A 113,730-nucleotide genomic window follows, 5' to 3' on the forward strand; every position below is an offset into this window, starting at 1 on the left:
GTGGGGGATGCGGCGAGCGGCGCAGTGCTGGGTATCGGTGACGCCTTCGGCGTGCCGCGCACCGACATGACGGCATGCGAGCAGGCGATTGCCGAGGGGCGCACCTGGGATGCCTCGTTCGCCTGCCCGGCAAGCAACTTTGTGCAGTCGCTATTTGCTGACCGCCAACCCGATTACTACGGCACGTTTGCCAGCGGGCCGATTACACCGCAAGTCATCACCGAGAACGGGGGTGGCGCGGCCTTTGTGTATCCACGAATCAGGAGAGCATCATGAAGTTTTTGCAACGTTTGCGCGAGCCGTCCACCTGGGCGGGCCTGGGTGGCATCGCCATGGCGATGGGCGCCAACCCGGATAAGGTCAACGTGACGGCGCAAGCCATCGCGGGCGTGCTGGCCGCGCTGGCCGTGTTCCTGCCGGAACAGAAGGCGCAGTAATGGGCCTCGCGGAAGGCGTGGCGCTGGCCTGTGGCGTCTTGAACCTGCTGGGCGTGCCGCTGTTCGGCTTCCGCTACGTGGTCAAGCTGGAAACGCGCCTTGCGAGGATCGAGGCCAAGATGGGGATCGGGGAATGAGCAAGTGGATTCCAACCGGGCCGGAAGTCGTGCGCGAGGGCATCATTGTGCTGGGCGGCCTGCTGCTGGCTGCTGCGGTGCTATCGCGGTTTCCCAAGGTGAAAGCCTGGGTGGCCGATCAAGGGACCGTCACCATCAAGGACGGTCAAAACAAAGTGCTGTACTGACAGGAGGCCAATCATGGCAACGAAGAAACGCAAGACCCCGCCGCGCAAGGCGAACGGTCAGTTCCGCAAGCGCAAGCGCTAAGAAGAGCCCCACCAGGGGCTTTTTTGCTACAGTCTCGCCAATAACAACGGGAGGGCGTATGCGAGGGGTCGCGGTGGGATTGATGGTGCTGGGTATCGCCGGATGTGGTGGGGTACGGTACACCGGTACCGAGGCGGACATGCAGCAGGTAGCCAGGGGCACGGCGGAGATGCTGAAAAAGGATCCAAACAGCGATGTAGTGGCGGCAGCCGGAAAGGGTGCGCACGTGGCGCTAACCATGATGCTGGGCACGCCGCAGCAAGAGGCGCAGACCGTCAATCTAGATGGAAAACCATGCGTGCAGATGTTAAGCGGCTGCTATTCAAGCCAGGATAGGCAGGAACCGGAAAGCACCGGGAAAGCAAGCTATACCGGCCTGCCGCCAGACTTCTACAAAACCACCTCAATCGGCAAGGACTAGGCGCGCATCAGCGCGGAATCATCAGGCACGGCCCGGACACCATCCGGGCTTTTTTGCGTTCGGCGCCGTTGCAGGTCGATGACTTCGCCGCGCACCACGCCAAGGCGCGGCAAGGACTTGGCATAGCCCATCTGGCGGGCCATATCGAGGCGTTCCATCTCACGCAGGCGCAGCAGTTCGGCGGCCCACCAGGGCGCCGGGCGCTGGCCGGTAATCCACGCGCGGGCGGTGGCTGGCGAGCAGCGCAGCATGCGCGCCAGGGCGTCGGCGGGGATGCCGGCTGCGTAGTGGTCGAATTCCCGAAAAGTGGCGTGTTTATACATTGTTGGTTTTCTTGTGGGCGAAAAAAAGCCCCGGCCGGGTGGCGGGGCTGAAAATTATCGACGCGGGGTGCTTTTCTTGCTGGAAGAGTCAGACGACGAGAAAAGTGATGGGGTAAAATCTGATAAGAATTATCTACTTACGTAGACTTTGTCGCTGCATTCAACACATATTTTCGTCTTTTTTGGGGATGAAATATTCTATCGGTTCTACGCCGAAGATGTAATTGTGTGTCTTTTTCGGGAGCGACCGCAGCCGTTGTCATGCTGCCTATGTCTCCGCTGGCGTGTGAGCGCCGCCTACCCGCCCCTACCTCCCTTGAGCTTGCAGGCAAACGGCGAAAGCCTTGGTTCTGCGCTCTTGTCTCAGAGCTCCTAGTAATCGCCTGCAGTTCATGGAGTTCATTCCGCTCCACTCCACACATTGTCCCCGCAACCGAAAGTATTTTTTTGGGGAAAGTCCTTGGGTTTAAATGCGAATTTTGCGATTTTCTGATAATAAAAAATATTAAAATTATGCGCACTATGCAACCAGTTTCATAGGGTTACTGATACCGTTATCTACTCACAAAATTTTCTACCATATATTCTCCAAGACTCGCCGTTGTGACTCATCATGTATCACGCCGCAGACCAGCACAGATTGAGCCCGGCTGAATTTGTTAGAAATCCAAATCGCGGCCACGCGTCGGTCTATTTTTTTGATTCCCCAAAAAATGATCGTCGCTTTGGCATTTTCGGCGTGGTTGCATTTTCGCATTTATTGCTAGCCGAAGGAAATCCTGAAATACTGTCGTATCTTCCATCCAGGCCACCAAAAGAAAAATCTGAAAAAAAATACAAACAAACAGTTGATGTTTTATATCAGTCTGGCAAGACGGAGTGTTGGCACTTCAATCACTCTAGGAACGGGGAACCCACGCGACACAAGAATAGGATAACCAAGACCGAAGGCGAAATCCGAATGGCGCAATGGCTGCCCCATAATTGGATGTTGCTATGTTCCTATCGAACACGCGTTAGAGGAGCTATAGACCCGAATCCCAGGGCCCTCCCAGGATTAATTAGCGCCAGAAGTAGCTTCACGCTCCAGGAGGTTCTCGCACTAGAAGATTGTGATCCCGCACACTTACTTGCTAGTGTGGCGCGCTACTTGGCAAACGGGAAACTTAAAACCGAACTTCGTACTAGCGCATTTCACCGACGTTCCCTTCTAGAACGGGTTGAATAATGGGCGGGGGCGCGCGGAGATCGTTGATTCAACAATATCACGGTGAGCTTGTCGACTGGCCCCATCCCGATATCACCGTTCTTGACGATGCGACTCGTCGAACGTTTCTGAATCGAAAGCTTGCCGTTGAGTTATATGCTGCCGATATTCCCTACGGTGAGATTCAAGAACAGACAAAATTCTCGCCAAACGAAGTGAGGCGCTTGCTCCGACGATGCGTGGCATCAGCAGGGGAGGGGTGTATTGTAGGATTTTATGCGTTGCTTCCGAGTTTTCGCATTAAGCCTTACTTCAGAACGAAACCCATTATTGCGAAGCATCCATTGGCCGATCAACGCTCTAGTGGTTACGCTGGCGCGCTGGCGCAGTTATTCGAAAAGTTTCCTGATGTCAAGAAAGATTTAATACAAAAATTCTTTCTGCAGCCGGATAAACAAAAGAAGTCAAAAAATAGCCGTTCGCCGCAGTTAGGGCCGCAGCCTTATATTGAAATACATGGCGAGTTTCTTTCTGAATTACGGACAAAAGGGGTTGGAGAGAATGAATGGCCCTTCCTGACGGAAGACAAGGGTAGACGATCCCTTTTGCGCTTCCTTCATTCTTTGAAGAATGAAAGATCAGAGCGTGCGGTAAAAGCCAGAATGGGTGCTGAGGCGACTAACAATCTAGGACATGGTATGGGTCCTAATGCTCTCATATCGCCACTTCTCCCGTTTGCAGTCGTAGAGCTTGATTACACAGTTATTGATATTCCCACTCATGTTAGGGTGATTGATCCCAACGGTACAGGGCATTTGATACCTATATCTCGTTGGTATCTAGGGTTGCTGGTCGAGGTAAAAACAAGCGCAATTTTGGGCGCACATATCTCTCTGGAAGTTAACCCGAGCGCCGATTGTGCGTTGCAGACGATGTTGAGCAGTGTGCCTGTCGTGTTAGACGCACGGAATTCTGGTGACGTTCGCATTGAGGTACGTAGCACCAATATGGATTTTGTTGCACGCGGCCCCACCTTGATATGCTCGTTGATACCGCAGTTGGCAGGGCAAGCATTCAGTTTGCTTAGGGTGGATAACGGTTGGTGCAATATTGCAAATGATTTTGTAAATAACGTTATTGATGTATTTGGTTGTGCCATTGAGTTCGGCCCCCCACGTGCCTGGTGGGGAAGGTCGTTAGTCGAAAGGATCATTGGGGTTTCAAAAGAACGCGGAGAGCATCGCCTGAAGGCCACATACGCGTCGGGCCCCGACGATGTTCGCCGGCCCCCCGATGTCGAACAGCTCGGTTTAAATGACGGAATCGACCTTGATTTTGTGGTCGATATGTTGAATGCCGTTGTCCGTGAACATAATACTATCTCAACCGGTGATCGACTTAATGGTGCAACTGTAATTAATGTTCTGCAAAGATTCGTAGATAAGCATGAGCTTCTATGGGTTCCACAGCCTCTACCAAGATCTATCAATTCAAATGATCGACTCCTTATGCACCGACGAAAGGTGGAGGTTAGGGGAGAATGGGGCGTCCATACGCGTAGGCCGTACATTAATACGGCATACTGCCGATATACAAATCCTCGTATCGCTTCTGATTTTTCTATGATAGGAAGAAAAGTGTTTGTCTACATCAATCGTCTCGATGCGAGAGAGGCATGGGCAAGTGACGCGGAAACTGGCGAGAATTTGGGCAAGCTATACGGTGAGGAAAAATGGGAAAACTGGCGATGTGCATTGCGGGTCAGAGAACTGGTAGGCGCAAAAGCAAAGGGACGGCCCCGAGGCCGGAGCCCCGATATTTATGCTAGATCCGGAAAAGTAGATTATGAGTTTGTAACGAGCGAAAATAGCGGCGAAAATATCGGAAAAAAAACTGCGCTTGCGATAGCGAAAGTAGCTCGGGATAGCTTTACTGGTTCGAAATCAGCATCCCTAAAGCCGGCCGAAGAAGATAACCACAATAATAATGTTGGGAGTGATAACGATCTGCTTCCAAATATAAATCCGCGCGGAATATTCAAGCTGGATTCGGGGAATAAGAAATGATTGCGTGCGATCGTGGAGAAAGAAATGGATGAGGGTCATCTTCGAGCATTAATGCTGCAGCACCCGATTATATCCAAGAAGAGCAGAGCGGAATCACCATTATGGACACTCCCGATATCGAATTTTTATGACAACGCCAGAACTTTATTGTTTCTCAGGCAAAGTTTTTTCATAGAAGAGATCGCTGGCGAGGGAAAAACCATCATGATGAATGTCCTTCGTGAGCGGTTACCAAGAGATCTCAGCGAAATTCACGTACTCTCTTATAGAGGCTTAAATAGGGAAATATTTTCTCATGGTGGATTTGTGAGGGATTTGCTTTATACGGTTAATCATGCTGCTCTTGATGGAAATTCATACGAATTAAGTCGGAGATTGATTAATGACATTGTGGCTTCTGCACTGGAGACTAATTGGAAGCTAATTGTGATGCTGGTTGACGAAGCGCAGGCCCTTCGTCCTATAGATTTCGGTTTTATCAAAGATCTGCATAATGAATTAGAAGAGGTGAGGATTGATTTCGTCGTGATTTGTTGTGGCGAGTCTCCAAAAATTCGTGAATTATTCAGAACCTTATCCAGTGAGCAGCAAATAGGCTGCCTGGATCGGTATTTTAGGCATCGGCTGAGACTCAGCGGATATGGATTGGAAGAGCTGCAAGATCTGCTTGAGGTGATCGACGTGAAAAGATGGCCGACGGATTTTGGACCAACATGGACAGAATTTTGTTTTCCACTCGGATATGCCTCTGGCTTTCGCCTAGCTAATCAAGCCAGTTTATTTTGGCAGGCAATGAAGGAGGTACATCTTATAAGAGACGATAAAATATCAGAACCAAGTCAAAATGGAAAATTGCTTTCGAGGCGTATTTTCGATGCTCTTGGGTTTTTAGCGTTTAAGGGTATGGATAAAGATTGCCCAAACTTCGAGTTTCCAAAGGAAGATTGGCAGAGTGCCGCTAAGTTTGCAGCTAAATCGGCCTGGGATGAAAAACCGGATGCCACGGATAGACCAGACTGCTCTCAAGCTTAGGCATGAAAGACGCTCACTGGTGCGGTGGTGGATTAGATTCGATACCAAATGAGTCTTCATTCGGGTATTTTCATCGGTTGTGTTGGCTGAATGCAGTTGGCATGCAAGCCGCAATGAGGTTACTCGATGCTCCGAATTTTCCCACGCGCACGCAGACTTTTTTCGGCAAGCTGAAACGAATCCGCCATGTCATAGAGCGAGTTAACTTCAATAGTACTAGGTTTCCAGAGGAGCGTTCGCTGGTGGCTGGGGAGGTTTCAAATTTGTTGGGCGCCATTTTTACTAGTCGCCTTAGATTTTGTCCCGTTTGTTTGGAGTCCGGATATCACTCGATCTGGTTTCAGTGTAGCAAGTTAGCGCGATGCCCGATTCACAATGTTGATATACATGATCGTTGCATGAAGTGTAGTAGCCTTCTCTCCGATATAGGTATTTTGGAAAACTTCAGAGAGGCGCTTCATTGTCCGGTATGTCACTGTGCATTATCGGGGGCGCCCCTTAGTCCAGGAGTTTTTGTCGAAAGCTACCTCCACGAACATCGAACCCACGTAAAAATATATCGACAAGCATTCTCTACGTTGAATGAGTGGGTAGAGGATGTCTCCGCTCGCGGTGACAGTTGGATCGCCTACTCCAACGTCGAAATATGGGCCGCGGATGCGGAATGTGCCTTTGCGATTGCATGTGCGCTGGCAAAGCCTCCGGAGATATTGGAACGGCCATCATGCAACGGCGTAGCCCTGTTCTGGCAACGACATTTGGCGGGAAATATGTCATTCGTGCCTTTGTTTACTATTAGACGGCGCGAAGACGAGCTTATACGCGTTGTCTATTGCTGCACTTTGCGGCTTCTGCGTTCTTATGCTGCGGGTATTGCGAGCTCCGGGAGGGTTCCGCTGAAGCAATTTGTCGTCTTCAGGAAGGGCGACGGAATACAAGTCAGCACAGGGGATGCACGAGTACAGGCCTACCTGCTGCTACGCTATTTTGTGGAACAACCTGCCAATAGTGTTATCGCGCTTGATTCAGCAGTAGAACAGGTGTCGCCAAGTAGAGATTTGGGATGGTTTCTCTCCAGGGACGAGAACTCGAGAGCATCGACCCGAGCAGGAATTCTATTGGCGTATGCGACAATGCATCGTGCGATTCGAGAAGCAGCGACCTCCGGATTTGTGAAATGGGATCGTCTGATCGAACTGGTACAAGGTGTCGTCATGGCCCATCAATACTCGGAGACTGTCGAGCGGGGAGTCGTAGTATTCCGGATGCCCGTGGGAATGCCTTTGGCTCCGTTTCGGCCTTTGCCGAATCTTCCCCGCATTTCTGCGTAAGAAATCTGAAATCGGGCATCGCACGGTGGTGGTCGGAGTCATGCGCCAACTCGCCAGCAGCGAAAGCACCTTGAAAGCGGGAAAGCCAGCACGCCCCTTATGATCCCGAGAGGGCGTGGTCGGACCTTCAACGGGCCGATATTTGAGGCTGTGTGGCCGAAGGAAGCACAGTTTAGACGTCCGGCCGTTTCTCATGAACTCGCCGGGCTTTGCGTCAGTGCCGCTGCAGCGTTTCGAGCTTCCTTGGCGGGTATCCGCCATCACTTTGTTTTCGTTGGAGGCAGGCTGGAACGAAAACTAGTTCCGGAGGTAGCGAATGTCACCCGATCGGCAGCGATGTCTTGCCTCGAACTGTTATGGATTCTGTGCGGGCCAGCTTCTCCAGGGCATACCGACCAGTAGGCCGAGTGCCCGATCAACTCTCGGCAACTGACCCAACGTTGGACATTGATCGGCGCTTTCAATGGCTGGAACGCCGCCGCACGCTCCAATACGAGTGATTCTAAGAAAGCTGACGGTACATGCGACGTGAGCCACTCCGCGTACGCGCTGGTTGCGCTAGCGTAATTCGTATTGTGCAGAGCCGGTCCAACCCTGTGCATGGGAGCACGTGCGATACAACTTGTTGCCTCGGATTTCATATTGAGGAACTGCGCTCCAGCTGTCTGCATGCGACACGGTACGGTACACCTTATCGCCACGGATCTCATACTGAGGCAGGCCAGTTCAACCGCTAACATGGGACACCGCCCGGTAGACCTTGTTGTCGCGAATCTCGTATTGCGGGAGGCCAGTCCAGCCATCGACGTGGCTCACCGTTCGGTAGCTTTTTGCCATCACTTTCGCCAGATATGTCCCACACCAAAGCCACATCGGCCCAGTCATTCGGCAATGCCTGACGCGCGTGCTAGGTCGGGAGCGTCAGGGAGGCTTGATAGCCGCCGCCAAACGCGCCCTCGAAGTCATACTCATACAAGGTTGTTCGTCCCATACCCGGCTGACGCTGGCCCAGGAAGAACGTAAAGGCGTTGGGCGCCGCAATAAAAATATGCATTGGAGGTTTCACGTCCTTCCGCTCCATATTGATGCGCTGAACCAAGGCTTCGGCGAGTTCGAAAGCGTGCCTGCCGCTTGCGACCGACTGCGCTCCCGATCCGCACGACGGTTTCGCGACTAATAGCTTGCTGACGCCAGGCAAGGCGGTGGCAATATAGCCGCGCACCGCGTCGGGAATATCGTGGGTGAGCGCAACAGCCACGGCCATCTCTCCTGACTCTGACGTCAAGTCTTCCACTTCAAAGTTCCACGTCGGCCAGTCTGGATTGGTGAAAGTGTCCGTCGCGCTCCAGCTTTGCCGGTCGATCGTACGCTGCTCGATTTCCACGTGCCGTCCAGACTTGATGTTGACGACGGACCCAGCGGCAAACGCCAGCGTCAAGTGGGCGTCTAGCGCCAGGAGTAACGGTTGCGGTTCGCGCGCCGCGTCAATGAGAAAGCGCTTGAGCGCGGGGTACAGGTTGCCGGTCCAATCTTGCTGGTCGCGAATGGCCCGATCGTTGAAATACGGTATCAAGTCCAGGACGGTGCTGCATCGTTCCTCTAGTCGGTCGAACGCGTGCTCGAACGACTTGACACCCACTAGTGTCCTTGGAGAGTTCCTTTTCGCAAACAGATTCTCGCGCTGGCAGGCGTCCCGAAAGGTGTCCCGCGTGAACTCGAGGCGACCCTGGGCGAGCCATTGGAAGACGATGTCGTCATACCGGAAGCTACTCTCGTTCAGCGGTATGCGAAGCAGTCCCCGGTTCTCGAAGTGCATGTCCAACAGTTCGCGGAGGTCATCCAGCGATGTGGAGTCGGTGTCGAGCGAAAGCGTGCGGGCCAGTAGACGCAATTCGGCATCGTCGATGCCCAGATGTTCCCGCCACAGTTTCCGGATCCGGCCTGTCGCCGACGCATCGGTCTTCGTGCCAAACAACTGCTCCAGGCGAATGGCTTTGTGACGCTGATGGATAAGGGGTCGGAGCGGGTCGGTCTGCGCGATCCGCCAGTTGGTTAGCAATTTGAATCGGACCCCGATCCCGTCTTTCGCGTGGGCGTGCTGAGCATTTCGGGCCCGCTGAAGAAAGGAAAAACGATTGGCGTTGATCCACTCGGGATCTATGAGGTCGCTATGTCCGAAGTCGCTTACCGAAACGTGCCACTTGCATTGCGTGTACTCCCGCAGGATTGGTTTTCCTTCTGGGTCATTTGGTGCACGGCTGGGGTCATATTCCACCCATACGTCGTCGAAGCCTTTGGGACCGGATTCGAAACCCACGCGAATGACGGGGCTGTTAGGGTCAAGCAGGCAAACGGCCTTGCGCCAGAAAATCCGGGCCTGGAAGTTGTCGCCGTCCCGACGCACAGGCGCTTTAGTTATCGGCAGTCGATAGCTGACGCGCGGCGGGACATGCATCCGCATCGATGCCGTAGCCCAGCAAATGCAGGGCCGCGGCATGGATCGACGCGTGTTCGTTCGATATAGCTCCCGCGAAGCTTCCATAATTGCGAACTTACGATAATTTCGATTATGGAAGGGCTTCCATAATCGAAAGGCATGGCTCTTCGCAGACACCGTGGCCGGCGCCAAGGCAAGCGCCATGATCTATAGCCTGATGCTGACGTGCCGGGCCTGTGACGTCGAGCCATATGCCTATCTGCTCCACGTGCTCACAGAGTTGCCACAGCGAACGCCAGACGCCGACATCAGCGACCTGTTGCCGTTCAGCTTCGCCCCGCCGAAAGCCGCCCCGCCGCATCCTGCCTGAATACGCTCGTCGCACTCAAGGTGTGCCGAAACTGGCGCTTACGATGGGCAAGCCCTTTCGATGCCGGGCGCCATAGTTGACCAACGTAGACGCGTTGCTCCGCAGGTACCCGCAGACCTTATCTAGATTCCACCACAGCGTACTGAATTCATACCCCGCTCTGGTCAGGAGCTGCGCGTCCAATGCCTTGATGCGCTCCAACGCTTTGCGGCCCTTGCCATGCCACGCGAGCCACTTGGCGTGCGTGATTTCGGTCTCTATCGACTCTCGTTCCAGTGAATCGATAACCTTACTGCCGAACACGGAACGCTGCGCCGCTTTGAACTTCATAGCGATGTGGAACCAATCGAGAATCCTGCCGCGTGCGAGCTGACTGCCCCGGATGGTCTTCTCAAATTCACCGGCGTCGTCGCTGATCACGGTAACGCGCTCGTCGGTCGCCACACCGTTTCGAGTGAGAAATTGATCCAGCCGCGCTACTGCCGAGGTAACTTCCCGGTGCACATAGGCATAGAACTTTGGCGGCCTGTCGGTGAACGTCGCTCGTCCAGCGATGAGGTTGACATGTCGGCCAAGGCCCCTCACCGAGTCGCAATGCCGCAACCACGCCGAGTCAACGCTCACGGTCGCGACATGGCTGGATTCGCGAACCTGGACGCCTCCGTCGAAAGGGGGCAGCTTCGCAATATCACGCTCGATGTCAGCGTCGAGTTGCTTTCCGATAGCACGAATCCGATTTCGAGTGCCGCTGAACGAAATGCCCTTGTCCAGAGGCAGTATTTCCTTCAGCATCGCCGTGGCCTGCCGATATGGCAGATGGCTTGCCCACTTCGCCTGGAGGTATTCCAGCTCTGGCGTGGCGCGATTAGTCAGCGCTTTAGACAAGGGATGGATCACGGATCGTGGCGTCGGCACAGTCCGTTGGCAAGCACACGACCACAGCCTCGGACTGTTCACCATCACCTTGCCATACACCGTGCGCACCACCGTCGAGCGCTGGTCCTTGTGGCTCAAAGCCGCCCCGCAACTCCTGCAATGAGTCTGGCCCGAAAGCCATCCCGCGACTTGTTTCGAAACCAGCTCGGTCTGAACCTTGGCCAACAGCGAGCGGCCCTCCGCGAGGGTCAGGCCCAGATCCGCAAGACTACCGTCACGGCGCTCGATCACTGCCAAAACGCCCTCACCGGCATGGCCAATATCGCTGCCCTCGTCCGCCAACCTGGCTTCGATGATCAACCGCATGGCTTGCTCCCACCGTTGCGATACCGATCAGCCTAGTTCACATACAACCGGCGCGGTGCCTAAGCGGCACTTTCTTGGTGTCCTCCCCAACCTTTGCACGCTCTCCAACGGATAGCGAGAAGATGTTGTTCGAGCGTGAGAAACGCAAATACAATGCGATGCATAGGCCAGTCTGTTCTGGTTGTCGTGTGGCGCCTGGAAAACATCGCACGATATCAGAGCAGTACTGGCCTTCCTTATGTCCGTTGCGTCTCGCGCTGATTGCGGAGATGTTCAGAAAATCGCCCCAGCCGTTCGCGGGATAAACGGCCCTCCCCAAACCTCAGATTGCGCGGGACGTAACAACCCGCAGCCGCAGAAGCTCGATATTGGCGCGGCCATACATTTGGCGCTTGAGGAGCTTGAGCCTGTTGACATGACCCTCCGTCTGGCCATTGCTCCATTGCAGCCTGACACGCGCGGTGGAGCCTGCATGCCCCCATGCCCTTCATGTCGCCTGTTTGGAAGCACAATCCGTTTCTGCCGCGGGAAGAACACTCTCGGAGACGCTGCGCAGCTTGTGAAGCAAGGCAACAGAGTCGCGCTCAATTCGCTTACGCAAAACCAGCCGATCAGCCATGCGGGCCACCACACTGGAAAACCGATACTCCAGCGTCCGCACGAAGCGCGTGCCAGTGGCTGTGCCGATGCACTCATACGTGACGAACATCTCAAGACCCCGGTTGCCACGGGCCCGGGTTCGCCAGAGCCGATCCGGAAGACTTTCCACGACTTCCCACTGCAACTTGCCTGCACGGCCGCCGACGTACGCAAAGTGGCTCCCAACCGGCAGCGACCCTCCCTGCCCGGTGATCGCTACGTGGTAAGGATGCCACTCGTGCCAACGAAGCGGAGTACTCACGTAGGCCAGTACCTGGCTTGGCGTCCGGGCGATATCAATGGAATGCTGCATCTTGACGGTGGGGACCAGGCTCTCGCTTGCTTCTTCGGGCTCCCAATGAAGGGTTCCATAGATCCAGTCCCACAGTGGAAACACTACGGCGAAGTTCTTGGTCTGCATCAGGTCACGGCGGTGATGCAACTCATGCAACCGCCGCATGTGGCGAATCCACGGCAGGCGACAGATCGGATTCTGCGGCGGGAGGTGCTCGCAGGCATGAAAGATCTCGTAGCTGAGATAGCCGCCCAGTAGCGTGGCGGCAAACAGCGCAGCGACGTTCGCATTGACCAGGCCGATGATCGACCAAGCGAGCAGCGCGCCAATGCTGTAGACAACGATCAGCCATGCCGGGAACAGAATCACCCGCCAGTCCTTGGCGAACTCGTAGCGCATCTGGTCATCTGCGAAAAAACTATGATGGTCGCCCGTGTGGCGCTGGTAGAACGCCTTCGCGAATCGCTTCTTGTTGTGCCCGAGACCCTTATGGGTGCGGTACTCGCCACTGCTGTAGAAAATTAAGGTGGCCGGCACAGTTAGCCACTCCACCGCGCTGACGTGGTCCAACTTGTTCAGCAAGAAGAGGATCAAGGTCACGCCGAAAACAAGAACGAAGCCAGCATGCAGCCAGGGGTTGTAGTAAGGCGAAATGTTCGCCCGGTATTTCTTCCGGAAGGTTTGGGTATCAAAAGACATGATCGGCTCTCAAAGACTGTTGCGCTGTCGGGCTCGCGATACGTGGCCAGTTCCGCCAAGCCCCCGCGGACCTTTCTGACGTCTGGCGCCAGTAGGTCGCTTGGTGTTGTAGTCTATTGGTGCGATCATTTTCATTCCAATGGATATTGATGATGAGAATTATTGATGAATCAGAATTTGCAGCAGATTGATCTCAATCTCCTCTTCGTGTTCGACATGCTGATGCAGGAGCGCAACCTGTCACGCGCGGCCGAGCGACTGCACAAGAGCCAGCCGGCGGTGAGCAATGCGCTCAGTCGTCTGCGCGAGCAACTGGGGCAACCTCTTTTCCGCCGTACCGCTAAGGGACTCGAGCCCACTGCCGGGGCGATGACGCTGCACGTGCCGGTACGGCAAGCCCTGCGCTTGCTGCAGGCAGGGCTTGCCGTTCAAGAGAGTTTTCAGCCGGACACGGAGCGAACCTTCCGACTGTCGATGAATGACTATGGGCAGCTACGGCTGTTACCGAGCCTGATGACCCGGCTGATGGCGCTGGCGCCGCAGGTGAAGCTGCAGGTACTGTCGGACGAAGGTGCCCTGATCCCGCAGCGACTGGCCAGCGGAGATCTGGACTTGGCGATTGATTACCTGTACTTCGACGACGCCGATTTGCTCTACCAACCGATTCACGAAGAGCGCCTCGCAGTTATCGGCCGACCGGGCCACCCTGCATTCAGGGAAGGCCTCGACAAGACGGCGTATCTGGCCGCACAGCACGTCTCGCTCTTGCCGCGAGCCGGCCGCGGCAGTCCGCTCGAGATCGTCCTGGGCTCGGCCAAAGTGCAGCGCCATGTGCAGTTGCAAGTTCCGCACTACCTGACCATTCCAGCCATCGTCGCCAGCACCGATTTGCTGGGTACCGTGCCCTGGCACTTGGCCAGGCATTTCGTGCACAACTATGGCTTGCAGCTCGCGGAGCTTCCTTTCGAAACGCCTGCGGTGCAGGTCAGCTTGATATGGCACCGTCAACAACAACACATGTCTGGTCTGCAATGGCTGAAGGAGCAAATTGCGCAAGTTGCACAGACCGAATCGAGCTGATGTGGCGGGCCTCATTGGGCTGCCTGCGCGATGGATCTTTGAATCCATAGTGGCGCTGCCTGCGCTGTGTCGGGAAATCGGGCGGCGCGTTCGAGCCCTGCAGCCGCACCAATAAAATCAAGGGTTTACAGGGGTTTTCCTGTAAACCCTTGTGCATTTTGCGGTCTATGTAACCGCCATGTAACCCGATTGGATCGCCGCGATCCATCTGGAACCATGTCCTGCCTGCGCCTACAGTTGCTTCGTGCCCCATTTGCTCGTGTGGCACATAGGTCTCGCGCGATAAAATCCTACCCACTGCATCAAAGGGGACCGGGGTCGTGTCACAAGCAACAACGCCACAAGAATGCGTCGCTGCCGCAAGGCAGCTTTATGCCGTTTTGAAAGGGCATCTCGATCGTCCAACTTGCACCAGCAGGATGTGCGGAATTCCCTCGTGAGGCGATGGGCCTCGATGGAAGACCGTTCAACGTCATCGACCGTCAGACCAAGGCTCGCGAAATCATGCGGCTATGGGAAGCCTTGGGACGATCAGGACAGTAATGCATGATGGCAAGGTGTTGCACTTTTGATTTGAGGCCGCCATTTATTGTCGAGGTGGCGCAGTACTTTCGCGAATTACTAGGTCAGGCTCGAACTCGGTCTGGATGTTTTTGGCTCCTCCTTCGATCTGCTCAATCAAGTTGCGCGAAGTAAGCTCGCCAATCAGAACGGGATTCGAGTGCACTGTCGTTAGCGCGGGTGTTACCAGTTCCGCCATCTGCCAGTCGCCGAAGCCTGTGACAGAGATGTCGCTCGGAACCGAAAGTCCCAATGTGCGGCACTCCGCGATCGCCGCCACAGCAATGAAGTCATTGATGCATATCAGGGCGGTCGGCTGTTCCCGATGCAACAGCAAGTCCTTGCGCTGCAGGCAGACGCGCACCGCTTGTCGCACAGCAGATGCATCGTAAGGGGTCGGAAAAATGCGGTTATCGGGTAAGGAAATGTCGTTCTCGCTGAGGACGTCTCGGATCCCCAGAAGCCGTTGAGACGATAGAAACTGAGTTTCGAGAGGACCTGGGAGCACTGCAAACTGCCGGTGTCCTTGTTTGACTAAGTAGGTGGTTAGCCTGCGCATAGCCAAGCGGTTGTCATACCCCACCGTCGGATGCATCCCTTCGCGGTCCACGGCCCACATTAGTACATACGGGATAGCGTGCTTGTGTATCAGCGAGAAGACTTCGGGATGATGTTGTGAACCGATTATTGCGATCCCGTCCACTCTACGCTCCAATAGGGCGCGGGCGCAGCGCAATTCGGTCTCACTGTCGTCCCGATGGCAAGTCAACAGAACGGTATATCCAAGCCGGTCGAGCTGGGCCTCCAAGGTATCTACTGCTTTGGCGTAAAGTTCATTCATCAGTGTCGGCGCAATTATGCCCACCGATCGCGTGCGCCCCTGACGTAGTTCGCGAGCCGCCGAGAAGGGAACGTAGTTGAGGCTTGCAATAGCGTTCTGCACTCGCTCCAGCGTGTCAGGTCGCAGCCTATCCGGCGATGTCAGTGCACGGGAGACTGTTGCCGAGGAAACGCCGGCGAGGAGGGCGACTTGCTTGACATTCACCATATCGGGTCAGATGTTATCTTCAGCCGGAATGACGGCCGTCTGCCATCCATTGTAACGATTGGTAGTCGAAAGCAGTTCCCGTCGTTGGAGGGTTCCCGAAGACGGATCGACATCCCTGGTGAGGCTAGTCGAGCCGGACCTTTGCTGAATCTGCCACTCGCTTCCACTTCGAAACTTCGGCGCGAAGCAACGCATTGAACGCCTCAGGCGTGCCGCCTGCGATCTGCGCTCCTTGAGCCATCAGCTTGTCGCGGACCTCCGGATCCTGAAGGGCTTTGTTGAACTCGCTGTTCATCTTAGCAATGATGGCCTGTGATGTCCCGCTCGGGACCATGAACCCGCCCCAGGAAACGGCTTCGTAGCCGTTTATCCCGAGTGCTTCATCTACCGTGGGCACATCGGGCAGTGACGGTAATCGAGTCTTGCTCGTGACCGCGAGCGCCCTGAGCTTTCCACTCTTGACTTGCGGCATTCCCGCGAGCGAGGTGGGAAGGGCAACATTGATCTGCTGACCGAGCACGTCTGTGAGCGAAGGCGCGTCTCCCTTATAGGGAACGTGGTTCATCTTGACGCCAGCCATGGTACTAAGGAGTTCCCCGGCCAGATGGCTGCCCGAACCATTGCCGGCGCATCCAAAGGTGATCTGCCCTGGCCTAGCCTTTGCCATCGAGACTAGTTGGCGCAGGTCCTTTATTGGCGAATTTGCTGCTGTGACGATAATGAGCGGCACCGTTGTCACTAAGGAATTGCTGATCAATGAGGTTTGCGCTTGATGTTGCACAAGCCAAGGACTTCAGCTTTCGCAATCCGGGAGAGATGGGCCGATTCAAGCCGTCTTTCTCGCGTTTCGCACCTTTCCTGGTCGCGCTTTTGCGCGCTCAGGACGGATTGCTCCCCTCTAAGGACAACAACAGCCTCCTGGCGAACACCAGATTCGCCAAACCAAACAGGCTGAACAACTGCGCCGTGTTCTTGAACAGGCCCTTGTAGCGAACCTTGCGATGACCAAACAGATTCTTGATAACGTGGAACGGATGCTCAACCCGCGACCGAATCTGTGCCTTGACCCGCTCGACGGCGATCAGCAAGTCCTTGACGGCTCCGTCACACATCGCCTTGATCTTGCCGCGCTTGACGGCCACCTGCCACTTCACGGTCTTGCCTTGCATCTCCTCGCGCTTGTCCACGCCCGTGTAGCCCGCGTCGCCAAACGCATGCTCCTCGTGGCCATGCAGCAAGGCATGGGCCTGCGACACGTCCGACTCTTGGCCGCTGTGCCCACCACGCTATGCACCAGCCCAGAGGCCGCATCCACGCCGACGTCGGGTAGCAGCGGCGCATTTCTGCGCCACTGCCCCCTAAGGTAGGGTCGAGAACTGGCGCGCGCACCTTCAGGTGCCGGTGGTGATTCCACCGCTTTCGCGATGGCCCGCAATCCGGCGACCATAGTCACGTTTCCAACTCCCGCCACGTCAAACGCAGCATGCGGTTTTCCCGCACTACGCTTTCCTGTTTGCTTCATGTCAAGGTATATGGGACCTATCATGCCGGGGCCGCTTTCGTCGATGGTCGACGACGAACCCGATAGCCGTTGAACAGCTTCAGTTCGTCATAGAGCCACCGCCTACTCCACGTCTTCCAGCCGAAGCCCCGACGATTCCGGGAGCGCTCCAGATGGCGCCTGACCTTCTTTTCCACCCAGTCCTGGATGAAGCTGAAGCACTCACTGGAGTGTCCGACCGCGAAGTAGTTCACCCAGCCACGTAGCACCGGATTTATCAGTTGCACCACCCGATCCACCGGCTGCGACTGGTATCGCCTGAACACCTCCTTGAGTTTGCGCAGCAACGCCGTGCGTTTCTTCAACTTGGGCGTATAGTGCGCTCGCCACACCTGTCTCTTTATGCTGCGCAATCGACGGAAGTCGAATCCCAGAAAGCCAAAGCTCTCACCGCAGTCCAAATCCACCGTGCGACTCTTCTCTTCATTGACCTCGACCTGCAACTTGGCAAACTCTTCCCGAAGCCGTCGGCTTTCGCGTCAGTTCATGCTCGACGAGCAGGCGGCGAAACTTCAGCAGCGTGGTCGCGTCTGGCACCGCCTCGACTGCCAGGTCGATCCCGGCAAACGCCCGCATCGCCATGCTGTCGTACAGCGCGTCTTCCAGTGCCTCGTCCGACAGCCCGTACCACTGCAGGAGGAAGTAAATGCGCAGCATCCGCTCAAGGCCGATCGGCGGCCGGCCACGTTTGCCCTTGGGGTAGTACGGCTCGACCGCCGCAATCAGGCGCGCCCACGGCACCACGCTCTCCATCTCCGACAGGAAGCGCTGGCGGCGCGTCACACGCTTCTTGCCGTGACTTTCCGCTTCCGCAAAACTGATCTGTCGCTTCATCACAGGACCTGAATCATGGACACGCTCATGACAACGCGCTCACCCAATGCCTCGATGACTCGCGCACTGATTTAATCAGATGGTATGGACGCCTCCCCCCGGCAACGGGGCGCCGCTTACCTGCAAGAGTAACTGTAAGGGTCCTCGCTGCCATGGCATCCCTATGCCAAAGTGGAGGTGTCGATTGCAAACGACCCTGATCGGGACGATCCAAAATGAAGCTTACCGTCATCGGCATGGATATTGCCAAGCATGTCTTCCAACTTCATGCGGTGAATGCCAACACCGGTGAAATCGAGCGCATCAAGTTGAAGCGGAGCCAGGTCACCGACTTCCTTGCTCAGCGGGAGCGTTCACTCATTGCCATCGAAGCTTGCGGCAGCGCCCACCGTTGGGCACGAGAACTGCAGAAGCTCGGCCACGAAGTGAAGCTCATCTCTGTGCGATCGGTTCGTCCCTTTGTGTTGCGTAATAAAACCGACGCTGCCGATGCCAGAGCTATCTGGACAGCAGTCCAGCAGCCCGAGGCGCGGTTTGTTGCGATCAAGAGCGAGCAGCAACAGACCATTCTGGCGCTGCACCGCATCCGGGCTCAACTGATGAAGTTCCGGATCATGCAGACGAACGCATTGCGCGGCTTACTCTATGAGTTTGGTGAAGTCCTTCCGGAAGGATCTCGGGAATTTGCCGAAAAAATTTCTGGTGCGCTTGCCAAGATCGCGAATCGCTTGCCAGCCATACTGATCGACAGCCTACGAGAGCAATGGGCACGCGTGCAGGCAACCGACAAGGAAATCGCTGTGCTGGAACGTCGGCTCAAGGTTGCGCTTTGCGACAATCAGGAATGCCAGAAGATCGCTGAAATTCCTGGCGTGGGGCTGCTAACCGCCACGGCTGCGGTGGCTGCGATCGGCGATGCCAAAACGTTTCGCTCCGGGCGTGAGTTCGCTGCCTGGTTAGGCTTGGTACCGAAACAAACGGGCACCGGTGGTCACGTGCGCCAGCTTGGCATTAGCAAGCGAGGTGACACCTACCTGCGCACCCTACTCATACACGGCGCCAGATCGGTGATCATCAAAGGCGCATGAACCGCCTGGCTCGACGGATTGCTTCAGCGACGTCCTTTCAATGTAGTGGTGGCTGCCGTAGCCAACAAACTCGCCCGGACCATCTGGGCGGTGCTAGCAAGGGATACGAGATACACGGCACCCGCCATGGCTGCATAGCCAGGTGCGTGGCCCGCCTGAACTGACTTCTTCTCAAGGAGCGCAAGCATTGATCGCATGATGGCTAACAGGTTGGACCGGGGCGAGGAAAACCCGATAGGGAATGTGAGCAGCAACGCTCGATGATCAGATGAGGACCTCGCCAGCGAATTCCATATGGGCCAGCAGGCTGAGCGGCCTGCACAAAAGGGCCGGACATAGGCGTGCTGCCTTCACCTGTCGACCACCATGTCAATCGGCTTGCAATCCGGGAGGCGTCCACATAAGGCGATTCCCTAGTGACGGATCGCGCCGCAGCAACTATGACAGTTGTGCATCGCCAGAACACCGGGTTGTCGCGCCATCATCAGTACGAGCACGCTGACAACCAAGGTGGCCGCATTGATCTGGAGTATCGGATGCGGGCTCAAAGTACTGGCTACTGAGCGGCCCCAGATCTCAATGCCTTTACGTTGACCGCCAGCCAAAGCGGCAGTGTCGCAGACACCACGCATCAGAACAGCTTCGAAGATTGATCCTGCCCGGCAACTTTCATGTCGCAGAATCGTCTGCGTAGCTAGGTACGCCTCCGCTACTCCCAAATTAGGGCGTCATCTCCTGGATGCAGCTTGATGCGGGTTTCAACGTGCGTTCCTTCGGCGCGAGTATGCCTGCGGACGGTCCATTCTCGATCGTCTGTTGCGAAGATATTGGCGCCAACATGGGCGTTGCCGTACGGGGCGTTAGTATGCGCAAGTGATCTGCTAATGCGATTTCCAGCGTCCCATTGCCAGTTGCAGCTAGTAGAACGACCACGCCTGGGTTACGGTGAAATGGGAAGCGCTGATCATCCAAGAAATCAGAATCGTGCGTCAGTATGATGCGTCGCGTTTCACAAGCCGTCGCGAAACTGGCCTCGTCGGCGTGTCCAATGAGCGCCATGCTAGGGTAAGCCGCCTACTTTTCCGATGAGAGTAAGGCGTCCGGGCCAGCCCTTGCGCCCGCAGCGCTCGTGCCGCCGTGATGCCGTGATGCCGTGATGCCGGCGGCGGGTGTCCCGACGACTACGATGTGCTCACGGGAAATCATCAGAGATCCTCGTGAACCTCGATTGCAAGCGCCGGACAGATCCCAGCGGCCAAGCGGGCAGATTCGTGTTGATCAGTCGACGGTTCCGCACCCGGGGCGATGAGCGAACTCCCTACGCTGGCCCCATCCCAACAAGCCTTGAGACCATCGCTGCGGCATTCTGAAGTGTTGGAATGATTTCATTCTCGATCCTTTCGGGTGTCGCCTCGGCTGGCGATGTGGAAATCCCGATAGCCAGCTGGCGGTTGCCAACCCGAGCAAGCGGGACTGCAACTGAGATCTGATTGCTCTCTGGATACTCGACCATCGCCCATTCACCGACCCCGAGGGTCAACGCCTGTGTGAGCGCGCTACTTGGAGGCAGGATGCTTCCAACCCGGAGATTCATCACCACGAGGCGACGGCGTTCCGCGAGTGCCATCGCCCTTCCAATAATGATCACCCCGTCGGGGTTCGCTTCACCCAGGTTGGATGTTCCTGCGTACGTGTCAGCCAGTTGCTGGAGCATCTGCTGAACCGAGTCTGTCACTCCCAAACTTTCCAAAGCAGCAAAGCCGATTTCGAAGACTCGGGTAGTCAAGCGCCATTGGTTGCCCTCGCGCGCGACATATCCCTCCTCCTCCAAAGTCAATAGAAAGCGCAGAACGGTCGGGTGCGGCAGGTCTACGGCACGCGACAACTCCGCCAACGTAGGTCGCCCGTTCTCTCGGAAAGCGCGCAGCACCGCTAGACAGCGTTGGATCGATCTATTATTCTTCATTCGTACACCCTGTGTACCGCTAGTTCACCTAGTGAACATCATAAACCAGGTGCCCTTGAGATGCAACCTGCTTCTTGAGGTCAGGAGACAACGAATGAAACGATGGATATTGGGCTTTAGCGCCGCTGTGGTGGGGTGCTGGGCAGCGACCGGTCAATCTGTTGCGAACGCCAGCGAGTCCTGGCCGAGTCGCCCGATCAAGTGGGTCGTGCCGTATCCGCCGGGCGGCACCACTGACATGCTGGCACGTATCGTCGGTGCCAAGCTCTCTGAACGACTCGGGCAGCCCGTGGTGATCGAGAACAAGCCAGGCGCTGGGGGCGATGTTGGCACGGCCTATGTTGCGAAACAGCCCGCTGATGGATACACCATCGTTATGGGCAATATTGGTCCTATTGCCATCAACCCCACGCTTACTCCCGACGCTCGCTTTTCTCCCACGCGAGATCTCGCGCCGGTGACGCTCCTGGCGGAGGTTCCCAACCTGCTGGTGGTCAACCCGCAACTGCCGGTCAAATCGGTGAAGGAACTCGTTCAGTACGCGAAGCAACAGCCCAATCCCTTGTCGTACGCAACGCCTGGCAACGGAACATCTTTGCACTTGGCGGGTGAACTGTTCGCTTCGACAGCGGGCCTGCGCATGGTTCATGTGCCATACCGCGGTAGCGGCCCCGGCCTGAACGACACGATGGCAGGCCATGTACCGATCATGTTTGACAACATGCCTTCGGCATTGAATCTCGTAAAAGGCGGAAAGGTTCGCGCACTCGCCATCACGAGTGCTGTCCGTTCCCCGTTGCTGCCGGACGTCCCAACGATGACTGAAGCTGGTCTGAGCAACTATCAGATCACTGGTTGGTTCGGCGTCTTGGTACCTGCCGCAACGCCGAAGCCGATCGTCACCCGTTTGGATGCCGAAATTCAAGCTGTACTCAAGATGCCTGACGTCCGCAGCAAGATTGGCGACATCGGCGGAATCATCTCTGGCGCAGGACGAGATGAGTTCGGCCGATTCATCCAGCAGGAGTCGGCGAAATGGCAAAAGCTCATTCGTACCGCGCACATCACCGTGCAGTAGGTCAGTTACTTTAAGGAAGAAGCAATGTTGAACTCGGTTGACAGAATCCTCGTTGCGGTGCGCGACCTCGATCAAGCAGAGCAGAACTACAGGGAAGTACTTGGGGCGCAGTATCTTGATGAGCTTGCAAGCGACCATCTGAATGCCCGTGGCCGTAGCCTGGTAATCGGCGAAAGCACGGTCGAACTTTGGACCCCGCGGGGAGCAGGGGTCGTAAGTGATCATCTTGATAGCTTCGGGGAAGGCCTCTTCTTTGGAGGGGTCTCGACAGCTAGCCTGGCTGAATGCCAGAGGTTCCTTGCCGAGCAAGGTATCCGATTTGCTGAAGCCGACGGCCGTCTCTATTTGAACGCGGGCGGCCTCTATGGCATGCCACTCGTTGTCAGCGAAGCGGCAGCGCGGGTTCGAGCGAATGGTCCTGTGTCGTTTCTGTACGAGCTCACCATGGTTCTCAGCACCGACTGGCGAGAAGTCGCGGATTGCTACGCGCGAAAACTGGGCCTGCAGCGCGACAAGGCAGTAGACATCACGTTCGCGCGATTTGGCTATGAAGGCACGCTGCTGATGTTCGCGCCGGATCGTCTCGATCGCATCGAATTGGCTGAAGCGCATGATCCCGCCTTTGCCATGGGCAGGTTTTCGGGCAAGCGAGGTGACGCACTTTACATGTGCTACATCGAAACGCATGATTTGGCGGACGTAATCAGGCGACTCGAATCGCGCAACGCAAAGTGGACCCGAAGGACCGACACGGGCAAGCCCGAGCAGGACGGCCTCTGGATCCATCCGAGCGCGCTGAATGGCGTCCTACTTGGTGTATCCCGAACCTCGTTGGCGTGGGGATGGTCCGGTAGCCCCGAGAAAGTCGAAGAGATTTCAGAGGTGCAGTCGTGATGCCGGAGATCTTCGATCAGCAATACATCGGGGGATCGTGGCGCCGTGCTTCTGGCACACAGCTCATCGACGTAGAGGACCCGAATACTGGCCTGGTATCGGCCCAAATTCTTCCAGGTACCGAGGAGGACGTCGGTCTCGCCTTGGGTGCCGCGCAGAACGCATTGGCCAGCTGGTCCGCAACATCCGTGTCGGACAAATGCGCAATTCTTAATCGCCTAAAAGACCAACTCACAAATCGGCAGGAGTCGTTGGCCGATGCTATCGCGGCTGAGGTTGGCACGCCCTTGAAGATCTCACGCATCGTTCAAGTCGACTCGCCCATTCGGAACATTGGGAACTTCGTAAAGCTGGCGGAAGGATTTCCATGGCAATCGCGAACGGGCCCATCTGTCATCGTCCGGGAGCCATTCGGCGTCGTGGCATGTATCACGCCATGGAATTTCCCGCTTCATCAGATCATTCTGAAGGTGGTGCCCGCGCTTCTGGCCGGGAACACAGTCGTGCTCAAACCAAGTGAATTGACGCCCCGAACAACGCGCCTTATCTGCGATGCCATCAATGACGCAGGCTTTCCTTCGGGCGTGGTGAACGTTGTGAACGGCTTGGGTGCGGTAGTGGGCGCAGCGTTGGCGCGAGCTGACGGCGTGGACATGGTTAGCTTCACAGGATCCACGGAAGCGGGTCGTGCAGTGTCTTGCTTGGCCGCGTCGACCATTAAGAAGGTGACGCTGGAATTGGGCGGCAAGTCGCCTTCCTTGGTATTGCCGGGTGCGGACCTGACTGTGGCCGTCAAGGGAACGCTCGCTTCCTGCTTCCTCAACAACGGTCAGACTTGCAGCGCGCTGACCAGGTTGATTGTTCACTCGCGTGATGTGTCGGCCGTCGAAGCCCTGGTGAAGCAAGAACTCGCCAAGTTCTCTGTCGGATCCAGCCTCGTCGAAGGCCATCGGATCGGCCCGCTCATTTCTGGCAAGCAGCGTGACCGCGTGCAGGAACTAGCGGAAAAAGGGGTAGCGGAGGGCGCCACGCTCATCGCGTCAGGCCAGGATGTTCCGCCTGCAGGATTCTTCGTCAGCCCGAAGGTGTTTCTCACAGATCAACATAACTATCTGGCCAAGGAAGAGGTGTTTGGCCCCGTGCTCTGCGTGATTCCCTACGACGAAATCGACGACGGCATCCGCATCGCCAACGCAACGGTGTATGGCCTGGCGGCGGCCGTTTGGGGCGATCCTGACCTCGCACTCGACGCCGCTAAGAAGATTCGTGCAGGACAGGTCGATATTAACGGCGCCCGATTCAACCCCGTAGCGCCCTTCGGCGGCTTCAAACAAAGCGGTGTTGGCCGGGAGGCGGGTCACGTCGGTTTGGATGAGTTCCTCGAGTACAAATCTATCCAAATGAACGAGGGATGACGGGATGTCTCTTATGCAGAAACAAGCTCTAGGGAACATTCGCGTATTGGATATGACGCGAGTGCTCGCAGGGCCATGGTGTACCCAGATGCTGGGCGACATGGGAGCCGATGTCATCAAGATTGAGCACCCATCGCGAGGGGATGATACGCGGCAGTGGGGGCCGCCGTATGCGATGACGAGTGAAGCGGAAGTGCTTGAGGATTCCACCTACTTCGCTTCCGCAAATCGGAACAAACGATCGGTTGGCGTGGACATCGCCAACCCAGACGGTGCGGATCTGATCCGTAAGCTCGTTCTTGAGTGCGACATCTTTGTAGAGAACTTTAAGGTTGGTGATCTGGCTCGTCGAGGGCTTGACTACGACAGTCTGAAAAAGATCAATCCGCGCCTGATCTATTGCTCTATCACCGGGTACGGCCAATCCGGGCCGTACGCTGACCGCCCCGGCTACGACTTCGTTTTCCAGGGGGAAAGCGGGCTGATGAGCATAACGGGCGAGCGTGATGACGAGCCTGGTGGTGGGCCACAGAAGGTCGGGATCGCCATTGCTGATCTGACGACGGGACTGTATGCGACGGTCGCGATCCTCGCCGCGTTGAACCACAGGAATGTCACGGGAGAAGGTCAGCACATCGATTTGGCACTGCTCGATTGTCTGGTTGGCTTGTCGTCGAATCAGGGATTGTCGTGCCTGATCAATGGCGCCGAACCGCACCGGTGGGGGAACGCGCATCCGTCTCTCGTACCGTATCAAGTCTTTGATACGGCAGACGGTAAGGTGGTAGTTGCTGTGGGGAACGATTCCCAGTGGCAACGCTTTTGCCAAGCGATCGACGCCAAAGAACTGGCCCGGGATTCGACGTTCTATTCCGCATCCGGACGCATTCGGAATCGAGAGGCGCTAATTGCGCAGGTGTCGTCGGTTCTTGCGGCGCGCCAAACCGAGCATTGGCTTGCCGCGTTCTCCGCAGCGGATATCCCGCACGGTCGTATCAATACCTACAAGGAAGCCTTTGCTCACCCACAGGTCATCCACCGTCAGATGGCGATCGACGTGCCGGTTGACAAAGGTATCGGCTCGGTACGGGGCATCGCCAATCCCATCAAATTCAGTAAAACGCCGGTGCACTACGTTCGGGCGCCCGCGAAACTCGGTCAGCACACAGAAGACGTGCTTTCCGACTTGCTAGAACTTTCCGCGGACCACATCGCCGGTCTCGAAGAACGTGGGGTGATTAGTTGCCAAACGTCAAAAAAGACACTTCAGGAGCAATCATGAGCATCCAAGCTAATAATGTCGGAAACGTCCTGGAGATTTGCATTGCGCGTCCAGAAAAGCGCAATGCGATCAGCGCCGCGATGTACCAGGAACTGACCCGTCTTCTGGATGAGGCCAACGCGGACAAGGAATGTGCCGCAGTCATCGTGCATGGTGCGGGCGGACACTTCACTGTCGGTGCCGATATCAATGATTTCCAGACCCGGCGGGGTAATGAAGATTCCCCTGCTGTCACGCTTCTCCGGAAGATGGCCGCGATCGATGTGCCGCTAATCGCAGCAGTCGAGGGACTGGCGATTGGAATCGGCGCCACGATGCTGCAACACGTCGATTTTGCCTACGCATCCCAAGATGCGCGCTTCCGCATGCCGTTCGTATCGCTGGGTCTGTGCCCCGAGGGCGCATCCAGCTACCTGCTCGAATCGCTGGTAGGTGTCCGGAAGGCACGTGAGTGGTTGATGCTTGGAAAGTTCTTTGATGCAGAAGAAGCTTTCGATGCCGGGCTTCTGACGTCGCTGACGCAGGACGGGGAAGCCCTTGCACGGGCGCGCGAAACGGCTGCCGAACTGGCAAAGCTTCCCAAGGCTTCGGTACGCGCGACAAAGCGGATGTTGAACCACGAGAATCGTGCCGCTGTGGGTTCTGCGCTCGACCTGGAAGTGAAGATGTTCGCCGAACTCTTGAATACCGAAGCCACTCAGGAAATCTTCAAATCCTTCCTGAACAAGAAGCGTTAAGAACGCCATGGCCGAGTTGATAAAAATCGAATCAGAAAATTTCGTCCGGGTCATTACGATGAATCGGCCGGATAAGAGAAACGCGCTGAACTCGGAAATGTGCGACGCGTTGCACGACGCGTGGCAAGACTTCGCGGGCTCAGAGGATCGCGTTGCCCTGCTACGTGCAGAGGGGTCGGTGTTTACGGCAGGCCTCGACACGAACGATCCACCGGATTCCTTTTGGCATGCCATTCCCAATGTCGCATTTGACATTGGAAAGCCGGTTATTGCAGCGGTTAATGGCCCCGTGATAGCGGCGGGCGTATCGATGCTTGCATTCTGCGATCTTTGTGTAGCGACTTCGGCAACGACCTTCGTTTATCCCGAAGGTCGCCTAGGCATGGCAGCCGGCTTGATTAGCTCGCTGGTCGGTCGGATTCCCCACAAGATCGCGATGGAGCTCATGTTGACCGGGCGCCCGGTATCCGCCCAACGGGCCTATGAAGTCGGATTCGTAAACGAACTCTGTGAACCAGGAAGCGAAACAGAGGCAGCTCTAGTGACAGCGCGTCAGATTGCGAGCGCAGCGCCGCTGGTACTGCGTTTCCTCAAACAGGCGGCGAGACACTCGATTCCGGTAGGACTGGTTGAGGCAGGCTATAGCGCCCAGTACCAAGCTCAGATGCTGGCCAGGAGTGAAGACGCCCGGGAAGGGGCGTTGGCGGCCAAGGAGCGTCGCGCTCCCGTTTTCGTGGGCCGCTAGGACTAACTAACACAGTAGGGGACTGAGAAATGGATCTGAATTTCACAGAAGAAGAGCAGGAATTTAGAAAAGAGGTACATGCGTGGATCGACGCCCATTTGCCGAAGGAGATCTCGCACAAGGTGCACAACGGACTGCAGCTATCCCGCACCGATATGCAGCGTTGGCACCAAATTCTGGGGAAAAAGGGTTGGCTGACGTATAAGTGGCCAGTCGAGTTCGGCGGCACGGGCTGGACACCAGTGCAGCGGCACATATTCGAGGAAGAGTGCGCGTTGGCAGGAGCACCGCGACTCGTGCCCTATGGGCCTGTCATGGTGGCACCAGTCATCATGGCATTTGGTAACGCTGAGCAACAGGCGCGCTTCTTGCCCGGCATTGTGACGGGCGATGTTTGGTGGAGCCAGGGTTACAGCGAGCCGGGATCGGGTTCCGACCTGGCTTCGCTCAAGACACGAGCGGAGCGAAAGGGAGACAAGTACATAGTCAATGGTCAAAAGATCTGGACCACGTTGGCTCAGTACGGGGAGTGGATTTTCTGTCTCGTCCGGACCAATACAGAAGGGAAGCCGCAGGCAGGGATCAGTTTCCTGCTCATTGACATGCGTTCGCCTGGCGTCACGGTTCGGCCCATTAAGCTGCTGGACGGCGAGTGCGAGGTCAATGAGGTCTGGTTCGACAATGTTGAGGTCCCCGTTGAGAACCTGATTGGCGAAGAAAATAAGGGCTGGACCTATGCCAAACACCTTCTCAGTCACGAACGCTCGAACATTGCAGAAGTCGGGCGTGCCAAGCGTGAGCTCCGACGCCTGAAGCGAATCGCGGCTGCAGAAGGCATGATGGACGACCCTCGTTTCAAAGACGAGGTTTCGAAGCTCGAGGTAGATATTATCGCGCTCGAAATGCTGGTTCTTCGCGTTATCTCGGCAGAAAAATCCGGGAAGAATCCATTGGATATCGCAGGCCTACTGAAAATCCGAGGCAGTGAGATTCAACAGCGCTACAGTGAATTGATGATGCTGGCTGCAGGTCCCTATAGCCTCCCATTTATTCAAGACGCTATGTTGACGGAGTGGGATGGCGAGTTCCCAGGTGGAGAGCGACGGAACGCTCCGCTTGCCGCGACATATTTTAATCTGCGGAAAACCACTATCTACGGTGGCTCCAATGAAGTGCAGCGTAACATTGTTTCGCAAGTGGTCCTCGGATAAAGGAGTAGAGCATGGATTTCGAATTCACTGACGACCAGGACCAACTGCGAGATGCAGTAAGAAAGTGGGTAAAGCGTAGCTATACGTTTGAGCACCGTCGCAGTTCCGAGAGCAGCGGCGGATTTTCCCCGGACGCGTATTCGGAGCTTGCGGAGCTTGGGCTGACTGGACTTTACGTCCCAGAAGAGTATGGCGGCGTCGGTATGGGGCCGGTCGACGTTATGGTGGTTATGGAGGAACTGGGGCGGGGCATCGTACTCGAACCGCTGGCGCAAGTTCTACTTGCGGGTGCAGTGCTGTCGAACTACGCCGAAGCAAGCGTACGTGCGGCGTGGCTGCCTACGATCGCTTCTGGAGAAAGTCTGGTCGTACTGGCCCAGCAGGAGCGCGCGAATCGTTATCGCATCGATACGTGCGAGACGCGAGCAGTCGAGACGGCGGAAGGTTGGGAGCTTACTGGGAGTAAGAGCCTCGTGCCGGTTGGCGATCATGCTGCTGCGTACATTGTACCCGCCATGATTGCTGACACTCTCGGAGCGTTCCTTGTGGAGCGCTCCGCCCCAGGTGTATTGGTACACCCTTATCAAACTGTCGACGGCTCGCGCGCCGCGGAGCTGACGTTGTCGAAGGCGCCGGGCACGCTAGTCACCCGCGAAGGCCAGGATTGCCTGTCGTATGCCGTGGATCTTGGCATTGCAATGACGTGTGCAGAGGCCGTGGGCGTGATGGACGTAACCCTGGAGGCTCTGGTGGATTACATGAAGACGCGCAAGCAGTTCGGCGTCGCTATCGCGAGCTTCCAAGCGTTGCGTCACCGCGTCGCAGATATGAAGATGAGTCTAGAGCTCGCGAGGTCTATGAGCTACTACGCCTCGCTCAACGTCAACGCGCCGGCGAACCAGAGACGTCGCGCCATGGCACAAGCGAAATATCAGTTGGGCGGGTCGATGCGATTCGTCGGCCAGCAGGCCGTGCAATTGCACGGTGGGATTGGAATGACGGATGAGTATATCGTCAGCCACTATTTTAGACGCCTTACCCAAATGGAATCGGTGTTCGGAGATACGCTGCATCATCTGGCGCAGATGTCGGACTCCATGCATCCCGAGCTTGACAAGGCTGCCTAAGGCGCCGCGAAGAGTAAGTGCTCGATGAATTGCGATGGCGGGTGACCCTCATCGTTTCCGGCAGCGCGGTGGTACATCCTCGCGCTGCTCATAGTATCGGACCGGGATAGTAGCGTAATTGATGCAGACGCAACTTCAGTCACGAAGCCAAGTCGGGATCCATGATATTTTTCTTCCAATTCCAATGAAAGTGACTTCGTTGAGTGGCGAGCAGATAATCATCCGACAAGGCTATTCACGCGTAATTAAAGAGGGGAAGTTCGTGAAGCTCCCCGCTTTTTCTCCTGCGAGTCTGTTCTTGGGCGGCTCTATTTTTAAGAGCTCGCATTGCAGCTTCGATCTGGATGTAACTAGTTATTCTGTGGTGCGTGATCAACCAATGCACGATCTGTGGGATTCCAGGCCGCTTTGGGAGGCAATTTCATTGTCGGTGTTTATGAATCCAAAGGAAGCTTGGAATATTGCAGATATAGCGGATAGTTTGCAGACAACATCCTCGAGAGTCAGGCGGACCCTCTTCAGCCAGGGCAATTGCTTCACGGAAATATGTAACACGCAGCGGCTTATGCGTTCGCTGTTCGAATTGGCAGGACTGGAAAGATCTATACCGGATATTTCGAACAGAATTGGGTGGAGCCAATCCTATGACTTTGAGTCATCTTTCTATAATAGATTTAAAGTTTCGGCAGATGTTATTTGCGGAATGAAATTTTATGCCCGCTAGGCGATCTATTTAGAGGAGCTCTACTGAACGTTTGCCAGCCATCAACCGCTTCGAAAGAGATGGGCGGCCGTTGGGCAGGCCGCCCTCTTTTGCGATGGAAGTACCATCCGCCCCAGCCTCGCGCGCGCAGGCTGCTCGTGCCGCCGTGATGCCGGCGGCCGTTGCCCCGATGACTACGATTTGCTTAGGGGAATCATCAGAGAGCCTCGTGAATCTCGATTGCCAACGCCGGACAGATCCCAGCAGCCAAGCGTGCAGATTTTGTATTGATCGGCCGACGGATCGGCATTCAAAAGAATGACGATTCCGTCATCCTTTTGGTCGAACAGATCCGGCGCATTGACGACGCATTGGCCGGAACCGCAGCATTTTTCGGGATAGATTGTGATTTTCATCGTGATTCGCCGTAGTGGATTTACCAGCTAACGGGCAGTGCCCTAACACCATACATGAGCGAATCGCTCTTGAACGCGAGGCTCTCGATGGGCACGGCCAGCCGAAGATTCGGCAGGCGCTTCAGTAGGGCGGTGAACATGATCTGCATTTCGACTCTGGCGAGAACTTGTCCCATGCACTGATGCGGGCCGTATCCGAATGCGATCTGTGTCCGGGCATCACGGCGGAGGTCAAAGACGTGGGGATCTTTGAACTGCTCCTGGTCGCGATTTGCGGAAATACTAAGCACGACAACGGGATCACCGGCTCGGATCAATTGCCCATTCACGACAACGTCCTCCAGTGCGACACGTCGCGTCCCGGACTGTATGACATCCAGGAAGCGTAGCATCTCCTCCACCGCGTTTGGAACGAGGCTTGGATTCTGGCGAAGCTCTTCCCAGATGTCCGGCCTCTGAAGTAGGAAGAGCACCCCCATCGACGTCGTATTTGCCGTCGTCTCGTGCCCGGCAATCAGCAGAAGCCTTCCAAGCGAGACCACGTCTGTTTCAGTGATATCGCCCTTCCGTACATGATTAACGATAAGGCGACTGAGGATGTCCTCCCCGGGGCTTTCGGATCTCTTCGCCACCAGTTCACGCAGGTATTCGCACAACGCTTGATTCGCGGCGCTAGCCTCTTCCCTCGTCGCGGTGCTCGACGTCATGATCATCGCCTGTTCTTGGAAGAAGTCGTGATCGTCGTATGGAACACCAAGCAACTCTGAGATAGCCAATGCTGGTGTCGCCAATGTAAAGGCGCTAACCAGGTCAGAAGGCTGCGGCCCCATCGCAAAATCTTCCAAGAGCTTGTCCACGATGGCCTGAAGTCGCGGCCGCAGATTCTCGATCTTTCGGATCGTGAATTCGCTGGTCAGCATCCGCCGTTGCTCTGAATGCTTGGGTTCATCCATGGTAATGAAGGTCCGGTTACTACTCCGAACAACCTTTACTGCGGCGCTGGAAGAGGGAAATCCCGGATGTGAGACGTCGGAGCTAAAGCGAGAGTCCGACAAGACAGCGCGAACATCGTCATAACGCGTGACAAGCCAAGCGATCTTTCCGTCCCAAAGCTTACCTTGTGCCAATTCGCCCTTCTGTTGCATCTGGAAGAACACCGGCGGCGGCGCCAAGGGATCTACGCGCTTAGGGGGGAAATCTGGGATTCCGCCGCTGTCGCCCTCAGCGTGAAAAGGACACGCTGATTTCGGCTCGTTCGCAGCCGCATCAAAAGGACAGCGCCCTTCTACCGCGGAAGATGGGTTGGAGGAAGGGGTGGGAGCAGGCGACTCCGTCATGGAAATATCTCCGAGGGCGATTGGTGGCTAATGTTAGGTAGCCTACCTATGTGGCGCAAAGGGGGGTTTACCCTCAACAACAGAATCGAAGGTCGACCCGTAGACATCAGAAGAAAGCGGAGAACCCATATGTGGCGATATGCCCGCCGACGTTGGAGTGCTTGCCCGCCCGCAACACCATCGCCATGGCATTCCAGCGCGCCATGGCGGCCAGTCGGCGCTCGATCGAGGTGTCGCCTGGGTACGGCTGCTCGCCCGATTCGGCAATCGTATTGACGTAGGGCGTCGTGATTGCGCCATGGAAATCCCCGTGTCGGGCCGCGTCCGATTCATGCAGGCGGCCGATCAGGTAGTGGGCGCGTTCGCGGCCTTCCACTTCGGTCACGGCGGCCAGGGCCTCAATCCATTCCTGGGTTTCCTGCGGGTCCACATCCAGCGGCAATACGTGTAGCGGCAACACCGGGGCATTCATCTCTGTCTCCATGGGATTGACGGGGCTTCGGTTCGCATCAGGCCCGGTCGGATAGGCGTGGCCATTGCGCTTCAAATAAATTGCAGTTGCAATCGTCTGGGCATTGTGAGCGCTCTGCGGCATAATTGCAACTGCAACTATTGGAGATACCATGTCGACTGAGAAGCCGGATTTGTGGTTTTCGTTTGTACGGTCGCACCGGGCCTTGATACGTGAGGTGGATCGGCGTCTTGCCGAGGCTGGACTGCCTGTCTACGCGTGGTACGACGTGCTGTGGGGGATTGAAAGCGGGCCGGAGGAAAGCCGCCGGATGCATGAGCTGGCCGATGTGCTTGCCATCGAGCGGTACAACCTGACTCGCCTGATTGACCGGCTGGAGCGTGAAGAGCTGGTGACCCGTATCCGGTCAGAGGAAGACGGCCGCGCCGCGTTCGTGTCCGTCACACGGCAAGGTAAGGCCTTGCGCAAGAAGATGTGGGGCATCTACGAGGCGGCGGTCAAAGAACTGTTTCTGGCCGAGTTCCGGCCGGAAGACATCGGGCGATTTTCTCGTGCGCTGGATGCGGCGGCAGCCAAAGCGGGGTGGCCGAAATAGGTTCGAACTCCCTTTTCGTGCGGTGACGCTTCTGGCTCGCGCCGGAGGGGACGAATGTGTCCGCTTTTTGGGACACGTTCGACTTAGTTGGCAACGGCGGTACCCTGACGCCTCAATCAAAGGTCAGTGGCATGACCGGCGCTTACCGGCCCACCCTAAGCGGACATCAGGATGGAGCAGAGACTGATATCCATTAGGCGCCCCGCATGACTGAAGAATTCCCTCAGAACGTTGTCTGCAACGCTTCATTTAATAGCTGGACAACGTATGCTTCGACCGCTTTGTGCCCGGTGAGGGCCTAGCTAGAGCGACGGCTGAGTTCCGTCCGTAGCGACAAAACGTAGTTTGGCTCACCAACTATTGGGGCGGCGCCGTACTTTCGCGAACTACAAGGTCAGGCTCGAACTCGGTCTGAATGCGTTTGGACCCGCCTTCAATCTGATCAACCAGGTTACGAGAAGTAAGTTCGCCAATCAGAACGGGATTCGAGTGTACGGTCGTGAGTGCGGGCGTCATCAGTTCCGCCATCTGCCAGTCGCCGAAGCCTGTAACTGAGATGTCGCTCGGAACCGATAGTCCCAATGTGCGGCACTCCGCGATCGCTGCCACAGCAACGAAGTCATTGATGCATATCAGGGCAGTCGGCTGTTCCTGATGCGGCAGCGAGTCATTACGCTCGAGACAGGTCCGAACCGCTTGCCGGACGGCAGATGCTTCGTACGGTGTCGGGAGAATGCGGTCGTCGGGTATCGAAATGCCGTTCTCACTGAGGACGTCTTGGATGCCCAGAAGTCGTTGAGAGGAGAGAAATTGAGTCTCTAGTGGCCCTGGGAGGACGGCAAACTTTCGATGTCCCTGTTTGACCAAATAGCTCGTCAACCTGCGCATCGCCAAGCGATTGTCATATCCCACCGTGGGATGCATACCCTCACGATCGACGGCCCACATTAGGACATACGGAATGGCATGCTTGTGGATTAGCGAGAAGACGTCAGGGTGATGCTGTGACCCGATAATGGCGATTCCGTCGACTCTGCGCTCCAAAAGCGCGCGCGCGCAGCGTAGTTCTGTCTCACTGTCGTCCCGGTGGCACGTCAATAAAACGGTGTATCCGAGCCGATCGAGCTGCGCCTCTAAGGTATCGACCGCTTTCGCGTAAAGCTCGTTCATCAGTGTCGGCGCAATGATGCCGACCGATCGCGTGCGCCCTTGACGCAGGTCCCGAGCCGAGGAAGACGGGACGTAGTTGAGGCTTGCGATGGCGTTCTGCACGCGCTCCAGCGTGTCAGGTCGCAGCCGATCCGGCGATGTCAGTGCACGGGAGACTGTTGCCGAGGAAACGCCGGCGAGGAGGGCGACTTGCTTGACATTCACCATATCGGATCAGCGGTTATCTTCAGCCTGGGATATCGGCCGACTGCCGTCATTGTAACGACCTTGGTAGTCCACAGGCAGTTTCCGTCGTCGGGGGGTATCCCGACGACGGACCGGCATTCCCGGTGAGGGCTAGTCGAGCCGGACCTTTGCTGAATCAGCCACGCGCTTCCATTTCGTAACTTCGGTGCGCAGAAACGCATCGAATGCTTCCGGGGTGCCGCCTGCGATCTGCGCGCCTTGAGCCATCAGCTTGTCGCGGACCTCCGGATCCTGAAGGGCTTTGTTGAACTGGCTGTTCATCTTAGCAACGATGGCTGGTGAGGTCCCGGTCGGCACCATAAATCCACCCCAAGAAACGGCTTCGTATCCGCTTATCCCGAGCGCTTCATCTACCGTCGGCACATCGGGCAGTGCCGGCAATCGAGTCTTGCTCGTGACCGCAAGAGCCCTGAGTTTTCCACTCTTGACATGTGGCATTCCAGCAAGCGCGGTGGGAAGGGCAACATTGATCTGCTGACCGAGCACGTCTGTGAGCGAAGGCGCGTCTCCCTTATAGGGAACGTGGTTCATCTTGACGCCAGCCATGGTACTAAGGAGTTCCCCGGCCAGATGGCTGCCCGAACCGTTGCCTGCAGATCCAAAGGTAATCTGTCCTGGCTTGGCCTTTGCTAATGAGACCAGTTGGCGCAGGTCCTTCACCGGCGAATTTGCTGCCGTGACGATAATGAGCGGCACCTTTGTCACCAAGACAACTGGCGTAAAGTCTTTCAGCGTGTCATAAGGAAGTCTCCCGTATACGGCCGGGTTGATGGCATTCGGCCCAAGGTTGGCCATCAGCACGGTGTAGCCGTCAGGCTGCGCCTTCGCAACGGCTTCATTAGCGATGATGCCGTTTGCGCCAGGCCGGTTCTCCACAACAACAGACTCTCCCCATGCCTGGCTAAGCTTAGCGCTTAGGAGCCTGGCGGTCACGTCTGAGGCGCCGCCAGGGGGATATGGAAGAACGACCCGAATCGGCTGGACCGGCCATTCCTTAGCGTGGGCGGCGGCCAGACCGATGGTCAGTGTCACTCCGCAAACGGCTAATGCCCCCGCAATTCGTAGCAATCGATGCATGTCTGTCTCCTTTGAACGTGATCTTTATGGTGATCACTGTGGTCGGGCGGATTACACGTCAGATCGTCCCATCGCGGCGCATTGCCTCAATTTGCTCCACAGACTTCCCGAGCTCATTTTTCAGGATGGTTTCAGTGTGTTCGCCCAGCGCTGGGGGCGCGCGAAGGTAGTCGATACTGCTGCGAGAGAACTTGATAGGGTTCGCAACCTGGGGCGCGCTTGCACCGCTGCTGTGGGGCAAAGAGAAAACCATTTCACGCGCCCGGATATGGGGATCCTCCAGTGCTTCTGGAATGCTCTGGATCGGGCCACAAGGTACGCCGACCGATTCCAGCAGTTTGAGCCACGTGTCTCTCTCTTCTTCTTCAAAGCGAGCCGAGAGCACCTCCACAAGACTTTCACGGTTCTTTAGACGATCCGCATTGCGTCGATAGCGGTCATCATCCGGAAGATTGATTAAACCCAGCGCTTCGCACATGGCTCGGAACTGCCGGTCATTACCGACTGCTACGATCAGAGAGCCATCGCTTGCAGGGAATGACTGATAAGGTGCGAGATTGGGGTGCGCGTTGCCCCAACGACGCGGGTGGCTCCCGCCCACCAAATAGTTCGAGGCCTGGTTTGCCAGCCACGCCACCTGCGTATCCAGCAGGCTCATATCGATGTACTGCCCGCGGCCACTGCCGACTCGCTCAAATAGCGCGCTGACAATTGCAACGCTTGCATACATGCCAGTCATCAAGTCCGATATGGGCACCCCGCATTTTTGCGGGCCGCCACCGGGGACGCCGTCGCGCTCGCCTGTGATGCTCATCAGCCCGCCCATGGCTTGCACCACGAAATCGTATCCAGCCCGCTTGCGGTATGGGCCCGTCTGCCCGAAGCCGGTGATGGAGCAGTAGACGAGCCGAGGATTGATCTCACTCAGGGTCTTGAAGTCCAACCCGTAACGTTGCATATCGCCGAACTTGTAGTTCTCAACGAAGACGTCGCAATCTTTGACTAGCTCGTGCAGCAAATCCTGACCGACCTTGCTGCTGACATCCAGAGTGATCGAACGCTTCCCGCGATTGGCGCAAAGGAAGTACGCCGACTCTTCCGTCGTCGTGCCATCCTCACGAGTAAGGAACGGCGGGCCCCAAGCTCGCGTGTCATCGCCGGTGCCGGGACGCTCAACCTTCATCACGTCAGCGCCCAGGTCGGACAATAGTTGCGTGCTCCAGGGTCCAGCAAGGATCCGGCTCAAGTCTAGGACCTTGATACCTGCAAGGGGGCCTGCCATATCTCCTACTCCTCTTTTTTGAGTTTCTAACTAATTAGCTCGGGTCGAACAGCACGCCAGGGTTCAAGACCTGGTGCGGATCAAAGGCCTGCTTGGCGGCCTTTAGCGCGGTGCAGAACAGCTCCGGCCGTTCCTTGTCGTACCAAGGGCGATGGTCCCGACCAAGCGCATGGTGGTGGGTCACCGTACCGCCTGCGTCCACCATGGCTTGCTCTCCAATGCGTTTGATCGCTTGGAACTGCTCGGGCAATCGAGCCTTATCGCCATAGGCAAACCACGTGAAATATGGCGCAGGGCCATCAGGGTAGAGGTGGGTAAAGCGGCAAGTCACCGAACCCGGGCGGCCGGTAACTTCGCGAATGGCCCGATGCGTTTCTGCCTTGACGTGCGCGTGAAGAGCGGCGAACTTGTCCCACGTGCACGCGGTTTCCATGGTCTCGCGCATGACGCCGCGAGCAATGGCGTACTCGCGCAGGTATGGGCCGCGCAGGAACTTGTTTCGCCAGCTCGATGTCGCAGCGTCCGCACCACCTTGGTTTCCGCTGACCGGATCATCGTCCCATTCGCCGCCGCACTCCGCGCAAATTTCCAGTGCTCGCTTCAGGCGTGCCTCGACCGGGTGGTCGGCGGACTCGAATCCCAGCACGAGAATGTCATAGCTGCCGTCGCTCGAACCCGTGTACAAGGCTTCTTCGCGTTCCACAAGGCGGGCATTGGCAGGGTTCAGTCCAGATTGAGACAGTACCCGTGTGGCCTCGACAGCGCGCGCATAGTCACGGAAACGTACGGTCACCTGCTTGCGGAAGACCGGCCGGCGGTGAAGCTTGACCCACGCCTCGGTAATGATGCCCAGTGCGCCTTCGGAGCCGAGGAAAAGTCGATCCGGATTGGGTCCCGAACCCGATACCGGGAAACGTCGGGATTCAATGGCACCCTGGGGCGTTACCACTCGCATGCTCTCGACGTGGTCGTCGATCTGAGTGAACGCGGTCGCAAAGTGGCCTGCTGCTCGCGTTGCGATCCAACCCCCCAGTGACGAGAACTCCCACGCTTGCAGGAAGAATCGCATGGTCAGGCCGGTGGGCTTGAGCTGTCGTTCCAGCTCCGGGCCAAGGACGCCCGCTTGAATGCGCGCGGCCTGCGATGTTTGGTCTACCTCCAGCACTTTGTTGAAGTGCTTCATGTCGATGGACACCACGCCACGGTAACGATCGTGCTCGGGCGGATTCACGCCGGCCACGACGCTGGTGCCGCCGCCGTACGGAACTGCAGCAACGTTCTGGCGCCCGCACCAGTCGAACAGGTCCACGATGTCCTGCTCAGTGCGCGGGTAGGCGATGACGTCCGGCGGGTTGGAAAATTCCCGGCGCATTGCGCGCGCAACATCCATGGTGCCCGCGCCGTAGGTGTGATACAGGCGGTCGTAATGATCGCTTGTGCAGATTTCGCGAAGCGACGCGGGCAGCTGTACGCGAGGTTTGCGCAGCGAAATTTCTTCGGGCGTCGGAAAAGGTGTCGCTTCGAAGTGCTCGACACCCAGCAAGCGTGTCCACGCTGCCTCGAACTCCCGGATTTCGTCCGGCGTGACGGTGTCACCCTCATAGCCCCACCCGTAAAACTTACGACGACGTTCCTGCATTGTTGCCTCCTGTGTGATGTGGTAATCGATTACATACGTTACGGTAACCTGCATCAGAGACTGTAAATAACCAATGCCAGTACGGTGATGAGGCGAAAACAGCACTGCGTGCAATCGATTACATAAGTTTAGATTGGTGCGGCATAATGTCAAGCAGTTAACGCAGTCGCGGCCATGGGTTGGAGCAGGAGTCGACGAAGAGATCGGATCGCTAAGAGACCTTCCCGCGGCGAGGTCACTGTGGGTTGGAGAGCGACTTACTTGGTGGTCTTCCCTTGCAGGGCGTCACGTACGTCCTTGCCTGAGGACCCAGTGAGTCGATCCTGAGCAAGCAATCTGGGGGCGCTTGCTCGTTGCAGCGTTGGCATGGTGCTCGAGCGACAGAGCAGCAAGAAGTGTGGCCGCTCCCTAGGCCTCAAGCGATGACATGCGGCATATCCGCCCTGGGTAGCCCACCAAACGGAGAGAAGATATGGCCCTGCAACACATCCCGCCCATTCAATGTCTTGTCACCTTCGAGACGGTTGCAAGGCTTCGGAGCGCCACACGTGCCGCCGACGAGTTGTGTGTAACAACCAGCGCCGTGAGTCATCGAATCCGCCAGCTTGAATCTCACCTCGGTGTTGAACTCTTCGGGCGGAGTGACTTCACGCTTTCTGCACATGGTGCAGCGTACCTGGCGAATGTCCGAAGCGGCCTCGCTGCGCTACAGCAGATGCCGGTCAAAAATGGAAAAGCCTCTTCCACGCGACTGCGGGTCGCGGTGACCCCAACTTTCTCCAGGCAGTTCCTGATGCCCAAACTGGAACTGTTCCGCAACAAGTATCCGGACATCGACCTTATCTTGCAGGTCTCCATCCCATTCCTGGACGTCACAGCCGAGCCATCCGATTTGGAAATCCGGTACGGCGCCGGCGGATATGCGGACGTCGATCATCGCGTCGTTCTCTCGGAGGAGGTGGCGCCGGCTTGCAGCCCTACCTATCTCAACGAGTTCGGCCCCTTCGAAGGCTTCGAAATGGCGGGTGAAATCGACCAGGCGCGTCTGATACGTAGCCCGCTTGAGCCTTGGACGACATGGTTCTCCTCATGTGGATTGACGAGAACGGAGCCGCATGTGGGCGCTCAATTCAACGATCTAGGGCTTCTCTATGACGCAGCCGCGTGCGGGTTCGGCGTGGCACTAGTGAGGACCCGTATGGCGCAGTCATGGCTAGAGGGGGGGCGACTCATCCGCATATCGGATCGATCCGTGCCTTCACCGATGGCGCACTACTTATGCTGGGAACCTGGGGCCCTGGAGAGATGGGAGTGCGCCGCCTTTATGGAGTGGCTCACCGACTCGCTAAGTTGAGCGGCCCAAACACGGCAATCAAGTTTTCTGCAACTCAACCGCAAATAACTCTCAACCTGCTATATCGCGTGATTGTCTACAGTCAAGTCATGGCGTCTCGTCGACGCCTTTGACAGAAGTGTATTAGAACCTCCCCACACAATGCATCGCATTCATCGCTCAACGTTTGAGCCTCAGCGCCCGGAAGCAACGCTCCGCCTTGGAGCTGCAGCATCCGTCCAGGCTGATTGCGCGGTTCGCCGGCTCGCTACGGTCGCGCCGTCGCTCCGCACTGATTATCCAATAGACCGGCACAGCACGACGCAGCTTCATCGCACCAGGAGGGCAAAGTCATGAATGCGACGCGTGACGGCTGGTTGGCACATCCTACTGACGCTGAGCGGAGGGAAGCCCGGCGTGCGGAAGTGGTTTCCGCGCTAGAAGGCGTGCTGCCTAGGGACCTTATCCTGTCGCAGCGCGAGGACACCCAGCCATTTGAATGCGATGGCCTTACGGCCTATCGGGCGCAGCCGCTCGTCGTGGTGCTTCCCGAAACAGAAGAGCAGGTTGTTGCCATTCTGCGAACGTGCAAGACGCTCGGTGCGCCCGTCGTGGCTCGGGGCGCAGGCACGGGATTGTCAGGCGGTGCGCTCCCACATGAGATGGGCGTGCTCCTTTCGCTCGCTCGTTTTAACCGGATCGTCAGGGTAGATCCTGTGAGTTGTACCGCAGTGGTCCAATGCGGTGTACGCAACGCCGCAATCAGTGAGGCAGCCGCTACGTATGGGCTGTACTACGCCCCCGATCCGTCCAGCCAGATTGCCTGCACGATCGGTGGAAACGTGGCCGAGAATTCCGGAGGCGTCCATTGCCTCAAGTACGGACTCACGTTGCAGAACGTAATGAAAGTACGGGGATACACCATTCAGGGCGAGGCGATAGAGTTTGGATCGGAAGCCCTTGATGTCCCTGGGCTCGATTTGCTCGGCGTCGTTGTAGGCAGTGAAGGGATGCTCGCAGTGACATTGGAAGTCACCGTCAAGTTAATTCCTAAGCCAGAACTTGCGCGATGCATCGTTGCAAGCTTCGACACCGTCGAAGCCGCTGGTGACGCCGTAGCCAACGTCATCGCGGCCGGCATCATCCCAGCCGGCCTGGAACTGATGGACAAGCCGATGACCGCCGCCGTAGAGGACTTCGTGCATGCTGGCTATGACCTGGACGCGGCCGCAATCCTATTGTGCGAGAGTGATGGGACGGCGTTGGAGGTCGAGGACGAGATTGTGAAGATGAATGCCGTCCTCACCGCCAGCGGGGCCACTCGTCTTGAAGCAAGTCAGGACGAGGCGCAGCGTCTTCGTTTCTGGAGCGGGCGAAAGAATGCATTTCCCGCGACGGGGCGCATGAGCCCGGATTACCTGTGCATGGATTCCACGATTCCTCGCAAGAGTCTCGCTGCGATCCTTCGAGCAATCAGCGAGATGGAGGTGCGCTATGGGCTTCGCTGCGTGAACGTGTTCCACGCCGGCGACGGGAATCTACATCCGCTGATCCTTTTCGACGCCAACAATCCCGAAGAACTGCACCAGGCGGAGCAATTCGGCGCTGAGATTCTGGAAACAAGCGTCACGCTTGGCGGGACGGTGACCGGAGAGCACGGTGTGGGCGTGGAGAAGCTGAACTCAATGTGCGTTCAGTTCTCAGGCGCAGAGCGAGAACAAATGTTTGCGCTGAAACGTGCATTCGATCCGCAATCGCTCTTGAATCCTGGGAAGGTAATTCCGACGCTGCATCGATGTGCCGAATATGGTCGCATGACTGTTCGGCGTGGGATGCTGCCGCATCCAGAAATCCCGAGGTTCTAGAATGACGACGATCCCCACGGAAGTGTCTCATCTGATTGAGACAGTCCTGCATGCAAGAAAAACGAAGACCTCTCTCAACATCGTTGGCGGCGGTACGAAATGCTTCTACGGTGAAGAGCCGTCGGGTGAACCGTGTGATGTCCGGCGCCTCAGCGGAATTTGCAGCTATGAACCGTCTGAGCTGGTTGTCACCGCTCGTGCAGGCACACCGCTAGAAGAACTTGAGGCCGTGCTGGCCGAGCACAATCAGTACCTTGCCTTTGAGCCGCCACGCTTTGCTAAAGGAAGTACTGTCGGAGGAGCGGTCGCGGCAGGTCTGAGCGGGCCAGCACGCGTCGGGGTAGGGTCCATTCGGGACTTCGTTCTCGGCGCGACCATGATTAACGGCAAAGGCGAGCTTCTGACATTCGGCGGGCAAGTGATGAAGAACGTTGCCGGTTATGACGTTTCGCGTCTCCTGGCGGGCTCAATGGGAACACTCGGTGTTATCTGTGAGGTCTCGCTGAAGGTTCTGCCCATTCATTCATCGAGGATCACCCTGTTCATTGAACGCGACGAAGCAGGGGCGTTGTCTCTCTTAAACGGGCTGACTCGGCAAGCATTGCCAGTCAATGCGAGTGCCTGGCACGACGGAAAGCTGTTCCTCCGACTGAGTGGTGCAGCCTCTGCTGTCACGGAAGCCAGAAAGCGTTTGGGCGGGACTGAGCTGGAACCAGACGAAGCGTTGTCCTGGTGGGATGCCGTCCGCGACCACCGCCACGACTTCTTTTCACAGAGCGACGCGCCTCTCTGGCGTGTTTCCGTTCCGGCAGTCTCCCAACCCTTCTTGGCCGCGAATCAGCTTATTGAATGGGGTGGTGCATTGAGATGGCTATACACCGACGATCCCATCGAGGACGTTCGGGAAATGGCGTCATCGCTTGGTGGTCACGCCACGCTGTTCAGGGATCCGCATCATAGGAGCGGCGTGTTCACGCCACCGAGCGATGCGCTCTTCGAGATTCATCGCAATCTCAAGCAAGCGTTTGATCCCGATGGCATCTTCAATGTTGGTCGACTCTACCCCGGCCTGTAAGGGGCTCCATATGCAGACAAAACTAAGTCATGAGTTTGCCAACACTCCAGAAGGGGCGGAGGCCGAAGAGATTCTGCGCAAGTGCGTGCATTGCGGCTTTTGTACGGCAACGTGTCCGACTTACCTGCTTCTGGGCGATGAACGTAACGGACCCCGGGGACGCATCTACTTGATGAAGCAGTTGCTTGAGGGGGAAGAGGTCACAGCAAGCACCCAACAGAATCTAGACCGCTGCTTGACGTGCCGGAACTGTGAAAGCACCTGTCCCAGCGGTGTCGAGTACGGCAAGCTAGTTCACATTGGGCGGAAGCTAGTCGATGAGCGAATTCCTCGTCCGCCAAAAGACCGCGCGGTGCGTTGGCTGCTGCGTGAGGGGCTAACTTCGCCATTGTTCTTGCCGGCCATGAAGATTGGCCGAATGGTTCGGCCGCTACTTCCTTCCAAGCTCGCCAACAAGCTTACGCCGAGCAGACCTGCGGGTCAGCGCCCAACGCGCCGCCACGCCAGGAAAGTGCTCATGCTCGAAGGTTGTGTGCAGCCGGCGATGATGCCGAACATCAATTCTGCGACCGCGCGGGTACTCGATGCAGCCGACTTTCAGGTTGTAAGTGTTCCTCGAGCCGGTTGCTGTGGCGCGATCCGGCTGCACACCGGAGATCACAAGGGCGGCCTCGATGATATGCGCAGAAACATCGACGCCTGGTGGCCGGCGATTTCCAGCGGTGAAGTCGAGGCAATTGTCATGAACGCGTCCGGCTGCGGCGCGACCGTGAAGGACTACGCCGACTTGCTAAAGCATGACGCGGAGTACGCCGAGAAGGCAGCTCGGGTTAGCGAGTTGACCCGCGACCTGAGCGAATTGCTTCCTGAACTTCTGCCAAGACTGCGCGGCAAAGTCAAAGCGTGCGACAAGCCGGCCTTGGCGTTCCATCCGCCGTGCACGCTGCAACACGGCCAGAAGCTGCGGGGAGTGGTGGAGGAGCATCTGGGACAGTTGGGCTTTTCCGTTCATCGTGCCAGCGTGGAGAGTCACCTTTGTTGCGGCTCAGCCGGCACCTACTCCGTTCTGCAGCCCGAAATTTCACTCCAGCTCAGAGACCGCAAGATCGAGCATCTGAGCGAGAAGCAACCTGACTGCATCGTGTCCGCGAACATCGGTTGCATCCAGCATTTGCAAAGTGGAACGCCCACGCCAGTAAAGCACTGGATCGAGGTACTGGATGATGCAATCGAGCCGGCAGTCCAACCAGAGGAACAAGTATTTATCTAGCGGCAGGGCAAGAAACGGCGTCGAAGTCGGCACGGGCTGCGAGAGCGGCCCATGCAGTAGTGTTTCGCCTCCTGCAAGTAACGCGGTCGGCGAAAAGTTAGTCACATCAAGATAAGAGGAGCATTTTGTGGCGATCTATCGAATTGGAGAGAAAGAACCGACAATTCATCCGAGCTCGTATGTATCCGAGCATGCGGTAATCATCGGCGACGTGGAAATCGCCGAAGACGTGTCCATCTGGCCCGGCGCTGTGATCCGCGGCGACAATGAAAAGATCACGATTAGGCGAGGCGTGAACGTCCAGGAGGGGGCTGTGTTGCACACCGATCCTGGCTTTCCCGTCGAGGTAGGCGAGATGGTCTCCATTGGACACCAGGCGATGCTTCACGGTTGCAAGGTCGGAGCACGTAGTCTGGTCGGCATTCAGGCTGTGATCCTGAATGGATCCGAACTCGGACAACAATGCCTCGTGGGGGCCGGATCCTTGATCGGCGAGCGCAAGAACTTCCCGGCAGGAGGCTTGGTCATGGGCACACCTGCAAAGCAGGTACGTGAACTAACGGAGGAAGTCAAAGCTGCGATCGAGAAGAACGCTGACGACTACATTAACAAGGCGAAGACGTACAAGAAGGACCTGGTCAAGCTGAGTTAGCAAGCTCCGCGCGTCGGCGGATCAAGCGTCGACGCCTTGAGACGAGAGCGCCAGCCAGCGCCTCGTCTCGTCATCCCTCTCCATCAAGATTGGTGCTCCGGCCATCGCGAACGAACGCGACAAGGCCCGGCCTTGAGTTGCTACCCGGCCACAGGCACAGAACCCCTTCACGCGCCGCCGCTGTCTGCGTGGTCGCTACCCTCACCAGTCGGACCATATCGACTCGGTGCCTCCAGGTACTTCGCGCGATCATTCTTCACTGAATCGTTATATCATCTGCTCAGTGATTGCCCCCTTTTTGTAGACATGACAGAACCTACGGTTGAAATGCTTGCGGACGAACTTAGACCCCGCTTGATGCGGATCGTTGTAGCGCTGCGGCGGGAAATGAGAGCGGCGCACGTGCCCCCCGCGCAGAGCGCTGTTCTTAGTGCATTGCTCGTAAGAGGGCCGATGCGAGTTAGCGATCTGGCCAGGAATGAAGGCGTCAGATTGCCTACGATGACGCAGATTGTCGGGCGGATGGTCGACGCCGAGTTAATCGCGCGCTCCGCACCCGTCGGCTCGTACAACAACATGATTCAGATTACTGATGAAGGCCGGGCTGTGGCCGGCAAATTGGCCGCACAGCGGACGGCGGCACTGGGCAAGCGCATGGAGGGATTGACGCCCGAGGAGTTGCAGACGGTGATCGCGATGTTCCCCATCATCGATAAGATGTTCAAAAGAGAACCGTGGCTGGACCACGAGTAATACCAACGAAATCTTCCTGGAAGACGACACGATTCGAGAAGGCTTATCGCTAGCCGGCCGCGCTTGCGCTGCAACTGCGGAGCCATGCAGGGAGTTGTCAGAGTCGCCGAGAGCAACCGCATCGCCCAATATGGGGCGCACTGCCGCGACCTATACGCTAATAAAAAAGGCGCCTAACACTCACTTAGGCGCCAAAACCTGACTGGGAACGTAGCTTCGGGGGAAAGGGCGACGTATCGCCCTTTGCGGCCCCCGATCTACACTTGAGTTACAAATTTCGTGACGAGATAGCCGTCGAACGTCTCGGTCCCACCCTCACTCCCGATACCGCTATCTTTAATGCCTCCAAACGGTGTTTCGGCGAGAGCGCTTCCAAAGTGGTTGATGTTGACCATGCCGGCCTCAAGGCGGGTAGAGACAGCATGCGCTGTCTTCGCTGACTCGGTAAACACGTAAGACGACAGGCCGTAAGTCAGTTTGTTCGCCCGTGCCAGCACCTCATCCAGATCGTCGAACGCTACAACCGGGGCGACAGGGCCGAATGGCTCGCAAGTCATGAGCATGGAGTCGTCTGAAATGTCTATAACGACGCTGGGCGCGAAGAAATGTCCTGTGTCGCTGCACCTGGTCCCTCCCACGACAACCTTTCCGCCGCGCGCTTTGGAGTCGGCAATCAACCCTTCCATTGCAGCAACACGGCGTTGGTTTGCGAGCGGTCCCATCTGTGTCGAGCTGTCTATACCGTTGCCGACCCGCACTGCGCCAATGACGTCCGTAAAACGCCTGAGGAACCTATCGTAAGCCCCGCGCTGGACGAAGAAGCGGGAGGGCGAGACGCATACCTGACCAGCGTTTCGCAGCTTGTAGTTTGCAAGCATCTCGGCGGCGGTATGGACATCCGCATCGTCGAAGACGATTGCAGGGGAGTGACCACCAAGCTCCATAGTGATTCGCTTCATATGGGATCCTGCTAGAGCTGCTAGTTGTTTGCCAACAGCAGTGGACCCCGTAAAGGAGATCTTCTGGACCAGCGGAGATGCAATGAGGTGTGCTGACACCTCCGCCGGGACGCCAAATACAATGTTTAAGCAACCAGGAGGAAGGCCCGCATCATGGAACAGTTGAGCGATCGCCAGCACGGCACTCGGTGTCTCTTCTGGTCCCTTCAGAATGATCGTACAGCCTGCGCCAAGCGCGGCAGAGATTTTCCGGATCGCCTGATTGAAGGGAAAATTCCAAGGGGTGAAGGCTGCGCAGACTCCGACCGGCTGACGTAGCACGAGCTGGCGGACGTTAGGGTTGCGGCTGGGGATCACGCGGCCGTAGATCCGCCGAGCCTCTTCTGCATGCCAGTCCGCATGCTCTGCACAAACCGTTACTTCGCCCACGGCTTCGTGCAGAGGCTTCCCCTGGTCAATGGTCATGTTGCGGCCGATTTCCGGCGCCCTTTGACGGGCGAGCTCCGCAACTTTACGCAAGATTGCACTGCGTTCCAAAGGCGATGAGTCGCGCCACGTCAGGAAAGCTCGATGAGCCGCCTCGACGGCGGTGTCGAGGTCCTCGCGGGTGGCGAGCGGCAGTCGCCCAACGACCTCCTCCGTCGCAGGATTGACTACGTCCTGGTGTCGCCGGCCTTCAATGCCGAGAAATTCGCCATTGATGTAAAGGGATAATTCTGGATACACAGCGTGTACTCCAATGACTAAGAGGTTAGCTACGAAATTCTGTGCTTGTGACGGAGGTCGATCTATTCGAGCTTAAAATCACCGACCTTAATTACTGCATCAATGCTCTTCTTGCGCTGCTTAAGGTAGCCCTCGAAATCCTCCGGGGACTGCGTAATGACTTCCATTCCAGTGCCTTGCATCCGCGTGCGAAGCTCGCCGTTCTTCAAAATCGTAGCGACATCGCTCTGCATTTTTTTGATTGCGTTCTGGGGCATCTTGGCAGGCGCATACAGGGCGATGGTTCCCGTAAGCTGGACGTCAATCCCCGCTTCCTTGAATGTAGGGACGTTTGGCAGCATAGGCGAGCGTTCTGGCGTCGACACGGCAAAGGCCTTCACTTTTCCAGCCTTAACGAGTTGCGCGATCGGTGCCATATCGATCATGAGCATATCGATCTCGCCTGAAACGATAGCGGGGACACTTTGCCCAGCACTCTTGTAGCCGACTGGGGTCATCTTTACCCCGGTCTTTTGCGCGAACTCCTCCATACCGACACGCATGCCCAAGTTGGCCCATCCGTACGTGAACTTCCCGTTGGCCGCACGAGCTGCCTTAATGAGGTCAGCGAGGTTGTTGTATGGCGCGGAAGCCGGGGTCACCACAACGAGTGGGGTTGCGGCTAGCCCGCTCACAAGGGTGAGTTCCTTGGTGGGATCGACAGCAACAGTGGGGCGCAAGTTTGCGTCGATGATCAACGTGGACGGGGGCATGACCAGAAGGATCGAACCGTCCGGTTCAGCTCGCGCGACAGCCTTGCTGGCGATCGCCCCGTTTGCGCCTGGCCGATTTTCGACGATTACGGGCCGATTCCAGATTTTTGCCAGCTCTTCGCCAACTGCGCGTGCAACTACGTCGGTGCCACCGCCCGGTCCGTAGCCAACAAAGAGCCGGACCGGCAACGGGCCAGATTGCTGGGCGTACAGGATGGAGGGCAGGGCCAGGGAGCAGAGTAGGACTGCTCTGCGGATAGCCGAAGCGGGTTTTGTCATGTTGTCTCCTCTTTTATTATGAAATACAGCCTTAACCTGCTACCGCAGCTGGAGCGTGGCTCTTCGTCCACTCCTCCTTCAACAGCTTGATGTGCTCACGCGCTTTTCTACTGGCGTTCCAACTAAGAACGCCCATCAAAACGTCTCCCTGGTAGTAGCGAAAGATGCAGGAGTCGTCTTTCAGTTGATCCCCTTCGACAACTTCAACGGTGTATTGAGGGCCGATGCGTCCGTAGCTGTGGATTTGGACCTGGTACTGATCCGACCAGAAGAACGGCAGCGGAGCGTATTCAACGCGAGAGCCGAGCATGTTCTTTGCCGCGGCCATCGCCTGTTCGCTTGCATTCGTCCGGTGTTCAATACGCATGTGCTCGCCGTAGCCTTTGTGAAACCACTCTGCAGCATCGCCGGCGGCATATACGTTCGGGGCTGCTTCACAGTATTCATTGCAGACTACGCCGCTGCGGATGTTTAATCCGCTGCACCACTGCACGCTGGGAACTGCGCCGATAGCCACAACAATTACGTCGCAAGCAATCACAACCCCAGTGTCCAAGCGGACTTCGGTAATGGTGCGGTCACGCCATTTCACCTCCCTGAGTTCGCAGTCGTTGTGGAAAACCACGCCGTTGGCTTCATGGAGTTTTTCGATCCGCTTCCCAACGATATCCCCGACTCGCGCCCCGAGAGGAACTTTCGACTTGTCGATGACGGTCACCTCACAGCCGCTGGTCTTTGCAATCGCCGCTAACTCTGTGCCGATGAAGCCCGCGCCGACTACTAGTGCCCGCTTTCCGGCAGTCAGATGTTCCCGAATCGCCAGCGCGTCGTTTAAGTTGCGCAGGCTGTAGCAGTTCGCCGCCTGGCTGAGGTTGGGAATCACTCGAGCGTCCGCGCCCGTGGCGATCAGCAAGCGATCATATTGAAGTGTGGAGCCGTTGCTGAGTTGCAGTGAACTGGCGTCCGTATCGAGGCCGGTGGCCGATGTCCCGTCCAGGTAGTGCAGGTTCAGCGCCTTCATGCCGTCTTCGGACACAAGGTTGAGCGCCTCTACCGGACATTCTCCTGCCATCAGCCGCTTTGAAAGAGGAGGGCGGTCATAGGGCATGCCGCCTTCCTTTCCAATCAGCGTGAGCCGCCCTCCCCAGCCCTGTGCGCGCAGCGCTCGTGCTGCCGTGATGCCGGCGGCCGAGGCGCCGACAACGACGATGTGCTCGGGGGAGTTCATCACTGATCCTCGTGAATCTCGATGGCGAGCGCTGGGCAGATGCCAGCCGCCAGGCGTGCTGATTCGAATTGGTCAGCCGACGGCTCTGCGTTCAAGAGAATGACGATGCCATTGTCCTTTTGGTCGAACAGATCCGGCGCGTTGACGACACATTGACCAGAACCGCAGCACTTTTCGGGGTAGATTGTGATTTTCATGATGCTTCTCATTTAAGTCGGGATTACCAGCGAACAGGGAGTTCCTTGACGCCATACATGAGTGAATCGCCCTTGAACTCAAGGCTTTCCACGGGAACAGCAAGCTCGAGGTTCGGAAACCGCTCCAGCAAGGCGGTGAACATGATCTGCATTTCGAGCCGTGCGAGGGGTTGACCGATGCACTGATGCGGGCCGTATCCGAACGAGACCTGCGTCCTTGAATCTCGGCGAAGGTCGAACACATTCGGATCTTCAAATTTCGAGCTGTCGCGATTGGCCGAGACACTCAGCACTACAACGGGGTCGCCCGCCTGGATCATTTGTCCGTTCACGACAATGTCCTCGGTCGCGACACGACGCTTTCCTGAATGTGTGACATCCAGATAGCGCAGAATTTCTTCCACCGCATTTGGAACGAGGCTTGTGTCTTGTCGAAGCTCATTCCAGATATCCGGTCGTTGCAGGAGGAAAAGCACTCCCATTGCGGTCGTATTCGCCGTGGTCTCGTGGCCGGCAATCAGCAAGAGCCTTGCAAGGGAAACAACGTCCGTTTCGGTGATATCGCCCTTTCGTACGTGATTGACGATGAGGCGGCTGAGGATATCTTCCCCGGGGTTCTCCGATCTCTTCGCCACCAGGCCCTTCAGGTACACCTCGCACAACTCATGATTTGCGGCGATGGCCTCCTCAAGCGTCGCACTACTCGACGTCAGGACCATCGCCAGTTCCTGAAAGAAGTCATGGTCTTCGTACGGAACGCCAAGCAACTCTGAGATCGCCAATGCCGGCGTAGCCAACGTAAAGGCGCTAACCAGGTCGGAGGGTTGAGGCTTTGTTGCGAAGTCGTCCAGCAGCTTGTCTACGATCGCCTGAATCCGCGGGCGAAGGGCCTCGATTTTGCGGATCGAGAATTCACCTGTCAGCATGCGCCGATGCTCTGCATGCTTGGGTGCATCCATGGTGATGAAGGTCCGGTTACTACCCCGGGCAACTTTCATTGCAGCACTGACAGTGGGATAGCCGGGATTCGTAATGTCAGAACTAAAGCGAGGGTCAGACAGGACCGAGCGGACGTCGTCATAGCGCGTAATCAGCCAGGCGATCTTTCCGTCCCAGAGCCTAGCTTGCCCCAAGCCGCTTCCTTGCTGCATCTGGAAGTACACCGGCGGCGGCGACAAAGGATCGACCCGTTCGGGCGGAAAGTCGGGGATGCCGCTGTCCCCGCCAGCGTGCATCGGACACGTGGACTGCGCAGGTGAGGCCGCGTGAAACGGGCAGCCAGTCGACTGCGTGGGGGTTTGGGGGGCGGTCATGAATATGTCTCCGATGGGAAATTGTGAGTACATATTAGGTAGCCTACCTACTATATGCAAAAGGGGTTTACCCTAATCGGTGCAGAGGATTGACCTCGCGTCACAAATCTCGAGCGGGACCAGGGGTGGGAGAGGAGGGCGTGGCTAGACTGGGGGAGCCCAGTTGGCCTGAAGGCGGGCGACCGCCGATTTCAGTGGTCAAGATATGCCGCCGGTGACCCACTGGGTATGCGCGAGGACTGTTTGCCTTCTGGTTGTTATAGCTCGTCCCAGGGTAGATATGCGGTCCGGCCGGGCTGGCTGACGACAGAGGTCGGTACCGAGTGAGGCGCGGCCGGAGGCCCGCTTGGGACCTGCTGGAGGCCACCTTTGACGCCGGGACCTTCCGTAAGGTCGGGATCGCAGGGCTTCGGTTCTTACCTATGCATAGGCGTGAAAAAACACCCGCATGGACGTGGGGTTAGAAGTGCGCGATCGCCACCACTCGCTGACCAAGGGGGCAGCCTCACGACGCGTTGTTAAAGAGGCGCGGGGGGACAGTGAAGCCGGTGCAAGAAGGCAAGCGAGAAAGCCGAAGCGACCTCGCTTTGGCAGCCTACAAATCAAATAAATAGGCTCCAGCTCTCCCCTAACTCGGCACTGAGGTACTCGAACATCGACATGAATCGAAAGCGCTCCCATTGATTGAACGCCTCGCGTACCGCTGCCATCAGTGACATAGCTACCTCCGGGGTGATCGACTTTAGTTAGGGGGGGCACCGCAAGAAAAAAGCAGGTCTTTCAACACTCGTTCGCATCGGCGCATAGCCCATTCCACGATGCAATCGATTACATAGAGCGTAGGTCGCCACGATGGTCTGTCAAGATAAAGCGTAAAAGTGTCATTTGCGGCTCAAAATCAGCCACCTGACTTCGTTGATGGGAGGGTAAACGCCTATTTGATTGTAATAGGTAGGCTACCTAATATTTACCACAAATAAGAGTAAGCGCGCTTCGGTTTTTCAAACATTGCTTATAGAAGTGGAGACAAAATCAATGCAACATCATCCCCGAAGAGGTTCGACCCCCACCCCCCAGCGGGTCCGGGATGTTCTCAAGCCGATCTCCGGTGCCGCCGTGGGAAACATGCTGGAGTGGTTTGACTACTCGTTGTATGGCTATCTTTCCGCCACCCTGGCGAAGGTGTTCTTCCCAAGCAGCGACCCGATCGTTAGCCTGATAGCGGCTTTCGCGGCATTCTCCGTCGCATTCGTTACCCGACCACTCGGCGCTCTGTTTTTTGGATCGCTGGGAGACCGGCTTGGACGGCGCGATACGCTCGCGATTGTCGTTGGTTTGATCAGCGTTTCGACGGGGTTGGTCGGTGTCCTACCGGGATACGAGGCGATTGGCATCGCCGCTCCTTTGCTGCTGGTAGCCCTACGCATGATTCAGGGATTTTCCGCGGGAGGCGAAGCAGGTGGAGCACTCGCATTCCTTGCCGAGTACGCCCCGACACGCCGGCGTGGCGTTGTGATCGGGTTCTTCGGTATGTCGGCTGGAATTGGTGCGTTGAGCGGATCCGGTCTTGTTCTGGCGATCACCAGCATTTTTGGTCAGACGGCAGTTGAGGCATGGGCCTGGCGATTGCCCTTCCTGATCGCTGGTCCGATTGGGTTGGGTGCGTTCTGGCTGCGGCTGCGCATCGAGGAAACACCGGCATTCCGGTTGCACTTGGAACGCGAGGGCGCGGCACAAGCACCATTGCGCGAAGCCCTTCGTGACGACTGGCGAAGCATTGTCAAATGTCTTGGCGTAGCGATCTCACACGGCATCCCTTACTACTTGATCCTGGCGTATCTCCCGTCTTATCTCGTGTCAACTGGACGGTTGAGTAGCGGGCAAGCTCTAGCGGCGTCCGGCCTGGCCTTTCTGGGTTCAGTGATTGTGATCCCATTCGCTGCAGCGCTATCCGACCGCGTGGGTCGACGACCCGTCGCCTTTACGGCGGCATTGGCATACCTCGTCGTTGCGCTTCCTTTGTTCCGGATCGTCGTGGGCTCGACACCAGAGGTGGTAATTGCCACGATGGCTAGCGTCGGGGTATTGATGGGGATGTATGGCAGCGCGCCGTTCTGCATGATGACGGAGTTGTTTCCGACACGCACACGCTACAGCGCCATGTCGGTAGGCTACAACGTGGCCATGGTGCTATTTGGCGGCACCGCTCCTTTAATCAGCGCTTCTCTGACGAAGCTGACCGGAAACCCTTCATCACCCGCCTATTTCATGATGGGGGGCGCAGTGTTGTCTATTTTTGCCATCTTGGCGTCTCCTGAAACGTCACGAGTACCGATTGATGAGCTCGGACAGTCGGACGAGCACATTCGCCGCGTGCGCATGGCGCTCAAGGCATCGGCTCGCGTTGAGTGATCTCCTGATTATGAAAACCGCTACATACGACTACATTGTTATCGGCGCCGGCTCGGCAGGGTGTGTTCTCGCTTCTCGGCTGAGTGAAGATCCCAGCGTCAAGGTACTGCTGATAGAGGCGGGCGCTCCCGCGTCATCCATCTTTGTTCAGATGCCGGCAGGGATCCGGGTTCTCTATAAGAGCCAAAAATTCAACTGGCGCTATTGGACGGAGCCCCAGACACAACTGGACAATCGGAATATTTATATACCCCGGGGCAAGGTGGTGGGCGGTTCATCCTCGATCAATTCCATGATTGCTATCCGGGGGAACCGATCCGATTACGACAACTGGGCATCTCAGGGCCTGTCGGGCTGGGACTATGAATCCCTTCGTCCGTACTTTCGAAAGATTGAGGATGCATCACTGGTAACGAAGGCGAGGAATGACGATCGCGGGTACGCGGGTCCGATTCGCCTGTCATACGGCACGCAGCAAAACGCCATATCGACTGCGTTCATAGAGAGCGCAGTATCGGCCGGTATGCCGGAGAACAACGGATTCAATGGGGCGTCGCAGGTAGGCGCAGGATTCTACGAGCTTACGATTGCCGAGGGAAAGCGATCCGGTGCTTATCGTTACCTGGATCGAGCAGGTAACCGATCCAATCTGACATTGATGGCGAACTGTAAAGTCCGCAGGATTCTCCTTGCCGGAAAGCGAGCGCAAGGCGTAGTGATTGAGGATGGATGGGAGGAGGTGGAGCTTCGCGCGGACCGCGAAGTGATTCTGACAGCAGGGGCCATTGCCTCACCGCAACTCCTGATGCTTTCGGGGATCGGACCGGCCAAACATCTGCAGTCGATTGGTATCGCTCCCGTGGTCGATCTGCAAGGCGTCGGTGAGAACCTTCAGGACCATCTTGATTGCGCGATTCGCTTAGAAGCGTCGCAGCCCAATACGCTCACGCCCTATATCGGCCTGGTAAGAGGCGGAATGGCAGGAGCTCGCTATCTTCTTTCAGGAGGCGGGCCGGCTTCCTCTCAAGGCGTTGAGGCAGGAGCATTTTACAACTCCGACAGAAATCCGGATCTGCCTGAGTGGCAGGCCCATCTGATCATTGCGCTGCGCAATCCACCGCCTAACGAAAAAGTTCCCCACGGATTTGCAGTCCGCGTATGCCAGCTGCGTCCAAAAAGTAGAGGCGTGCTGCGACTGCGTTCTTCAGATCCGTCCGATTCTCCCCGAATCGACCCTCGCTTCCTCTCAGACGAGTCTGACCTGGAGAGTTTGGTGCGCGGCGTGGAACGCACGTGCGAGATTGTCGACCAGCCGGCGCTCCGGAAGTACATCAAACGAAGGCTCGACATCGATGCTTTCTCCACCGGTGCAGCCCGTAAGGCATGGATACGCTCGCATGCGGAAACCATCTATCACCCGGTTGGCACGTGTCGCATGGGAGTCGACGACAACGCTGTTGTTGACGAGGAGTTGAAAGTGCGCGGGGTTGAGAACTTGAGAGTAATTGATGGATCTGTGATGCCAACGATCATCAGTGGGAACACGAACCTTCCCATTATGGCCATGGCAGAGAAGGCCGCAGACTTGATACGAAATTCACGCACATCCGCTCGTTGAAGTTTTCGGAGAACTCTGTTCACTGGCGTTTCGAGCTTGCTCCGTCGCCTTCTTCCCGGTTGTCCCCTTACACGGGGACGAAAGGTTGCAGCATAGATTTCCCAGCATCGAATGGGAACGTCTACGGGCTTGCGTCGTTTGATGGAAGCGTTGGGCCACACCCTTTCTCTCAAGCGCCGAAACCGCCGGAATGCCAAAGCGCGGGTTCCAGCAAAGAGGACCACGTGAACAAGGGACTCGCCAGTCAACACATACCCATCACGGGCGCGTCACAGGGCATCGGCCGCTGGACATTCCCTGTACTTCAATAACCTTAAGGAGATAAGAATGGTCAAGTTCACCTATCTGGTACTCACGAACGCGGTTCCGGGGCGTGAAGAAGAGTTCAATCGCTGGTATACCGAGCAGCACCTTCCAGACGTGTTGCGCGTACCGGGCGTGGTGAGCGCACAGCGCTTCAGTCGCACGGAGCAGCAGCGAAAAGCGGGGCCTCATCCGTGGCAGTACCTGGCACTCTATAACTGCGAGGCCGCTGACCCGCAGGTCGTCACAGATGGGATCCAGGCTCGCGTCAACACAGCGGAGATGCAAATGAGTGACACGGTGGGCGATGTCAAATATGGTTGCTATTTCGAGCCAATCACCGAGGTGATTCGCAGTAAGTAGACGGCATGGAAGTACCTGCTTTCCCGTCGTCTCAAAGATGAGTCGGGTAGAAGCTCAACAGCTTCTCCGCCACGTGAGGCGACGGGCCAGGGCGGGTCGCTTACTCCGCCGTAGCGGCGATGGAAGGCCATGCAACCCGGTGCGAGAGCTTGGGACTTGGGCCGAGGAGGCCAGCCTAAAACCTTCAGCGCTGCAATCACATGGGCGACTGCGCTGTTGCCCGTAGCGGATCACGCATCCATTTCGCGGCGCCAGGCTTGCGGGCTCTGCGATGTCCATCTCCGGAATGCGCGAGTAAATGCACTGTGCTCCGAGTACCCAAGTATCCAGGCCACCTCAGCGAGCGAAAGCCGTGGATCTTTTAGGTAATTCTCTGCAATCCGGCGTCTCGTGTCGTCACGTAGCTCGCGAAATTTCAGACCCAGTTTGTCGAGTCGCCGCTGCAACGTGCGGGGGGTCATGTGCATGGAGGAAGCCACTGTTTCAAGGCTCACTTCGCCTTGACGCGCGAGCCCGGCTACCGCTTGCCTGATGGCATGTTCCATGTCATCCATCTTCGGCATGGCACCCAGCAGAGCCTGTACCTGAAGCTCCATGATTCGCAGTAGCGCTTCATCAGGTTGACGCAGAGGCGCCTGCAAAAGGTCGACGGGGAAGCGCAGACTCGTCTCCGGTTGGTCGAACTTCACCGGGCAGCCGAAGTATGCAAGATAAGGGGTGGTGTCTTGAGGTGTTGCGTTAACAAAGCACACCTCCTCCAGCCTCACATCACCATCTGTCATGGCTCGCGTGAAACGGGTCATCGCAGCCAAGGCCGTTTCGTCAACGAGCGGCCCCGTTGGTTCCGTCGAACGGGGCCACGTCATCACGACGGACTTACCTTCGGTTCTTAGCTCCGCCGGCGTAACGTTTGCAACCACACGGTCGTACTGTTGCCAGCGTTGCAAGACAGCCCCGACGTCAGGGCAAGCCCCAAGTGCGTATCCAAGCACGCCGAGATGCGCAGGCGCAATGCGCTGGCCAACGTGCAATCCGAGGAGCGGATCATTGCAAACCTCGGCGGCACGCTCAAGCAAACGCCGCCAGTGATCGAGCGCGTAGAGTCGCACTTCCTGGCAATTAGGGCTGGATTCCCCCAGCACATGCACGGCATCCAGCCCTTGGTCCTGCAAGTAGTCGAAAAGCAGGTTCACGTAGGTGCTGGCGTAGTAAGCGGTGGGCGCGGACATGGGATGACAATGAACAATGTCGCGAAGTGTCAAGAAAGTGTCGAGGACTGTCAATGCGGAGGGTCACCAGTTTGATCAAACTGTCGGCAAGCCAAGCGAACAGGAGTCTAAATTGCCGTCCGATATGATGAACTGGCTGCATTCCATATTTGGGAAGTCCGTGGATTGGAAGCAGGCGTTCATGCTCAGCATGGTTCCTCTCTTCATCATTGCATTCAGTCTCGAGACCCTGATCAATCGAAGGCGTAGAGCCGAATCGACACTGAACTGGAAAGAGGTGTGGGCGAACATCGCATTGGGCACCACTTACCAGATCATGGAGCCCCTGGGAGTGGCTCTTGTGACAGGATCCATCTATGCGTGGGTATATTCAAAACGTTTGTTTGATATCCCGGTGGACGGTTGGACCATTCTCCCAATCATTCTGTCGGTCGAGTTCTGCTACTACTGGTTTCATCGCGCCAGCCATCGAATCCGCTGGTTTTGGGCGGCGCACGTCGTTCATCATACCGGCGAGAACATGAACTTCACTACGGCGGCACGACAATCGATGCTCAATGTGGTCGCTGGGAGTTTCATCTTTTTCCTTCCTCCCGTGCTCCTCGGTGTGCCGCCGGCCGCAGTCGCACTCATCCTGGCCGTGAATCTGTCCTATCAGTATTTCATTCATACCGAACTGATCCGCCGCCTTCCTGGCTGGATTGAGTACATCTTCAATACACCGTCCCATCACCGTGCCCATCATGGCCGAAACGACCAATATATCGACAAGAACTACGGTGGCATGTTGATCATTTTCGATCGCATGTTTGGCACTTTCGAAGAAGAACGGGAGACGGTGCAATACGGCATCACCCAACAGATTAAGTCCTACAATATCCTGGTGCTGAATCTCCACGAGTTTGTCGACATGTGGCGTGACGTGATGTCACCGGGGCCCGTGTGGCAGCGACTGCAACACCTGTGGCGGCCGCCGGAATGGGTGCGCCGTGGTCATGAACCCATCCACACATGGACGGTGGACAGGAACGAGCCGACCGGCAGTGAGTCGACACCCACTCCGTCAACGTCCGCTACCTGAGAGCCAACTCATGCATCGCCTCTCTCAAATATACCTGGCCGTTTCGGCACTGGCTTTCCTGCTAATTGGCTTGCATACGTTTCACGACCCCGCTACGGCAATGGCGGGCCTCGATATGCAACCCCATTCGGTGAATGCCTTCAATGAGATCCGTGCCAACTACGGTGGCATGCATCTCGGTATCAGTCTGTTGCTGGCCCTGGGTCTACTCTCGAAGGCGTGGCGAAAGCCCTCGATGTGGATCAACGTCGTGTTCACCAGCGGCCTGGTGCTCGGGCGGCTGGTCAGCATTTCCGCTGACGGGTGGCCAAATGATCTCGTTCGAATGTTGCTTGGAATCGAAGCAGCAGCGGCATTCACCGGCCTAGCGCTGTTGTGCTTCCTCAACAAACATGATGCGCGCTCTTCCATGAGATGAGCGCTCACTTTGAGCGCCCGCGACGCGTGGACATGAGGTCATCGTTCACCCAGTCCTATCAAGTTAAACTCGCACCGATCAACCTCCACCTGTCCTGATACCGGTCTTGCGGACAACGCGCGAGATATCCGCGTTGACGGGCTTCACCGCTTTCTAAGCATCCTTTCATCGCGACGGGTCCGACGCAGCGAAGAGAACGCTAGCTCTCCCGAGAGCAGTCAAGGTGTTGGGGCCTGGCCCCAGTAGAGACTACGGAGGTTGCGTCCAGGACCGTAGTGTTCGGTCTCTTCTGGGGTCTTTCGATGCCGTGTCTGCAATTGCCACCCTCTGCGAAGTGCTTATTAGCAGGCGCAGATCTTTGCCGGCATCCGGCCGCCATTGTGAGAGTATAATTTCACGATAGTGAAACAACACAGAAAACCGCTCTCCACGCTGGTGTTCCTTTTGCAAGAACGACCTCCATGCCACGACCACTACCTGATCCGAAGCCACCGTCGCGTGCGACGATTCGCACCATTCACCAACTGGGCGACCGCATTCGAGCAACGCGGGCAGGGAAAAGGATGCCCATTGACCAGGCGGCAAGACATTGCGGGGTCTCGGTCGGCATGCTGTCCAAGCTCGAGAACGGCAAGGGCGTCAATCTCGAGCACGCCCTGCGTGCGTTGGACGGACTGGGTTTGGCGATGCTGGTCGTTCCCAGGGCGCATGCGCCTTGGCTTGAACAGGCAGCGGCCCATACGGCCAAGATCGGCGAGGACGCGGCCAGGCGACAGCACGCCTGGCTGGAAGAGTAGTAGAGGCCTGCGATCAGGCTGGGCATCAATCTCTGATGCGATCCCAGATCGGTGCGGAAATGCACTTCGCTTGGTGTGCTGACGCGCCTTATGCTTTCCTGATCCATCCGATGCGGTGCCGCTCCTGCGTGGCCTCGTGCCGCGCATCCTCTTCGCTGTGCAGATAGCCGCTCGTCGTCGACAGCGAGCTGTGCCCAAAGTTGTCGCGCACATAACGCAGGTCGACCTGCTGGTCGGTCATATGCGAGCCGGCGGTGTGGCGCAGCCAGTGGGCCGAGGCGCTGGCCAGCACCGCGGCCTGCGCCCCCCACTCGGGCCCGCGCGCCCGCAGGCGCTCCGCGGCCATGCCAAACACCTCTTTCAGGATCAGGTGCAGCGCGCCGCGTGACAGGGGTTTCTCGCCACCCTCTCTGCCAATCACCGGCAGCACCAGTGGCCGCGTCTCCCCGAACTGCGGGGTAGGCGGCAGGTCGTGGGCGCGACGGTAGCGCGCGAGTTCGGCAATCAGTTCGTCGGTCGCCGGCACCAGCCGGGTCTTGTTGCCTTTGCCGGTCACCTCGAGCCACCAGCGCTCGATGCCCTGGCCATCGCGCCGGCAGAAGAACGCGCCCATGGGGGTCGCCGTCAGCTCGGAGGCGCGCAGGCCGCCCAGATAGAGCACGGTCAGCACCCACCGGCAGCGCGCGGCGTGCCGGCGTTCCCGCGCGGTCTCGGTCGGCATGGCCGCGACGGTGTCTTTGACCGTTTCCCACAGGTCGTGGCTCAGATAGCGGGTGATGCGCGCTCGGGTGGGGGCGCGCCGGCGGCGGGCGAGGGCAAGCGGGTTGCCGGCCAGGTAGCCCGCCTCGGTCAGCCAGGCGAACAGCGCGTTCAGGATCACCATCGCGTGGCGCACGCTGGACGGCGACAGCGGCCCGGCAAACGGGCGCCAGTCGGGGTGGCCGCGTGCAAGCTTCTTGCTGCCGGCCAGCACCCAGCGCGCGGCGGGTTGCGGATCGGCGAGGAAGCGCTCGTAGGCGAGCAGGTCTTCGTGCGTCAGCGAGGACAAGGGCTTGCCCACCTGGAGCACGGTCCACAGGATCAGCCGCTCCACCTCGCGGCGATAAGTGGTGAGCGTCGCGGTGCTGTCGGCATAGCGCGCGAGCCAGGCGGTGACGGCGGCCAGGTCGTCGGCCGCGGCGATCCGCGTGGCGCTGGCGGGCGCGCGGTTGCTGCCGGCCGCGCCGGACAGCGCCGGGGTCAGGCGCAGGCGCTCCAGCGGGGTGGGAAGCGGGGCGGCCAGGCCATCCAAAGGTTTAATCGGGAGCAGTTCCATGGTGTATCGGCCTAAGCGTCGGTTTGCACAAATTTGTTCCCGCTGGTCGCACGCCAGCAAGCCGATTGCAGGGCGATGGTAACAATATTGCGTCGAGAAACGCTGCAAGAAATTGTTCCCCCAGCCGACACTTGAAGCAATTTTGTACCTTCCCCCAACGCATCGGTCCGTCGTCAGCCTTCACCCCGCCGACGGCGCGGGGCGATCCGATGGACGGGATTCAGCTGCGCAAAGCGATGACGTTCGCCGTCAGGCGTGCCACGCAAGCTAGCCGAGTCACGCCGCGCCTGCCGCCGGTGCGTGCGCTCCAGCGCGCCAGCCAGGCGTGCCCATGGGGGTCGGGAACAAAATTCTGCAAAAAGAGGGCACAAATTTATGCATACCGACAGGGGCAGCGTGGGGAGGCGATTCGAGCCAATATTATAGACATAAGCGCACTTATGTCTAAACTTTTACACGAATCTTGTTATCCACTACGTATTACGTAGTAATATTTAACTCTGAATGTCCAAAAAGGTGCTCGACCATGACGCCAGACGCTGTAGATCCCCTTCGCCTCGAAGCCGAGGTCGAGCAGTTGCGGCACCTTCACGCCGACACGCGCACGCTCTACCGCGAGGTGTGCGGGCTGCTGTTCTTTCGCTACGGCATCACGCCCACCACCAACAAGCTCTATCAACTGGTGCGCAAGGGCAGCATGGGCACGCCGGCCCAGGCGCTGCAGCAGTTCTGGCAAGACCTGCGCGCCCGTTCGCGGGTCACGATTGACCATCCCGATCTCCCCGACAGCCTGAAGCAGGTGGCTGCCGACGCCGTCCAGACCATCTGGCGCGCCGCCGGCGAAGCCGTCTTGGCCGAACTCGCCGCGACGCGCCAAGACATAGAGGCGCAGGAGCAAGTCGTCGCGGCCGAGCGGGATGCCGCGCAGATGGCTTTCGCCGACGCTCAAGCCGCGCTCACCGCGCTCGAGCGCGAGCGCGAGGCGTTGCGGGCTGAATGCCGCCAGTTGCAGGAGCAGGTGGCGCAGGCGCGCGGCGCCGAAGCAGCCGCATCGACGCACCGGGAGGCCTTGCAGAGCGAACTGCTGGCGGCGCGCGAGCAGGCGGGCGCCGCGCGCAGTGATTTCCTGGCGGAGCTGGAGCGCATGCGCGAGCAACTCGAAGCGATGGAGGCGCGCGGGGACGCTGCCGTGCGGCGTGCCCAACTGGAATTGGACCAGGAACGCACGGCGCGGCGCCAGAGTGACCGGGGACTCGATGCGGCGCGGGTGGAGGTGGATCGCTTGCGCGACATGCAGCGGCAGGAAGCGGTGGCCGCGGCCGAAGCGCTGGGTAGTTGGCAAGCCCAGGCGCAGGCGGCGCAGGTACGTTGCGCGGCGCTGCAGGACGCGCAGGAGAGCGGACAGCAACAACTGGGTGCCGCCCAGGAGGCCTTGGCAGAAATGACCCGGCGGGCCGAGCGTGCCGAGACTGAACGGGACCTGTCGCGCGAGTTGCTGGGCAATTGGCGCGACGGCGCCAAGGTGCGATCCGGGGCACGGCGCAAGGCCGCCGCCTAACCGCTTCGAGCCACCGCCCATGCACGCGCCCCATGAGATTGCCCGCGCCGACGCCATTCGCTGGGTGCGTATCAAGATGGCGCAATCGGGCCTGACACTGGCCGATTTATTGGCGGCCGGCTGTTTCGCGCCCACAGCGGCACGGCCACGCTACCGCAAAATGCCGAGGGGCAAACCTGGGATGGGCGAGGGGAGCGTCCCGACTGGTTTCAGCGGGCCATCAACGCCGGACAGCAGCCGGAATTCTTTCAGATCGACTGAGGAATCTGCGCCAAACGCCCCTGGCTCAATGACGCGGGGCGCGCTTGCGCGGGGGCGTCACGTCTGGCACGCGAAACAGTTCCGCGACCGGGACTTCCAGGGCGAGCGCCAGCCGTTCAATGACGTCGATCGACAAATTGCGGGCCGCCCTTTCGACGTGTGCCAGAAACGAACGGTCCATGTCCGCTTGCCAGGCCAGATCTTCCTGCGTCCATGCATAGGCCGCGCGCAGTCGCCGAATATTCAGGGCGAGCAATTCACGAGCGGAGGGCTGATGGACACGGGACATGCGTCCATATTGCGGACCGTTCCCTTATCTGTCAGTGGTCGTTGAGTCACAATATTTTCCTGCTATATAAGCTCGCCGTTTCCATGAAAGACAAGGCTTTCCGAACATATTCTTGCGTCAAGGTCTTCTCATTCTGTAGTCGTTGAGACACAATGCCGCCTTTGCAGCGGCCCTTAACCAAGGGCTTCGCGCGGCGTCACACTGCTGCGCACACCGATCGCCGCCCCGCGCGCATAGCACCGAGAGGGCCTGCCGCCGAACGGCGGATCTGGGGCGGCAGGCACGAGCGGCTACGCATTGCCCTGCGTCAGCGCAACGACACGATGCACGATGATTTTGTTTCTGGACTACGACGGTGTTCTGCACCCCGATGCGGCCTATCTGGTCAATGGCCGGCCTCAATTGCGTGCGGCAGGCTCGCTGTTCATGTGGGCGCCGATTCTCGTGGAAGCTCTCGCCCCCTATCCCCAGGTCCAGATTGTTCTCTCCACGTCGTGGGTGCGCGTGCTCAAGAGCTTCAGCCGAACCCAAGCCTATCTGCCCGCTGCGTTGCAGGCGCGCGTGATCGGCGCTACTTGGCATTCGGCCATGGCGCGACACCATGAGGGTGCGCACCGCATCGACGCGAGCTGGTTCAGCGAACTCACGCGGTATGCCCAGATCGCGCGATACGTTGCGCGATCTGGGCTGCGGGCCGAACATTGGCTGGCCATCGACGACGACAGCGAGGGCTGGCCCGTCGCGCTGCGCGACCACTTGGTCGAGACGGATGGGGCGCTGGGGCTTGCGAGCGCGTCGACACGGTGCGACCTGACCCAGCGACTGCAGGGGATGGCCGCAAGCACGCTCAGCGGGAAGTGAACACCATGCTACGCGTGACCGTGGAACTCATTCCAGACGGACAGGAAGACTGCCGCCGAACACTTGGGCAGCTTGAGATCGAGAACATCGCGGGCGATTCGCTGGTGACCGGTGCCTACCGAATCGTCATGGACGAGTTCGATGCGCGGGGCCCGGGGCCGCGCACAACGTTCCGGACCATCGCATCGCTAGACAATGTGGAACGGGACCTCGTTCGCCCAATGCAATTGGTCGGCATGGCGCTTAGCGTCGTGGCACCGGTTAAGCGCACGATGCATCGTTCGGAGGACGTGCCGCAGGGCACCGTGCTATCGCGCGAGTCGATCTAAGACGGTTTCGAGTTGCTGGGAGGGGTACCATGGCTGAAAAATTTGTATTCCGAGACCTGGCGTTTCGCGCGGGTGCACACCTATGGTCCAACCCCAAACTGCGCGGCACCCCGGCGGAAATCCCTATCATCCTCGCGCGTCCGACCCTGTTTGATGTGGTCCAACTCGCCCAACGCTACCCGCTGGAAACGTTGTACCGGGCGAATCGCCGGCTCCGGGCGACCCGGGAGATTTCCGAGCGCCAGTTTCTTCGCACGCAGGAGATTCTGCGCAACATCCAACGCGCAAAGAATGATGGTGCGCTCAGTTGCGAAGATTGCGTGACGGCGGTGACCGTAGGTTACGAAGATCCTCCGAGGGAGGAACGAACGTCGACACCAGCGCAACGACACTGCGCATTGGCGAATTGGTTGCCGGGCGGACTGCAAACCATCAAATCTGAACCCGAAGAATACATCCGCCTTGACGACGTGCCGTCGGAGTTCACGGTGCCTCTCCGTCGATGGCTACGGTGGCAACTCGATTGCGCGCCGGGCCAGTCGTCGGGGTGGCTGATCGATACGCCTGACGGCCAGGGTCTCTCACACGGCGGATGGTGCGCTTTCCTGTCCTGGCTAACCGACGCCTTGCTTTGTCGATTAGATCAAATCGAAGTTGGTATGTGACGAGCATCGCTCCGCCGCCGCTTCGACAACTTTCATGTAGCCGTCCGATGCAAAACTCTCTCGTTGTTCTTTCCCTTCCGGGCGCGTGGGTCTCCCGTGCCGAATTTCTATCCGCGCTAAGTTCTCAAGCGCCAAAGTATCGTCTTGTTGACGGCATGCTCACGGATTTGCACACGGGGGAGAGCGTCCTCATCGAGTTTCGGAAAGGACGTCGTAGGAATACCGTGCTGGATTTTTGGTGTTTTGGTCTGCACTGGCACGACACCAGCGAGATGCGTGCAGTGAGGCAGCACGCGTCGTGCGTCATTATCAAGGGCGCGGGGGGCAGTTTGCATCGGATGATGCATCTGATGGCTGCGGCAAGCGCTGTGGTTCAAGCTGGGGCGCTGGGTGTGCTCGTCGAGCACGTCGGCATTGCCCATACGCCGCAAAAATGGCTGGACTTCGCGAGCGAGGGCGTCGATGGGATTCTTCGGGCGTTTGTCGTGACGGTCGATGGGGCCGGCAGCGGTGCCTATAGTTGCGGTATGCATAATTTTGGGATGAAGGAAGTCAGTGCCCCGGCCGAAATCCCAAACTGTGCGAATGTTGTCGGAATCATTACCCGGCATTTGTTGGTGAAGGGCGCGAGCATTGCCCGCGGACAAACTATCGCCATCGGCGGGAAGGCAGACCGGTATCAATTTTGGGATGTGCGATCTGCGGTGGCTCCCGATGGGGCCGTATTCGACCACCAAATTGGCACGTGGAAGCTGCTGCGTGCCGAGGCCATCCATTAGAGTTCGAGGCAGCGCTGTGGACTGACGAGAACGGCCGTAGGAGGCGCCCTTCACCGACGTCAAATGCCGCCGTCCCGTACGACACTCTTGGTCGCTCATCATTCATGCGCCGAGAGTCCAGTTCGTGACTGAAAGGCGGTGCAACTCCCAACAGTCCCGGAAATCGATGTGTTTTACCGCTTTGTAAGCAGGACGGAAAATCAGCGTTCATGAACACTGGGCCGGGCAGTTAAGCGCTTAGCGGTCTCCTCCCCGAAGTCATTGTCGGGTGCTGATTCCGGGAGCCCGGCGAACGAAATCGTGGTTCGCAATTTGATCAAACATGAATTTGGCCAAGTCTTCACGGGCGACCGTCAGCGAATGCTTGGCGTGACCATACAAGCCGACGTTGAGTTGCTCCGCGGCGTGGCGATTCTTCAATACAGCCGCTCGAACCATTGTCCAATCAAGCGACGAGATACGGATCGCTCTTGCAAGTCCGATCATATCTTCGTAAGCACTTGGCATCGCGAACTTGATGATTGCGGCAGGCAGCCAGATCTTGAGGTCGAAATCATCGCCAGGATCAGCGGCTGTCCCGGTCGAGACCGCGATGAACCGCTTCACCTGCTCGCGTTCCATCGCTGAGATGATTGCCCGGGTCGCCGTAGTGATTGGCATACCTTTCGGGTGTGGCTGCCTGGCAGGGCCCAGCGCCGAAAGCACCGCATCTGATCCACGGATTGCGTCTCGCAACAAGTCAATATCGGTAAACTCGCCTCGGACAATCTGCACATTGGCGTTCTCAAACTTACTGCTGGAACGTGCAAAGACGGTGAGTTCGAAGCCGCGCTGCAGGCCCTCGTTTACAAGGGATGGCCCGGTTTTCCCGGTCGCTCCGAAAAGGGTAACTTTCATCTCTCTCTCAATTGCCGCTTCACAGCCTCAGGTGCTAGTGGCCCGATCAAATTTGATAGCATTGCATACGTGTTCGAACCACGGACAGTTGCTCCGAGCTATCGAGCGCTGTCGATGATCGAGCCGCCGTCGGGGGTAAGGCTGTATCCGGTCAAAAACTGGGCATCCTTACTCGCCAAGAACAGGACGACAGGCGCAATATCGTCTTCCGGCGAACCATAGCGGCCGAGCGGGTTGGTCGGCGGAGGGACGTTGGTTTCCGGACCCCATGTCTCGGCCACCGGCAGTACATTATTCACCGTGATCTTGTCGGGGCCCCACTCACGGGCAGCGGTGCGGGTGAGAGCGCGCACTGCCTCTTTGGCCATGTTGTACGGACCATATCCCACCAAGCCCAGGACACCAGCCATTGAGCCGAAGTTGATGACACGTCCTTCACCGCTCGCCTTGAGGTAGGGGTACGCCGCCTGCATCGTCCGCAGATACGCAATCGGTCCCATCTCGAAATTGCGCTGCAACTGTTCCGTCGACAGATCGGTAATGGAAGAGAACGGCGCGGATGAGTCGAAGGCATTGTTGACGAGGATGTCGATCCCGCCATAGGTAGCGACGACTTTATCCACCGCTGCCTTAATCTCGCCGGCATTGGCGATGTCGCAAAGCGCGCCGATTGCCGTTCCGCCATCAGCGCGAATGTCGGCAACGACCGCATCCACATTGGCCAGGGTGCGCGAAAGAACGGCCACTTTGGCGCCTTCTGCGGCAAACAGTTTTGCGATGCCGCGGCTGGCACCAGTGATGATCGCGACTTTTCCGTTGAGTCGAGCCATGGTTGATCTCCGTTAGTTGAGGGATGTTTGGCGCTCCGCAAATGGAGCGTAGGGGGACGGGGTCTCGCGAGCGATGTTCTGTGTTGCGAACGACGAAACGAGCAGCACAACGCCGACTACCGCAGGCAGCGCACCTCTCAGTTCACGGACGCCAAGGTGAGCCAAACCAGACAGCAGCAGGTGATAAAACATGCCGGCGTAGGCCAGGTCGCTTAGCGGCGCGCTGACGCGCGCCAAAATGGCGGCCACGCCCAGGAGCTTTACCGCAGTGAGAAACGGTACGAGATAGCCGGGATAGCCAAGGTCTGTAAGTGCCTGGACAACCCAAGCCCGTTTGGCTAAATACATCGTCGCGGAAGCGAGATAGAGCAAGGAGAGCAGCGCCGTGCTGATCCAGTACACGTAACTTTGAGTCATGAGGTTTCCTAAAGCTGGGGGATTGCATCGACACGCAACAGAATGTCGTCTAAGCTAAAAGTCAGCAAGTAGGATGAAAAACTGGTGGTTAGTATGGAAAAGAAGACTAATGGCGGCGATGAGATCAACATGCACGAGGAAATGCGCCGGGCATTTGCGCTACTGTCGGGAAAGTGGAAGCTGGAAATCATGTGGCTGCTCAACCAGCGGATCTATCGCTTTGGGGAACTGCGCAAGGCCATACCGGGGATCACTCAGCACATGTTGACGGCACAGCTTCGTGAATTGGAGGCGGATGGCCTAATATCGCGCACGGTGTTTGCTGAGGTGCCGCCGCGCGTCGAGTACGAGATCACGGCAAAGGCGCGCGGCTTGGGGGCCACGATGGAGGCGCTGACAGCGTGGTGGAATGAGTATGGGAGAAGTGTGCCGGCGAAGCCGACGTCGCGCGGGCGCAGGGCAAAGGGGAGTTAGCGCATCCGGCATGAGACTGCGTTTGCCCCGGCACCGGTTCGCATCACGCTCGCCAAGCGCAGGGGTGAGCATCGTCAACCCGCTAGTGAGGGAGAGTCTTAACGTGCCAGGAATTACACAAACTCCCGTCAACGGCGACCTGGAGTTCTCGTGCTTCGCATTGCGCGCCCCCATACGCCGGCACAACATGCAGTCAGAGGGCTATACCGCTGCTTGCCGTTGACCATCCCCAGCGACGAGCGGCTCAGAGCCGCAGCGGGCTCAATGAAAGCCGTAATCGATCAGTTGCCTGCCCGCGACGAAGCGCCCATCGTTGGAGGGTGCGCCGAGAACCACAGCGAAAACACGTCGCATCGCTTTGCCCTTGGCCACCGAGCGCTTTGCCGTGACCGCCAGGCAATAGCCTGCCTTGGCAGTATGGCCCGTCTTCAGGCCATCGATAGTTGGATCGTCCAGCAGCCGATTCTTGTTGTGTCTGGTGAAGCTGCCATAGCTGAAATCCCGCTGAGCGGAGAAGGCCAGGTAGACCGGAAAATCCTCCGTCAAGCGCACCGACAGGTGGGCAATGTCTCGGGCAGTCGAGTAGTGGTTTGGCGTGGTAATGCCGGAAGGGGTGGCGAAGTGACTGGCACTCAGCCCTAGACGATTGGCGTAATCGTTCATTTTCCCTAGAAATGCGTCCTCCGACCCGGCGACCGTACGGGCCAGGACCATTGCCGCATCGTTTGCTGAGACAACAATGAGACCCGTCAGTAGGTCCTGAATGCTGATGATCTGGCCGGCCTGGAGGCGCATGGTTGCCTCGTCGCCGCCCACATGAGCAAGGTCGCTGGCCTCCACACGCACCAACTGTTCCCACTTGATCGTGCTCGCCTTCAGGGCGTCAAGCACGACGTAGGCTGTCATCATTTTAGTTAGCGACGCGGGCTGTAGACGCTCGTCAGCATTCTTCTCGAGCATGACGCGATGCGAGCCGCTGTCGAGCAAAATGTAAGAGCGTGCTGCAATCTGTGGAGCCTGCGCGGCCGTTGCGGGGAGGGGGAGGGCGCCGAAAGCAAATGCCGAGGCGGCAAGAAAACGAGTGAAGCGCAAAAAAGGCATCAATGAACTGTCGTGCGTGGGCCGAGGCGTGAGGCCGCCTCGAGGAGAGCATTGTGTCACCCGCGCATAAGGGGGTATGGACATCCACCTCAGAACTTGATGCCCATGGACATCCGCCATCGTGGTCACCTAGTCAACTTCCCCACATTCCTTTTGTCTATCCGCCCTGAGACGGCGAGAAATCGCTCCCCCAGCAATGAGCGTTATTGCCCCGGCTACAAGCGAACGACGCGCATCTGACCCCGAACACCGTCAGGTGTCGACGTTTTCACTTTCAAAAAATGAAACTAGGGCAAGCCGGCATCGCCGGCGCGTCAGGCGTTCGAGTGTGTGCAACTTCGGAACCGCCGATAGGCGGCTGTCCACACCCTTGTGGTGTGGGCAGCGAAGTTGTGCACACGGGGAAGCGCTGAGCCCGAGTCGCGGGGCACATGAGAGCGTTCCGGAGCCAGCTCGTTTTCTGTGGTGCTATTTGATGAGACCTTCGGGGAGCATTGTTGCAACCAGTTGCCTAAGGCGCTTACGCTCGGAATTTGATATGCGACTCCACGCCAGCACTATTTCTGCGAGGTCTTCGTCTTCGCAATAAAAATATGCCGCTGGCACACGCAGCACCTTCGCCAACTTCAAAGCGATTTCAAACGGCGGTTCGTGCACGCCTGTTTCGTAACGGCTAATTCGCGCGCTCGCTGTATGTTCATCAAGTCCAATTTGGACGCCCAGTTTGTCTTGTGGAATATCCTCGTCGCGCCGGGCGGTCCGAAGCCGGCGGCCAAATAGAGACGCTGGCTGCTGTTTTTTCATTCTACGAATATCGTAGAAATCGCTTGTTGAATCTCTACGTAATTCGTAGAATCGATGATGCTACCGACCAACGTCGACGGACCGACTCTCAGCTTTGCTGAGGTCACTCCAACAAATACGTCCCTCAAAAAATGCAGCTAATGCCAAACTCAACCTTTAAAACTCTTGTTGGCCGGTGTCATGCTATTCACTGACAGCAGTTGGGAAGAGCTACATCCCATAAAGAAGAGGCTCATGCAGCCACTTCTTGCGTGGCGCTGCGTTGGATGGACGGACCTCACGCCGAACTTCTTTGTCGTGGCCTCCTCTCGCGGTGCGGACTGCGCGGCCCCGGATGGTTGGGTGGTGGACGGTGCCGAAGCGCTGATTCAATTGGTACTGCAACTTGGCGATGTTAGCTTTTCGGTTCACTTGTTGGCTCGTAGTGAGGATGACGCTTCCGTCACGCTCTGCCGAGTAAGCGGGTTGTGGCAGGAGGCAGAGGGAAACGATAAGGGTGTCGTGAACTACTGGTATTCGACCGCCGACGGAGAAACGAGACGGTGTTCGCCTGTCGCATTCGGTACGCGTGTTGAGAGACCACGGCTGGTGAAAGTATTGAGCTTCGAAAACGGGTGAGCACGTGCGAGATTCGAAATCTGCGGCGGCCTGCAGAACGCGCTTATCCGTGAAGGCCGGCGCAGTCTGGAGACCATGCGGGCTCAAACGCTCTCGCTTAAGTAAGGAATGACCATGCCGCGCTCTACGCGTGCTACAGAAAACGAAACATCGCTCGATGAGGAATGGGTGGACCACATCTTCCATCGCGCCGTGATTGCAGCCATCTTGTTCGACCCGAAGGTCGCTGAAACACTGCTTGAAATCCCTGATGCGGCGCTTGGTCGGCTCTTCAAGAATCATCTTTGCAAGGCCGTTGGCCAGGCCACGGTCTACGGCATCGATTTCCCCGCGCTTTGCGAGGAGGAAGATAGGCTTCGCGAGCGCGTTAGAGCTGAGTCGAAGCAGGCGCTAGAAAATAGGCGCTCCCGTAGGTACCACAATGCGAACCCGGAGCGCTACCCTCTCGTGCTTCAAGGCAAAGTGCTCCGAATGCATGACTTCCGCATCTCGGCAGGCCTCACGGAAAAGAAACTGGCTAAGCTTGTTGAATCGCAGCGAGTATTTCGCGTCTACTTTGGTCCCGAAGCCTTTTACCCAGCGTTCTTCCTCTCGACGACGATTTTTCGCGACGACTTCAGAAAGGTCATACGTGGTCTCGGCAAAGTCGACCCATGGTCTATGTTCGACTTCTTCACGACCGCGATTGAGGCGTTGGGTGGGGCTACACCGCTTCAACGACTATCCGCGGGGGATGTTAAGCCGGTAGTGCAAGAAGCCAAGACCGCCGCCGAACAATATGCCCGACTGTTTCCATAGGTGACCAATATTTCGTACCTCTGCTGGCCATGAAAGAACTTTTGAACTCCACTTTCAACGACTCCGACACTTCTGGTCGTGCCGGCAGTCGGGTTCGCTCTCAGCCTAGTCGGAGTTTCGTTTCGACGCTTGCCTACCGCGGAGCGCGCCAACCGCCCCTCAGAATCAGCGGAAGAAGAGATGAACTCTGATAGCCGTATCGACCTTGAGACTGCGCTTCGCAAGTTCCACGAATTGGGCTTAGAGGACGGGGACCTAGGATATGCCTACTGGTATGAAGTCGGACAGCTACTGAAACGAGCGGCAGGCATGCAAGCGCGAATAGAAGAGCTCAGCAAGGAGTTGGAACAGTGTCGCGCCGCGCGGCGGAAAGCGGATTGAAACGAACGTAGCGCCGCAGTGCCTGTGAGCTAGCCTGGATTAACTTAGGCGCGTGAGGCCGGTTGCTTTGAGAAAGGGTGACCCAAAATGTCGACGAACGCGAAGATTCCACCGCCGCCTGACGCCGACGATTTCATGTCCACCGCCGAAGCCGCGAAGCTGCTATTCGTTTCCCGTCCACATGTCGTGAAGCTGCTCAAGCAAGGCAAACTCAAGCTTCACCATAAAACTCGGAACAACCAGTTTCTAACGAAGGCATCAGTGCTAGCTTATCAGGCGCATCAGGATGCTGCGGTAAAAGCCTACAAAGCTTCGGCAGCTGACGAATAAGCTGAATCTAATAAAGCGTAGTGGTGTCTGAATCGCAAGATGATAATGTTCAGGTGGGCGGGCGATAAATATGGAGGCCGTACGATAGTCGGTTCAGGCAACTGCCGCCGCGATGGAGTAGCGCCGGACGCGAGGAGGCTTCGATGAAGGAAGGAATCGGTGTGGAAGAACGATTGTTCAGAAAATCGGACAAGCCGTCTGAGGACATGAGTTGCAACTGGCACTACAAGAAGTCCCCGCGCTACAACGACTTCGCATCTACCGATGCATCTGGGAAATGGTGCATCTTTGTGAGCCCCGCCGACGTGGACCAAGAATGGAACAAAATCAGCGGCGCTATCGAGAGCAACCAGTTAATGTGCGCCAAGGTATCCACCGCTCTGCGCAGCATTGGTCGCGATGGGCACGTCATCTGTGTCTACACGCGAGACTGGGCAGATAGGCAGGACCTCATGCGCGCACGCGAAGTGCTGCAGTCGCTGGGCTTCGTGAAAGAACTCGGCTACAAGCGTGACATTGATACACGGAACAGGATTTACGGCTCTGGTGAGTGGTACCTACGTGTATAGCCAGCCGTTGCAATCTAGTTCGAGAACCGATGTGTCCCATATGGAAGGTGAGAAGCGGTGTCGAAGCTTGTTGTTGTGGAAGTCGGCGCCGGCAGAGCGTTACCGACGGTACGACGCTTCAGCGAACGGTTCTCGTCGCAGAGGCTCATTCGAATCAACCTTCGGGAACCGAGCACGAAACCGTCGCATGGAGTCGGTTTAGAGGGCGCCGCCGCTGCGACGCTCAAAATGCTTGACGCTCAGTTGTGAGTCTTCGTAAATCACATTCAACCGCGTAGTGCGGCCACACCTTGGCAACTCGGTTCGGGCTCCGCCGAGCGAACTCGCGCGCAGGGCGACGACATGCGAGGCGTGTCGGATGGTCACACCGACCCGGCAGCTGCCACAGTTAGAGAGAGCGAGATGACAGACCGACATGTGCCTGATGATTTTCCGAGGCAACCGGACCCCGGTTCTGTAACCGGGGTTCAACCAAAACTTCTCGTTCGCGAAGTCGACGGACGCTATCAAAGCAGTCTCACTGAAGAACAACGGTGGGTACGCTATGACGCGTGCGAGGACCTTGCTAGTCAGCTAGCCGCGTACGCATCGCGAAAGATTACTACCTCCGGTCTGTCGTCAGACGTGGCGTTGACTCGCGCCGAGAGAGGCGTGAGATTGAAGGTCGACGCTGGCGAATGGGACTTCTCCCAACGTGAGGTGGCTTGGGTCATGAAGCGCACGCGGCAACTGCTACAGGGTGCGACCGATGACTAGCGAACGCGCCGAGAAAACAAGCACAGCATCTCGCCCGAAAGCGCGCGCTCGGTCAGTCGGTGACATACGCCACCCATATTTCTGCCGGCTCCAGGTGGACTCGTATCAACGCTCGAAGGCGTGTGTGAAGTCAAGTCATGCCGACGAACTTGAACATAAGAATCATCGTGCCGTGACAACGCCGTCTCTCTGGTCTCTCACTCACGTAGCGCGAGGGCTGAAAGGAGTTGGTCGCCCGTGTTGAAGACAGTAGCCCAAGCCTTTTTCTGTCGTAATTGCGGCGCCACTGGTCTTAAGTTTTCGGCGCAATCGATGGACATAGACTTCGATGGCATTTGTGGTTACGTCCTCTCCATGTCGGGAAAGTTCAGACGCGAGTTGGTCCTTTGTTACCACGCGACCGGCCCGCGTGGCGAATATTTCGAGAACCTCTATCTCTCGCGACGTCAAATCCAAAATCTGTCGACGGACCGTCGCTGTACGGCCGATGAGGTCGAACGATAGATTGCCGACCGTCACCTCTTCGGCCGGACACCTTGCTCCTCGCCTGATTAACGCACGAACACGTGCAAGCAACTCCGGGATTGAGAACGGCTTTGCCATGAAGGCGTCTGCGCCGCGGTCCAGTGCGTCGACTCTACGCTCGATAGTATCGACCACGCTGAGGGCGAGCACGGGCAGCTTTGACTCGCGACAGCGCAGTCTTGACAAAACCTGTGCTCCGCTTATGCCTTCGACATCCAAGTCCAGTATGAGCAGGTCGAAGGATTTGGCTCGCAACGCAGTGTCAGCGAGATTTCCGGTAGCGACTCTGTCGACCGCGTAGCCCGACAGCCGAAGTGCTTCTCGCACGACTTCTGCAATTTCATTGTCGCCGTCGGTAATCAGAACTCGCATAGAGACCCTTCGAACCTACTTAAGGCTACCCCTGGATGAAGGCGCAGCCCCCTTCGAACCTGCGCGTTTTAAGGCCGTCGAAATGCTCGCGCGACCGTGTTCAGCATGACATTCAGACTTGAGTGACAAACTTCGTGGTGAGATACCCGTCGAAAGTCTCAGTGCCACCTTCGCTACCCATCCCACTGTCTTTGATTCCACCAAACGGAGTTTCAGGCAGTGCCATGCCAGCGTGATTAATATTCACCATGCCCGCTTCAAGCTCAGTCGCGAGTCGATGTGCCGACCGGGTGCGCTCCGTGAATGCAAACGCCGCGAGTCCAAAAGGCAAACTGTTGGCCCGTGCGATTGCTTCATCCAATGTATCGAACTTCGCAAGCGGCGCGATAGGCCCAAATGGCTCCTTCTGCATGAGGTCGGCTGTGTCGTCGAGATTGTCCACCAAGGTTGGCGCAAAAAAGCTGCCGCCAAGCTCGGGGGCGAACCCGCCCGTTAGAACGTTCCCACCTCGCGCTTTCGCATCAGCAACGAACCGCTCCATTTCCTTGACTCGTCGAGCGTGAGCAAGCGGTCCCATCGTGGTTGAAGAGTCGATGCCAGGACCCAACCTGGCGGTTTCGAACGCCTCAATCATCTGGTCTCGAAACTTTGTATAGATGCCCGACTGAACGAAGAGTCGCGTAGGTGCGACACACACCTGGCCCGCGTTGCGCAGTTTCATCCGCATTGTCACTTGTACCGCCGAATCCACGTCCGCATCGTCACAGACAATCACTGGGGCATGCCCACCAAGCTCCATGGTTGCCCGCTTCATATGATGCCCAGCGAGCGCTGCTAGCTTTTTGCCCACATCGACGGAGCCAGTAAATGAGACCTTCCGGACCAACGGATGTTGAATGAGAAAGTCCGATACCTCGTGTGGAACACCCCAAACGATGTTCAGGACACCGGGCGGCAATCCAGCGTCGTGAAAAAGTTTCGCCAGCGCCACAATTGCACTGGGAGAATCTTCCGGCCCTTTGAGAACGATGGCGCACCCTGCACCAATAGCAGCTGTGATTTTTCTTATCGCCTGATTGAATGGGAAGTTCCATGGCGTGAACGCGACGCAAACTCCCACAGGCTCGCGCACGACTATCTGCCGGACGGCTGTGTCTCGCGGAGGAATGACACGTCCATAGATGCGGCGGCATTCTTCCGCGTGCCAATCTGCGTGGTCAGCACATGTGACCACTTCGGCGCGGGCTTCCGCAAGAGGTTTGCCTTGGTCCAAGGTAATGGCTTGCGCAATATCGTCAGCACGTTCCCGAGCAAGCGATGCTGCACGACGCAATATTTCTGAGCGTTGGAGTGGCGAGCTTTTCCGCCATTTCAGGAAAGCCGATTGGGATGTAGCTACGGCATGCGCTAGGTCTGCAATCGTTGCGTGAGGCAAACGTCCCAACACCTCACGTGTGGCCGGATTGGTGACGTCTTCTGATTTACGCTGTCCACCGACGCCAATAAATTCACCATTGATGTAAAGAAATAGCTCGGGATACACAGATGCTCCTGGAGAGTAACGCCGTTTTTGAAATGAGCCTGCCGATACGGTCGCTCACGCGAACGACGAGGACATCGGCCGGAAAGCCGTGTCCTCGCCTTCGTGGCTCGTGGGGATTTGCGGAGGAGCAGACTTGATAACCGGGCGACGACTACGAAAGCTGACGACGGCGGTTCACTCCATCCTCCGTTTGATGCTCGAGGTTTGACCGTACCGCTCGGCGGCCGATGATGAATGCGCACAATGACGACATAACACCTGAACCCGCGACGTAGGCACAAACGAGCCAAGGGCTTCCGCCCGCGAGGGTCACAAGTACCGTCGCAATGATTGGAGTGAGACCGCCAGCCGTGACGCTCGAAAACTGATAAACGAACGAGATGCCTGTGTACCGCACCTTGGCGTCAAACAACTCGCACAGGAAGACCGCGACAGTGCCATAGACTGCAGCGTAGAAGACACCGTAGGGAATCGCGATGGCGGCCCACAGCAACATTGTGTTACCCGCCGCATGCGTGAACACCCAGAACGCTGGATAGACCGATGCTGCAGTGATGAGCGCAGCGAAAGCGTAGAGACGCGGACGGCCCACAAAGTCCGAGATACGTCCGAAAATTGGGATAAATATGGTCAGAACAACGCCGCCAATCATCACCCCAATGAGCGCTTCATTCCGGCTGATACCGATATGACTCGTCAGATAGCTGATGGTGAAGACGCTGAAGATGTTGAAGAACACCCCATCGATGTGTCGCGCACCCAGACCAAGCAGCATGTTGCCCGGGAAACGCTTGCACATATCCAGGAACGGTACCTTCGTCTCGCTGTGGCTGCTCTTGACCTTCGCGAACTCGGGCGTTTCCATCACGTTGAGCCGAATCCAAAGACCAAACATCACGAAGATAAAAGACAGTCCAAACGCGAGTCGCCAGCCCCACGCCATAAACTGAGCGTCGGTCAACAGCGCGGACAGCGAGGCGATAATGGCAGCGGACAGTAGCACACCAACTGAAAGTCCAATCTGCGGCAGGCTCGCATAGAACCCTTTGCTTTCACGAGGAGCGTATTCATACGCCATGAGGACCGCGCCACCCCATTCACCACCGAGTCCAATCCCTTGGATGACCCGGAAAAGAAGAAGAAGACCGGGGGCCCAATAACCAATCATGTTGTAGGTTGGTACAAGCCCGATTGCGACGGTCGAGAGCCCCATAATCATCAAAGTGATGACCAGCATGCTCTTGCGCCCGACTTTGTCACCGAAGTGACCGAAGACTATCCCGCCGAACGGCCGAGCAACGAATCCGACGGCGAACGTTGCGTAAGCGAGAAGTGTCGATGTCGCAGCATCCCCAGGAGGGAAATACAACTTGTTGATGACGAGGCTTGCGACGACTCCGTAAAGGAAAAAGTCGTACCATTCTATGATGGCGCCGATGACGCTCGCAGCTGCAACGCGCCGCAGGGCTTTCTTGTCCGTGCTCATGATGTCTCCACTTCATGAAAATGTTGTCGCGCATCGATGTACGCGTTCTGCTCGGTGAAGCGTCGCCGTTGCGACGCTTTGTCTACAAGTTGGCAAGGCTCGTCAGCTGTGCTGCGCCTCCTGTTTGCTGAGCCCTACAATCTTCTCGGACCCAATCACGTGTGAAGTTTCGACTCGCCGGCGGTCGCCCTTCAGAATCATGTCGGCCGCTTTTTCGGCAATCATCACCGTGGGGATATTTGTGTTCCCAGATATGAGAGTCGGCATGATTGAGCAGTCAATGACACGCAGGCCTTCGACACCCCTAACGCGCAATTCACCGTCAACCACCGCCATAGGGTCGTCGGCCGAGCCCATTTTTGCCGTGCCGGACGGATGGAAAATCGTTGTCCCGTATTCCCGGCAGAACTGCAGGATTTCATCGTCCGTGCGTACGTTCGGGCCAGGTCGATATTCGCGCTTCATATACGCCGCCATCGGTTCTGTCGCCGCGACCTTGCGCGCGAACTTCACGCCGGCGACCGTCGTGCGTCGGTCGGTTTCAGTCGAGAGGTAGTTGCACTGAATACGCGGTGGCTCCAACGCCTCGAGGGAGCGAATCCGCACGAAGCCGCGAGATTCTGGGCGAAGCTGGCAAATCGAGTATGTGCAACCGGGGAAGTCGTGAACTTCTCCCGCCGTGCTATCCGCGGACAAAGCTGCGAAGTGAAACTGAATATCGGGAGTCGCGTTCTCGTCTGGCAACGCGCGGCAAAACATTCCGCCATGATTAATGCCGACCGCCAGAGGGCCACTGCGGCGCAAAAGCCATTGCAGCCCCATCTTCGCGCGACCGGTCAAGCTACGAACCGCATCATTGGTGGTAATCGGTTTGGTCACTTCGTACATCAATCGAACCTGCAGGTGGTCCTGGAGATTTTCGCCCACACCTGGTGAGACATGCACAGGCTTGATGCCGAACTCAGAGAGCAAAGCTGCAGGGCCAACGCCCGAAAGTTGCAATAGCTGTGGGGACTGGATGGCACCGGCACAGAGCAGGACTTCGCGCGTCGCTTTGACCTCGAGAGTTCGACCGTCTCGCACGTACCGAACGCCTGTGGCCCGTTTCCCCTCGAACAACACCTTGGTTGCTTGTGCAAGAGTCTCGATATGGAGGTTGGCTCGGCTCTTCGCCGGCTTCAGATACCCGACCGCGGTCGAGCAGCGGAAGCCGTTCTTTGTGCTGACCTGGAAATAACCTACTCCCTCTTGACGGCCATCATTGAAATCATTCGTGCGGGGTACGCCCAGGCGTTCAGACGCTCCAATGAAAGCGTCGACCAGTTCATGCTCCGGTGGAACGCTAGTCGCATGCATCGGGCCGCTATCGCCGCGGGTTGCTGACGCGCCTAGGTCGTTGGTCTCGAGCTTGCGAAAGTACGGTAGCACGTCGTCCCAACCCCAGCCGGGGTTGCCGAGGTCACGCCATTCGTCGTAGTCACGCTTTTGGCCGCGGATGTAGATAAGGCCGTTAATCGAACTGCTTCCGCCAAGTGTTCGGCCACGCGGTTGATAGATTTTGCGATTCGCGAGTTCCGGTTCAGGCTCGGTGTAGAAACGCCAGTTGTATTTCGGGTGTTGCATCGTCTTCGCATATCCGATGGGAATGTGAATCCACGGATACCGGTCTTTCGGGCCGGCTTCGAGAAGGCAAACGGTATATTTTCCGCTTTCGCTCAGGCGATTTGCGAGAACTGAACCGGCCGAGCCAGCGCCGACGATGACGTAGTCGAATGTTTGCATGCTGCCGTGTCTCCTGATTTCTATCGCGCTTTGGGGAGCGCCTTGCATTTGCAACTTGTATGCAGATGTCTTACCATATTGATACAACGGCACTTTTGGCGGTGCAAGCGAAAACGCGGTTGACTCTGGAATCTGAGCCTGAAGCCGCATTTTTGAACTGAAAAAGCACGCCGTTTGACCCTCTCGGAACGGACCCTGATGCAAGGAAACCCTGAAAAGCGCGGCGCATCGCGTCGACGTTTGACCCCACTTCCCCCGGCGCCGGAAACGACGGAGGATGACAACACAGCGGTTGCTGAAAAGCAGTCTGGAACTGTGGCGGGCGAGTCTCTTCTAAATCGGGAAAGTCCAACGGCGCTGTATATGCAGATTGCCGACCTGTTGCGCTCGGACATCGACTCAGGTTCCTTCGCGACTGACAGCAAGCTACCCGGGGAGAATGAGCTCACTCACCGTTTCGGAGTGAGTCGCGTGACGGTTCGCCAGGCCATTGCCCAGTTGCTGGCTGAGGGGTACGTCGTTAGCAAGCAGGGCAAAGGCACTTTCGTGTCGCGGCAAAAGTTCTTGCACGACCTGAAGCCGATGCGAGGGTTTTACGACGCACTCATCGCGCAAGGTGTGGAGCCGAAAACGAAGCTGCTTGAATTTGGGCCTGCATCTGCTTCAGAAAGCTTACGTCAGGCGTTTGGCGCAACCGATGCCGATTGCTTCCAGCTGCGACGCCTGTATCTGGTTGATGACGAACCCATTGCGCTTGTTGTGTCGACGCTGCCGCCGGAGGCTAGCGGATTAACTTGGGAGCAGGTGAACCGCACCCCCATTTATGGATTGTTGGAAAGCGTCTTGAAGCTAACCGTGACGAGAGCAGAGGTTCGAATTCGCGCTCGCTCTGCGGGCGCCTCAGTCGGCCAACTCCTGGGACTTTCTGCGAAGGCTGCCCTTCTCGTCATGGAGCGCGAGTCTTTCGGCAGCGATGGTGCTTTGCGCGAACGTACTTCGTTCTACATTCGCCCGGAAAATTACGAGTTTTCGCTGAGCGTTCAAGGTCCTTTGCCCGTGGCCTCGTCAATCAAGAACGTGAACGGCGCCGCATCCCGCGCAACAGAGAAATAAAGATGTGCGAAGTCGAGTCTTTCCTCAGAGGAAAGGCTCGACGGTCCATCGTGAGCGCAGGACTGGACTTGTTATTGGTTGGTCATCGCATCTTCGAAGACGCGCTCTCAGGCTCTCTCCAATCCCTTTCTCTTTCATCGCATTGCGGCACCGCTTACGCAATCAAAAATCAGACGAGGTGACTACGAATGCGGCGCAATTCATCGCCCATGCGGGTGAATCGCGCGTCGGTCATCTCCACGGAGGGCTTGGTGGTGCCAAGCGTGGGTGCTTCCTTTGTTACAACCAATTCCACGAAGGCCGGTGCCGGTCCACTCAAAATCGAGTGAAGCTTGCGTTCGAGGTCTTCCAGGTCGCAGATGCGTTGCGACGTCTTATAGCCTGCCGAACGGGCAAGGCCTACGAAGTCCACAGTCTCGGCGCCTGGCGTGTCCAGATTCCCTAAGCCGGAAAACTGAGTGCTGTTGTTGAACAGGAAGTGGACATACTTTCCCGGCGCAGCTTGCGCTACCGTCACCAATCCTCCCAACTCCATGAGAAGGCTGGCGTCTCCGTCGAGGACGAACACGGGACGTTTCGGCTGCGCCAAGGCAAGTCCCAGCCCCAAGGACGCCGCCCCGCCCATCAGGGGAACGCACGCGACGTTCAGCGGGTCGGTGGAAATCTTGTCCAGAGCGTTCATCGCACCCATTGTGCAAACGACGATGGCATCGCCACGGACCTTCTGAATTACTTCGCACGCTTCTGCAGTAGACATGTTCATGATTGGCTCCTTCAAACTGACTGCTTTACCTTGTCGGCATCGTTGGATTGCGCGAATCCCATGAAGTGACCCGCGATAAGTACAGCTGGTCCCTTGCGTTCCCGGGATGCGGCCCAAGCGGCCGCGATATGTCTTTCGTCCCCCGGCGCCTCGAGTCGCCAGTACGGAATATCGAGTGTTTCCAGCAAGGGCTCGAGCATTCGCACCATCAGACGACGGGATTCCCGTGGGTCCTTCCCAAGATTCGCGAACTCGCGTCCGAACTGGCCGACCACAAAAAGCATCGGAATCTTCGAGTCGAGGCCAAGCGCTCGAACACTGTTGATTGCTGCATAGAAGCCCTGGTTTTGCACGAGAATCGCGACACTGCGCCCGCCCGCGTACAGACCCGCGGCCACTTCGACCGCCTGGTCTTCGGTCGTTGTGGGCACTACGCGGATACCATTGTTCTGGTCCTCGAGCGCCTGATGAAGAGCAATCTGCAACATGTCCGGAACCGTCGTGACGAAGTCGATTCCGCACTTATGGAATTCGCCAATCACCTTGGCCGCGCTGACAGAGTGTTGAGTGAAATCGTTGTCCATACTGACCTCATTGCGCTGGCGCGCGTTACATGCCCGCATGCAGGATGGCGAGCGAATAGTTTTTGCGGCGGCTTGGGGCCGAAGCAACGCTGCCGTTCACAGTGACGGAAGCGTCGGAACGCAGCCTTGAACGGATAGAAAGCAGGAGTTGGTGCCACATCACGAAGATGGGCCGGAAGGTACACATTGGGGGTGTCTCCATCGTCGGTCGCTACCCAAGACGCACTGATTCTCGGGTTTACGACTTGTATCTAAATGTCTTATCATCTTGATACAATGCGAAGCAGACGACCGCAAGCAGAAACACGAGATTTGTCGGAATTTGAGACTAAAAATGCTTCTTCGAACAAGAAAGCACGATGCCCCCAGGGAGACGAATGACCACCTCCGATATGCTCCAAGAGCACAAGATGCTCAGGCTACTCAGCCTTCTCGAGCGGGTTTCTGCCTCGAATCAACCGGTCACAATTGCGCAGATAGCGATGCGACTGGATATTCCGAAGGCCAGCGCAGCGCGGCTCGTGGACCTGTTGATTTCTAGTCGGTATCTGGCACGGATGCCGGACACAAGAGGACTCATACCCGGCCCGCGTACCGTCCAACTTGCCGCGTCAACCCTCAGCAACAGTTCGTTCCGACGCGAATGCCGGGCAGTGCTTCGTGGGTTGGTCTCGCGCCTTGGCGAAACATGTAATCTCTCAGCTTTCGATGGTGATTGCGTGCTGTACCTCGAGCGCGTCGAAACGTCGGAGCCGTTGAGGATGCATCTGGAGCTTGGCTCCAGACACCCGCTTCACTGCACCGCAGGCGGAAAATTATTCTTGTCGCAGCTCCCGCCCGTTGAGCGCGCTGCACTTCTGGACCGGCTCACGCTTAGCCCGCGCACGCCACACACCATCACCAACAGAGCGAAGTTGGACGATGAACTCACGCGTCTTGCTGAGAAGGGAATCTCCACCGACAGGGAGGAATTCATCATCGGCATGGTCGGTGTAGCTGTGCCTGTAATTACGGGTTCTTCGCGCAATGCCATTGCGCTCGTATGTCACGCGGCTGCCCCCAGAAGCAGTCTGGAGGAGTTGCTTTTGAAACTGCCAGTTTTGAAGGAGGCAGCACTGCAGTTTAAGGCCCTGTTCGACGCGCAGACCGTGGATTGATGCTCGTGCCGGCACGCGTGCCCGTCTTTTGCGTGTCGTCAGGAAGGACTCATTCGGCCATACGCGTCCAGCAACGACGTCTTGTACACGACCCCGAGAATCGATGAACTGTTGGAGGTCGGGTCGATAACCGGAAGGCGTTCCCCACGAAACTTGAGGAACAATTGCAAGGCTTGGCCCAACGTCATATCTGGGGTAAGGACGTGAAACTCCGGTAAGAGGAAGTCCGACGCAGTTCTACGCCGTGGAATCCGAGGAGCCGCCAAATCAGAAGCGACGTCGTCCAATGCGACTACACCACAGAACTGCTGACGTTCGTCGACGACGTAGAGATACTTCACGGGATGTTCCGCAAACATACGAGTCATCGCCTCGACCGATGCGTTGAGCGGGACGATAGTGTCTGCGGGCCTGACCAACTCCCGCATTCTCATAGCAGCGAGTTTCGACCGGTCTTTCAACTCACGATTGCGCCGTACCGTCACTTCGTACATTGCACTGTGCTCGGCGTTGCGAGCCACGAAGTATGCGATGACACAGGAAAGCATTAGCGGCAGGACTACCTGATATGAGAGGGTCATCTCGAAAATCATGAGAATTGCCATCAAAGGCGCATTGGTGGCCGCTGTCAGGAAAGCGCCCATGCCGACGATTGCGTAGGCGTAGGGCTCGGCGCTCGCCTGTGGCCATATGTTCTGAACACCAATTCCGTAGATACATCCGATGACTGCCCCGACAAATAGCGTTGGCGTGAAAACGCCTCCAACTGCACCTGTCCCAGCTGTTGCGAGCGTTGCGATGATTTTTAAGACCAGCACAACGAGCAGCGCGGTCCACGTCCACGGCTGATGCAGCAGCGAGTTCACAACCTCGTAACCATTGCCCCACACCTCTGGCGCCCAAACGGAGACAATGCCTACTATTAAGCCTCCTAATGCGAGCTTCATCGGAAGAAAAAGTGGCAGCTTGCCAAATCCCTTCTTGGAAATCGCGAGCAGTTGAAGAAATCGAGGGGCCAGAATTCCGCAAAGTAGGCCGAGGACAACAAATGGGAGGACCTCCATCCCGGTGACCGTAGGAAACGACGGCATCTCATAGGGAGGTCTGTAACCAGCGAATTCACGCATGGTAATGTTGGCGACGACTGACGAAACTACGATGGGACCGAACCATTCCATCGCCATCGAACCGAGGACCAACTCAGTGACGAAGAACGCGCCAGCAATTGGTGCGTTGTACGCCGATGTGATGCCTGCTGCCGCACCGCACGCGACGAGCACGCGCAGGCGAGCCGGGTCGAAACGAAACAGCCGGCCGACAACCGAAGAGCACAGGGCCGCGAGTTGAACCATTGAGCCCTCTCGACCGATTGAGCCGCCGCTGGCAATTGAAAAAAGCGACGAAATAGTCCGCCAGATGCTTTGCCACACGGGCACTACACCGCCTCCAACGGTGACAGCTTCCATATAGTCAGCACCCGAGCCTGAGGAACCCCGACGCGCGAGAAGCAAGCACCCGCCAGCTATCAGGCCTCCCACCGTCGGCACAGCAATCCGAACAGGCCACGGCAAAGCCTTCGCAAACTCAACAAAATTCCCGGGCTCCCCCCCAATCGTTCGCTGCAGCAAATCTATACCTTCTCGAAATGCAGCCATCGCGTAGGCGCCAACAATTCCCACGACAACGGCCCAAAGAAGCATTGCGTGCGTGTCGGGTTGGCGCACGGCCTTCCACAAGAAGGTCCGGAGCAGGCAAGAGGCATTTTTCATAGCTAGCTGCGACAGTACGGTCCCCGAGGCTGACCGGTCGATGCGCAGTCGGCATCGAAACTCGTGGGGCAAAGAAGTGGCTCGGTATTGAAGCACCGAGAACAACGCCGCCATAAAGGCGGCGTTACGGTCCAACGGGTTGCAGCGCGCTCAGTGCCGCGGCTTGAGATGGACAGGAGATGTTTCTGATTGTCCGTGAGCAAACGTGGCTGGGGCCGTGTCACCTGAGCCCCCTCGCAGAAGGCGAAGCGTTTTTGTCTCCGGGTCGACTTCAACCAGCGAGCCGTGTGGAATGAGTTCGGTCACATCCTGGTCAAAGCCAGCCAGCATTGAGATTCCCCCGAGGGCTGCGCCTTGCGCCAGAATCGTGTTGACCGTGTTGAAGATGATTGCGACGGGTGCCATGTTCCGCGATTGCATCTCGTGGAGCATCCAGGCACTCGCTACCCCACCTTTCGCTGTGTCTAAAACCAGAACCCGGCCAACGTACGACTGGCCGACCAGCTTATGTGCCGGACGAGAGAAGACACCTTCGAGACGATTCAAGTCGTAGCGAGCGGAAAATCCATCCTTCGCAACCAGTGCTTCTCCCGAGACTTTCTTTCCGAGCGCGTGACGCGCCGTCAATACGAGTTCGCTCATGCCAGTTCTCCTTTTTCCGCAGCAGCGACGCACTCTTCCATCGATGCCAGCATCGGCGTGTATCCGTAGCCACCCAGAATGTTCACAAGCTTTGCGCTATTCGTCGCAAGCTTTTTCCAGCCCTTCGCTTCAGACATTTCACGTGCGTACGACTGGTAGAAGCACATACCAGACAGCACGGTACCTCCAGCGCTTTCGATGCGACGCGTATAGCCGAAGCGCTCCGAGTCGGGCGACACCTGAGGGCTAGTGACTGCAAGGAGCGGGACCTTGAACTTGCGGCCGTCGCAGAGTTCCGCAAGCGAGCGGAGTTCGTACAGACTCAGTTGCGGTGCGGAGAAGACGACGACATCGATAGATTTGGTCACTGCGTAGCTTGCAGCGAGCGCATCGATTTGTTCGCGGTCAATACGGTGATGAACCGGCAGCTTGTCGCCGCCAACGTCTTCGATGCGCTGAGCTTCCGGCGTAATACCGACGAGATGGAAGAGTGCGATGGAACCGAAACTGGCCATCGCGGCGCCGAAGTGCTTCAAGTCGTCGGAGGTCGGCGCACCCTCAATACCTTCAATCACCGGCACTTGCCAGTAGTTACCAGCCAGGCGACCGATAACGCCACCGAGCGCACCCCATTCGTTGAGCGTACGCGGCGTGAAATCAACACGGAAACGCATCGTCGCTTGACGCTGCTCGTCGAGATGGTAGCCGTAGCGTGGCGTACGGCCGGTCAACCCGGCTGACAATGCGGATGGCCCACCTTCAAAGTTCGAGCGTGCGCCGTTCACCGAATTCGAATAAATGACGACGCCGGTGTCACCAAATGCAACATGTTCGCCACGGGTTGCGGCCAGCACCGTCTGATAGTTGATGCAGGTGTCGGTCATGCTGACGCCCAAGCGTTCGAAAGCATGAATAGCGCGGCGCTCGAGTTCAACCATCCAGTCACGCTGACCGAGGTCGTTGGCTTTGCTGAAATCCGTGCCGCGCGGGTCGGTGATGGTCGGGATGCAAACAGTGTGGCGACCGTCGGAGGCCTCTGAGAGACCTTCGAGCCACATCACACCCGCCTGACCCAAGCTTTCCGTATCAGCCATCACGTGCGCCTGCGTCACGGGTACGAAATCGCGCGCTCCGAAGAAGTCGCCGACTTGAACCTGATGGCGCATCGCCATTTGCAGGACCTTTCCGCGCTCTCCGTTGAGCATTGCGGTTTCTTCATCGTTGAGAAGCATTCGCCGTCTCCAGTCTTATCTCGTAAGTGGGGCAGTACGCGTTGAGCTCATTCAGTTAGCTTCCGCGGGGAAGGCGTCACGCTCGATGACTGACTATTGCGATAAACAGTCCAGTTGCGTAGCGTGACCGCCATTTCGAGATGACATCGCCTCGTGAGATGTAAGGAAATGTCTATCTTCGACACCTTGGTTGTCTTAACTTGTATTAAGACAACATGAGCGAATAATAGCCAGTCGTCTTTGGGCTGTCAACAACCGGTTTGAGATATGTGTGACTTGCAGAAAGGCGAACGTGCGATGCCACGTAACCGGCGAAAAATACTGTTTGTGAGGAGTTTGGGCGGCGCAACGAAGAAGCGCGCGGCGAATGGCGCCGCGCGCCACAAACACTAGAACACCCATTACTGTCGCGCTGATTGCGCCACCGCGCTGTGGCAGAACTAGCGACGCCGTTCGGTGTGCCGGCTAGCGTGCTCACATCCTTCGAGGGCAAGGCAGCGCTCCACCTGAAAATGAATGAGCTCTTCAGGATGTTCGCCACGGGTCCGCAACGCGGAGCACCGAGGTTTTTCAGTCCTCAAACCACCCGTTCAACTGGCTCTCGTAGCCCTACGGGAGTGCATCCTCCACCAGCTCAATCCAGTGTCTGACGTCGGTGCGATGAGCGCCACCCAGATGAGTCTGGCACCCAATATTGGCTGTCACAATTAGTTCGGGGTTGCCGCTCTCCAGCGTATCAAGCCTGCACGCTGGGGCGCGCTACTTTGTTCAATACACTGCCGAAATGAGCCGGATTGACGCCTATCGACTGACGCGTCGCTCTGGAAAACTGTCTCATGTTCAAACCACACGAGACACCAATGTCGAATACGCTCCCCCTGATTCACCTCAGTCCCAATGATGTCGTGCGCTTGGTCCACCGCATCGGGCTCCCGCAATGTATCGCAGGCGTGGCTGAACGCATTGAGCAGGACTTTCTGCGTTGGTCGGAATTTGATAAAAGTGCACGCGTAGCCAGCCACTCACCTGACGGCGTTGTGGAATTAATGCCTATCGCCGATGCGACCCAATTCGCGTTCAAATACGTCAATGGCCATCCGAAAAACACCACTCTCGGCCTACCCACAGTGATGGCGTTCGGCGTTCTGGCAGATGTTGCCACCGGTGCGCCCATCATGCTTTCCGAACTTACGCTGACCACCGCGATTCGCACGGCAGCTATGTCCTCACTTGCCGCGCGCACGTTGGCGAGGCCCGGGTGCCGCACGATGGCTCTCATAGGCAACGGGGCTCAAAGTGAGTTTCAGGCAATGGCCTTTCGGCACTTGTTGAACATTCAGAGCATCCGACTCTACGATGTCGACAAGGCCGCAACCAACAAGCTCCTCTCGAACCTTGAAGGCTTTGGATTGGACCTCGTGGTCTGTAATAGCGCAGCGGAAGCTGCACTGGGTGCGGACATCATCACCACCGTGACGGCAGACAAGACGAATGCAACAATCATCTCGCCGGAGATGGTCACGCCTGGCGTCCATATCAATGCGGTCGGCGGTGACTGCCCAGGCAAGACGGAGCTGCATCGAGGCGTCCTTGAAATGGGTAAGGTCTTCGTCGAGTACGAGCCGCAGTCTCGTATCGAGGGTGACATCCAACAGATGGCTGCAGATTTCCCTGTGACAGAGCTTTGGCGGGTTCTGACGGGCCACGTGCCGGCGCGCCATAGCGCGAGCCAGATAACCATCTTCGACTCGGTTGGGTTCGCGCTCGAAGACTACTCCGCATTGACCTTCCTGTATGAGAAAGCTCGCTCGTACGGCTTCGGACGGGATTTGGCCTTGATTCCCGCTCTGAACGACCCGAAGAATCTTTTCGGCGCGCTGGAGCTGGCAAGCATCGCGCCGGAACCGTCGCTGGTCGACTGAAGCAGGCATACTGCGTTCGTGCCGCCGCGAAGTGATGTTCCCGGTTGGTACGAAGCACGCCTTCGAGCGCTGCAAATTGTGCACGAAGTTGCTCGGCCCGCTCGCAAAGCATAGAAAAAGACCCGAGCAAGCGCTCGGGTCAAGGTCTGCTCGCAACATCAGCGGACGAATGAAGACTTCGGGCTGAGAACTTGTGGCGAATCGCTACGAGCGCGCCAGCTTGGTTCTGAAGGCGAACCTGCGGCCAGAATGATGTCGCCAACATAACCAGAAGTGGTCGGATTAGGGGCATAGGAATTTGGCTGCCAGCAGGAGATTCCAGACCGCATACTGTGCTCCATAGCCATATGGGAGGTTGTTTGCGAAGTTCGTGTCTTTGCTGAAGCTATAGGTGCCACCAAATTGAAGTCCACCGAATATCGGACTGGTGTACTTATGTTGCTTACGCGGAGGGTGTTAATAACTATCTGAACGTCTTCAAAAGGATGCTGGTCTCCGTATGGCGGATGCCTTTAGTCAGCCTTATCCGCTCTAATACTTTTGAGAGTTCGGCCGGCGAGCTTGCCCGTAGCTCTGCAAGCAAATCCCACCGACCATTGGTGTCGTGAAGCGCAACGGCGGCAGGCTCTCCGAGCAGGCTTGCGATGACCTCTTGCGTGCGATTTCCGTCTACCTGTACGCCCATCCAGGCACGAATCCGTGTGTCGTCATCTTCGGGACGCAGCTTGAGCGTGTAGCCAACAATGACTTGCTCATCCTCAAGTTTGCGTAGCCTTGCCGTCACGGTACCGCGGGCAACGCCTAACTTGGACGCGAGCGTTGCGATACTGAGCCGCGCGTCTTGGCGTAATAAAGCAATCAATTTCGTGTCGATGTCGTCCATGATGCGCGGCAGGGCTTCAATTTTTTTGACGTCATTCAGCTAAGTAGCCGGCAGGGGAGAAGAACTGCTGTCAAAGGTCTACGAAGGGCAATCACATCGAGCTCGTTAGAGAGTCACCATTTGTTTCGACAACCAGCAGTCTTGCTCTGAGACCAAGCTTAGCCTTCGGGTTACTTCAGGCTTCCGGAAAGGAATTGCCGCAGCCGCTCACTTCGAGGGGAGTTGAGCACTTCTTCGGGAGGGCCTTGCTCCTCTGTACGACCCTGATGTAGAAACATGACATGATTCGACACGTTCCGTGCGAATCCCATTTCATGCGTAACTACAATCATGGTCCGGCCTTCTTCGGCGAGCTTCTGCATCACTTTTAGCACTTCGCCGACGAGTTCCGGGTCCAGAGCGGACGTAGGTTCGTCGAACAGCATGACGTCGGGATTCATCGCCAACGCACGTGCGATGGCAACCCGCTGCTGCTGGCCGCCGGACAGATGCGACGGATATTGCTTCTCGACACGGGGAGGCAAGCCGACTTTTTCAAGGTATTCGCGGGCTCGCTCTTCTGCCTCTTTTCGGCTGAGGCCGAGCACGTGTGTCGGAGCTTCAATGATGTTCTCGAGAACGTTCATGTGAGCCCACAGATTGAAGTGCTGAAACACCATCGACAGCTTCGTCCGCATACGCTGAAGTTGTTTGGGCTCAACGACTACCAAATCGCCTGTCTTGTCTTTCTTCGTTCGAATTTCTTCGCCATCGAGGAAGATTTGCCCCGATTTCGGGCGCTCGAGATAGTTGATGCAACGCAGAAACGTGCTCTTGCCGGAGCCGGACGCGCCGATGATGCTAATCACGTCACCCTTTTTTGCGGTGAGCGACACGCCCTTCAATACCTCGTTATCGCCGAAGCTCTTGTGGATGTCTTGGACTGCGAGCTTGCAGCTCATTGCCTGAGTTGTCTTCATTAACATGCTGTTCCTTCTAAATCGCTGGTCCGTCGTTTGCCCACCAGACAGGACAATGGGGTTGTTTAGTGGGGCCGAACCGCCAGATATGCCAGCCAGCGTTGCTCGGCTTGTCGGAAGAGTGCGACCAACGCAAATGAAACTGCGAGATAGAGCAACGCAGCAATCCCGAAAGACTGAAAGGACTGGTATGTCGCAGCATTGGCGTCGCGGGCGACCTTGAGGATGTCGGGCACTGTTGCGGTGAAAGCGACTGACGTAGCATGAAGCATCAGAATCACTTCGTTGCCATACTGCGGCAAGGAACGACGCAAGGCCGATGGAATGACAATTCGTCGATACATCGTGAACCAGCTCATTCCGTAGGCGCGCGCCGCTTCGATTTCGCCATGATTGGTCGTTCGCATCGCTCCCGCAAATATCTCAGTCGTGTAGGCGCACGTGTTGAGCGCAAATGCGATGATTGAGCAGTAGTAGCCGCTTCTGAAAACGGCACTCAACACTTCGGTCGAACGGACAAACTCGAATCCGTAAAGACCGGTGTAGATGAGCAGGAGTTGCACGTAAAGCGGAGTGCCCCGGAATACATAGGTGTAACACCAGACCGCTACGCTCAGAAACTTGTTCTTGGATATACGGGCTACCGCAAGTGGGACAGCCAGGATAAAGCCAATGAACAGCGACGCGTCGAGCAACCAGAGGGTGACCGCAAGGCCTGAAAACCCCTGTCCATCCCAATAAAGGAAGGCGCGCCAGAATTGGTTGAGAATATCAATCACGAATTACAGCTCCGCGTGCCGTACGCCGGACGAGTAATGCTTTGCCAGCCAAGCCAAGACGAGGTTCGAGAAGGTCGTAATAACCAAGTAGATGAAGGCTGCGCACAAGATGAAGAAGAACATTTTGAACGTACTCTTGCCCGCGTCTTGGGCCGCCTTCACGATGTCCGCCAGTCCGATGATGGAGACAAGCGCCGTCGCTTTAACGAGAACTTGCCAGTTGTTCCCAATTCCAGGAATCGCGAAGCGCATCATTTGCGGAAATAAAATCCGCCTGAATACAAGGGTGCCGTTCATCCCATAGGCCGCGCCGGCTTCGAGCTGACCGCGCGGAACTGACAGGAATGCTCCCCGGAACGTCTCGGTAAAGTAAGCACCGTAAATGAAGCCAAGCGTTAGAACCCCGGCAACGAACGGGTCGATATCAAATTGAGGCAGTCCCACCGCATCGGTCAAATTATTGATTCCGATTTGGATGCTGTAAAACAGCAGCAGCATTAAGACCAAGTCCGGAACCGAGCGGATAAGCGTCGTATAGCACCTACCAAGTTCCCGAAGGGGACGATTGAATGAGAGTTTTGCGGTTGCGCCCAACAGTCCGAGGACGATTGCGGTGGCAAGCGACAAGAGAGACAGCTCAATAGTTCTAATTGTGCCCGCGAGTAATAGCGGGCCGAATCCATACAGGAACACACTCGTCTCCGTGTTTAGTTTTGTATTGCGTGAGGACGTTACTTCGCGTCGAACCGACCAGGTTTGCGCATTCAGCCTGACCCGACCTCACATTCGATGCTTTTGTGGCGCGCGAAGGCCATCGACCGTAGGACATCTCTGATACCCGCGCTCGCCACTATTTGGTATGTATCTTTTGCGCCCGTGGTCGGCGCTGTAGACAACTATCTGGCGGGGCGGCGCATGATGCGCCAGCCCCGAAGCTGCGATGCCCCGTTGTGAATCGACTTACCCGACTCAGCTACCGTAGATGTTGAAGTTGAAATACTTCTTCGCAATCTTGTCGTATGTGCCGTCTTTTCTCAGGCTATCGATAGCGCCGTTGATAGCGTCGCGGAGCGCCGTGTCGTCCTTTCTGACGCCGATGCTAACGCCCGGGCCAAAGATGGAGTCGTCTTTGATAGCGGGACCTTGCGCAAAGACGAAGTCCTTGCCCGGAGGGGTCTTCAGGAAGCCTGCATCTGCTTGAGGAGCAAAGGCCATGGCCGCGTCGATACGACCTGCGATGAGGTCAGGCCAGATGAGGTCCTGCGTTTGGTAAGGCACAATGTCGACACCATTCCCGCCCCAATATTTACGAGCGTAGGTCTCTTGAGTGCTGCCCTGCAGTACACCAACTCGCTTGCCCTTGAGCGACTCAGCTGTAGCCACCAGCGGAGAGCCCTTTTTGACAACCAGCGCCTCGATGGGCGCGTAGAGCTTGCTCGTGAAGTCAATCACCTTGAGTCGTTGCTCGTTCTTCGACATCGAGGAATTGATTGCATCGAACTTGCGCGCCTGCAGAGCCGGAATCATGCCGTCAAAGGAGTTCTTGCGTATTTCGGACGAACGTGACCGGCCGTTTCGGGATGGTGACCGGCGATTTCGGCAACGTGACCGGGCATTTCGGGAACGTGACCGAGCGGACCGGAAGGCAGGATTGGCGTTGCGCATGACATCAACCACGCGGGCTATGCTCGCCGGCTTTTGCCGGAGAGAGCATGCCCGCGCACCGGATGAACATGCGCATGATCAAGGACGTTTTACGACTTAAATTCGACGGCGGCTTCTCGCACGATCGGATCGCCGCATCACTGGGCATATCCAAGGGCGTGGTCACGAAGTACATCGGACTAGCCGGTGCCGCCGGGTTGGACTGGGCAAGCGCCTGCGATATGGATGAAGGCGAGCTCGAGCGGCGGCTTCTCGGCAAACCCACCGGGCCGGCAGGCTACGCCCAGCCCGACTACGGACGCATCCATCAGGAGCTGCGTCGCAAGGGCATGACGCTGACGTTGCTGTGGGAGGAGTACCAGGCCGAGTTCGCGGACCGGCAGACCTACCGCTATACGCAGTTCTGCGAGCACTACAAGGCGTTCACGAAACGCCTGAAGCGCTCGATGCGTCAGATTCACCGCGCCGGCGAGAAGCTGTTTGTCGACTTCGCCGGCCCCACGTTGCCGCTGACGACTGGACGCCGCGCGCACATCTTCGTGGCGGCCATGGGCGCATCGAGCTACACATTCGCCTGTGCGACGCCGGCCGAAACGATGGAGGACTGGCTGGGCGGCATTGGTCGCGCGCTGACCTTCTATGGCGGCGTGCCGCAGTTGATCGTGCCGGATAACCCGCGCGCGATGATTGCCGATCCCGATCGCTATGAACCTCGCGCCGGCGACACCGTGCTGGACTTTGCACGTCACTACGGCACGTCATTCCTTCCTGCACGCGTATATCGTCCGCAGGACAAACCGAAGGTAGAGGTTGCGGTCCAGGTCGTCGAACGCTGGATCATGGCGCGCCTGCGTCATCACCGGTTTGAGTCGGTCCACTCGGTCAATGAGGCGATCCGCCCGCTGCTCAAGAACCTGAATGAGAGGCCGTTCCAGAAGCTGCCGGGATGTCGCGCCAGCGCATTCGCCCAGCTGGACGCGCCGGCACTGCAGCCGTTGCCGGCACAGCCTTATGAGCTCGCGCGCTTCAAGACAGTGACGGTTCACATCGACTATCACGTCGAGATCAACAAACACCGCTACAGCGTGCCGCACGCGCTGGTCGGTCTCAAGCTCGATGCGCGCATCACGGCGGGCGCTGTCGAACTGCTGCATCGCGGTCGCCGTGTCGCCAGCCACGCACGCAACGAGCGCGCAGGCGGCTACACCACCGTCGTCGAGCACATGCCGGCGGCGCACCGCGCTCATCTGGAATGGACGCCGCAGCGGCTGATTCATTGGGGACAGCAGATCGGCGCGGCAACCGGCGTGCTTGTTACCCGGCTGCTGCAGGAGCAACGTCATCCGGAACACGGCTATCGGGCGTGCCTCGGATTGCTCTCGCTCTCACGTCGCTATGGCCGCGAACGTCTCGAAGCCGCCTGTGCGCTAGCACTGGAGCTGGGCGTGCACCGTTACCGCCACGTGCGCGACATCCTGATCAACAACCGTGACCGCGCTGCAGTGGCAACGCCTGCCGACTGGATCAGCCCGAGCCACGCGCATGTACGCGGCCCCAGCTACTACCAATAAAGAAGACCCACCATGATGATGCAACAGACACTGACGCAACTGCGCACCCTGAAGCTGGACGGTTTCGCTGACGGCCTGGAAGAACAACTGACGCAGCCCGGTGCGGCCAGCCTGAGCTTCGAGGAACGCCTGTCACTGCTGGTCGACCGGGAAGCCAGCTGGCGTGATGATCGCCGTCGTACCCGATTGCTCAAGCAGGCGCGCCTCAAGTATCCGCAAGCCGCCATTGAAGATCTCGACACGCGCGCTGGTCGTGGCGTCGATCCGCGCTCACTCACGAGTCTCGCGCTCGGTGACTGGGTCGAAGCCGGCTACAGCCTGCTCATCAGCGGTCCAACCGGCGCTGGGAAATCGTGGCTCGCTTGCGCCCTGGCCCAATACGCTTGCCGGCGCGGGCATTCGGCCTTGTATCTGCGCGTGCCGCGACTTGGCGAGGAGCTTCGCGTTCTGCACGGCAATGGCGGCTTCACAAAATGGCTGCTGCAGGTCGCCCGCGTTGACGTGCTCCTGCTGGACGATTGGGGAATGGCTCCCCTCGACGCGATGGTCCGAAACGATCTGCTCGAAATGATCGATGACCGCTCGGCGGGAAAGGCGACCATCATCACCAGCCAGTTACCGATTGAGCACTGGCATGGATGGATCGGCGACGAGACCATCGCCGACGCAATGCTCGACCGTCTCATGCAGCGTCATCACCGGATCACGCTCACCGGTGAATCCCTCAGAAAGGCATCCCCAAAACCCAGCGTCCTGGAGCCCGAACTCGACCAGAACTAACAAGAAAATCTACAATCAACACCGCGCAACGCCCAACCCCGCCGAATCGGTCACGTTCCCGAAATCGGCGGTCACGTTCGCCGAAATACGCAAGTTCTCGACCCACACGCATTTCGCGTTGAGCTTGGCACAGATTGCATTCCCAAGGTCGATGTCGAATCCCTCCAATTCGCCGCTCGGCGTCTTGGATTCGAACGGAGGGTACGAACTATCGACACCAAAGCGGATTTGCTTGACGGTATCTGCTGCCGCTGCCAACGGCACGCAGGCAACGCACAACGCGGCAATAATCATCTTCAACTTCATTGCAAAACTCCTGTTTGCGACTGGCAGGAGCGTCCGTAAATCGAACGTTCGCCTGTTGCCTGTTATTGACTGATTAGGAGCGACGTTTGTCGCGCTTCGTACGCAGCCTCCGTTGGCGCTAGACATCCGTCGGCGCCCCGCCGACTTCACAGGGCGTGTTGGTTGTCAACGCTTAGGCGAATGATGCGTGGGTCAAGTCAATCGCGTCCAATGCGAATAAATCGACAGGTTATGCAAAAATGAGATAGGGTCGACCGGCAGACGAGCGAGCGGAAGAACAGACAGCTTGGCGGCGATTGCACGCACCAATGAGGCGAGTGTCTGCAGCGTAGATGCAGGTGGGTTGCGATTGATTGGTAATCGACAGCACCGCGGCGCGCGTCGAGCCGTGCCTGGCGACAGTGCTTGCCAGAGCGAGCTGCCCCGCAGCCAGTCCCGAGACGCCAGAATCCACCGATACAGCGTCTGCTATGTCGGACGTAATAGCACGCGCTATTCGACTAGCTGTGCGAAGAGGTAGCAGTGTGCGGTAGCGCCGCGTGCCGATAGGAAGAGCTACTTCTGCCACCCGGCGATTTCTCGCTCGAACTGGTCCCGCAACAGTCCGACGAACTGTTCAGCCAGCTGCGACATTGAGCTATGGGGCGGATATAAGAGGAAATTGGGATAGTGGACGGATGGGGAGAAAGGCAGGATTTTGACTCCTTGCCCCACGAAATCCGAGGCTACCAACGGATGGGCTAACGTCACGCCCAGCCCTACCTTGACCATTTCGCAGCAGCTGGCACTGTATTGTGCTTCGAGCGACATGTTGCGTGAGACGCCCTCCCGTTCAAACAGCCGGTCGGTCTCTTCTCTCGAGCCGTCGCCATGCACCAGTGAGATGTATTCCTCTCCCTGCAGGTCTGTCGCCTTTATTTTGGCTTTCCCGGCGAGTCGATGGTTCTTCGGCAGAATACAAACGACCTCAGAGTCGGGGAGCGCTTCAACCTGGCATGTCGCGGCGGCGGAGACGAAAGCGACGATGCCGATGTCGCAGAACTGTGAAGACACCCACTGCTCAACCGTATTAGAGGTGTTCGTATGAATCGAGACCGTGACATCGGGTCGAGACTGCTTGAATCGCTGAACCACGCGTGGCAGGAAGCTGAGTCCGATTCCTGGGATTGACGCGATGCGCAGCCGGCCGCTGCCAAGGTTGCGGATGGTGTCTGCAGCATAGGTGAGGCTTTTCAGGCCGACGAAGGCTCGCTCTACTTCTTTGAACAACGCCTTCGCCTCGGGCTTCGGGATGAGGCGTCCGCCCGTGCGCTCAAACAGGACCAGCCGAGTGTCGATTTCGAGCTGACTTATGAGGCGACTGACGTTCGATTGAGATGTGTGCAACTCTTGGGCGGCCCCAGTGGTCGACCCTGCCTGCATCACCGCACGGAAAGCTTCAATCTGGCGCAGTTTCATCTCACCTATCTCATTTTGGCATAGACACCGATTGTATTCGCATTTGACCGCATAAACGTGTCGGCTCAAGATTCGTAGCAACACAGAACAACTCTCGGCGGCAGTTGCCGGTACTGATTGGTTCTGAGGCCAAGTCCGCCAATCCCCGATAACTGCAGTTGGATTGTGGCTGGTGGGCTTGCCCTTTGCATGCATGCGCAAGCGCACAAATCCACCGGGGCCCGGCGAACTCTCCACGCCATGGTAGATAGGTTAGTGGCGGGCTGAAGTAATGCGGCCTGCACTCTGAGAATGCGGTAATGACAACACGTGAAATATCAAAGTTCTACGACACAGTCGTCATCGGTGGTGGGCTGGTTGGGTCTGCCGTTGCTTTCGGAATTGCGCGAGAAGGCGCAAAAGTCCTTGTAATCGATGAAGGGGATGATGCCTTCGGCGCCTCCGTTGGCAACTTCGGCTTGGTTTGGGTCCAAGGTAAAGGCGTCGGAAGGCCTAGCTACACCTCATGGACACGCGCATCCGCAGCGCTCTGGCCGTCTTTTGCCGCTACGTTGCTCGCAGAGACTGAAGTGGACACACAACTACTTCAGCAGGGAGGCTTCGATTTGTGCTTCTCCGACGAAGAGCTCGAGGAGCGCGCAAGCCAGCTTTCGCAGATTGCTGACGAGTCAGATGGCGACTATCCCTTCGAAGTCTTGCAGCCGGCTGAACTTGCTGCGCGGCTTCCGGGTGTTGGAAAGTCTGTCGCCGGAGCGACCTATTCGCCGATGGACGGCCATGTCAATCCTCTCAAGCTTCTGCTTGCCTTGCGCCGAGGGTTTGCCAATCGTAACGGGGATTTGGTCAACTCTGAGCGCGTGCAACGCATCGAGCCGCAGGCCGGTGGATTCGTCGTGCATGGAAAACGTGGTCGATGGACGACGGCGCGCGTCATCCTGGCGGCCGGCTTAGGAAACAAAAACCTCGCGCCGATGGTTGGGCTTAACGCCCCCGTCGTCCCCATACGCGGCCAGGTCTTGATAAGCGAGCGCGTCGCGCCGTTCCTTCATCATCCGACGGTGACCGTCCGGCAAACGAATGAAGGAACGGTTCAGTTGGGTGACTCGTTGGAAGACGTGGGCTTCAACAACGGCGTGACGACCAACGTCATCTCCGAAATTGCTGCTCGCGGCGTGCGGGCTTTCCCGCTGCTACGTGACGTTCGGCTCGTACGCGCCTGGGGCGCACTTCGTGTGATGACACCAGACGGCTTCCCAATCTATCAAGAGTCTGAAGCGCATCCTGGCGCGTTCAACGTCAGTTGCCACAGCGGGGTCACATTGGCGGCTGCGCACTCCCTGCGCCTTGGCAGCTGGCTCACGGGCGGTGCGATACCTCCCGATTTCCAGGCCTTCTCCGCGGACCGCTTTCTGAAACCTTATGAAGCTTTTGCCCATGTCGACTGATTCACTGTTTGAGCAACTACCGACTTCGCAGGGTCCGACGGTACGCATATCGTTCGACGGCATCGACTATCAGGTACCGGCCGGGTCCAACCTCGCCGCCGCGCTACTGCTGACCGGCGTTCGGCGCTTTCGCAGCACGCCGGTGACGGCCGCCCCACGAGCGCCGTTTTGCATGATGGGCGTTTGCTTCGAGTGTCTTGTTGAAGTCGACGGAATGCCAAATACCCAGAGCTGCCTCGAGCCCGTTCAGGAAGGGATGGTCGTTCGTTCTCAACAAGGTGCACGCCAGGTTCGTCAGGGAGTCGATGACGATGCACCAGCAGCCCAACTGCGCCAGGAGTAGCGTTTGTGACGCCAGAATCATTTGATGTAGTCGTAATCGGAGCCGGCCCGGCAGGTATGACTACCGCTACGGCTGCAGCGCAGGCGGGATTGAGCGTCGTGCTCTTGGACGAACAAGAGGCGGTCGGCGGTCAGATTTATCGTTCGATTACTCGCACCGACGATAAACGACTGACGCTGCTCGGTCCGGACTACGCGGCTGGGAAGGACATCGCGTTCGCATTTGAATCGAGCAATGTGCGCCATGAGCGTGGTGCACAGGTGTGGCAAGTCAATGCGGACAGAACCGTCGAATACCTGCAGAAGGAACAGACGAAATCGGTGACGGGCAAGCAGATTGTCGTCGCGACCGGCGCGATGGAGCGCCCCTTCCCGATTCCCGGGTGGTCGTTGCCCGGCGTAATGACCGCAGGTGCTGCTCAAATTCTGTTGAAAGCCTCCGGGACGGTTCCTCGGCAGCCGGTCGTATTGGCAGGTTGCGGGCCGCTTCTGTATCTGCTGGCTTCGCAGTACCTTCGGGCAAAGGCGCCCATCAAGGCGCTCGTCGAAACAACGACTCTCTCCGACAAGCGCCGAGCAGCGAAGCACGTAGTAGGTGCGTTGTTTGGTTGGAGAGACCTTGCGAAGGGCGTTGGCTTGCTGCGCGTGCTGCGCCAGGCTCGCGTGCCGGTGTATCACGGTGCAAAAGACCTTCGTGTCGATGGAGCATCCGTCGCAGAGGCGCTCTCGTTCACCGCAAACAATCAGAGCCATCGGGTTGATGCAAGCTTGATTCTTCTGCATCAGGGCGTCGTTCCGAACACCCAGGCTTCCTGGTCGATTCGAGCGGAGCATCGCTGGGACGATGTACAGCTTTGCTGGGTCCCCAAACGGAGCGATGTTTTCGAGCTCGACGTCCCCGAGTTCTTCGTCGTCGGGGATGGCGGTGGCATTGCCGGCGCCAAAGCTGCGGCGACCCAGGGAGAGATTTGCGGCCTCGAGATTGCGCGGCGCCACGGAAAGATTCGCGACACCGAGTTCTCGCGGCTTGCTGCAAAGTTGCGCGCGCGCCTTTCGCAGCAGCTTTCCATCCGGCCGTTCCTCGACTCGCTCTATCGACCGAGCGACGCGACTCGGGTGCCGACGGACGACGGCGTATTGGTGTGTCGATGCGAAGAGGTGACGGCTGGAGAAATCCGACGTTCCGTCGCTCTTGGATGCGTGGGGCCAAACCAGATTAAAGCGTTCAATCGTTGTGGGATGGGCCCCTGCCAAGGACGCATGTGCGGGCTAACGGTCGCAGAGGTCATCGCGGACGAGCGAAAGGTCTCTCCCGCAGAAGTCGGCTATTACCGCATTCGACCTCCAATCAAGCCAATCACACTGGGCCAGTTGGCCGGTATCTTCCATAACGTCGATTGAGGAAACACAGATGCAGACTGAAATTAAGCGGCACGTGACCAATGCCCGGATGAGCCGAGCGGTGGAGTTCGGCAACTTGGTGTTCGTGGGTGGTCAAACCTCCGATAACGACGATTCGGACATTCGAACCCAGACCCGAGGTGCGCTCGCAAAAATCGACAAGTATCTCGAGATGGTCGGCACGGACAAGTCGCGAATCCTTTCTGCCCAAATCTGGCTCTCCGACATCGACGCAGACTTCGACGCGATGAACGAAGTCTGGGACGCGTGGGTTGAGAAGGATTGCGGCCCGGCACGTGCGACTGTTGAAGCGAAACTCGCCGGCCCCTTGTTGCGAGTCGAGATTGCGGTCGTCGCGGCGAAATAAGGCGATGTGCATTCAGGCGGAATCCGGACGTCATCGCGGAAGTCCTGCTGAGGGCTGAGGGCGCTTGCGAGGGATGTGGGCAGGCGGCACCGTTTCAGCGCGCAGACGGAAGGCCGTACCTCGAGGTGCATCATCGCCAACGGTTGGCGGACGGCGGCGACGACAGCATCGAGAATGTGATGGCCTTATGTCCGAACTGTCATCGCGAACGGCACTTCGGCATCAACTGCACAACCAGTTGATGCTTAACGTACATCAGTGCCAGAGAGCAAGCACCAACTGGGAACTGCTCGACTCGCGTATGGGCTTCACTCTCGCGCCTATGTTGATGCACAGCCCGACATTGTGGAGGCGGCCACACTCTGACGGAGGGAGGTGACGATGCAATAACCGTCGTTGCGGAGTTCGACGACTCGCGCCTAAGGGGCGATGATGTCGAAATCCCGCCTAGCCTCCAGTGTTGTAATTCCCGCGCACAGCCTCTTTGAATCAAGCAAGCGCACACGCCGATGCTCAGCGGTGTTGTCTGGCCAGTTGGCGATTGCGGTCGAACGTACGGACGTAGCATGCTCTCGAGGATGGCGTACTGAGCTGTCAAGTCGGCGGGATTCGGATTGGGCCGGTCAAGACGAAGCAGACGGGAGCGAACACGAAATCAGATGACGCTTCTTGTAGCTGACGAGAGGTTGCCGGGCCAACTCCCTATTTATTTCCGCGCCTTGGTTCAGTTTGGGTTGCTCCTCCACGTACAGATTTGTTGCGATTTCCGGAGCAGTCTGCAACTTGGTTCTTGCCTTTTCAGGCTTTCGCGAAACGCCGACGTCGTCCAGCACCCGAAGCGCTTCGACCTCGGACATCCCTAACGCCATCATCAGTGACGACGACTGGAGATACCGTCGTTCGTCGAGTGTCTTGGCATCGAGCTCTGCATCCCAGAACGTCTCGTATTCATCGTCGCTCAGTTTGAAGGCGCAGAAATCCTTCCAGTTGAAGAATCCATAAATTTTGGCTAGAAGGTCCAGACAAAACGTATGTGTGACCAAATCTTGACCGATGCGTTTCCTCAACTTCTTTGCCTTCCCCTTAAACCAATCGATAGATGGGGCGAAGACTATCTCATCCTTGCTTTCATACATCGAGACTCTCCTAAGAAGTGCATATCACTAGCCGTGCGACATGGCTTCTGACGACGAAGCCCAACTCACTTTAGAACTGCCATTAAAGACTGGGTGGGCCATAAAGCCCCAACGAGAGCGGGCATCGCTCAATACTTCAGTTGCTCGTCTAGGGCGCTAAAGAGTGCGGCCAAGGCGTCGGTTCGTTCGAGGTCGTGCCAAGTGCGCAGCAACCTATGCGTCTGTGGTTCGTCCTTGGATTCGTGCGGAATACTCGAGCTCACGATTTGCATCCTGCAGGAGGTGCATTCGTGTGCCCTGAATGGCACGTCAGTCTTTGTCATACAATTGCCCGTTTTCACGGTTCGCAGTGTCACCGAGGGTCGTTGCGTGTCCGCATCTCCCCCTTTGGGAAACGGAGCAAGATATGCATCTTTGAGGTCCTCCAACCGGATGCAATGACTGAGCAGCGCGAAGTACCGCGCGGTCATCCAAGGATTGGTATGCTCAAGTAGCGCAGCAAGCGCTTGTTGCCGTCTCTCCCGAATCATCCCCATCGCTAGCTCCTCAATTCAATATGACGCACGCTTATGCCTAGGAGGCCACATAGCCCAATACTCCTCGACATAGTCAGCATAAACTTCAAAGTTAGCTTAGCTGGTTAGCGCAGAGAAATCAAAGAAAATTCGGGAGCAGAAAGTACCTCACAAACGAGTCGGTGAAGTCAATTCTGGCACGTAAATTGTCCTAATTATTTTATGTTATACATCGATTGAAATTGTGGGTGATGGTACGTATAGCGTGAATATATATCTATCGGATAAAGAATGTAAATTTCATGGTATAGCAATTATCATAAGGATAACGAATATAAAATTGTATTGGTCAGGTAGATAGTACCGTTGATGGAAATTCGTGCATCGGAGGCGAGTTGCAAGTCCTATAGCATCAAATGCTGAATTGACCTTCGTGAATGAAATCCTTGTCGATGACGCGGGAAGAGTTGCTTCACGTTGGATATGTCCAACATCACTCCGGAGTCGTCAGAGTGATAAAGATACGGTCTGAACTGAGTCGACCATACCCTTGAATAAGGACAGAGCTTTTGCTAGATTGGTGACAGGACGCAATGTCCATAGGTTGTTCTCGCATCCGAAGACGTGACTGCCCGTTATAAAGTAAGCCCGGTCTGGCTATTTATGAGAGGGGTACGTCGGAGAGAATGCGATGCAGCGTGAAGTCATGGAGTTGGATTTCCCCAAGAGGACAAGATTCGAACGGTTCTTCTCAGAACAATACTTCATAAGTGAGGTTCCGTCGTATCCTTGTCGCTGCTCAAGCAGCGCACGCTCGCACGGCTCGTTGCTGACATTCCCGCACGACTGCCCCGATTCAATCCAACATTCATCCATCATTCCTTTTGACGCTTGTGGATTTGCACTGATTCCATCGGATTCTCTCTGTTGGAGCGCTCCGGCTTCATCTACATGCGCACCGACCGGTTGTAGCGGACGACCCATCGCCTACGTCGAAGGAGTCAACCATGGCGTGGCTTGATTGCATCCAACACGAATTTCAGGAGGCGACGCTTGACGAGTGTGGTCGGCTGGTCTGGACGAAGTCGCCTGATAAGAAGCCTGTTGAGCGGCTACCACAAATCTTTTGGGCAGACCACAGTCCTTGGGATGAGGCAAACGCCTGGAGCACGGAAAGGACAGCCTCGTCTGCGGTCGACGCAGAAACCGTCAGGCGCGAAATGAAACACCTGTATCGATACGCGAACTGGCTTGAGAGCAAGGGACTTGATTGGCGGCACTTCCCTGTACGCCAGGCAGAACAGGTACTCCGAATATTCAGAAAACATCTGGTCGATGAGCGCAAAGCCGGCAGGCTACGGGGTAGTACGGTATCGAATTGCATGAATGCAGTTATCCGCTTCTATCGATTCGCAAACTTGCACAATCTTGTCGGCAATACTGTCCCAATGTGGCATGACCGCCACATCGCTATTCCGATTGCTGATTCGTGTGGTTTCAGGCGAGCCGTGCTTAGGATGAGTAGCGACCTGTCAATTCCCTATCGCAGAGTAGTGGGCGACCAACTCGAGGACGGTCTTTTACCCCTTCTTTCCGAGGACATGAATCGGCTGCTCAGGTACACCGCAGAGCATGAAACTGAGGAGCTGCATCTAATGCTTTGCCACGGGTTCTTCACCGGTGCACGAGTCGGTACGAACGTCACTTTGACCGTTACTGGGCTTGAAATTGCGCGAGAAGACCCGTTCATGCCTGGCGTATTCCTGCTTGCCGTTGGGCCGGGGACAGGGATAGCAACGAAGGGCTCGGTCTCAGGCAATCTCTGGGTGCCCAAAGTGGTTTTGGATGACCTGAAGCGGTATGCGACGTCGACGAAGCGTTTGATGAGGGAAACAAGGGCGCTTCCGAAGCATAAGAATTTACTTTTCCTGACGCGGAGCGGTCGGCCATACACCGTCGCAACCGTAGACCGACTCGTCCTTGATATGAGAGCACGTGCGGTCATGGCCGAAATGCGCTTCATGGAGCAATTTAAATTTCATCAGTCGCGGGCAACGTTTGGCACATGGTTTCTTGACATCCTGCTCAAGAGCGGCGCAAGCACGACTGAAGCAGTTGGTGTCCTTCGAGATGCCATGCTTCATAAGCACGAGCAGACAAGCCTTCGATACGTGAAGTTCCGCGAGAAAACCCGGGTGAAACAGGAGGTCTCAGCTGCATTCAGCGCAGCATTTACCGGAATCCGACGTAGGAATTGGAACCACGTTCAAGCGTAACGGCCTAGTCTATGCGAATCGATGAAGTGCTATTTGATTTTAGCTTTCCCAGTGTCCATTTTGGAGACCAGGAAACACCATGGAACCTGCATATCCTCCTCTATGAAGGTGGGGCGCAGGCGCGGACTGACTGTGTCGAGGAGATGATAGCCAGTGGAGCGCTTGGAAAGCCGAAACTTGAACGCTTGGAGCTAGTACGTGCATTACACGAGCAAATCAACTTAGAACTGGAGGGAGGAGGCTCGAGAGAATACGCTGACAAGCAGATTCTGAACTTGAGATATTTTTTCAGATTTGCCGAGAGCAAGCGTCATCCTTTGACCATGGAGGCGGTTACCGGAACCTTCTGCGCTTGGGCTGATTTGTTGCTGTACAGGACACGCAATGGAAGACGGCCTCCACCGGGCATACGCAACTCCGATAGCTATCGCATCTCGATGGGTACGGCATATGGATATGCCTCAGCAGTGGGAAATTTGCTGGATAAGATTTTCGACCGGCATACCTCCGCAATGGACCTAACGCGACTGGAGCGGAAAGGTCATCGAAAATCCGCAGTTGGCATCCGCGCTGAAAAGCAGAATCTGAGCGACACTTTTGCTTTTGGGCACTTGCTACAGGATATTTGCGATGGTCTGCCTCTTCAGACCGTTCTAAAGGCTCCCCTACCTGTCAAAATTGCGCTGAGGAGCGGGAAGTCGATAAAAAGAATGGGTCACTACACAGGTCTCCGCGAGATTGCGCAGGAGACAAGGCTAGGGGAGCGATACCCTCTTGCAAACTTGAGGATAGAAGCTGAACTACACATGTTCATCGGCCAGACGGGGATGAATTTGACTCCAGCCGTTGACCTCAAGCTACGTCGGTTCTCATACAGTAGCTACCTTAACGGTTATCAGGTGAAGGAATATAAAGCTCGGCGCGGGGGTGACGTCTTATTTGAAATATTCGCGGAGTACAGACCTCATTTTGAGCGCTATCTCGAGTGGCGAAGAAAAATTTTTCCTCGTTCAAAGCTTCTTTTCCCTTTTATTGGGATGAAGGGAAGCCGGCTAGGGGTGAGTTCCAGCGGACACCGTCTACGGAAAATCTGCAGGGAGCAGGGAATTGCCTTTGTCTCGCCACTCATATTGCGGAACACTCGAATCAACTGGCTGCTTCGTGAGACTGCCAATCCGGAGCTAACCGCAGAAATGGCGCAGCATTTGAAGGGGACCTTGCTTAGCGTCTACAAACGGCCAAGCGTTCAGACGGCCATCGTTGAGTCGGCAAAGTTTTGGTCGAAAAACGACCCACATTCGGCCCGTACGCAGGCAGTGGCTCCAGGTGGTTGTACGGGCAAACCTAAAGAGATTGAGAGCATTCCAAGAGGGGCGCCGCGACCGGACTGCGATAAGGCGTCTGGATGCCTATGGTGCGTAAACCATCGGGATGTGGATTCGTTTGAGTACGTTTGGTCGCTAGCATCGTTCGGACAACTAAAGCTAATTGAGCTTAGCAAGGCGAGATTGCCCCACGCGGATGAGCCTGAACCCCCGTCTAAGTTAGCTCGAGACAGAATTCTGGAGAAGTTGAGGTGGTTTGAACGGTCAAACGATGCGAGGCGGAGTTGGGTGCACGAAGCACAAGAGCGTATCAATGAGGGTGATTATCACCCGGACTGGCGGCAGGTGCTGCTTGAATTGGAGGGGATGGAATGAATATGCTCGTCACCCAACTTGCTTTGAAAATATCTGGCGACCCTATCTCGCCCGACTGGGCTTGCTATCGTCCACCGCACTGGCCACCACCGGACGATTGGGTAGTCAGCGTAGACTTGAATGGGATACCTGTATCACGATGGCGCGAGCCGAGTTGGGACTACTCTGTACAAGTAGGAAGAAGCTTCGTACTCAAATTTACTGGAGGGCACCATCCTAAAGTACCACCATTGGGCTCAAAAAATGAACAATTGCTGAGGCTGGCGACTACCTGGATAATGTGGGGAAGCCGCGGTAGCCAAAGTTGGAGCTCAATTGATGTCGCGTTCAGTTCTGTGCGTCGCATTGTCGTTCTTTGCGAGCATGAAGGCATTACGGCGGACCAGCTAAGCAAATTCCCTCGATTGTTTCCGAAGGTCATCGGATTATTCCCGAGCAAACATCACAAGAAGCGTGTCCTTGTCCTTCTCGACCGACTTTTTAGAGCGCGAGAAGAGATTGGATTTGTTATATTCGATGAGATAGCGCTTCGTTACTTTTCGCGACATATCAGTGAGTCCGCAGATGACGAGCACGTCCAAACCGCCTACATACCACCTCGAATATGGGTTTACCAAGTTCAGCGACTAAGACTATTTCTCGATGATTTTATCGCACATAAGCGAAAAATAGAGGCCTGCTTTGAATTTTGCGTAAAGGCCTACGAACACAACTTCGGTTCGCTTGAGAATGCAGTCTCAATGGTCAGTCCATCAGATACATACCTTCCTTTTACGAAGCAGAAAAAAGGAGCAGGAAAGTGGACTAAGCGAGAAAGCTATGGTCGCTTCGAAACAACCGCAGAGAACTATGGCATCGCTCCGCTCCTTAAGCGATGGGTAGGTTCGGGGGATAACGAGGACATTGACGTAAGGTCTCTGTCGACATATTTTACGTTGGTTCAAAACGTGGGTCTTGCGTACGTTTTGAACTTTACGTTTCAACGGCTTGAAGAGGCGGCCGGATTGAGGTCGGATTGCTTGCTGTGGGAGGAGAACTCGGTCTTGGGGCGATATTTGATTGTTCGAGGTGAGACCACCAAGACCGACCCCGATAGCGACGCGTGGTGGCCGACAAGTCCCCACGTCGAGGTGGCGATAGAGGCGATTTCGACGGTCGCCAGAATGCGTGTGCGATGCGCTGAAGCAAACCCAGCTGCCTCATGTAGTGACGACGACAAAGCTAACCCATACCTATTCCACGGTTCTTTTGAGCCTTGGTCAACCTCAAGGCGCAACAAACCGTACGCTGTGCGACCGGTTCCTCAATCCTATCAAAGTGTTATCAAAGGATGTCCAGCCTTGTTTGACGACGAAGAGCTGAGGATTACAGAAGAGGATATGAGAATAGCAAAAATGTTTACTCCAAACTTGGAAAAAATGGGGAAATTCACCATTGGTGAAAAATGGCCATTAGCTTGGCACTGTCTCCGCAGGACCGGAGCAGTCAATATGTTCGCGAGTGGACTACTTAGCAACACTTCCATCCAGGTGATTCTGAAACATCTCACTGTGCTTCAAACTCAATACTACGGCGCTAACTACAGCCGCATGCGCCTCAATGGCGAATATGAACAGCTGACTATTGCTGCCCGTTATGAGGTGGTTGCAAAGCAGATTCAAGCTCTAACCAGCGACCGATATGTCTCACCTTTAGGCATGCAGCGAAAGCAAGAGATTGTAGAGCTCGTCAAAGTCAACGAATTCCGCGCTCTTGTAAAGGCTGCTCGCAAGGGAGAAGTGACGTTTCGTGCAACTCGACTTGGAGGGTGCGCAAAGAGAGGCGACTGTGAGTACGGAGGGATTGAATCTGTGTCACCGTGTGCAGGAGGCGATGGAAGGAAGCCTTGCAGGGAGGCATTGTTTGATAGTGAGAAGCGGGAATCTGTGAAGCGTCAGCTTGCCGCCCTCGAACGTGAAATTGAACAAGCTAAGCCGGGCAGTCCAAGAGTACGGAAGCTCGAAATCGAAGCGAACGGCCTGAGGAACTTTCTAAATGTCATCGACGAGTGAAACCGCAGAAGAACGATTCCGTCAAGCCTTTGAACGTCTGAGAGACGGTCATCCTCGGCTGCTTCCGCGCGGCACCGTCGTTAGTCAGAACAATGTGGCTAGGGAGGCTGGTGCTGACCCTTCGGCTCTGAAAAAGAGTCGCTATCCGGTTTTGGTTCGCGAAATTCAGACGTGGGTGGAGATTCATGACCAACTTCGGGAGGTAAAGGCGGAACGCCAACGTCGACGGCGCGAGCGAGAAACCCTTGAAAGCAAAGTCAAGCGGCTCACGATGGAGCGAGATAGTGCGCAATCAAAGCTGGAGAATGCACATCGCGCGGTGCTCGAACTCTTGCAAGAGAATGCGCTGTTGCGAGTCCAAGTTGACGAGTTGCAGCCTCCGCCGACGCCCTTGAGAAGGTAATGCGGTGCATCGCTGTAAGTAGTGTGGGTGTAGCCATTGCAAGCGCAGCGGAGATTGATTCAAACCCAGCGTCGCATCCCGAATCGCGTGACGAGCGCGATTCGCATCGCCTCGAAATCATCAGCACCTAGCCCAATCATGGACATGGACACGACAAAGGACGCCTTTGGTGAGCCATAGGTATGGACATGCTTGCGGGCCAATAAAGTGCTACGAATTCAATGGGTTACGCGATGTCCATGCCGACCTAACTCTGGGGTGCTGCGTAGGTGACTACGCCTGGGCGGAGGACGCTAGCTGGACGCACCGTTTTGCAAGGACATCAGTTGGGTCCACTAGTGCGACGCTCGCGCTTCCGACCGGGAAGCTGTCGGTCTGCGAGAAAACGAGCGGGAGTTCGGTGCAGCCGAGGATCTGGACTTGCGCACCCTTATTTTGGAGGTGCTCGATGGCTGCCCGAAGCGACGCTGCACAGTGCCCCTGCGTGTAGCCAGCCTTCACGCCTGTCGGGCCATAGATTGCCTCCATCACCATCGCCTGGAAGTCGGGCGACGGTGTGATCAGTTCTAGCTGCCCTGCGGCAGCATCGTGATATACCCGACTCTCCACCGTGCCCGACGTCGCAAGAAGTCCAACTTTCGTTCCCTTTCCATACTTGCCGACGATGTGTCCGATGGTTTCCGTCAGCATGTTGACGATCGGAATCGAGAGATGCGGCTGAATCCGCTCAACATACGCATGGGCGGTATTGCAGGGGATCGCAATGGCGTTTGCCCCCTCAGATTCCAGACGTTTGCAGGTTGCGTAGAGTGCAACTGTCGGGTCCGCTTCGTGGCGCAGCAGATTTGCCGTGCGATCCGGGATTTGCGGATTCTGCTCCACGACCATCTTAATGTGATCCTGGTCCTTGGACGCGAGATTGGGTCGCCAGTGATCGGGAAGTTCTCCAGTGCCCTCAGCGTATGAATGCCGTAGTACGCGTCTGCCGGCACCTCGCGGTAGCCAAGCAAGTCATGCTCGCGCCGCGTTCCCTTGAAATCTTGTTGAATAGCCATCGCATTCCTCATCAGTGCGCCTTGTTTGCCAACCGGATTCTAGGAGCGCAATGGAATCCACTTTATGAGGATGTAAATTGAAACTATTCCATACCAGAATAGTTTTGCTTGGAGCGCCACATAGCGCACTTTATGCTGTACTTTGATGATCAGGATTCGCTTATTTCTTGCGTTTTCGGTCCATACATGGGGTTTACGTGGGCGTTCGGCTGCCCACTTGGGTACGTGTGACCCTCAGCGGCAAAGAGGTGCCAAATGCAACTGAAGTGGATCGAAGATCTTTTGGCGATCGAACAGACGCACAGCTTCTCCCGGGCCTCAGAGCTCCGATTTGTTACGCAATCAGCACTTTCTCGACGCGTAAAGTCGCTGGAAGATTGGGTTGGCGTCGAATTGGTAGACCGAGGCACCTACCCGGTCGAATTGACGCCTGCTGGCCGCAGGTTCTGCGAGCAAAGCAAAGAATCCGTCGGTGCCATTACGGAACTGCGTTCGGAACTGCGCCAGGAGGCAAAGATGCCAGGCCGTTCCATCCAGATCGCCGCCGGCCATACGCTCTCGTTGACGTTCTTGCCAAGGTGGTTGAAGCAGTTCCACCAACAAACCGGTGATTTCAATGCGCGAGTCGTCGCAGCGAACGTTCACGATGCCGTCGTCGCATTGGCTGAAGGCAGTTGCGACTTGATGATCGGCTATCACCATCCACTCGTGCCGATCCTGCTCGACCGCGACAAGTTCGCCGGCATCACGTTAGGCCATGAGGATTTCATCCCTGTATCTGCGCCAGACGACCGCGGCAAACCGATCTTTTCGCTGCCGGGCACGACCGACGCTCCGCTCCCGTACCTCGCGTACACGGCCACGACATTCATGGGACGCGTTGTCGATATGATCTTGAACAGCGCCGACGCACCGTACCATCTGCGTAGCTGCTACGAGGCGGACATGGCGATGTTGCTGATGAAGATGGTGGTCGAGCGATACGGCGTTGCGTGGTTACCGGTAAGCGCGGTTGCGGAGGAGATCGCAGCGGGACGCCTCGTCCAGGCGGGCCACGACACCTGGACTGCTCAATTGGAAATCAGGTGCTACCGGGCGATTGCCAACGCCAACCCTACGCTGCAAGACCTGTGGCAGTCATTGGACAATACTTCATCGTGTGAACACGTCGAAGATGATGCTCCAGTCTGAACAAGCGGCGAAGGGAAGGGGAGTCGCTGGGACCTGTTGGCAGAATGCGGGGAAGCAATGACCGCGGAATGGTTGCAAGGGTCATCCGTCGACACAGAACTAGAAAGGCCTACAGAATGCGCGCGTTCGAGATCGAGATCTCAAAGCCAACGAATGCTGACAGCTTCGAAAACATGTGCACGGATGTCTACGGTGTCGTGTTCGACGATCCGACTCCAAAGAGGAACGGCAGATCAGGGCAGAAGCAGGGCGGTGTAGACATTTTCGTTACATCAAGAGCCGGTCGAATTGGCATCCAGTGCAAGCGGTATGTCGATGGCGGGGTGACCACCAAGACAATTGATGATGAGGTTGCCGCGGCCGACGCGGCGGGTTGGAAGATTGTCCGCCTCATAATTGCCACGACAGCTGCAAGCGACACGGCGCTCGTCAAGCACGCACAGGAAGTCAGCGACCTTCGGCAGGCCAATGGCCAATTCTTGGTCGAAGTGGAATCGTGGACCGAGATATGCAACCACATCCAACGATACGACGCATTGCATCCGAAATACTCCCCAAACAGCGCGGGCGGTGCCATTGCGGTGCTACGTGAGCAGGGAGAAAGGACTGGGGCGCAGATCGCTGCCATGCCTGCGACGATGGAAGCAACATTCAAGGCGGCACTATTGCAGATGTTGCCTACAGGTCGGACAGATTCACCGAATGGGCTTGTGACGAGGCAGCTTGACAAGGTGAACGACCTGCTGCGCGGCCTGAAATTTCAGGCTGCGCAGGAGTTGCTTGCCACTCTCGAAACCGAGATCGCGAGCTTCGACAGACATCAGAAGGCGCGCTGGACTCTTCAGAATGGCATTGCACACTGGCAACAGAATCGTGAGGAGGTCGCTGCTGAGTGGTTTCTACGTGCCTATGACCTGTTTTGGGATGACGAGCGCATCGCCGCTAACAAAATCCGAGCGCATATCATCCAGGGAGACCTCAAGCTTGCCAACGCTGAAGGGGCACGCCTGCTAGGCCTATTCCCGCTTTCGCTCCATGTTTGGCTAGCGGCTACCAATGCTCGAATCTGCGAGAACGAGGACTTGACGGAAGCCGAATTGCCGGCGCGCTTCAGAGAAGAAGCAGATGCGCTGCAAATGATGGCCTACGCCTTTTATCGGCAACAGAGCGACTTGGCGGTAACCTACGCACGGCGAGCTTTACGCGCAAAGGATGCAGGCCTTTTCACCCGCAAAGGGGCCGCAGGCATCATCGTTAGCGTCGCAGGAAAGGACGGGATTTCCGCGGACTTCGACGCCTACGCCGAAGATTTGCGTGAGGGTCTCGATGAGGTAATCGCCGCGTTCGAGCCTGCGGCAACAGAACTATGGCGGATCGAAAATAGCCAGCACAGGGCCGAAGCTGCCTCGCACGTGGCGCTTGCCCACATGCTAACCGGCAAGCCTGGCGTGGCGCTCGCCATATGCGAGCGAATCGAAACGGAAATTCCTGAGTATGCCGATAACGTGGCCGCCCTACACATCGGATCCTTGCTCTTCCTCCGCCGGCACGAGGATCTTGTTAAATTTTCCATAGCCCACCTCAATGCGCTGGACGAAGACGGATTGCTCCTTGCGGCCGAAACGGCCGCAAACCGAGGCGAGTCCGAGGCATTTGCTCGCATCACTCACGCATTGCGCGAGCATGCGCCGGACGAGAAACCGGTTGTCAAGCTGCTTGAAATGGTGTGCGCGTGCAACTCCGGCCAATCCGAAAAGGTGGTCAAGGAAGTCAGTGAGACGCCCGCTGATGGCCTTGATCTGATTACACTCAGCGCCTTTGCGGGGCTGATGCTCAATGCCGGCCGTGACAGCGAAGCGCTCCGGTTTGTCGAGGTCATAAAGAAGCGAGTCTCCACCCATTCGAGTTCGCGCGAGCGTCTGATCGTCGCGGATATTTTGATTCGCGCCGATCAGTTCTCCGACGCCGTCGGCCTCTTGGAGTCGGTGGACCCCAGCGGCCGCAGCCTACCAATTCAGACGCGACGACTGCGTGCCCTATTGTTTGGTGGGTACCGGCGAAAGTCAAAAGACCTCCTGGAAAAAGTGCCACCCGAATGGCTTTCAGATGACGCCTTCCGCCGCCTAGCGATGGGCGTCGCACAAGAAGCCAATGACTGGAGCCAGCTCGAACTGCTTGCGAGACTGCATCGCGAGGCCCATCCAGAGCGGGCGGAAGCATGGGTCTTTTGGTACCAAGTTGTTCTTCATACCAGACCACCCGCACAAATCCGAAACGCCTTCAGCGAGGCGCCCGAGCGTCTTACGGGGACCCTGAAGCAGATCGCGCACTTGGCGGCGGCAGAGTTGCAGTATGGCAAGCCAGAGGTCGGGTACGCGCGGCTTTATCGCATGTTCCGCTCGAACATGGACGACGTCAGTGCCGCCTCCTCCTATCTAATGGGAGTTTTGATCGGTCACCGAGCCAGACACGGTAGAACACACTTTCCGGAGGTGAGGCCTGGCTCCATGGTGACGCTTGAGGGCGCGGACAGGAGCATCGTAAAAATCGTGATCGATCCTGCAGGCATGACGGATCTGCCGAAATCTGCGAGATTCCTTGCTGCGGACAGCCCGCTGGCGAAAACGATGCTAGGACTGGCATGCGGCGACACCGTTGACATCGAGGGAACGTTCGATGTTCGCAATTTCACGATTCGTGAGATCAGTGATGCTCATCAAGGACTGGGCGAGTACGCGCACGAACTCTTGTCGAAATCGCTAGAACCCGCGCCTGGTCTGCAGCTCTTCAGCCTGACCGAGAAAGAGGATGGGAACCTGGATGTCTCGCCCATCCATGACCGACTCAAGGCGCAAACGCAACGTAGCAAATCGGTAATGGAGCAATACGCCGAGAGCAAGCTTCCGCTTGGCTTGTGTGCGCAAATGCTCGGCGCCGACGGCATGCAAATGGTCTTCAGTTGGGACCAGCGCAACCCTCCGCTCGCAAGTGGTGTCACCACAGCGCCAGAGCTTGAGGCCGCAAGTGCATTGTTGCTCGACCAATCGTTCCCCGTTGTGATGGACGCGCTCACGCTGGCTGAACTTGTCCGCTTTGGACAGGGTGATCTTCTCTCAGTGTTGCCACGGGTGTATGTTTGCCGGGGGACCTACGATCGATTCAAACAAGCGGAAGTCGAGGCGTTGGATTCTCGCGCAGAGGGACATGCGGCCGATATAGATGGGCAGTTCGCATTCTTGCCTATCACGGAAGAGGCTCGCAAGTGGAAGGCAAGCCAATATACCGAAGCATTGAGGCTAATGGACGAACACTGCGAAGTTTGCCCGGTGTATGGGCCGGAGCAAATGCCTCACGAACTCATCCTTCTAAAGGATCTTCTCGATACAGATACCTATGACGCGCTCGCGTTGTGCCTCGAAAAGGGGGCAGCCTTGTTCTCGGTGGATGAACGCC

General features: G+C 57.1%; 102 protein-coding genes and 10 pseudogenes (1 of these 112 only partly in view). 60 read left to right on the forward strand and 52 right to left on the reverse strand.

Annotated features, from left to right (window positions below):
- The 5 genes from AC1RWI_RS06280 to AC1RWI_RS06300 all read left to right on the forward strand — a co-directional run.
- Positions 1-276 (forward strand): hypothetical protein (locus AC1RWI_RS06280; protein WP_492865254.1); only part of this gene is annotated, 276 nt, incomplete at its 5' end.
- The gene (locus AC1RWI_RS06285; RefSeq protein WP_492865256.1) at positions 273-437 is read left to right on the forward strand and encodes a hypothetical protein; all 165 of its coding nucleotides are present in this window, start codon (positions 273-275) and stop codon (positions 435-437) included. The genes AC1RWI_RS06280 and AC1RWI_RS06285, both read left to right, overlap by 4 nt.
- Positions 437-574, forward strand: coding sequence for a hypothetical protein (locus tag AC1RWI_RS06290; RefSeq protein ID WP_492865258.1), 138 nt, complete (start codon positions 437-439; stop codon positions 572-574). The genes AC1RWI_RS06285 and AC1RWI_RS06290 overlap by 1 nt, the downstream gene beginning before the upstream one ends.
- On the forward strand, positions 571-741 hold the full coding sequence (locus AC1RWI_RS06295; protein WP_492865260.1) for a hypothetical protein: 171 nt from the start codon (positions 571-573) through the stop codon (positions 739-741). The genes AC1RWI_RS06290 and AC1RWI_RS06295 overlap by 4 nt, the downstream gene beginning before the upstream one ends.
- A 221-nt stretch (positions 742-962) precedes the next feature.
- On the forward strand, positions 963-1,244 hold the full coding sequence (locus AC1RWI_RS06300; protein ID WP_492865262.1) for a hypothetical protein: 282 nt from the start codon (positions 963-965) through the stop codon (positions 1,242-1,244).
- On the opposite strand, the gene AC1RWI_RS06305 is transcribed toward AC1RWI_RS06300, so the two are convergent.
- A complete protein-coding gene (locus AC1RWI_RS06305) occupies positions 1,241-1,567 on the reverse strand; it encodes a hypothetical protein (protein WP_492865264.1) in 327 nt (108 codons plus the stop codon). The genes AC1RWI_RS06300 and AC1RWI_RS06305 overlap by 4 nt on opposite strands.
- Before the next feature lie 1,251 nt (positions 1,568-2,818).
- Between AC1RWI_RS06305 and AC1RWI_RS06310 the strand changes: the two genes are divergently transcribed.
- From AC1RWI_RS06310 to AC1RWI_RS06320, 3 genes are all read left to right on the forward strand, one after another.
- The gene (locus AC1RWI_RS06310; protein WP_124684261.1) at positions 2,819-4,840 is read left to right on the forward strand and encodes a hypothetical protein; all 2,022 of its coding nucleotides are present in this window, start codon (positions 2,819-2,821) and stop codon (positions 4,838-4,840) included.
- Between the two features lie 24 nt (positions 4,841-4,864).
- Entirely contained in the window at positions 4,865-5,872 is a 1,008-nt protein-coding gene (locus AC1RWI_RS06315; RefSeq protein WP_124684262.1) for an ATP-binding protein, read from the forward strand.
- 578 nt (positions 5,873-6,450) lie between these two features.
- Positions 6,451-7,203: a hypothetical protein gene (locus AC1RWI_RS06320; protein WP_137924358.1), complete on the forward strand. Its 753-nt coding sequence runs from the start codon at positions 6,451-6,453 to the stop codon at positions 7,201-7,203.
- Positions 7,204-8,110: 907 nt separating this feature from the next.
- On the opposite strand, the gene AC1RWI_RS06325 is transcribed toward AC1RWI_RS06320, so the two are convergent.
- Positions 8,111-9,844 (reverse strand): SAVED domain-containing protein, encoded by a 1,734-nt coding sequence (locus tag AC1RWI_RS06325; protein WP_224039289.1) that lies wholly within the window; start codon positions 9,842-9,844, stop codon positions 8,111-8,113.
- Between AC1RWI_RS06325 and AC1RWI_RS06330 the strand changes: the two are divergent.
- Positions 9,792-10,010, forward strand: a pseudogene (locus tag AC1RWI_RS06330) (transposase domain-containing protein); the annotation flags it as partial. The gene AC1RWI_RS06325 and the pseudogene AC1RWI_RS06330 sit on opposite strands and share 53 nt — an antisense overlap.
- A gap of 15 nt (positions 10,011-10,025) precedes the next feature.
- Here the strand turns inward: AC1RWI_RS06330 and AC1RWI_RS06335 are convergent.
- The 3 genes and pseudogenes from AC1RWI_RS06335 to AC1RWI_RS06345 all read right to left on the reverse strand — a co-directional run bounded on the left by AC1RWI_RS06335 (position 10,026) and on the right by AC1RWI_RS06345 (position 12,885).
- Positions 10,026-11,252 carry a hypothetical protein gene (locus AC1RWI_RS06335; protein WP_043355374.1) on the reverse strand — a complete coding sequence of 409 codons (1,227 nt, stop codon included), beginning with the start codon at positions 11,250-11,252 and terminating at the stop codon, positions 10,026-10,028.
- Positions 11,253-11,574: 322 nt separating this feature from the next.
- A pseudogene (locus tag AC1RWI_RS06340) lies at positions 11,575-11,697 on the reverse strand (hypothetical protein); the annotation flags it as partial.
- A gap of 42 nt (positions 11,698-11,739) precedes the next feature.
- A complete protein-coding gene (locus AC1RWI_RS06345; protein WP_043355372.1) occupies positions 11,740-12,885 on the reverse strand; it encodes a sterol desaturase/SRPBCC family protein in 1,146 nt (381 codons plus the stop codon).
- A gap of 165 nt (positions 12,886-13,050) precedes the next feature.
- Between AC1RWI_RS06345 and bsrA the strand changes: the two genes are divergently transcribed.
- Complete coding sequence (gene bsrA, locus AC1RWI_RS06350; RefSeq protein WP_043355370.1) at positions 13,051-13,965, forward strand: LysR family transcriptional regulator BsrA; 915 nt, start codon at positions 13,051-13,053, stop codon at positions 13,963-13,965.
- Positions 13,966-14,551: 586 nt separating this feature from the next.
- Here the strand turns inward: bsrA and AC1RWI_RS06355 are convergent.
- From AC1RWI_RS06355 to AC1RWI_RS06375, 5 genes and pseudogenes are all read right to left on the reverse strand, one after another.
- Entirely contained in the window at positions 14,552-15,574 is a 1,023-nt protein-coding gene (locus tag AC1RWI_RS06355) for a LacI family DNA-binding transcriptional regulator (protein ID WP_043355368.1), read from the reverse strand.
- Between the two features lie 124 nt (positions 15,575-15,698).
- Positions 15,699-16,331 (reverse strand): tripartite tricarboxylate transporter substrate-binding protein, encoded by a 633-nt coding sequence (locus AC1RWI_RS06360; protein ID WP_231108945.1) that lies wholly within the window; start codon positions 16,329-16,331, stop codon positions 15,699-15,701.
- Positions 16,332-16,452: 121 nt separating this feature from the next.
- Positions 16,453-16,895, reverse strand: a pseudogene (locus AC1RWI_RS06365) (transposase); the annotation flags it as partial.
- Positions 16,896-17,116: 221 nt separating this feature from the next.
- A complete protein-coding gene (locus tag AC1RWI_RS06370) occupies positions 17,117-17,578 on the reverse strand; it encodes a group II intron maturase-specific domain-containing protein (protein WP_224039293.1) in 462 nt (153 codons plus the stop codon).
- Positions 17,579-17,606: 28 nt separating this feature from the next.
- A pseudogene (locus tag AC1RWI_RS06375) lies at positions 17,607-17,969 on the reverse strand (IS5/IS1182 family transposase); the annotation flags it as partial.
- 215 nt (positions 17,970-18,184) lie between these two features.
- Here AC1RWI_RS06375 and AC1RWI_RS06380 point away from each other — a divergent pair.
- Positions 18,185-19,195, forward strand: a pseudogene (locus AC1RWI_RS06380) (IS110 family RNA-guided transposase).
- Positions 19,196-19,777: 582 nt separating this feature from the next.
- Here the strand turns inward: AC1RWI_RS06380 and AC1RWI_RS06385 are convergent.
- Positions 19,778-20,116 (reverse strand): DUF5615 family PIN-like protein, encoded by a 339-nt coding sequence (locus tag AC1RWI_RS06385; RefSeq protein ID WP_373424146.1) that lies wholly within the window; start codon positions 20,114-20,116, stop codon positions 19,778-19,780.
- 259 nt (positions 20,117-20,375) lie between these two features.
- Entirely contained in the window at positions 20,376-21,023 is a 648-nt protein-coding gene (locus AC1RWI_RS06390; RefSeq protein WP_043355366.1) for an IclR family transcriptional regulator, read from the reverse strand.
- Positions 21,024-21,117: 94 nt separating this feature from the next.
- Here AC1RWI_RS06390 and AC1RWI_RS06395 point away from each other — a divergent pair, with 94 nt between their 5' ends.
- The 9 genes from AC1RWI_RS06395 to AC1RWI_RS06435 all read left to right on the forward strand — a co-directional run bounded on the left by AC1RWI_RS06395 (position 21,118) and on the right by AC1RWI_RS06435 (position 30,236).
- Complete coding sequence (locus AC1RWI_RS06395; protein ID WP_043355363.1) at positions 21,118-22,101, forward strand: Bug family tripartite tricarboxylate transporter substrate binding protein; 984 nt, start codon at positions 21,118-21,120, stop codon at positions 22,099-22,101.
- A 24-nt stretch (positions 22,102-22,125) separates the two neighbouring features.
- Positions 22,126-22,995, forward strand: a complete 870-nt coding sequence (locus tag AC1RWI_RS06400) for a VOC family protein (protein ID WP_052495072.1) — start codon at positions 22,126-22,128, stop codon at positions 22,993-22,995.
- Entirely contained in the window at positions 22,995-24,410 is a 1,416-nt protein-coding gene (locus AC1RWI_RS06405; RefSeq protein WP_043355360.1) for an aldehyde dehydrogenase family protein, read from the forward strand. The genes AC1RWI_RS06400 and AC1RWI_RS06405 overlap by 1 nt, the downstream gene beginning before the upstream one ends.
- Before the next feature lie 13 nt (positions 24,411-24,423).
- Positions 24,424-25,692, forward strand: coding sequence for a CaiB/BaiF CoA transferase family protein (locus AC1RWI_RS06410; RefSeq protein ID WP_043358200.1), 1,269 nt, complete (start codon positions 24,424-24,426; stop codon positions 25,690-25,692).
- On the forward strand, positions 25,689-26,429 hold the full coding sequence (locus AC1RWI_RS06415) for an enoyl-CoA hydratase/isomerase family protein (RefSeq protein WP_043355358.1): 741 nt from the start codon (positions 25,689-25,691) through the stop codon (positions 26,427-26,429). The genes AC1RWI_RS06410 and AC1RWI_RS06415 overlap by 4 nt, the downstream gene beginning before the upstream one ends.
- A 7-nt stretch (positions 26,430-26,436) precedes the next feature.
- Positions 26,437-27,174 carry an enoyl-CoA hydratase/isomerase family protein gene (locus AC1RWI_RS06420; protein ID WP_043355356.1) on the forward strand — a complete coding sequence of 246 codons (738 nt, stop codon included), beginning with the start codon at positions 26,437-26,439 and terminating at the stop codon, positions 27,172-27,174.
- 29 nt (positions 27,175-27,203) lie between these two features.
- Positions 27,204-28,385, forward strand: coding sequence for an acyl-CoA dehydrogenase family protein (locus tag AC1RWI_RS06425; RefSeq protein WP_043355354.1), 1,182 nt, complete (start codon positions 27,204-27,206; stop codon positions 28,383-28,385).
- Between the two features lie 11 nt (positions 28,386-28,396).
- A complete protein-coding gene (locus AC1RWI_RS06430; protein WP_043355352.1) occupies positions 28,397-29,512 on the forward strand; it encodes an acyl-CoA dehydrogenase family protein in 1,116 nt (371 codons plus the stop codon).
- Positions 29,513-29,633: 121 nt separating this feature from the next.
- Entirely contained in the window at positions 29,634-30,236 is a 603-nt protein-coding gene (locus AC1RWI_RS06435; RefSeq protein ID WP_124684263.1) for a helix-turn-helix transcriptional regulator, read from the forward strand.
- 173 nt (positions 30,237-30,409) lie between these two features.
- Here AC1RWI_RS06435 and AC1RWI_RS06440 read toward each other — a convergent pair whose 3' ends face one another.
- From AC1RWI_RS06440 to aceE, 3 genes and pseudogenes are all read right to left on the reverse strand, one after another.
- A complete protein-coding gene (locus tag AC1RWI_RS06440; protein WP_196765233.1) occupies positions 30,410-30,631 on the reverse strand; it encodes a ferredoxin in 222 nt (73 codons plus the stop codon).
- A 20-nt stretch (positions 30,632-30,651) separates the two neighbouring features.
- Complete coding sequence (locus AC1RWI_RS06445; protein ID WP_081201625.1) at positions 30,652-31,968, reverse strand: cytochrome P450; 1,317 nt, start codon at positions 31,966-31,968, stop codon at positions 30,652-30,654.
- Positions 31,969-32,077: 109 nt separating this feature from the next.
- Positions 32,078-32,440 (reverse strand): annotated as a pseudogene (aceE, locus tag AC1RWI_RS06450) (pyruvate dehydrogenase (acetyl-transferring), homodimeric type); the annotation flags it as partial.
- Between the two features lie 151 nt (positions 32,441-32,591).
- Here aceE and AC1RWI_RS06455 point away from each other — a divergent pair.
- Positions 32,592-33,035, forward strand: coding sequence for a MarR family winged helix-turn-helix transcriptional regulator (locus tag AC1RWI_RS06455; protein WP_043355349.1), 444 nt, complete (start codon positions 32,592-32,594; stop codon positions 33,033-33,035).
- A 357-nt stretch (positions 33,036-33,392) separates the two neighbouring features.
- Here AC1RWI_RS06455 and AC1RWI_RS06460 read toward each other — a convergent pair whose 3' ends face one another.
- The 4 genes from AC1RWI_RS06460 to AC1RWI_RS06475 all read right to left on the reverse strand — a co-directional run bounded on the left by AC1RWI_RS06460 (position 33,393) and on the right by AC1RWI_RS06475 (position 38,449).
- Entirely contained in the window at positions 33,393-34,412 is a 1,020-nt protein-coding gene (locus AC1RWI_RS06460; protein ID WP_043355348.1) for a LacI family DNA-binding transcriptional regulator, read from the reverse strand.
- A gap of 129 nt (positions 34,413-34,541) precedes the next feature.
- Complete coding sequence (locus tag AC1RWI_RS06465) at positions 34,542-35,528, reverse strand: Bug family tripartite tricarboxylate transporter substrate binding protein (RefSeq protein WP_043355346.1); 987 nt, start codon at positions 35,526-35,528, stop codon at positions 34,542-34,544.
- A gap of 58 nt (positions 35,529-35,586) precedes the next feature.
- Positions 35,587-36,810 carry a CaiB/BaiF CoA transferase family protein gene (locus AC1RWI_RS06470; RefSeq protein WP_043355344.1) on the reverse strand — a complete coding sequence of 408 codons (1,224 nt, stop codon included), beginning with the start codon at positions 36,808-36,810 and terminating at the stop codon, positions 35,587-35,589.
- 34 nt (positions 36,811-36,844) lie between these two features.
- Positions 36,845-38,449: an FAD-binding oxidoreductase gene (locus AC1RWI_RS06475; RefSeq protein ID WP_043355342.1), complete on the reverse strand. Its 1,605-nt coding sequence runs from the start codon at positions 38,447-38,449 to the stop codon at positions 36,845-36,847.
- A 472-nt stretch (positions 38,450-38,921) separates the two neighbouring features.
- Here AC1RWI_RS06475 and AC1RWI_RS06480 point away from each other — a divergent pair, with 472 nt between their 5' ends.
- The 6 genes from AC1RWI_RS06480 to AC1RWI_RS06505 all read left to right on the forward strand — a co-directional run bounded on the left by AC1RWI_RS06480 (position 38,922) and on the right by AC1RWI_RS06505 (position 45,397).
- Positions 38,922-39,803, forward strand: a complete 882-nt coding sequence (locus AC1RWI_RS06480; protein ID WP_043355340.1) for a LysR substrate-binding domain-containing protein — start codon at positions 38,922-38,924, stop codon at positions 39,801-39,803.
- 332 nt (positions 39,804-40,135) lie between these two features.
- Positions 40,136-41,647 (forward strand): FAD-linked oxidase C-terminal domain-containing protein, encoded by a 1,512-nt coding sequence (locus AC1RWI_RS06485; protein WP_043355338.1) that lies wholly within the window; start codon positions 40,136-40,138, stop codon positions 41,645-41,647.
- A 1-nt stretch (position 41,648) separates the two neighbouring features.
- A complete protein-coding gene (gene glcE, locus AC1RWI_RS06490) occupies positions 41,649-42,722 on the forward strand; it encodes a glycolate oxidase subunit GlcE (protein ID WP_062794395.1) in 1,074 nt (357 codons plus the stop codon).
- A gap of 10 nt (positions 42,723-42,732) precedes the next feature.
- On the forward strand, positions 42,733-43,992 hold the full coding sequence (glcF, locus tag AC1RWI_RS06495; RefSeq protein WP_043358198.1) for a glycolate oxidase subunit GlcF: 1,260 nt from the start codon (positions 42,733-42,735) through the stop codon (positions 43,990-43,992).
- Between the two features lie 127 nt (positions 43,993-44,119).
- A complete protein-coding gene (locus AC1RWI_RS06500) occupies positions 44,120-44,644 on the forward strand; it encodes a gamma carbonic anhydrase family protein (protein ID WP_043355330.1) in 525 nt (174 codons plus the stop codon).
- Between the two features lie 387 nt (positions 44,645-45,031).
- Positions 45,032-45,397 (forward strand): MarR family transcriptional regulator, encoded by a 366-nt coding sequence (locus AC1RWI_RS06505; protein WP_224040759.1) that lies wholly within the window; start codon positions 45,032-45,034, stop codon positions 45,395-45,397.
- Positions 45,398-45,654: 257 nt separating this feature from the next.
- Here the strand turns inward: AC1RWI_RS06505 and AC1RWI_RS06510 are convergent, their stop codons facing one another.
- The 5 genes from AC1RWI_RS06510 to AC1RWI_RS06530 all read right to left on the reverse strand — a co-directional run bounded on the left by AC1RWI_RS06510 (position 45,655) and on the right by AC1RWI_RS06530 (position 50,851).
- Positions 45,655-47,082 (reverse strand): NAD-dependent succinate-semialdehyde dehydrogenase, encoded by a 1,428-nt coding sequence (locus tag AC1RWI_RS06510; protein ID WP_062794397.1) that lies wholly within the window; start codon positions 47,080-47,082, stop codon positions 45,655-45,657.
- A 62-nt stretch (positions 47,083-47,144) separates the two neighbouring features.
- Positions 47,145-48,113, reverse strand: coding sequence for a Bug family tripartite tricarboxylate transporter substrate binding protein (locus AC1RWI_RS06515; protein WP_043355327.1), 969 nt, complete (start codon positions 48,111-48,113; stop codon positions 47,145-47,147).
- A 31-nt stretch (positions 48,114-48,144) separates the two neighbouring features.
- A complete protein-coding gene (locus AC1RWI_RS06520) occupies positions 48,145-49,341 on the reverse strand; it encodes an NAD(P)/FAD-dependent oxidoreductase (RefSeq protein WP_062794398.1) in 1,197 nt (398 codons plus the stop codon).
- Positions 49,341-49,538 (reverse strand): ferredoxin, encoded by a 198-nt coding sequence (locus AC1RWI_RS06525; RefSeq protein WP_043355325.1) that lies wholly within the window; start codon positions 49,536-49,538, stop codon positions 49,341-49,343. Before AC1RWI_RS06525 ends, AC1RWI_RS06520 begins: the two co-directional genes overlap by 1 nt.
- A 23-nt stretch (positions 49,539-49,561) precedes the next feature.
- On the reverse strand, positions 49,562-50,851 hold the full coding sequence (locus AC1RWI_RS06530; RefSeq protein WP_196765234.1) for a cytochrome P450: 1,290 nt from the start codon (positions 50,849-50,851) through the stop codon (positions 49,562-49,564).
- Positions 50,852-51,886: 1,035 nt separating this feature from the next.
- Between AC1RWI_RS06530 and AC1RWI_RS06535 the strand changes: the two genes are divergently transcribed.
- From AC1RWI_RS06535 to AC1RWI_RS06545, 3 genes are all read left to right on the forward strand, one after another.
- Positions 51,887-53,263, forward strand: a complete 1,377-nt coding sequence (locus tag AC1RWI_RS06535; RefSeq protein ID WP_063778466.1) for an MFS transporter — start codon at positions 51,887-51,889, stop codon at positions 53,261-53,263.
- On the forward strand, positions 53,256-54,881 hold the full coding sequence (locus AC1RWI_RS06540) for a GMC family oxidoreductase (protein WP_196765235.1): 1,626 nt from the start codon (positions 53,256-53,258) through the stop codon (positions 54,879-54,881). The genes AC1RWI_RS06535 and AC1RWI_RS06540 overlap by 8 nt, the downstream gene beginning before the upstream one ends.
- 327 nt (positions 54,882-55,208) lie before the next feature.
- Entirely contained in the window at positions 55,209-55,547 is a 339-nt protein-coding gene (locus tag AC1RWI_RS06545) for an EthD domain-containing protein (protein ID WP_052495067.1), read from the forward strand.
- A 230-nt stretch (positions 55,548-55,777) separates the two neighbouring features.
- Here the strand turns inward: AC1RWI_RS06545 and AC1RWI_RS06550 are convergent, their stop codons facing one another.
- Positions 55,778-56,776, reverse strand: a complete 999-nt coding sequence (locus AC1RWI_RS06550; protein WP_043355323.1) for an AraC family transcriptional regulator — start codon at positions 56,774-56,776, stop codon at positions 55,778-55,780.
- A gap of 16 nt (positions 56,777-56,792) precedes the next feature.
- Here AC1RWI_RS06550 and AC1RWI_RS06555 point away from each other — a divergent pair, with 16 nt between their 5' ends.
- The 3 genes from AC1RWI_RS06555 to AC1RWI_RS06565 all read left to right on the forward strand — a co-directional run bounded on the left by AC1RWI_RS06555 (position 56,793) and on the right by AC1RWI_RS06565 (position 59,072).
- Complete coding sequence (locus tag AC1RWI_RS06555) at positions 56,793-57,857, forward strand: sterol desaturase family protein (protein ID WP_306418434.1); 1,065 nt, start codon at positions 56,793-56,795, stop codon at positions 57,855-57,857.
- Positions 57,858-57,867: 10 nt separating this feature from the next.
- The gene (locus tag AC1RWI_RS06560; RefSeq protein WP_043355321.1) at positions 57,868-58,275 is read left to right on the forward strand and encodes a DUF4345 domain-containing protein; all 408 of its coding nucleotides are present in this window, start codon (positions 57,868-57,870) and stop codon (positions 58,273-58,275) included.
- Positions 58,276-58,736: 461 nt separating this feature from the next.
- Entirely contained in the window at positions 58,737-59,072 is a 336-nt protein-coding gene (locus AC1RWI_RS06565; protein ID WP_043355318.1) for a helix-turn-helix domain-containing protein, read from the forward strand.
- An 88-nt stretch (positions 59,073-59,160) separates the two neighbouring features.
- Here the strand turns inward: AC1RWI_RS06565 and AC1RWI_RS06570 are convergent, their stop codons facing one another.
- Positions 59,161-60,387, reverse strand: a complete 1,227-nt coding sequence (locus AC1RWI_RS06570) for a tyrosine-type recombinase/integrase (protein ID WP_043355303.1) — start codon at positions 60,385-60,387, stop codon at positions 59,161-59,163.
- A 526-nt stretch (positions 60,388-60,913) separates the two neighbouring features.
- On the opposite strand from AC1RWI_RS06570, the gene AC1RWI_RS06575 reads away from it, so the two are divergent.
- Both AC1RWI_RS06575 and AC1RWI_RS06580 read left to right on the forward strand, forming a co-directional pair.
- Positions 60,914-61,945 (forward strand): DNA-binding protein, encoded by a 1,032-nt coding sequence (locus AC1RWI_RS06575; protein WP_043358190.1) that lies wholly within the window; start codon positions 60,914-60,916, stop codon positions 61,943-61,945.
- Between the two features lie 120 nt (positions 61,946-62,065).
- On the forward strand, positions 62,066-62,206 hold the full coding sequence (locus AC1RWI_RS06580) for an H-NS family nucleoid-associated regulatory protein (protein ID WP_370459387.1): 141 nt from the start codon (positions 62,066-62,068) through the stop codon (positions 62,204-62,206).
- Positions 62,207-62,231: 25 nt separating this feature from the next.
- Here AC1RWI_RS06580 and AC1RWI_RS06585 read toward each other — a convergent pair whose 3' ends face one another.
- A complete protein-coding gene (locus AC1RWI_RS06585) occupies positions 62,232-62,495 on the reverse strand; it encodes a helix-turn-helix domain-containing protein (protein ID WP_043355301.1) in 264 nt (87 codons plus the stop codon).
- 330 nt (positions 62,496-62,825) lie between these two features.
- On the opposite strand from AC1RWI_RS06585, the gene AC1RWI_RS06590 reads away from it, so the two are divergent.
- From AC1RWI_RS06590 to AC1RWI_RS06605, 4 genes are read left to right on the forward strand one after another with little or no spacing between them, the layout of a single operon-like run.
- Positions 62,826-63,356, forward strand: a complete 531-nt coding sequence (locus AC1RWI_RS06590; RefSeq protein WP_043355300.1) for an HAD domain-containing protein — start codon at positions 62,826-62,828, stop codon at positions 63,354-63,356.
- A gap of 5 nt (positions 63,357-63,361) precedes the next feature.
- A complete protein-coding gene (locus AC1RWI_RS06595; RefSeq protein ID WP_066735635.1) occupies positions 63,362-63,685 on the forward strand; it encodes a hypothetical protein in 324 nt (107 codons plus the stop codon).
- Between the two features lie 29 nt (positions 63,686-63,714).
- A complete protein-coding gene (locus tag AC1RWI_RS06600; RefSeq protein ID WP_043355296.1) occupies positions 63,715-64,350 on the forward strand; it encodes a hypothetical protein in 636 nt (211 codons plus the stop codon).
- Positions 64,351-64,397: 47 nt separating this feature from the next.
- Positions 64,398-65,129 (forward strand): hypothetical protein, encoded by a 732-nt coding sequence (locus tag AC1RWI_RS06605; protein ID WP_066735637.1) that lies wholly within the window; start codon positions 64,398-64,400, stop codon positions 65,127-65,129.
- Between the two features lie 258 nt (positions 65,130-65,387).
- On the opposite strand, the gene AC1RWI_RS06610 is transcribed toward AC1RWI_RS06605, so the two are convergent.
- From AC1RWI_RS06610 to AC1RWI_RS06620, 3 genes are all read right to left on the reverse strand, one after another.
- Positions 65,388-66,026 carry an NAD(P)-dependent oxidoreductase gene (locus AC1RWI_RS06610; RefSeq protein WP_043355292.1) on the reverse strand — a complete coding sequence of 213 codons (639 nt, stop codon included), beginning with the start codon at positions 66,024-66,026 and terminating at the stop codon, positions 65,388-65,390.
- 98 nt (positions 66,027-66,124) lie between these two features.
- The gene (locus AC1RWI_RS06615) at positions 66,125-66,856 is read right to left on the reverse strand and encodes an SDR family NAD(P)-dependent oxidoreductase (protein WP_043355291.1); all 732 of its coding nucleotides are present in this window, start codon (positions 66,854-66,856) and stop codon (positions 66,125-66,127) included.
- Positions 66,857-66,868: 12 nt separating this feature from the next.
- A complete protein-coding gene (locus tag AC1RWI_RS06620) occupies positions 66,869-67,273 on the reverse strand; it encodes a DoxX family protein (RefSeq protein ID WP_043355290.1) in 405 nt (134 codons plus the stop codon).
- A gap of 93 nt (positions 67,274-67,366) precedes the next feature.
- Between AC1RWI_RS06620 and AC1RWI_RS06625 the strand changes: the two genes are divergently transcribed.
- Entirely contained in the window at positions 67,367-67,747 is a 381-nt protein-coding gene (locus AC1RWI_RS06625) for a winged helix-turn-helix transcriptional regulator (RefSeq protein ID WP_043355288.1), read from the forward strand.
- A 261-nt stretch (positions 67,748-68,008) separates the two neighbouring features.
- Here the strand turns inward: AC1RWI_RS06625 and AC1RWI_RS06630 are convergent, their stop codons facing one another.
- Both AC1RWI_RS06630 and AC1RWI_RS06635 read right to left on the reverse strand, forming a co-directional pair.
- Positions 68,009-68,848: a D-alanyl-D-alanine carboxypeptidase family protein gene (locus tag AC1RWI_RS06630; protein WP_052495066.1), complete on the reverse strand. Its 840-nt coding sequence runs from the start codon at positions 68,846-68,848 to the stop codon at positions 68,009-68,011.
- Between the two features lie 468 nt (positions 68,849-69,316).
- On the reverse strand, positions 69,317-69,652 hold the full coding sequence (locus tag AC1RWI_RS06635) for a helix-turn-helix domain-containing protein (RefSeq protein ID WP_082055155.1): 336 nt from the start codon (positions 69,650-69,652) through the stop codon (positions 69,317-69,319).
- A gap of 234 nt (positions 69,653-69,886) precedes the next feature.
- Between AC1RWI_RS06635 and AC1RWI_RS06640 the strand changes: the two genes are divergently transcribed.
- The 4 genes from AC1RWI_RS06640 to AC1RWI_RS06655 all read left to right on the forward strand — a co-directional run bounded on the left by AC1RWI_RS06640 (position 69,887) and on the right by AC1RWI_RS06655 (position 72,348).
- The gene (locus AC1RWI_RS06640; protein WP_124684270.1) at positions 69,887-70,270 is read left to right on the forward strand and encodes a hypothetical protein; all 384 of its coding nucleotides are present in this window, start codon (positions 69,887-69,889) and stop codon (positions 70,268-70,270) included.
- A gap of 114 nt (positions 70,271-70,384) precedes the next feature.
- Entirely contained in the window at positions 70,385-71,068 is a 684-nt protein-coding gene (locus AC1RWI_RS06645; RefSeq protein WP_043355286.1) for a hypothetical protein, read from the forward strand.
- Positions 71,069-71,536: 468 nt separating this feature from the next.
- On the forward strand, positions 71,537-71,779 hold the full coding sequence (locus tag AC1RWI_RS06650; RefSeq protein WP_043355281.1) for an excisionase family DNA-binding protein: 243 nt from the start codon (positions 71,537-71,539) through the stop codon (positions 71,777-71,779).
- Positions 71,780-71,922: 143 nt separating this feature from the next.
- Positions 71,923-72,348 carry a putative phosphothreonine lyase domain-containing protein gene (locus AC1RWI_RS06655; RefSeq protein ID WP_052495065.1) on the forward strand — a complete coding sequence of 142 codons (426 nt, stop codon included), beginning with the start codon at positions 71,923-71,925 and terminating at the stop codon, positions 72,346-72,348.
- Between the two features lie 957 nt (positions 72,349-73,305).
- Here the strand turns inward: AC1RWI_RS06655 and AC1RWI_RS06660 are convergent.
- The 4 genes from AC1RWI_RS06660 to AC1RWI_RS06675 all read right to left on the reverse strand — a co-directional run bounded on the left by AC1RWI_RS06660 (position 73,306) and on the right by AC1RWI_RS06675 (position 78,812).
- Positions 73,306-74,001 carry a response regulator transcription factor gene (locus tag AC1RWI_RS06660; protein WP_082055154.1) on the reverse strand — a complete coding sequence of 232 codons (696 nt, stop codon included), beginning with the start codon at positions 73,999-74,001 and terminating at the stop codon, positions 73,306-73,308.
- 112 nt (positions 74,002-74,113) lie between these two features.
- Complete coding sequence (locus tag AC1RWI_RS06665; RefSeq protein WP_043355278.1) at positions 74,114-75,544, reverse strand: NAD-dependent succinate-semialdehyde dehydrogenase; 1,431 nt, start codon at positions 75,542-75,544, stop codon at positions 74,114-74,116.
- Positions 75,545-75,695: 151 nt separating this feature from the next.
- Positions 75,696-77,033: an MFS transporter gene (locus tag AC1RWI_RS06670; protein ID WP_172966118.1), complete on the reverse strand. Its 1,338-nt coding sequence runs from the start codon at positions 77,031-77,033 to the stop codon at positions 75,696-75,698.
- A gap of 99 nt (positions 77,034-77,132) precedes the next feature.
- Positions 77,133-78,812, reverse strand: coding sequence for a GMC family oxidoreductase (locus tag AC1RWI_RS06675; protein ID WP_082055153.1), 1,680 nt, complete (start codon positions 78,810-78,812; stop codon positions 77,133-77,135).
- Between the two features lie 198 nt (positions 78,813-79,010).
- On the opposite strand from AC1RWI_RS06675, the gene AC1RWI_RS06680 reads away from it, so the two are divergent.
- Positions 79,011-79,925 carry a GntR family transcriptional regulator gene (locus AC1RWI_RS06680; protein WP_124684269.1) on the forward strand — a complete coding sequence of 305 codons (915 nt, stop codon included), beginning with the start codon at positions 79,011-79,013 and terminating at the stop codon, positions 79,923-79,925.
- Positions 79,926-80,094: 169 nt separating this feature from the next.
- Here AC1RWI_RS06680 and AC1RWI_RS06685 read toward each other — a convergent pair whose 3' ends face one another.
- Both AC1RWI_RS06685 and AC1RWI_RS06690 read right to left on the reverse strand, forming a co-directional pair.
- On the reverse strand, positions 80,095-80,688 hold the full coding sequence (locus tag AC1RWI_RS06685; protein WP_043355275.1) for a thiamine pyrophosphate-dependent enzyme: 594 nt from the start codon (positions 80,686-80,688) through the stop codon (positions 80,095-80,097).
- Positions 80,689-80,699: 11 nt separating this feature from the next.
- On the reverse strand, positions 80,700-81,272 hold the full coding sequence (locus AC1RWI_RS06690) for a thiamine pyrophosphate-binding protein (RefSeq protein WP_052495062.1): 573 nt from the start codon (positions 81,270-81,272) through the stop codon (positions 80,700-80,702).
- Positions 81,273-81,649: 377 nt separating this feature from the next.
- On the opposite strand from AC1RWI_RS06690, the gene AC1RWI_RS06695 reads away from it, so the two are divergent.
- Entirely contained in the window at positions 81,650-82,429 is a 780-nt protein-coding gene (locus AC1RWI_RS06695; RefSeq protein WP_043355272.1) for an IclR family transcriptional regulator, read from the forward strand.
- 38 nt (positions 82,430-82,467) lie between these two features.
- On the opposite strand, the gene AC1RWI_RS06700 is transcribed toward AC1RWI_RS06695, so the two are convergent.
- From AC1RWI_RS06700 to glcF (AC1RWI_RS06715), 4 genes and pseudogenes are all read right to left on the reverse strand, one after another.
- Complete coding sequence (locus AC1RWI_RS06700; RefSeq protein WP_043358183.1) at positions 82,468-84,198, reverse strand: ClcB-like voltage-gated chloride channel protein; 1,731 nt, start codon at positions 84,196-84,198, stop codon at positions 82,468-82,470.
- A 150-nt stretch (positions 84,199-84,348) separates the two neighbouring features.
- A complete protein-coding gene (locus AC1RWI_RS06705) occupies positions 84,349-84,840 on the reverse strand; it encodes an aconitase X swivel domain-containing protein (RefSeq protein ID WP_052495060.1) in 492 nt (163 codons plus the stop codon).
- Positions 84,837-86,072 carry an aconitase X gene (locus AC1RWI_RS06710; RefSeq protein WP_043355268.1) on the reverse strand — a complete coding sequence of 412 codons (1,236 nt, stop codon included), beginning with the start codon at positions 86,070-86,072 and terminating at the stop codon, positions 84,837-84,839. The genes AC1RWI_RS06705 and AC1RWI_RS06710 overlap by 4 nt, the downstream gene beginning before the upstream one ends.
- Positions 86,073-86,681: 609 nt before the next feature.
- Positions 86,682-86,816, reverse strand: a pseudogene (glcF, locus tag AC1RWI_RS06715) (glycolate oxidase subunit GlcF); the annotation flags it as partial.
- Between the two features lie 116 nt (positions 86,817-86,932).
- On the opposite strand from glcF (AC1RWI_RS06715), the gene ocd reads away from it, so the two are divergent.
- Positions 86,933-87,994: an ornithine cyclodeaminase gene (gene ocd / locus AC1RWI_RS06720; RefSeq protein WP_043355252.1), complete on the forward strand. Its 1,062-nt coding sequence runs from the start codon at positions 86,933-86,935 to the stop codon at positions 87,992-87,994.
- A 291-nt stretch (positions 87,995-88,285) separates the two neighbouring features.
- On the opposite strand, the pseudogene AC1RWI_RS06725 reads toward ocd, so the two are convergent.
- From AC1RWI_RS06725 to AC1RWI_RS06750, 6 genes and pseudogenes are all read right to left on the reverse strand, one after another.
- A pseudogene (locus AC1RWI_RS06725) lies at positions 88,286-88,429 on the reverse strand (porin); the annotation flags it as partial.
- Positions 88,430-88,457: 28 nt separating this feature from the next.
- A complete protein-coding gene (locus tag AC1RWI_RS06730; RefSeq protein WP_043355251.1) occupies positions 88,458-88,877 on the reverse strand; it encodes an Lrp/AsnC family transcriptional regulator in 420 nt (139 codons plus the stop codon).
- A 170-nt stretch (positions 88,878-89,047) separates the two neighbouring features.
- On the reverse strand, positions 89,048-89,842 hold the full coding sequence (locus tag AC1RWI_RS06735; protein ID WP_043355249.1) for an ABC transporter ATP-binding protein: 795 nt from the start codon (positions 89,840-89,842) through the stop codon (positions 89,048-89,050).
- Positions 89,843-89,901: 59 nt separating this feature from the next.
- Positions 89,902-90,615: an ABC transporter permease gene (locus tag AC1RWI_RS06740; protein WP_043355248.1), complete on the reverse strand. Its 714-nt coding sequence runs from the start codon at positions 90,613-90,615 to the stop codon at positions 89,902-89,904.
- Between the two features lie 3 nt (positions 90,616-90,618).
- A complete protein-coding gene (locus tag AC1RWI_RS06745) occupies positions 90,619-91,308 on the reverse strand; it encodes an ABC transporter permease (protein WP_043355246.1) in 690 nt (229 codons plus the stop codon).
- Positions 91,309-91,584: 276 nt separating this feature from the next.
- Positions 91,585-92,142 carry a transporter substrate-binding domain-containing protein gene (locus AC1RWI_RS06750; protein ID WP_233474030.1) on the reverse strand — a complete coding sequence of 186 codons (558 nt, stop codon included), beginning with the start codon at positions 92,140-92,142 and terminating at the stop codon, positions 91,585-91,587.
- Between the two features lie 185 nt (positions 92,143-92,327).
- Here AC1RWI_RS06750 and istA point away from each other — a divergent pair, with 185 nt between their 5' ends.
- Positions 92,328-93,851: an IS21 family transposase gene (gene istA / locus AC1RWI_RS06755; RefSeq protein WP_043355244.1), complete on the forward strand. Its 1,524-nt coding sequence runs from the start codon at positions 92,328-92,330 to the stop codon at positions 93,849-93,851.
- A gap of 12 nt (positions 93,852-93,863) precedes the next feature.
- Positions 93,864-94,631: an IS21-like element helper ATPase IstB gene (istB, locus tag AC1RWI_RS06760; RefSeq protein ID WP_035927402.1), complete on the forward strand. Its 768-nt coding sequence runs from the start codon at positions 93,864-93,866 to the stop codon at positions 94,629-94,631.
- A 93-nt stretch (positions 94,632-94,724) separates the two neighbouring features.
- Here istB and AC1RWI_RS06765 read toward each other — a convergent pair.
- Together AC1RWI_RS06765 and AC1RWI_RS06770 are read right to left on the reverse strand one after the other, a co-directional pair.
- Positions 94,725-94,925 (reverse strand): annotated as a pseudogene (locus tag AC1RWI_RS06765) (transporter substrate-binding domain-containing protein); the annotation flags it as partial.
- A gap of 567 nt (positions 94,926-95,492) precedes the next feature.
- Complete coding sequence (locus tag AC1RWI_RS06770; protein WP_043355240.1) at positions 95,493-96,395, reverse strand: LysR substrate-binding domain-containing protein; 903 nt, start codon at positions 96,393-96,395, stop codon at positions 95,493-95,495.
- Positions 96,396-96,694: 299 nt separating this feature from the next.
- On the opposite strand from AC1RWI_RS06770, the gene AC1RWI_RS06775 reads away from it, so the two are divergent.
- The 5 genes from AC1RWI_RS06775 to AC1RWI_RS06795 are packed head-to-tail and all read left to right on the forward strand — an operon-like array spanning position 96,695 to position 100,192.
- On the forward strand, positions 96,695-97,840 hold the full coding sequence (locus tag AC1RWI_RS06775) for an NAD(P)/FAD-dependent oxidoreductase (protein WP_043355238.1): 1,146 nt from the start codon (positions 96,695-96,697) through the stop codon (positions 97,838-97,840).
- Entirely contained in the window at positions 97,830-98,183 is a 354-nt protein-coding gene (locus tag AC1RWI_RS06780) for a (2Fe-2S)-binding protein (protein WP_082055307.1), read from the forward strand. Before AC1RWI_RS06775 ends, AC1RWI_RS06780 begins: the two co-directional genes overlap by 11 nt.
- Before the next feature lie 5 nt (positions 98,184-98,188).
- A complete protein-coding gene (locus AC1RWI_RS06785; protein ID WP_043355236.1) occupies positions 98,189-99,583 on the forward strand; it encodes an FAD/NAD(P)-dependent oxidoreductase in 1,395 nt (464 codons plus the stop codon).
- A gap of 10 nt (positions 99,584-99,593) precedes the next feature.
- Positions 99,594-99,950: a RidA family protein gene (locus AC1RWI_RS06790; RefSeq protein ID WP_043355234.1), complete on the forward strand. Its 357-nt coding sequence runs from the start codon at positions 99,594-99,596 to the stop codon at positions 99,948-99,950.
- Between the two features lie 47 nt (positions 99,951-99,997).
- Positions 99,998-100,192 carry an HNH endonuclease signature motif containing protein gene (locus tag AC1RWI_RS06795; RefSeq protein ID WP_233474040.1) on the forward strand — a complete coding sequence of 65 codons (195 nt, stop codon included), beginning with the start codon at positions 99,998-100,000 and terminating at the stop codon, positions 100,190-100,192.
- 381 nt (positions 100,193-100,573) lie between these two features.
- Here AC1RWI_RS06795 and AC1RWI_RS06800 read toward each other — a convergent pair whose 3' ends face one another.
- A complete protein-coding gene (locus AC1RWI_RS06800) occupies positions 100,574-101,086 on the reverse strand; it encodes a hypothetical protein (protein ID WP_043355233.1) in 513 nt (170 codons plus the stop codon).
- 1,522 nt (positions 101,087-102,608) lie between these two features.
- On the opposite strand from AC1RWI_RS06800, the gene AC1RWI_RS06805 reads away from it, so the two are divergent.
- From AC1RWI_RS06805 to AC1RWI_RS06820, 4 genes are read left to right on the forward strand one after another with little or no spacing between them, the layout of a single operon-like run.
- Positions 102,609-103,877, forward strand: a complete 1,269-nt coding sequence (locus AC1RWI_RS06805; RefSeq protein WP_043355229.1) for a site-specific integrase — start codon at positions 102,609-102,611, stop codon at positions 103,875-103,877.
- Positions 103,878-103,888: 11 nt separating this feature from the next.
- Positions 103,889-105,577, forward strand: a complete 1,689-nt coding sequence (locus AC1RWI_RS06810) for a site-specific integrase (RefSeq protein WP_124684266.1) — start codon at positions 103,889-103,891, stop codon at positions 105,575-105,577.
- Positions 105,574-107,628 carry a hypothetical protein gene (locus tag AC1RWI_RS06815; RefSeq protein WP_144409990.1) on the forward strand — a complete coding sequence of 685 codons (2,055 nt, stop codon included), beginning with the start codon at positions 105,574-105,576 and terminating at the stop codon, positions 107,626-107,628. The genes AC1RWI_RS06810 and AC1RWI_RS06815 overlap by 4 nt, the downstream gene beginning before the upstream one ends.
- On the forward strand, positions 107,612-108,031 hold the full coding sequence (locus AC1RWI_RS06820) for a hypothetical protein (protein ID WP_082055149.1): 420 nt from the start codon (positions 107,612-107,614) through the stop codon (positions 108,029-108,031). The genes AC1RWI_RS06815 and AC1RWI_RS06820 overlap by 17 nt, the downstream gene beginning before the upstream one ends.
- A gap of 273 nt (positions 108,032-108,304) precedes the next feature.
- Here AC1RWI_RS06820 and AC1RWI_RS06825 read toward each other — a convergent pair.
- Positions 108,305-108,931 (reverse strand): annotated as a pseudogene (locus tag AC1RWI_RS06825) (aspartate/glutamate racemase family protein); the annotation flags it as partial.
- 410 nt (positions 108,932-109,341) lie between these two features.
- On the opposite strand from AC1RWI_RS06825, the gene AC1RWI_RS06830 reads away from it, so the two are divergent.
- Both AC1RWI_RS06830 and AC1RWI_RS06835 read left to right on the forward strand, forming a co-directional pair.
- Positions 109,342-110,277, forward strand: coding sequence for a LysR substrate-binding domain-containing protein (locus AC1RWI_RS06830; RefSeq protein WP_052495059.1), 936 nt, complete (start codon positions 109,342-109,344; stop codon positions 110,275-110,277).
- A 116-nt stretch (positions 110,278-110,393) separates the two neighbouring features.
- Positions 110,394-113,730, forward strand: the 5' portion of a protein-coding gene (locus AC1RWI_RS06835) for a PIN domain-containing protein (protein ID WP_043355224.1). Its footprint extends 662 nt past the window's final position; 3,337 of the gene's 3,999 nt are visible here — the first part of the coding sequence; the start codon lies at positions 110,394-110,396; its stop codon lies off the right edge, out of view.

Source organism: Cupriavidus sp. MPR-AND1C (genome assembly GCF_058809705.1).

What these genes read in the sequence shown, in the direction of transcription:
- AC1RWI_RS06285 (WP_492865256.1), top strand. Translation starts at nt 273, where the DNA reads ATGAAGTTTTTGCAACGTTTGCGCGAGCCGTCCACCTGGGCGGGCCTG.
- AC1RWI_RS06290 (WP_492865258.1), top strand. Translation starts at nt 437, where the DNA reads ATGGGCCTCGCGGAAGGCGTGGCGCTGGCCTGTGGCGTCTTGAACCTG.
- AC1RWI_RS06295 (WP_492865260.1), top strand. Translation starts at nt 571, where the DNA reads ATGAGCAAGTGGATTCCAACCGGGCCGGAAGTCGTGCGCGAGGGCATC.
- AC1RWI_RS06300 (WP_492865262.1), top strand. Translation starts at nt 963, where the DNA reads ATGCAGCAGGTAGCCAGGGGCACGGCGGAGATGCTGAAAAAGGATCCA.
- AC1RWI_RS06305 (WP_492865264.1), bottom strand. Translation starts at nt 1,567, where the DNA reads ATGTATAAACACGCCACTTTTCGGGAATTCGACCACTACGCAGCCGGC.
- AC1RWI_RS06315 (WP_124684262.1), top strand. Translation starts at nt 4,865, where the DNA reads ATGGATGAGGGTCATCTTCGAGCATTAATGCTGCAGCACCCGATTATA.
- AC1RWI_RS06325 (WP_224039289.1), bottom strand. Translation starts at nt 9,844, where the DNA reads ATGGCGCTTGCCTTGGCGCCGGCCACGGTGTCTGCGAAGAGCCATGCC.
- AC1RWI_RS06335 (WP_043355374.1), bottom strand. Translation starts at nt 11,252, where the DNA reads ATGCGGTTGATCATCGAAGCCAGGTTGGCGGACGAGGGCAGCGATATT.
- AC1RWI_RS06345 (WP_043355372.1), bottom strand. Translation starts at nt 12,885, where the DNA reads ATGTCTTTTGATACCCAAACCTTCCGGAAGAAATACCGGGCGAACATT.
- bsrA (WP_043355370.1), top strand. Translation starts at nt 13,051, where the DNA reads ATGAATCAGAATTTGCAGCAGATTGATCTCAATCTCCTCTTCGTGTTC.
- AC1RWI_RS06355 (WP_043355368.1), bottom strand. Translation starts at nt 15,574, where the DNA reads ATGGTGAATGTCAAGCAAGTCGCCCTCCTCGCCGGCGTTTCCTCGGCA.
- AC1RWI_RS06385 (WP_373424146.1), bottom strand. Translation starts at nt 20,116, where the DNA reads ATGGCGCTCATTGGACACGCCGACGAGGCCAGTTTCGCGACGGCTTGT.
- AC1RWI_RS06390 (WP_043355366.1), bottom strand. Translation starts at nt 21,023, where the DNA reads ATGAAGAATAATAGATCGATCCAACGCTGTCTAGCGGTGCTGCGCGCT.
- AC1RWI_RS06395 (WP_043355363.1), top strand. Translation starts at nt 21,118, where the DNA reads ATGAAACGATGGATATTGGGCTTTAGCGCCGCTGTGGTGGGGTGCTGG.
- AC1RWI_RS06400 (WP_052495072.1), top strand. Translation starts at nt 22,126, where the DNA reads ATGTTGAACTCGGTTGACAGAATCCTCGTTGCGGTGCGCGACCTCGAT.
- AC1RWI_RS06405 (WP_043355360.1), top strand. Translation starts at nt 22,995, where the DNA reads ATGCCGGAGATCTTCGATCAGCAATACATCGGGGGATCGTGGCGCCGT.
- AC1RWI_RS06410 (WP_043358200.1), top strand. Translation starts at nt 24,424, where the DNA reads ATGCAGAAACAAGCTCTAGGGAACATTCGCGTATTGGATATGACGCGA.
- AC1RWI_RS06415 (WP_043355358.1), top strand. Translation starts at nt 25,689, where the DNA reads ATGAGCATCCAAGCTAATAATGTCGGAAACGTCCTGGAGATTTGCATT.
- AC1RWI_RS06420 (WP_043355356.1), top strand. Translation starts at nt 26,437, where the DNA reads ATGGCCGAGTTGATAAAAATCGAATCAGAAAATTTCGTCCGGGTCATT.
- AC1RWI_RS06425 (WP_043355354.1), top strand. Translation starts at nt 27,204, where the DNA reads ATGGATCTGAATTTCACAGAAGAAGAGCAGGAATTTAGAAAAGAGGTA.
- AC1RWI_RS06430 (WP_043355352.1), top strand. Translation starts at nt 28,397, where the DNA reads ATGGATTTCGAATTCACTGACGACCAGGACCAACTGCGAGATGCAGTA.
- AC1RWI_RS06435 (WP_124684263.1), top strand. Translation starts at nt 29,634, where the DNA reads ATGCAGACGCAACTTCAGTCACGAAGCCAAGTCGGGATCCATGATATT.
- AC1RWI_RS06440 (WP_196765233.1), bottom strand. Translation starts at nt 30,631, where the DNA reads ATGAAAATCACAATCTATCCCGAAAAATGCTGCGGTTCCGGCCAATGC.
- AC1RWI_RS06445 (WP_081201625.1), bottom strand. Translation starts at nt 31,968, where the DNA reads ATGACGGAGTCGCCTGCTCCCACCCCTTCCTCCAACCCATCTTCCGCG.
- AC1RWI_RS06455 (WP_043355349.1), top strand. Translation starts at nt 32,592, where the DNA reads ATGTCGACTGAGAAGCCGGATTTGTGGTTTTCGTTTGTACGGTCGCAC.
- AC1RWI_RS06460 (WP_043355348.1), bottom strand. Translation starts at nt 34,412, where the DNA reads ATGGTGAATGTCAAGCAAGTCGCCCTCCTCGCCGGCGTTTCCTCGGCA.
- AC1RWI_RS06465 (WP_043355346.1), bottom strand. Translation starts at nt 35,528, where the DNA reads ATGCATCGATTGCTACGAATTGCGGGGGCATTAGCCGTTTGCGGAGTG.
- AC1RWI_RS06470 (WP_043355344.1), bottom strand. Translation starts at nt 36,810, where the DNA reads ATGGCAGGCCCCCTTGCAGGTATCAAGGTCCTAGACTTGAGCCGGATC.
- AC1RWI_RS06475 (WP_043355342.1), bottom strand. Translation starts at nt 38,449, where the DNA reads ATGCAGGAACGTCGTCGTAAGTTTTACGGGTGGGGCTATGAGGGTGAC.
- AC1RWI_RS06480 (WP_043355340.1), top strand. Translation starts at nt 38,922, where the DNA reads ATGGCCCTGCAACACATCCCGCCCATTCAATGTCTTGTCACCTTCGAG.
- AC1RWI_RS06485 (WP_043355338.1), top strand. Translation starts at nt 40,136, where the DNA reads ATGAATGCGACGCGTGACGGCTGGTTGGCACATCCTACTGACGCTGAG.
- glcE (WP_062794395.1), top strand. Translation starts at nt 41,649, where the DNA reads ATGACGACGATCCCCACGGAAGTGTCTCATCTGATTGAGACAGTCCTG.
- glcF (WP_043358198.1), top strand. Translation starts at nt 42,733, where the DNA reads ATGCAGACAAAACTAAGTCATGAGTTTGCCAACACTCCAGAAGGGGCG.
- AC1RWI_RS06505 (WP_224040759.1), top strand. Translation starts at nt 45,032, where the DNA reads ATGAGAGCGGCGCACGTGCCCCCCGCGCAGAGCGCTGTTCTTAGTGCA.
- AC1RWI_RS06515 (WP_043355327.1), bottom strand. Translation starts at nt 48,113, where the DNA reads ATGACAAAACCCGCTTCGGCTATCCGCAGAGCAGTCCTACTCTGCTCC.
- AC1RWI_RS06520 (WP_062794398.1), bottom strand. Translation starts at nt 49,341, where the DNA reads ATGAACTCCCCCGAGCACATCGTCGTTGTCGGCGCCTCGGCCGCCGGC.
- AC1RWI_RS06525 (WP_043355325.1), bottom strand. Translation starts at nt 49,538, where the DNA reads ATGAAAATCACAATCTACCCCGAAAAGTGCTGCGGTTCTGGTCAATGT.
- AC1RWI_RS06530 (WP_196765234.1), bottom strand. Translation starts at nt 50,851, where the DNA reads ATGACCGCCCCCCAAACCCCCACGCAGTCGACTGGCTGCCCGTTTCAC.
- AC1RWI_RS06535 (WP_063778466.1), top strand. Translation starts at nt 51,887, where the DNA reads ATGCAACATCATCCCCGAAGAGGTTCGACCCCCACCCCCCAGCGGGTC.
- AC1RWI_RS06545 (WP_052495067.1), top strand. Translation starts at nt 55,209, where the DNA reads ATGGTCAAGTTCACCTATCTGGTACTCACGAACGCGGTTCCGGGGCGT.
- AC1RWI_RS06550 (WP_043355323.1), bottom strand. Translation starts at nt 56,776, where the DNA reads ATGTCCGCGCCCACCGCTTACTACGCCAGCACCTACGTGAACCTGCTT.
- AC1RWI_RS06555 (WP_306418434.1), top strand. Translation starts at nt 56,793, where the DNA reads ATGTCGCGAAGTGTCAAGAAAGTGTCGAGGACTGTCAATGCGGAGGGT.
- AC1RWI_RS06560 (WP_043355321.1), top strand. Translation starts at nt 57,868, where the DNA reads ATGCATCGCCTCTCTCAAATATACCTGGCCGTTTCGGCACTGGCTTTC.
- AC1RWI_RS06565 (WP_043355318.1), top strand. Translation starts at nt 58,737, where the DNA reads ATGCCACGACCACTACCTGATCCGAAGCCACCGTCGCGTGCGACGATT.
- AC1RWI_RS06570 (WP_043355303.1), bottom strand. Translation starts at nt 60,387, where the DNA reads ATGGAACTGCTCCCGATTAAACCTTTGGATGGCCTGGCCGCCCCGCTT.
- AC1RWI_RS06575 (WP_043358190.1), top strand. Translation starts at nt 60,914, where the DNA reads ATGACGCCAGACGCTGTAGATCCCCTTCGCCTCGAAGCCGAGGTCGAG.
- AC1RWI_RS06585 (WP_043355301.1), bottom strand. Translation starts at nt 62,495, where the DNA reads ATGTCCCGTGTCCATCAGCCCTCCGCTCGTGAATTGCTCGCCCTGAAT.
- AC1RWI_RS06590 (WP_043355300.1), top strand. Translation starts at nt 62,826, where the DNA reads ATGATTTTGTTTCTGGACTACGACGGTGTTCTGCACCCCGATGCGGCC.
- AC1RWI_RS06595 (WP_066735635.1), top strand. Translation starts at nt 63,362, where the DNA reads ATGCTACGCGTGACCGTGGAACTCATTCCAGACGGACAGGAAGACTGC.
- AC1RWI_RS06600 (WP_043355296.1), top strand. Translation starts at nt 63,715, where the DNA reads ATGGCTGAAAAATTTGTATTCCGAGACCTGGCGTTTCGCGCGGGTGCA.
- AC1RWI_RS06605 (WP_066735637.1), top strand. Translation starts at nt 64,398, where the DNA reads ATGCAAAACTCTCTCGTTGTTCTTTCCCTTCCGGGCGCGTGGGTCTCC.
- AC1RWI_RS06610 (WP_043355292.1), bottom strand. Translation starts at nt 66,026, where the DNA reads ATGAAAGTTACCCTTTTCGGAGCGACCGGGAAAACCGGGCCATCCCTT.
- AC1RWI_RS06615 (WP_043355291.1), bottom strand. Translation starts at nt 66,856, where the DNA reads ATGGCTCGACTCAACGGAAAAGTCGCGATCATCACTGGTGCCAGCCGC.
- AC1RWI_RS06620 (WP_043355290.1), bottom strand. Translation starts at nt 67,273, where the DNA reads ATGACTCAAAGTTACGTGTACTGGATCAGCACGGCGCTGCTCTCCTTG.
- AC1RWI_RS06625 (WP_043355288.1), top strand. Translation starts at nt 67,367, where the DNA reads ATGGAAAAGAAGACTAATGGCGGCGATGAGATCAACATGCACGAGGAA.
- AC1RWI_RS06630 (WP_052495066.1), bottom strand. Translation starts at nt 68,848, where the DNA reads ATGCCTTTTTTGCGCTTCACTCGTTTTCTTGCCGCCTCGGCATTTGCT.
- AC1RWI_RS06635 (WP_082055155.1), bottom strand. Translation starts at nt 69,652, where the DNA reads ATGAAAAAACAGCAGCCAGCGTCTCTATTTGGCCGCCGGCTTCGGACC.
- AC1RWI_RS06640 (WP_124684270.1), top strand. Translation starts at nt 69,887, where the DNA reads ATGCAGCCACTTCTTGCGTGGCGCTGCGTTGGATGGACGGACCTCACG.
- AC1RWI_RS06645 (WP_043355286.1), top strand. Translation starts at nt 70,385, where the DNA reads ATGCCGCGCTCTACGCGTGCTACAGAAAACGAAACATCGCTCGATGAG.
- AC1RWI_RS06650 (WP_043355281.1), top strand. Translation starts at nt 71,537, where the DNA reads ATGTCGACGAACGCGAAGATTCCACCGCCGCCTGACGCCGACGATTTC.
- AC1RWI_RS06655 (WP_052495065.1), top strand. Translation starts at nt 71,923, where the DNA reads ATGAAGGAAGGAATCGGTGTGGAAGAACGATTGTTCAGAAAATCGGAC.
- AC1RWI_RS06660 (WP_082055154.1), bottom strand. Translation starts at nt 74,001, where the DNA reads ATGCGAGTTCTGATTACCGACGGCGACAATGAAATTGCAGAAGTCGTG.
- AC1RWI_RS06675 (WP_082055153.1), bottom strand. Translation starts at nt 78,812, where the DNA reads ATGCAAACATTCGACTACGTCATCGTCGGCGCTGGCTCGGCCGGTTCA.
- AC1RWI_RS06680 (WP_124684269.1), top strand. Translation starts at nt 79,011, where the DNA reads ATGCAAGGAAACCCTGAAAAGCGCGGCGCATCGCGTCGACGTTTGACC.
- AC1RWI_RS06685 (WP_043355275.1), bottom strand. Translation starts at nt 80,688, where the DNA reads ATGAACATGTCTACTGCAGAAGCGTGCGAAGTAATTCAGAAGGTCCGT.
- AC1RWI_RS06690 (WP_052495062.1), bottom strand. Translation starts at nt 81,272, where the DNA reads ATGGACAACGATTTCACTCAACACTCTGTCAGCGCGGCCAAGGTGATT.
- AC1RWI_RS06695 (WP_043355272.1), top strand. Translation starts at nt 81,650, where the DNA reads ATGACCACCTCCGATATGCTCCAAGAGCACAAGATGCTCAGGCTACTC.
- AC1RWI_RS06700 (WP_043358183.1), bottom strand. Translation starts at nt 84,198, where the DNA reads ATGAAAAATGCCTCTTGCCTGCTCCGGACCTTCTTGTGGAAGGCCGTG.
- AC1RWI_RS06705 (WP_052495060.1), bottom strand. Translation starts at nt 84,840, where the DNA reads ATGAGCGAACTCGTATTGACGGCGCGTCACGCGCTCGGAAAGAAAGTC.
- AC1RWI_RS06710 (WP_043355268.1), bottom strand. Translation starts at nt 86,072, where the DNA reads ATGCTTCTCAACGATGAAGAAACCGCAATGCTCAACGGAGAGCGCGGA.
- ocd (WP_043355252.1), top strand. Translation starts at nt 86,933, where the DNA reads ATGTCGAATACGCTCCCCCTGATTCACCTCAGTCCCAATGATGTCGTG.
- AC1RWI_RS06730 (WP_043355251.1), bottom strand. Translation starts at nt 88,877, where the DNA reads ATGGACGACATCGACACGAAATTGATTGCTTTATTACGCCAAGACGCG.
- AC1RWI_RS06735 (WP_043355249.1), bottom strand. Translation starts at nt 89,842, where the DNA reads ATGTTAATGAAGACAACTCAGGCAATGAGCTGCAAGCTCGCAGTCCAA.
- AC1RWI_RS06750 (WP_233474030.1), bottom strand. Translation starts at nt 92,142, where the DNA reads ATGATTCCGGCTCTGCAGGCGCGCAAGTTCGATGCAATCAATTCCTCG.
- istA (WP_043355244.1), top strand. Translation starts at nt 92,328, where the DNA reads ATGCCCGCGCACCGGATGAACATGCGCATGATCAAGGACGTTTTACGA.
- istB (WP_035927402.1), top strand. Translation starts at nt 93,864, where the DNA reads ATGATGATGCAACAGACACTGACGCAACTGCGCACCCTGAAGCTGGAC.
- AC1RWI_RS06770 (WP_043355240.1), bottom strand. Translation starts at nt 96,395, where the DNA reads ATGAAACTGCGCCAGATTGAAGCTTTCCGTGCGGTGATGCAGGCAGGG.
- AC1RWI_RS06775 (WP_043355238.1), top strand. Translation starts at nt 96,695, where the DNA reads ATGACAACACGTGAAATATCAAAGTTCTACGACACAGTCGTCATCGGT.
- AC1RWI_RS06780 (WP_082055307.1), top strand. Translation starts at nt 97,830, where the DNA reads ATGTCGACTGATTCACTGTTTGAGCAACTACCGACTTCGCAGGGTCCG.
- AC1RWI_RS06790 (WP_043355234.1), top strand. Translation starts at nt 99,594, where the DNA reads ATGCAGACTGAAATTAAGCGGCACGTGACCAATGCCCGGATGAGCCGA.
- AC1RWI_RS06800 (WP_043355233.1), bottom strand. Translation starts at nt 101,086, where the DNA reads ATGTATGAAAGCAAGGATGAGATAGTCTTCGCCCCATCTATCGATTGG.
- AC1RWI_RS06805 (WP_043355229.1), top strand. Translation starts at nt 102,609, where the DNA reads ATGGCGTGGCTTGATTGCATCCAACACGAATTTCAGGAGGCGACGCTT.
- AC1RWI_RS06810 (WP_124684266.1), top strand. Translation starts at nt 103,889, where the DNA reads ATGCGAATCGATGAAGTGCTATTTGATTTTAGCTTTCCCAGTGTCCAT.
- AC1RWI_RS06815 (WP_144409990.1), top strand. Translation starts at nt 105,574, where the DNA reads ATGAATATGCTCGTCACCCAACTTGCTTTGAAAATATCTGGCGACCCT.
- AC1RWI_RS06820 (WP_082055149.1), top strand. Translation starts at nt 107,612, where the DNA reads ATGTCATCGACGAGTGAAACCGCAGAAGAACGATTCCGTCAAGCCTTT.
- AC1RWI_RS06830 (WP_052495059.1), top strand. Translation starts at nt 109,342, where the DNA reads ATGCAACTGAAGTGGATCGAAGATCTTTTGGCGATCGAACAGACGCAC.